At 40.0% G+C, this 115343-nt stretch carries 107 protein-coding genes (2 of these 107 cut by a window edge); 63 read left to right on the top strand and 44 right to left on the bottom strand.

From position 1 onward, the window contains the following. From ASF86_RS13825 to ASF86_RS13805, 5 genes are all read right to left on the bottom strand, one after another. A protein-coding gene (locus tag ASF86_RS13825; RefSeq protein ID WP_056482943.1) for a PhoX family protein crosses the window boundary here: on the bottom strand, positions 1 to 1589 show its 5' portion. 745 nt of this gene lie to the left of the window's left edge; the window shows 1589 of its 2334 coding nt (coding positions 1-1589); it begins with the start codon at positions 1587 to 1589; its stop codon lies off the left edge, out of view. A 201-nt stretch (positions 1590 to 1790) separates the two neighbouring features. Continuing rightward, complete coding sequence (locus ASF86_RS13820; protein ID WP_004641055.1) at positions 1791 to 3743, bottom strand: PhoX family protein; 1953 nt, start codon at positions 3741 to 3743, stop codon at positions 1791 to 1793. A gap of 174 nt (positions 3744 to 3917) precedes the next feature. Beyond that, a complete protein-coding gene (gene tatC, locus ASF86_RS13815; protein ID WP_056482941.1) occupies positions 3918 to 4688 on the bottom strand; it encodes a twin-arginine translocase subunit TatC in 771 nt (256 codons plus the stop codon). Beyond that, complete coding sequence (tatB, locus tag ASF86_RS13810; RefSeq protein WP_056482938.1) at positions 4685 to 5122, bottom strand: Sec-independent protein translocase protein TatB; 438 nt, start codon at positions 5120 to 5122, stop codon at positions 4685 to 4687. Before tatB ends, tatC begins: the two co-directional genes overlap by 4 nt. 12 nt (positions 5123 to 5134) lie before the next feature. Then, positions 5135 to 5353, bottom strand: a complete 219-nt coding sequence (locus tag ASF86_RS13805; RefSeq protein WP_004794775.1) for a Sec-independent protein translocase subunit TatA — start codon at positions 5351 to 5353, stop codon at positions 5135 to 5137. Positions 5354 to 5604: 251 nt separating this feature from the next. Between ASF86_RS13805 and ASF86_RS13800 the strand changes: the two genes are divergently transcribed. Further along, positions 5605 to 6480 (top strand): AEC family transporter, encoded by an 876-nt coding sequence (locus tag ASF86_RS13800; protein WP_056482935.1) that lies wholly within the window; start codon positions 5605 to 5607, stop codon positions 6478 to 6480. Between the two features lie 245 nt (positions 6481 to 6725). Here the strand turns inward: ASF86_RS13800 and rdgB are convergent, their stop codons facing one another. The 8 genes from rdgB to ASF86_RS13760 all read right to left on the bottom strand — a co-directional run bounded on the left by rdgB (position 6726) and on the right by ASF86_RS13760 (position 15754). Then, on the bottom strand, positions 6726 to 7352 hold the full coding sequence (gene rdgB, locus ASF86_RS13795) for an RdgB/HAM1 family non-canonical purine NTP pyrophosphatase (protein WP_056482932.1): 627 nt from the start codon (positions 7350 to 7352) through the stop codon (positions 6726 to 6728). A 59-nt stretch (positions 7353 to 7411) separates the two neighbouring features. Next, entirely contained in the window at positions 7412 to 7957 is a 546-nt protein-coding gene (locus ASF86_RS13790; protein WP_056482929.1) for a hypothetical protein, read from the bottom strand. A 141-nt stretch (positions 7958 to 8098) separates the two neighbouring features. Further along, entirely contained in the window at positions 8099 to 8686 is a 588-nt protein-coding gene (locus tag ASF86_RS13785) for a tetratricopeptide repeat protein (protein ID WP_017391301.1), read from the bottom strand. Next, entirely contained in the window at positions 8683 to 9276 is a 594-nt protein-coding gene (metW, locus tag ASF86_RS13780; protein WP_001217230.1) for a methionine biosynthesis protein MetW, read from the bottom strand. The genes ASF86_RS13785 and metW overlap by 4 nt, the downstream gene beginning before the upstream one ends. Continuing rightward, the gene (metX, locus tag ASF86_RS13775; RefSeq protein ID WP_004641065.1) at positions 9276 to 10436 is read right to left on the bottom strand and encodes a homoserine O-succinyltransferase MetX; all 1161 of its coding nucleotides are present in this window, start codon (positions 10434 to 10436) and stop codon (positions 9276 to 9278) included. The genes metW and metX overlap by 1 nt, the downstream gene beginning before the upstream one ends. Before the next feature lie 83 nt (positions 10437 to 10519). Further along, positions 10520 to 12217 (bottom strand): 2-isopropylmalate synthase, encoded by a 1698-nt coding sequence (gene leuA, locus ASF86_RS13770; protein WP_004641067.1) that lies wholly within the window; start codon positions 12215 to 12217, stop codon positions 10520 to 10522. Positions 12218 to 12676: 459 nt separating this feature from the next. Further along, positions 12677 to 13360, bottom strand: a complete 684-nt coding sequence (locus ASF86_RS13765; protein WP_005036960.1) for a Fe2+-dependent dioxygenase — start codon at positions 13358 to 13360, stop codon at positions 12677 to 12679. A gap of 105 nt (positions 13361 to 13465) precedes the next feature. Next, on the bottom strand, positions 13466 to 15754 hold the full coding sequence (locus tag ASF86_RS13760) for a TonB-dependent receptor (protein ID WP_017391299.1): 2289 nt from the start codon (positions 15752 to 15754) through the stop codon (positions 13466 to 13468). A 414-nt stretch (positions 15755 to 16168) separates the two neighbouring features. Here ASF86_RS13760 and tig point away from each other — a divergent pair, with 414 nt between their 5' ends. The 4 genes from tig (at position 16169) to ASF86_RS13740 (ending at position 20590) form a co-directional block, all read left to right on the top strand. Beyond that, a complete protein-coding gene (tig, locus tag ASF86_RS13755) occupies positions 16169 to 17503 on the top strand; it encodes a trigger factor (protein ID WP_009390782.1) in 1335 nt (444 codons plus the stop codon). A gap of 193 nt (positions 17504 to 17696) precedes the next feature. Beyond that, on the top strand, positions 17697 to 18302 hold the full coding sequence (clpP, locus tag ASF86_RS13750; RefSeq protein ID WP_003654845.1) for an ATP-dependent Clp endopeptidase proteolytic subunit ClpP: 606 nt from the start codon (positions 17697 to 17699) through the stop codon (positions 18300 to 18302). A 105-nt stretch (positions 18303 to 18407) separates the two neighbouring features. Beyond that, positions 18408 to 19721, top strand: a complete 1314-nt coding sequence (gene clpX, locus ASF86_RS13745) for an ATP-dependent Clp protease ATP-binding subunit ClpX (RefSeq protein WP_005302193.1) — start codon at positions 18408 to 18410, stop codon at positions 19719 to 19721. A gap of 152 nt (positions 19722 to 19873) precedes the next feature. Beyond that, on the top strand, positions 19874 to 20590 hold the full coding sequence (locus ASF86_RS13740) for a DUF2846 domain-containing protein (protein WP_004641075.1): 717 nt from the start codon (positions 19874 to 19876) through the stop codon (positions 20588 to 20590). 24 nt (positions 20591 to 20614) lie between these two features. Here the strand turns inward: ASF86_RS13740 and ASF86_RS13735 are convergent, their stop codons facing one another. The 5 genes from ASF86_RS13735 to ASF86_RS19335 all read right to left on the bottom strand — a co-directional run bounded on the left by ASF86_RS13735 (position 20615) and on the right by ASF86_RS19335 (position 26559). Next, positions 20615 to 21169 (bottom strand): DUF2059 domain-containing protein, encoded by a 555-nt coding sequence (locus ASF86_RS13735; protein WP_056482926.1) that lies wholly within the window; start codon positions 21167 to 21169, stop codon positions 20615 to 20617. Between the two features lie 141 nt (positions 21170 to 21310). Then, positions 21311 to 22837 (bottom strand): fumarate hydratase, encoded by a 1527-nt coding sequence (locus tag ASF86_RS13730; protein ID WP_016139315.1) that lies wholly within the window; start codon positions 22835 to 22837, stop codon positions 21311 to 21313. A 228-nt stretch (positions 22838 to 23065) separates the two neighbouring features. After that, positions 23066 to 25210, bottom strand: a complete 2145-nt coding sequence (gene pta / locus ASF86_RS13725) for a phosphate acetyltransferase (protein ID WP_017391296.1) — start codon at positions 25208 to 25210, stop codon at positions 23066 to 23068. A gap of 45 nt (positions 25211 to 25255) precedes the next feature. Further along, a complete protein-coding gene (locus ASF86_RS13720) occupies positions 25256 to 26458 on the bottom strand; it encodes an acetate/propionate family kinase (RefSeq protein ID WP_056482923.1) in 1203 nt (400 codons plus the stop codon). Beyond that, a complete protein-coding gene (locus ASF86_RS19335; protein WP_080026271.1) occupies positions 26440 to 26559 on the bottom strand; it encodes a hypothetical protein in 120 nt (39 codons plus the stop codon). The genes ASF86_RS13720 and ASF86_RS19335 overlap by 19 nt, the downstream gene beginning before the upstream one ends. 655 nt (positions 26560 to 27214) lie before the next feature. On the opposite strand from ASF86_RS19335, the gene edd reads away from it, so the two are divergent. The 5 genes from edd to ASF86_RS13695 all read left to right on the top strand — a co-directional run bounded on the left by edd (position 27215) and on the right by ASF86_RS13695 (position 33586). After that, positions 27215 to 29062 carry a phosphogluconate dehydratase gene (edd, locus tag ASF86_RS13715; protein ID WP_056482919.1) on the top strand — a complete coding sequence of 616 codons (1848 nt, stop codon included), beginning with the start codon at positions 27215 to 27217 and terminating at the stop codon, positions 29060 to 29062. A gap of 29 nt (positions 29063 to 29091) precedes the next feature. After that, positions 29092 to 29721, top strand: a complete 630-nt coding sequence (eda, locus tag ASF86_RS13710; RefSeq protein WP_005036946.1) for a bifunctional 4-hydroxy-2-oxoglutarate aldolase/2-dehydro-3-deoxy-phosphogluconate aldolase — start codon at positions 29092 to 29094, stop codon at positions 29719 to 29721. 185 nt (positions 29722 to 29906) lie between these two features. Next, on the top strand, positions 29907 to 31265 hold the full coding sequence (locus ASF86_RS13705; protein ID WP_056482915.1) for a gluconate:H+ symporter: 1359 nt from the start codon (positions 29907 to 29909) through the stop codon (positions 31263 to 31265). Between the two features lie 17 nt (positions 31266 to 31282). Continuing rightward, positions 31283 to 31795, top strand: coding sequence for a gluconokinase (locus ASF86_RS13700; RefSeq protein ID WP_005036944.1), 513 nt, complete (start codon positions 31283 to 31285; stop codon positions 31793 to 31795). A 162-nt stretch (positions 31796 to 31957) separates the two neighbouring features. Next, positions 31958 to 33586: an NADP-dependent glyceraldehyde-3-phosphate dehydrogenase gene (locus ASF86_RS13695; RefSeq protein ID WP_056482912.1), complete on the top strand. Its 1629-nt coding sequence runs from the start codon at positions 31958 to 31960 to the stop codon at positions 33584 to 33586. 122 nt (positions 33587 to 33708) lie between these two features. Here the strand turns inward: ASF86_RS13695 and ASF86_RS13690 are convergent, their stop codons facing one another. After that, complete coding sequence (locus ASF86_RS13690; protein WP_003654861.1) at positions 33709 to 34974, bottom strand: glutamate-5-semialdehyde dehydrogenase; 1266 nt, start codon at positions 34972 to 34974, stop codon at positions 33709 to 33711. Between the two features lie 299 nt (positions 34975 to 35273). Here ASF86_RS13690 and ASF86_RS13685 point away from each other — a divergent pair, with 299 nt between their 5' ends. Next, positions 35274 to 36587 (top strand): alpha/beta fold hydrolase, encoded by a 1314-nt coding sequence (locus tag ASF86_RS13685; RefSeq protein ID WP_056482909.1) that lies wholly within the window; start codon positions 35274 to 35276, stop codon positions 36585 to 36587. A 62-nt stretch (positions 36588 to 36649) separates the two neighbouring features. Here the strand turns inward: ASF86_RS13685 and ASF86_RS13680 are convergent, their stop codons facing one another. Beyond that, entirely contained in the window at positions 36650 to 37492 is an 843-nt protein-coding gene (locus ASF86_RS13680; protein ID WP_056482906.1) for a class I SAM-dependent methyltransferase, read from the bottom strand. A gap of 80 nt (positions 37493 to 37572) precedes the next feature. After that, the gene (gene nagZ / locus ASF86_RS13675; protein WP_056482903.1) at positions 37573 to 38592 is read right to left on the bottom strand and encodes a beta-N-acetylhexosaminidase; all 1020 of its coding nucleotides are present in this window, start codon (positions 38590 to 38592) and stop codon (positions 37573 to 37575) included. Positions 38593 to 38784: 192 nt separating this feature from the next. Between nagZ and ASF86_RS13670 the strand changes: the two genes are divergently transcribed. The 33 genes from ASF86_RS13670 (at position 38785) to ASF86_RS13510 (ending at position 70172) form a co-directional block, all read left to right on the top strand. After that, positions 38785 to 40968 (top strand): carboxy terminal-processing peptidase, encoded by a 2184-nt coding sequence (locus ASF86_RS13670; protein ID WP_056482901.1) that lies wholly within the window; start codon positions 38785 to 38787, stop codon positions 40966 to 40968. A 137-nt stretch (positions 40969 to 41105) separates the two neighbouring features. Further along, on the top strand, positions 41106 to 42395 hold the full coding sequence (locus ASF86_RS13665) for a glycosyltransferase family 4 protein (protein WP_081407709.1): 1290 nt from the start codon (positions 41106 to 41108) through the stop codon (positions 42393 to 42395). 24 nt (positions 42396 to 42419) lie between these two features. After that, entirely contained in the window at positions 42420 to 42971 is a 552-nt protein-coding gene (locus ASF86_RS13660; protein ID WP_005036937.1) for a phosphatase PAP2 family protein, read from the top strand. Positions 42972 to 43070: 99 nt separating this feature from the next. After that, positions 43071 to 43271: a Fe-S cluster assembly protein IscX gene (gene iscX, locus ASF86_RS13655; RefSeq protein WP_003654869.1), complete on the top strand. Its 201-nt coding sequence runs from the start codon at positions 43071 to 43073 to the stop codon at positions 43269 to 43271. A 113-nt stretch (positions 43272 to 43384) separates the two neighbouring features. Further along, the gene (ndk, locus tag ASF86_RS13650; RefSeq protein ID WP_003654870.1) at positions 43385 to 43816 is read left to right on the top strand and encodes a nucleoside-diphosphate kinase; all 432 of its coding nucleotides are present in this window, start codon (positions 43385 to 43387) and stop codon (positions 43814 to 43816) included. 123 nt (positions 43817 to 43939) lie between these two features. Next, entirely contained in the window at positions 43940 to 45175 is a 1236-nt protein-coding gene (gene rlmN, locus ASF86_RS13645; protein ID WP_056482895.1) for a 23S rRNA (adenine(2503)-C(2))-methyltransferase RlmN, read from the top strand. A 14-nt stretch (positions 45176 to 45189) separates the two neighbouring features. After that, positions 45190 to 45990: a type IV pilus biogenesis/stability protein PilW gene (pilW, locus tag ASF86_RS13640; RefSeq protein WP_201784119.1), complete on the top strand. Its 801-nt coding sequence runs from the start codon at positions 45190 to 45192 to the stop codon at positions 45988 to 45990. Continuing rightward, positions 45981 to 46772, top strand: a complete 792-nt coding sequence (locus ASF86_RS13635; protein WP_056482889.1) for a helix-turn-helix domain-containing protein — start codon at positions 45981 to 45983, stop codon at positions 46770 to 46772. Before pilW ends, ASF86_RS13635 begins: the two co-directional genes overlap by 10 nt. Positions 46773 to 46793: 21 nt before the next feature. Next, on the top strand, positions 46794 to 47909 hold the full coding sequence (gene ispG / locus ASF86_RS13630) for a flavodoxin-dependent (E)-4-hydroxy-3-methylbut-2-enyl-diphosphate synthase (protein WP_004641112.1): 1116 nt from the start codon (positions 46794 to 46796) through the stop codon (positions 47907 to 47909). Next, positions 47906 to 49198 (top strand): histidine--tRNA ligase, encoded by a 1293-nt coding sequence (hisS, locus tag ASF86_RS13625; protein WP_056482886.1) that lies wholly within the window; start codon positions 47906 to 47908, stop codon positions 49196 to 49198. Before ispG ends, hisS begins: the two co-directional genes overlap by 4 nt. 28 nt (positions 49199 to 49226) lie before the next feature. Continuing rightward, entirely contained in the window at positions 49227 to 49925 is a 699-nt protein-coding gene (locus ASF86_RS13620; protein WP_056482882.1) for a YfgM family protein, read from the top strand. Then, complete coding sequence (gene bamB, locus ASF86_RS13615) at positions 49925 to 51070, top strand: outer membrane protein assembly factor BamB (RefSeq protein WP_056482879.1); 1146 nt, start codon at positions 49925 to 49927, stop codon at positions 51068 to 51070. The genes ASF86_RS13620 and bamB overlap by 1 nt, the downstream gene beginning before the upstream one ends. A gap of 187 nt (positions 51071 to 51257) precedes the next feature. Next, on the top strand, positions 51258 to 52667 hold the full coding sequence (gene der / locus ASF86_RS13610; RefSeq protein ID WP_005036930.1) for a ribosome biogenesis GTPase Der: 1410 nt from the start codon (positions 51258 to 51260) through the stop codon (positions 52665 to 52667). A gap of 196 nt (positions 52668 to 52863) precedes the next feature. After that, on the top strand, positions 52864 to 53478 hold the full coding sequence (locus ASF86_RS13605) for a beta-ketoacyl synthase chain length factor (protein ID WP_056482876.1): 615 nt from the start codon (positions 52864 to 52866) through the stop codon (positions 53476 to 53478). Further along, on the top strand, positions 53463 to 54266 hold the full coding sequence (locus tag ASF86_RS13600; protein WP_081407708.1) for a lysophospholipid acyltransferase family protein: 804 nt from the start codon (positions 53463 to 53465) through the stop codon (positions 54264 to 54266). Before ASF86_RS13605 ends, ASF86_RS13600 begins: the two co-directional genes overlap by 16 nt. A gap of 1 nt (position 54267) precedes the next feature. Beyond that, on the top strand, positions 54268 to 54528 hold the full coding sequence (locus tag ASF86_RS13595; protein WP_000067033.1) for a phosphopantetheine-binding protein: 261 nt from the start codon (positions 54268 to 54270) through the stop codon (positions 54526 to 54528). A gap of 5 nt (positions 54529 to 54533) precedes the next feature. After that, complete coding sequence (locus ASF86_RS13590; RefSeq protein ID WP_080592314.1) at positions 54534 to 54788, top strand: acyl carrier protein; 255 nt, start codon at positions 54534 to 54536, stop codon at positions 54786 to 54788. Then, positions 54785 to 55339: a Clp protease gene (locus ASF86_RS13585; RefSeq protein WP_045435008.1), complete on the top strand. Its 555-nt coding sequence runs from the start codon at positions 54785 to 54787 to the stop codon at positions 55337 to 55339. The genes ASF86_RS13590 and ASF86_RS13585 overlap by 4 nt, the downstream gene beginning before the upstream one ends. A 9-nt stretch (positions 55340 to 55348) precedes the next feature. Further along, a complete protein-coding gene (locus ASF86_RS13580; protein WP_056482870.1) occupies positions 55349 to 57007 on the top strand; it encodes an AMP-binding protein in 1659 nt (552 codons plus the stop codon). A 2-nt stretch (positions 57008 to 57009) separates the two neighbouring features. Then, positions 57010 to 57750, top strand: a complete 741-nt coding sequence (locus tag ASF86_RS13575) for a glycosyltransferase family 2 protein (RefSeq protein ID WP_056482867.1) — start codon at positions 57010 to 57012, stop codon at positions 57748 to 57750. Positions 57751 to 57752: 2 nt separating this feature from the next. Beyond that, positions 57753 to 58679, top strand: coding sequence for an acyltransferase (locus tag ASF86_RS13570; protein ID WP_056482864.1), 927 nt, complete (start codon positions 57753 to 57755; stop codon positions 58677 to 58679). Position 58680: 1 nt separating this feature from the next. Next, entirely contained in the window at positions 58681 to 60216 is a 1536-nt protein-coding gene (locus ASF86_RS13565; protein WP_056482862.1) for an HAL/PAL/TAL family ammonia-lyase, read from the top strand. A 9-nt stretch (positions 60217 to 60225) separates the two neighbouring features. Further along, positions 60226 to 60654: an acyl-CoA thioesterase gene (locus ASF86_RS13560; protein ID WP_003654902.1), complete on the top strand. Its 429-nt coding sequence runs from the start codon at positions 60226 to 60228 to the stop codon at positions 60652 to 60654. After that, positions 60654 to 61283: a LolA family protein gene (locus tag ASF86_RS13555; protein ID WP_005036915.1), complete on the top strand. Its 630-nt coding sequence runs from the start codon at positions 60654 to 60656 to the stop codon at positions 61281 to 61283. Before ASF86_RS13560 ends, ASF86_RS13555 begins: the two co-directional genes overlap by 1 nt. Next, positions 61258 to 63573, top strand: a complete 2316-nt coding sequence (locus tag ASF86_RS13550; RefSeq protein ID WP_056482859.1) for an MMPL family transporter — start codon at positions 61258 to 61260, stop codon at positions 63571 to 63573. The genes ASF86_RS13555 and ASF86_RS13550 overlap by 26 nt, the downstream gene beginning before the upstream one ends. Positions 63574 to 63602: 29 nt before the next feature. After that, entirely contained in the window at positions 63603 to 64898 is a 1296-nt protein-coding gene (locus ASF86_RS13545) for an NAD(P)/FAD-dependent oxidoreductase (protein ID WP_056482856.1), read from the top strand. 2 nt (positions 64899 to 64900) lie between these two features. Continuing rightward, positions 64901 to 65446, top strand: coding sequence for a DUF3261 domain-containing protein (locus ASF86_RS13540; RefSeq protein WP_056482853.1), 546 nt, complete (start codon positions 64901 to 64903; stop codon positions 65444 to 65446). Continuing rightward, a complete protein-coding gene (locus tag ASF86_RS13535; protein ID WP_056482851.1) occupies positions 65443 to 66645 on the top strand; it encodes a beta-ketoacyl-[acyl-carrier-protein] synthase family protein in 1203 nt (400 codons plus the stop codon). Before ASF86_RS13540 ends, ASF86_RS13535 begins: the two co-directional genes overlap by 4 nt. Further along, positions 66645 to 67070: a 3-hydroxylacyl-ACP dehydratase gene (locus tag ASF86_RS13530; RefSeq protein WP_000762336.1), complete on the top strand. Its 426-nt coding sequence runs from the start codon at positions 66645 to 66647 to the stop codon at positions 67068 to 67070. Before ASF86_RS13535 ends, ASF86_RS13530 begins: the two co-directional genes overlap by 1 nt. Positions 67071 to 67093: 23 nt before the next feature. Continuing rightward, positions 67094 to 67819 carry a 3-ketoacyl-ACP reductase FabG2 gene (locus tag ASF86_RS13525; RefSeq protein ID WP_005044822.1) on the top strand — a complete coding sequence of 242 codons (726 nt, stop codon included), beginning with the start codon at positions 67094 to 67096 and terminating at the stop codon, positions 67817 to 67819. Continuing rightward, positions 67819 to 69045, top strand: a complete 1227-nt coding sequence (locus ASF86_RS13520; protein ID WP_056482849.1) for a beta-ketoacyl-ACP synthase — start codon at positions 67819 to 67821, stop codon at positions 69043 to 69045. The genes ASF86_RS13525 and ASF86_RS13520 overlap by 1 nt, the downstream gene beginning before the upstream one ends. Before the next feature lie 11 nt (positions 69046 to 69056). Continuing rightward, positions 69057 to 69491 carry a hypothetical protein gene (locus tag ASF86_RS13515; RefSeq protein WP_005036894.1) on the top strand — a complete coding sequence of 145 codons (435 nt, stop codon included), beginning with the start codon at positions 69057 to 69059 and terminating at the stop codon, positions 69489 to 69491. A gap of 24 nt (positions 69492 to 69515) precedes the next feature. Continuing rightward, complete coding sequence (locus ASF86_RS13510; RefSeq protein WP_056482846.1) at positions 69516 to 70172, top strand: 4'-phosphopantetheinyl transferase family protein; 657 nt, start codon at positions 69516 to 69518, stop codon at positions 70170 to 70172. A 68-nt stretch (positions 70173 to 70240) separates the two neighbouring features. Here ASF86_RS13510 and secB read toward each other — a convergent pair whose 3' ends face one another. From secB to rsgA, 4 genes are all read right to left on the bottom strand, one after another. Beyond that, positions 70241 to 70693 (bottom strand): protein-export chaperone SecB, encoded by a 453-nt coding sequence (gene secB, locus ASF86_RS13505; protein WP_003654925.1) that lies wholly within the window; start codon positions 70691 to 70693, stop codon positions 70241 to 70243. Positions 70694 to 70720: 27 nt separating this feature from the next. Next, the gene (gene grxC / locus ASF86_RS13500) at positions 70721 to 70978 is read right to left on the bottom strand and encodes a glutaredoxin 3 (protein WP_003654926.1); all 258 of its coding nucleotides are present in this window, start codon (positions 70976 to 70978) and stop codon (positions 70721 to 70723) included. 11 nt (positions 70979 to 70989) lie between these two features. Next, entirely contained in the window at positions 70990 to 71406 is a 417-nt protein-coding gene (locus ASF86_RS13495; RefSeq protein ID WP_003654928.1) for a rhodanese-like domain-containing protein, read from the bottom strand. Between the two features lie 98 nt (positions 71407 to 71504). Then, entirely contained in the window at positions 71505 to 72566 is a 1062-nt protein-coding gene (gene rsgA, locus ASF86_RS13490; RefSeq protein ID WP_004641160.1) for a small ribosomal subunit biogenesis GTPase RsgA, read from the bottom strand. Positions 72567 to 72691: 125 nt separating this feature from the next. On the opposite strand from rsgA, the gene orn reads away from it, so the two are divergent. From orn to ASF86_RS13475, 3 genes are all read left to right on the top strand, one after another. Continuing rightward, positions 72692 to 73258, top strand: a complete 567-nt coding sequence (gene orn, locus ASF86_RS13485; protein ID WP_005036888.1) for an oligoribonuclease — start codon at positions 72692 to 72694, stop codon at positions 73256 to 73258. 153 nt (positions 73259 to 73411) lie between these two features. Next, complete coding sequence (locus tag ASF86_RS13480) at positions 73412 to 74143, top strand: Bax inhibitor-1/YccA family membrane protein (RefSeq protein ID WP_005036887.1); 732 nt, start codon at positions 73412 to 73414, stop codon at positions 74141 to 74143. 137 nt (positions 74144 to 74280) lie between these two features. Beyond that, positions 74281 to 75084: an enoyl-ACP reductase gene (locus ASF86_RS13475; RefSeq protein WP_003654938.1), complete on the top strand. Its 804-nt coding sequence runs from the start codon at positions 74281 to 74283 to the stop codon at positions 75082 to 75084. Between the two features lie 69 nt (positions 75085 to 75153). On the opposite strand, the gene ASF86_RS13470 is transcribed toward ASF86_RS13475, so the two are convergent. The 7 genes from ASF86_RS13470 to ASF86_RS13440 form a co-directional block, all read right to left on the bottom strand. Then, positions 75154 to 76548, bottom strand: coding sequence for an efflux transporter outer membrane subunit (locus ASF86_RS13470; protein WP_081407715.1), 1395 nt, complete (start codon positions 76546 to 76548; stop codon positions 75154 to 75156). A 22-nt stretch (positions 76549 to 76570) separates the two neighbouring features. After that, a complete protein-coding gene (locus tag ASF86_RS13465) occupies positions 76571 to 78565 on the bottom strand; it encodes a MacB family efflux pump subunit (RefSeq protein WP_056482841.1) in 1995 nt (664 codons plus the stop codon). A gap of 2 nt (positions 78566 to 78567) precedes the next feature. Further along, entirely contained in the window at positions 78568 to 79908 is a 1341-nt protein-coding gene (locus ASF86_RS13460) for a MacA family efflux pump subunit (RefSeq protein ID WP_056482838.1), read from the bottom strand. Positions 79909 to 80015: 107 nt separating this feature from the next. Further along, on the bottom strand, positions 80016 to 81005 hold the full coding sequence (gene holA, locus ASF86_RS13455) for a DNA polymerase III subunit delta (protein ID WP_017391267.1): 990 nt from the start codon (positions 81003 to 81005) through the stop codon (positions 80016 to 80018). A gap of 18 nt (positions 81006 to 81023) precedes the next feature. Beyond that, on the bottom strand, positions 81024 to 81533 hold the full coding sequence (gene lptE / locus ASF86_RS13450; RefSeq protein WP_017391266.1) for an LPS assembly lipoprotein LptE: 510 nt from the start codon (positions 81531 to 81533) through the stop codon (positions 81024 to 81026). A 27-nt stretch (positions 81534 to 81560) separates the two neighbouring features. Beyond that, a complete protein-coding gene (gene leuS, locus ASF86_RS13445) occupies positions 81561 to 84185 on the bottom strand; it encodes a leucine--tRNA ligase (RefSeq protein WP_056482835.1) in 2625 nt (874 codons plus the stop codon). Between the two features lie 187 nt (positions 84186 to 84372). Beyond that, positions 84373 to 84708, bottom strand: coding sequence for a DUF4124 domain-containing protein (locus ASF86_RS13440; protein ID WP_056482832.1), 336 nt, complete (start codon positions 84706 to 84708; stop codon positions 84373 to 84375). A gap of 504 nt (positions 84709 to 85212) precedes the next feature. On the opposite strand from ASF86_RS13440, the gene ASF86_RS13435 reads away from it, so the two are divergent. From ASF86_RS13435 to ASF86_RS13415, 5 genes are all read left to right on the top strand, one after another. Beyond that, entirely contained in the window at positions 85213 to 86937 is a 1725-nt protein-coding gene (locus ASF86_RS13435; protein WP_003654952.1) for an acetolactate synthase 3 large subunit, read from the top strand. Next, on the top strand, positions 86937 to 87428 hold the full coding sequence (gene ilvN / locus ASF86_RS13430) for an acetolactate synthase small subunit (protein ID WP_001215920.1): 492 nt from the start codon (positions 86937 to 86939) through the stop codon (positions 87426 to 87428). Before ASF86_RS13435 ends, ilvN begins: the two co-directional genes overlap by 1 nt. 31 nt (positions 87429 to 87459) lie before the next feature. Then, a complete protein-coding gene (gene ilvC, locus ASF86_RS13425) occupies positions 87460 to 88476 on the top strand; it encodes a ketol-acid reductoisomerase (RefSeq protein WP_003654954.1) in 1017 nt (338 codons plus the stop codon). 325 nt (positions 88477 to 88801) lie between these two features. Continuing rightward, complete coding sequence (locus ASF86_RS13420; RefSeq protein ID WP_056482829.1) at positions 88802 to 90856, top strand: GGDEF domain-containing phosphodiesterase; 2055 nt, start codon at positions 88802 to 88804, stop codon at positions 90854 to 90856. Between the two features lie 663 nt (positions 90857 to 91519). After that, positions 91520 to 92080, top strand: coding sequence for a TetR/AcrR family transcriptional regulator (locus tag ASF86_RS13415; protein ID WP_056482826.1), 561 nt, complete (start codon positions 91520 to 91522; stop codon positions 92078 to 92080). 274 nt (positions 92081 to 92354) lie between these two features. Here the strand turns inward: ASF86_RS13415 and ASF86_RS13410 are convergent, their stop codons facing one another. After that, on the bottom strand, positions 92355 to 92927 hold the full coding sequence (locus ASF86_RS13410) for a TetR/AcrR family transcriptional regulator (protein WP_056482823.1): 573 nt from the start codon (positions 92925 to 92927) through the stop codon (positions 92355 to 92357). Positions 92928 to 93249: 322 nt separating this feature from the next. Between ASF86_RS13410 and ASF86_RS13405 the strand changes: the two genes are divergently transcribed. The 7 genes from ASF86_RS13405 to ASF86_RS13375 all read left to right on the top strand — a co-directional run bounded on the left by ASF86_RS13405 (position 93250) and on the right by ASF86_RS13375 (position 102687). Next, positions 93250 to 94113, top strand: a complete 864-nt coding sequence (locus ASF86_RS13405; protein WP_056482820.1) for a hypothetical protein — start codon at positions 93250 to 93252, stop codon at positions 94111 to 94113. 232 nt (positions 94114 to 94345) lie between these two features. Next, on the top strand, positions 94346 to 95938 hold the full coding sequence (locus ASF86_RS13400; protein WP_056482817.1) for a peptide chain release factor 3: 1593 nt from the start codon (positions 94346 to 94348) through the stop codon (positions 95936 to 95938). Positions 95939 to 96007: 69 nt separating this feature from the next. After that, positions 96008 to 96850: a hypothetical protein gene (locus ASF86_RS13395; protein WP_005044794.1), complete on the top strand. Its 843-nt coding sequence runs from the start codon at positions 96008 to 96010 to the stop codon at positions 96848 to 96850. A 91-nt stretch (positions 96851 to 96941) separates the two neighbouring features. Beyond that, on the top strand, positions 96942 to 97883 hold the full coding sequence (locus tag ASF86_RS13390) for an RsiV family protein (RefSeq protein ID WP_081407707.1): 942 nt from the start codon (positions 96942 to 96944) through the stop codon (positions 97881 to 97883). Then, the gene (locus tag ASF86_RS13385) at positions 97883 to 98695 is read left to right on the top strand and encodes a TatD family hydrolase (RefSeq protein WP_056482811.1); all 813 of its coding nucleotides are present in this window, start codon (positions 97883 to 97885) and stop codon (positions 98693 to 98695) included. The genes ASF86_RS13390 and ASF86_RS13385 overlap by 1 nt, the downstream gene beginning before the upstream one ends. Positions 98696 to 98819: 124 nt before the next feature. Next, complete coding sequence (acnA, locus tag ASF86_RS13380) at positions 98820 to 101573, top strand: aconitate hydratase AcnA (RefSeq protein WP_056482808.1); 2754 nt, start codon at positions 98820 to 98822, stop codon at positions 101571 to 101573. Between the two features lie 352 nt (positions 101574 to 101925). After that, complete coding sequence (locus ASF86_RS13375) at positions 101926 to 102687, top strand: ThiF family adenylyltransferase (protein WP_056482806.1); 762 nt, start codon at positions 101926 to 101928, stop codon at positions 102685 to 102687. 52 nt (positions 102688 to 102739) lie between these two features. On the opposite strand, the gene ASF86_RS19320 is transcribed toward ASF86_RS13375, so the two are convergent. After that, positions 102740 to 102862, bottom strand: a complete 123-nt coding sequence (locus ASF86_RS19320; RefSeq protein ID WP_081407706.1) for a hypothetical protein — start codon at positions 102860 to 102862, stop codon at positions 102740 to 102742. A 96-nt stretch (positions 102863 to 102958) separates the two neighbouring features. Between ASF86_RS19320 and ASF86_RS13370 the strand changes: the two genes are divergently transcribed. Beyond that, positions 102959 to 103858 (top strand): LysR family transcriptional regulator, encoded by a 900-nt coding sequence (locus tag ASF86_RS13370; RefSeq protein ID WP_081407705.1) that lies wholly within the window; start codon positions 102959 to 102961, stop codon positions 103856 to 103858. Between the two features lie 36 nt (positions 103859 to 103894). Here ASF86_RS13370 and ASF86_RS13365 read toward each other — a convergent pair whose 3' ends face one another. The 6 genes from ASF86_RS13365 to ASF86_RS13340 all read right to left on the bottom strand — a co-directional run bounded on the left by ASF86_RS13365 (position 103895) and on the right by ASF86_RS13340 (position 109072). Further along, complete coding sequence (locus ASF86_RS13365) at positions 103895 to 104335, bottom strand: hypothetical protein (RefSeq protein ID WP_056482800.1); 441 nt, start codon at positions 104333 to 104335, stop codon at positions 103895 to 103897. A 127-nt stretch (positions 104336 to 104462) separates the two neighbouring features. After that, the gene (locus ASF86_RS13360) at positions 104463 to 104981 is read right to left on the bottom strand and encodes a hypothetical protein (protein ID WP_056482797.1); all 519 of its coding nucleotides are present in this window, start codon (positions 104979 to 104981) and stop codon (positions 104463 to 104465) included. A 334-nt stretch (positions 104982 to 105315) separates the two neighbouring features. Continuing rightward, positions 105316 to 106320 (bottom strand): tRNA dihydrouridine(20/20a) synthase DusA, encoded by a 1005-nt coding sequence (gene dusA / locus ASF86_RS13355; RefSeq protein ID WP_056482795.1) that lies wholly within the window; start codon positions 106318 to 106320, stop codon positions 105316 to 105318. A gap of 141 nt (positions 106321 to 106461) precedes the next feature. Next, a complete protein-coding gene (locus ASF86_RS13350) occupies positions 106462 to 107652 on the bottom strand; it encodes an MFS transporter (RefSeq protein WP_056482792.1) in 1191 nt (396 codons plus the stop codon). 18 nt (positions 107653 to 107670) lie between these two features. Next, on the bottom strand, positions 107671 to 108078 hold the full coding sequence (locus ASF86_RS13345; protein WP_005036835.1) for a RidA family protein: 408 nt from the start codon (positions 108076 to 108078) through the stop codon (positions 107671 to 107673). A gap of 67 nt (positions 108079 to 108145) precedes the next feature. After that, entirely contained in the window at positions 108146 to 109072 is a 927-nt protein-coding gene (locus ASF86_RS13340; protein ID WP_056482788.1) for a DMT family transporter, read from the bottom strand. A 238-nt stretch (positions 109073 to 109310) separates the two neighbouring features. On the opposite strand from ASF86_RS13340, the gene ASF86_RS13335 reads away from it, so the two are divergent. The 3 genes from ASF86_RS13335 to ASF86_RS13325 are packed head-to-tail and all read left to right on the top strand — an operon-like array spanning position 109311 to position 112231. Beyond that, the gene (locus ASF86_RS13335) at positions 109311 to 110438 is read left to right on the top strand and encodes a Re/Si-specific NAD(P)(+) transhydrogenase subunit alpha (protein ID WP_004641209.1); all 1128 of its coding nucleotides are present in this window, start codon (positions 109311 to 109313) and stop codon (positions 110436 to 110438) included. 11 nt (positions 110439 to 110449) lie between these two features. Continuing rightward, positions 110450 to 110764, top strand: coding sequence for a proton-translocating transhydrogenase family protein (locus tag ASF86_RS13330; RefSeq protein WP_003654992.1), 315 nt, complete (start codon positions 110450 to 110452; stop codon positions 110762 to 110764). 12 nt (positions 110765 to 110776) lie between these two features. After that, positions 110777 to 112231, top strand: a complete 1455-nt coding sequence (locus ASF86_RS13325) for an NAD(P)(+) transhydrogenase (Re/Si-specific) subunit beta (protein WP_017391250.1) — start codon at positions 110777 to 110779, stop codon at positions 112229 to 112231. A 63-nt stretch (positions 112232 to 112294) separates the two neighbouring features. Here the strand turns inward: ASF86_RS13325 and ASF86_RS13320 are convergent, their stop codons facing one another. The 4 genes from ASF86_RS13320 to ASF86_RS13305 all read right to left on the bottom strand — a co-directional run. Further along, complete coding sequence (locus ASF86_RS13320) at positions 112295 to 113116, bottom strand: SDR family NAD(P)-dependent oxidoreductase (protein WP_056482785.1); 822 nt, start codon at positions 113114 to 113116, stop codon at positions 112295 to 112297. A 250-nt stretch (positions 113117 to 113366) separates the two neighbouring features. After that, complete coding sequence (rsfS, locus tag ASF86_RS13315) at positions 113367 to 113768, bottom strand: ribosome silencing factor (protein WP_003654998.1); 402 nt, start codon at positions 113766 to 113768, stop codon at positions 113367 to 113369. Between the two features lie 81 nt (positions 113769 to 113849). Continuing rightward, a complete protein-coding gene (locus ASF86_RS13310) occupies positions 113850 to 114644 on the bottom strand; it encodes a hydroxypyruvate isomerase family protein (RefSeq protein ID WP_056482782.1) in 795 nt (264 codons plus the stop codon). A 13-nt stretch (positions 114645 to 114657) separates the two neighbouring features. Continuing rightward, on the bottom strand, positions 114658 to 115343 hold the 3' portion of the coding sequence (locus ASF86_RS13305; protein ID WP_056482779.1) for an NAD(P)-dependent oxidoreductase. The gene runs 184 nt beyond the window's last position; only the last 686 of its 870 coding nucleotides appear in the window; its start codon lies off the right edge, out of view; the stop codon is at positions 114658 to 114660.

The following is a 115343-nucleotide window of genomic DNA, read 5'->3' as shown; positions in this document are numbered from 1 at the left end:
TCGCCAGCCAAACGCGCAAATGTTACAACATCTGCTTGAGATTTGAATGGGTAAGTGGTGTTGCTTTCATTTAAGCCATTTTTGCCATAGGCAAGTTCAATCCATTGACCTGAACCATCGTTATTAAATTTGGCAACATACAATTTACCTGCGTTCATATATTTGTCACCGACCGTATAGCCGCCGTTTACATCTTTGGCATCCCATACAGCGGTAGAGACAAATTTATAGATGTATTCTCCGCGAGAATCATCACCCATATAAAATGCTAATGGTTGACCTACAACGGCACGGCAAGCACTATCTTCATGTGCAAAGCGACCTAATGAGGTACGTTTAACTGGATTTTGGCGAACATCAAACGGATCAATTTCGACCATCCAACCGAATGTATTAGGTCCATTGCGGTAGTCTTGTGTTGCCTGCGCAGCTTTTACATCAGCATTCCAACGATCATATAAGTCTTGTGATTCAACTTGACCAATTGCCGTTTCCCAGCCATAACGTGAACTTGTGCCTAAATAAATTTGTCGCCCTTGTTCATCAACGTTAGGGATTAACTCACCATTTTTATCTTTTAAATAAATAACCTTGCCATCTTTATCTTTTTTAGGCGCACCTTTTTCATCTTTCTCGTAAAGATATGGTTCATCTTTTTTAACGCCTAAACCGTAACGTTTTAATGCAATTTTTTCTGCATCTGTACGTGCATATTCATCGCTACCTGAACGTTGGAAATAACCAATAAAGTTTTCTTCGGTAGTTAAATATGTGCCCCAAGGGGTATAACCATTACCACAGTTATTATGTGTGCCGCGAGTTTGACGGCCAGCAGGCGAGAAACGAGTTGCAAGTAGGCTAGAACCAGCTGCTGCCCCCGCAAAAACCATCTCTGTTGATGCTGTAATACGTCGGTTAAAAATTGATTTTTTAACAATTTCTACTTTTTGAGTTGCTGCATCTTTTTTGATATGAACGACAGATACGCCGTGTGCATTGGTTTCACGAATCACTTCATCTTCAGGGCGACGTCCATCAACTTTTGTTGGACCTTTGGGATGAAGGAAGGTCTGATTAATATATTCGTGATTCATCACTAACAAACCTTCAGCTGAAACACTTTCATCAAAGCGGCTTGTCGATGTATTTAAACCAAAGAAATGCATGCCGTCATGGCAGTCACCAGAACGGAACTGGAAGCTTGGACCTGATGGAATATTATTATCATCCCAGTCCCCAAACGCAGGGTTGATTGAATCACCTAAAGCGTAAATGACATTGGCTTCATAGCCTTCAGGTACAGTCACGATATCGTTGTGGTTTTTTGCAACTGCTGTAAAGGTTAATTTTTCTGGTCTTTTATTTGGGTCTACAGGCGGGGTTCCACCGTTGTTCGAACCCGAGTTATCATCACTATCATTACAGCCAGTTAATGTAGAAGCTAAAGTTAATGCTACAGCGCCGCTTGCTGCTTTGGTGATTAAACTACGGCGGCTTACATGTTGTTCTAAAATGTCACGGAAGTGGATGTTGTCTGAAGTATTGTTATCCAGTTCTTGGTCTTCATGATATGGCGTCAGCTCTGTCATGGGAAATTCCTAAGTAAATAATAAAGAGATTGTTCTAAAAGTCTTCATGAGCTTAGGTTGTGAATGTGACGTGGCGTTGACGTTTTGATGATAAGTTAGTTAAAACTTCAGTGATTTTTCATTTTTATAAAAAGTGCGAGCTTATCTAAAAAACATTAAAGCTGACCTTAGCCAGCTATAATGTTTGGAGCATATTAAAAATTATTTGGTTGTGACTGATGGTGCAATTGGGTCTGCTGTAATATAGCCCACGTTAGCGCTATAACCATTGTTATAATTTTGGTTAATTAATGCCTTAACATCCTCAGGTACACTGCTGCTATCGCCTGGGTGCTGGAAGTTACTCATGATATAAGTCCAACCATTGATTGAATCTACCGCATGCAAGCCAGTCGATTCTGCACCTGCTGGTGTAGAAAGTAGTCGGATTAACTCTTTGGTATCTACATTGTATGCCCACAAGAAGTTATTAACATGATTACCTGAGTCTTCACCAATGAATAATGTACGTAAAGTTTCAGAAAATTTCAGGTTGTCTGGGCTGGCAATTTTGTCTGGATGAGCTGTATTACCTAAACTATCTTTCGCAGCAAGATCTTCACCCATTAATAACATATATGAGTAAAGAGGGACCCATTCACTATTAATTGAGCTGCCTTCATTGTCTGTAAAGCTATTACCCAACTTGTGTGCAAGAACCCCACCAGCAGTAATTTTTTTAGAGAACCCTACATTATGTTCTGCAACATAACCCTTACCGCCAACAACCATTGAATCTTGAATATTAGCTAAAGCAGAGTAGGCCACTTTATCTTTAATATTCACGTTTGTTCCTTCCATCTTGGTGAACGCCATACTTGCACCTTTTAGTGCTGCATAACGATGTGTTTCCAAGAAAGCTGCTGCTTTTTCCATACCGGGTTTAAGTTTGACCCAAAGTGTTTTCTTTGCCAAAGTAATTTCAGTATAGCTGGCATCATTTGGGTTCGTTGTTAAACTTTCCATAATGTCAGTTGACTTAATTCCACCCGCAACTAAATCTTCAATTTCTTTACTTGTCGCATGACCAAGTTTGATCCATTGAATACTCGCAGTTGAAGTTTCAGTTAAAGTATTGATGTATTTAGCGACATACAGCGTACCTGCCGATAAGTCTTTTTCTTTGTCAGCAACGAACATGAAGAAACCACCATTTGTGTAGTCATCTCCCATAAGTGCTGTGCGATTGTCTGGCATCACATGAATAAGTTCATGAGAAATACGGCCTAAGCAGTAATGCTTTTTAATGCTACCAGTACCATCAAGGTTAACTGTTACTTCTGGCAAATGACCGTAGTTATATGGGTTTGCTTTAGTTTCATCACCAAAGAAGTATTTACCAAGATATTTTGGATCTGTACCACCAATGCCTTGATTGAATGCATCAGGTTCATACTCTTCACTTGATAAGTGAGTATTCCAAGGCGATAGGCTAGCACCGCAAGTAATCCATAGACCGTGGACTGGAGCAGTATCAACATTGAAGTATTTTTTAAGTTCTAGATGACCAGTTTTTTGGTCTTGATCTAAAGTCAAAATTGCAATTGGCGATGGTAGTTGGCCATAAGTATCTCCACCTGCTTGGTCCTTTGAGTTGTACTCAAATTGAACAACATGGAATACAGGATTTGCTACACCATCAACTTTCGCACCTTCTAACTGAATTAATGATGAACCATCTGGACAGTCTGAAAAGAACTGACGCTCTTTACCCGCAACAGACTTATCCATAATTGGATTGCCGTTAACATCGAAATAACCACCAGCGATAATTGTTCCACCACCATGCTTTGGTACGCTATCACCAGTTTTAAAGAAAGGTTTATAAGCAAGTTGGTACTCAGTACTGGTTGAGTTTTCCCAATCAATTTTTAATTTAGAATTTACTAAAGTTGTTGCACGGTCTGCTGCTGCTGTTGGAGCTGACATTGCCGTAAATTTTGCATTTTTTAATTTGCTTGGTTGCGGTGTTGGAGTGACTACAGAACTGTCATCACTATCATTACAACCTGCTAACGTTGCTGCCGTAGCCATCGCCCCTAATGGTAGAAAAGGAATCCCCGAGAACCATTTTAAAATTTCGCGACGCGTTGGTTGAGTAGAAGCAGTTGTCATAAGAAATCCGTAAATTTTGTGGGTATATTTGTTGAGTTGATTCTATGGACTGAAAATGACACTTTTCTTACATTTTTAAGTCACTTTGAAGACACTTTATTGCTTTGTAGATTAAAAAGTGTTCTAAACAAAAAGCCTGAACTTGAAGGTTCAGGCTTTTTCTTAGAAATCATTTTATTCAGTAGAATGAGTTTTTCTTTTCTCAAGAATTTTACCAAAGAGCAATCCGAGCTCAAAAAGTAACCACATTGGGATTGCTAACATCACCATTGAAATTGCATCTGGCGGTGTAATGAACATGGCTACAAAAAAGCATCCCACAATAATAAAGCGTCTTTTTTCAGCAAGACTTTTTGTGTCTACTACGCCTATTAAAATGAGTAGTAGGGTTGCAATTGGAATTTCAAAAGTGAGACCAAAAACTAAAAATAGCTTTAAGCAAAAGCTTAAATAGCTATTAATATCTGTCATAGGTGCGACGGTTTCAGGTGATACACTAATAAAGAAATGTAAAATTGCAGGAAGGGTAATGTAGTATGCGAAAGCAACGCCGGCATAGAACAAAACAATACTGCCAATGAGTAACGGAATCGCTAAATGTCGTTCTTTTTGATACAACGCAGGGCGAACAAAAGACCATATTTCATAAAGAATAAATGGCATAGCTAACACGAGCGCGACAAATAAATTTAATTTAAATGGAGCCATAAAGGTTGCAGTCACATCTGTAGCGATCATTGAAGATGATGCCGGAAGTTGCAGCCTTAAAGGTTCAGATAATAGTTGGTATGTATTATTTCGAAAGGGTAATAAACAAAAGAATAAAAATAATGTTACCCCAACAATTCTAAATAAATGACGTCTTAAAATAACCAAATGGCTCATGATAGGCATTTGGTCTAGATTTTCCTGAGAATTTACAGTGGTTGAAGGCAGTTGGTTCATACGGCAATCTTCAAGTTAACGGGAGATGTCTCTGAAATTTCGGGTGTCGATACCAAAGGAATAAACTTTCCAATGTATGGCACTTTATACTGTCCCGAGATAGGCAGACATATCCGAATAGGCTTTGGCAATATTTTAGAAGCCTCAGTTTTATCTACATTTTCGGAAATATTCTGTTTTTGTATTTCTTCGAGTTGTTGTTGTACTTTCAGTTCCAGTGCTTCAATGCGGTTGAGTTCTTCTTGCATTTCTTTTCGAAATTCAGAAAGACGCAACTCTTGATCAATCTCATTTTGCAAATTGGTAATATAACGTTTTAGGCGAACATACCAACGACCAGCAAAGCGTGCGGCTTCTGGAAGTTTATCTGGGCCTAAAACTAAAATTGCAATAATTGCAAAACAGAGTAGCTCTGTCATTCCTACATCAAGCATGGTGGAAAACCTTTAGCTTTTCACTGATGTGCTGTCAGGGGTTTTGACTTGGGCATCAATTGTACGTGGAGTATTAAGAGCAGCAGTTTCGTCTTCTTCACGAACTGATTTTTTAAAGTCTTTTACTGCACCGCCTACGTCTTTACCGATATTTTTTAATTTAGATGTACCGAATAATAAAATAACGACAATTGCAAAAATAACGACGTGCCAAATAGATAAACCGGCCATGATCTTATACCTCTTTTCAGTTTGTTTTATCTCAACAGGTTGCCATGACAGGAATGTGACATTTATATGTCATTTTTAAGACAATGGCCGTTAGTCAAAATCTAAAAGGTAGTTTTATAAAGGGTGTATTTGGTTTTTTATTTTAGAAAGGGTTAAAAAAGAGAAGCTTAAATTACTTGAAAAGGAGAGTACATTTCACTTTGAAAAGGTGTAGCATAACAAACTGATTTTGAGGGGTGAGAGGAGCAAACGTGGCGTTATTACTGCCAATATTGGCGTTTATCACTGGACTTTTACTTGCCCAGACTTCTCTTTCAGAAACCATAAAACCTGTTCTTTCAGCTTGGCTCGCACGCTTACTTATTCCCGTTGTTATTATTTACAACATGGTATTTTATCAACCGGGTAGTTTAAGTTTAATGCTGTTTAGCTTTGGTTCAGCATTTCTTATTTTCTTTGCTTATTTAGCTTTATTTAAAGACAGATTATTAGCACTTTGTGCAAGTTATACCAACATGGGGTGGCTCGGTTTTCCTTTTGCCATGGCTTTATTTGGTCCCCAAGCCACGGCGCCTATTGTGGCGTTATATATTGGTATGTCGCTGTTCGGAAATGCATGGGCAGTTACAGCAGTAACGACTGCACCGCAAAGTAAGCTCAATATATTAAAAAAAGTTTTGTCTTCTCCACCATGTATTTCAATATTCGTTGCGCTTCTACTTAGACTTCTTGGTGCTCAGCATATCGAACATCCTGCCATACATTGGGTGTATGAGGTTGCTAAGTTCGCAATGACTTTTGCGGGTATGTGTGTACTGGGAATGTGGTTGCGTCGTACTCGAGTGCATTTAAAAGACTTAATCTACAGTACCAAAGCTCAAGCTTTTAAGGTGGTGTGTGGTTTTATTCTTTGTGGACTAACGTATAGATTTTTACCGATTCCCAATATGAGCCAGCAAATTGGAGTGATGTTTTTAATGTTCTGTTTGCCACCAGCAGCCAATATTGTAGCGCTAGAAACACATTATCAAGGAACAGGAAGATCTGCGGCTTATATTGCTTCAGGGACGATTGTGAGTTGTGTGTGTATTGCCATTTATGCAGTGTTTTTGCATCTTTATTTCTAAGTAAGATGATTAGATCAGACTGCCTTTGAATAGTGGTTATATGCTTATTTTGTGTATATAGGCAATATTTACTTTTGTTTCGTCAAAAGTAACAAAACCATTTGTTGAACTGACGACACATCCTGAGCGATTTCCGAAGCACTGCTTTGGGAATCTGCGCAAGGCAGTGACGTGGCGACATCCATGTCGCCTAGCACGATGGCAAATGGCTTTAAAATTAAACTAAATAAATGCTATATAAAGTTTTACTTCTGCAAGCTTTCTCTAAATAACTGCATCGCTTGTCCACGATGACTAATCTTATTTTTGTCTTCTTTAGACAGCTCAGCACTAGAAACTTGCAATTCAGGCAACCAGAACAGTGGGTCATAACCAAAGCCATTTTCACCACGAGCAGCTTCTAAAATTTCGCCGTGCCAAATGCCTTGGAAAATTTGTGGCAAAGGATCTTCAGCATGCGTTACTAAAGCAAGTACACACACAAACATGCCTTCAATCACTTCACCATTTTTACGAAATGGTAATAAATCATTAAGTAACTTGGCATTATTTGCTGCGTCGTCACCGTGTTCTCCAGCATAGCGTGCTGAGTAAATACCAGGTGCGCCGCCTAATACAGGAATACAAATACCAGAGTCGTCAGCCATAGCAGGTTTACCTGAAATTTGAGATGCATGACGAGCTTTAATAATGGCATTTTCAATAAAGCTTAAACCATCTTCAATTGCATCAGGAATATTAAGGCGACCTTGAGGAATAATTTCTACAGGTAACTTAAGCTGTTCAAAAAGTTTTTCAAACTCTGCGACTTTACCTTTGTTATTGCTGGCAAGGACAAGACTGCTTTGGTTGAGCCATGATTGGGTAGACATAAGTTAAACCGATCTAAATTTTGCGTATTTTAACCTATTTTAAAAATTAAATAGCTGAATTATGAATATGATTGAATAGAACATTTTTTTCTATTAAAAATGATTCGGGCTGTATAGTTTTCTGTCTCGATCAAAGATGTTTGTTCTGGGAACTTACTTTTGCAATCAAAAGTTACACCTCCAAAAGTTGAAGGGAGATTGAAGCTAATATAAGAGATGGGATAAAAATGCTCTTGGGAATAGAGAGGGAGCTGAAAATAAAATTTATTGTTTGACTTTATGGGTATATCACTGACTTCTGTATCTGTATTTTTTCTGAGTTTTGGTAGCATCAAGATTGTTTCACGTTGTATATGGGTTGTGATAAACGGGAAAAAGTAATCAGATTCATATATCCCATAAGCTGCTGAATTTATTTCTTTTAACTCTTTCATGAAATCGTTTTGTGTATAGCCATTTTTATAAGAAGTAATTTGAATCGTGAAATTTAACATTTGAGAATGATCGAAAAAGAAAGGCTTTAGTATCTGGAATATAATAAGACTACTAACTATAATAAAAATACTGATATAAATTGATATTTTAAATTCATTCTTATTAAACATTACTTTTCTCTTCTCTATATATATTGATTTAACAACAAAATTAACCTTACGGTTTTTTATGTGATACAGACAAGGATTATCGCAATAAAAAACCGACTTTCATAAGTCGGTTTTTAAATCTTTCAATAGATTTAAGCAAGATTATTGTGCTTGAATCCATTTGTCTGCACGGTCACGTGCTGTACGGATTTGTTCTTGAGTCAAGTTAGCAGCTAGAGCAGTTTTCTTACCTTCTGATAGGCTAATTACTTTATTGTCGAGCATGCCATCACGAGTTGAAAGCTCATACCACTGGTAAGCACCTACGTAGTTTTTCTTTTGCTCTTCCATCATCGCGAGGTTATAGCTTGCACGGTTATCACCATTGCTTGCCGCTTTCTCGAAGTATTTACGAGCCATTGACTCATCTTTTCTAACACCAATACCGTCGGCATACATACGGCCTACGTTTAATTGTGCTGGCGATAAACCTTGATCAGCTGCTGCTTTAAACCATGTGAAAGCTTGCTTTTCATCTTTTTCTACATCTTTACCATATTGGTAGTGTGTACCAAGGTAAAATTGTGCGCCTGCTTGACCAGCTTTTGCAGCTTTCTGAAGGTCACTCACCCCCATTGTTGAAAAGCGTGCAGCCTGACTCGCAACCGATTGTGGCTGGGCGATATAATCTGCATGAGCCTGCATACTTAGCAGTCCTGCAAATAGTGTGCTAAATAATGTCTTTTTCATAGTGCACTCACTCGATAAATAGCGACTTCACCAAACAAATTAGGAACATGTTTGCTTAACAGGCTTCCCTGCTGATTTCCATTGACGGCGAGTCGATTAATAATTTGTATCTGATTTTCCGCACAAAGTGCTTCGAAATCTTTAAATGTACATAAATGAATATTGGGGGTGTTATACCACATATATGGTAGAGCATCCGATACAGGCATCATACCTTTTAATGCAAGAAAAGAACGAGTCTTCCAATGCGCAAAGTTTGGAAAAGTAATAATTGCCTGTTTACCCACACGCACCATGTCTCTTAATAAAACATCCGGTGCATCTACAGCTTGCAAAGCCTGTGCCATAACCACATAGTCAAAAGACTGGTCAGCAAAACGGCTCAAACCGAGATTCAAATCTTGTTGAATAATATTTAACCCGCGACTGACGGCAATTGCAATCTTTTCTTGATCAATTTCTAAGCCATAAGCACGAATTTGATGCTTTTGGCTCATATGAGCGAGTAATTCACCATCACCACACCCCAAATCGAGTACGCTTGAGCCTGGTTTAATCCACTTTTCTGCCAGTTGTTGATCAATACGCATTAGCTTGCCTCCAGTGACGTCGATTTTAAGAGTTCTTCACCGCCTAAGAAAGCGCGCATTGTTTTTACATACAATGGAATCGGGAATAAGAACGAGTCATGTCCTTGTTCCGCATCAATATCGAGGTAACTTACTGGCTTATGATTGGTAATGAGTGCATCAACAATCTCTTGAGAGCGACTTGGTGTAAAACGCCAGTCTGTTGTAAAAGAAACGATCAGGAACTGACATTTTGTTTTACCCATCGCGTCTGTTAATGAGTGGTTGTATTCACGTGATGGATCAAAATAATCCAATGCTTTGGTCATAATGAGATAAGTATTGGCATCAAAGTTACGGCTAAACTGTTCGCCTTGATAACGAAGGTAGCTTTCAACCTGAAACTCAACATCAAAACCGTACATAAATTTGCCAGATTTTAAATCACGACCAAATTTTTGTTTCATGGCTTCTTCAGAGAGATAGGTAATATGACCTACCATTCGTGCCAAAATCAGGCCGCGTTTCGGGTAGCTATCATTTTCCAAATAACGACCATGATGGAAGTCTGGATCAGACAAGATTGACTGGCGAGCAACCTCATTAAAGGCAATATTTTGTGCTGAAAGCTTTGGCGCACTGGCAATGATGACACATTTTTGTAAGCGGTCAGGATAGTCAACCGACCATTGTAGTGCCTGCATGCCCCCTAAAGAGCCACCAATAACGGCATACCAAATATTTACACCCAACCGGTCAGAAAGCATGGCCTGAGTTTTTACCCAGTCACGTACTGTTACTAATGGGAAATCTGGGCCATAAGGGCGATTATCATTTTCAGGATTTGGTGACGTTGGGCCAGTTGAGCCATTACACCCACCAATATTATTTAGCGAAACTACAAAAAACTTATTCGTGTCGATTGCTTTACCCGGGCCAATACAACTATCCCACCAGCCAGCTTTTTTATCATCTTCGTGGTGATAGCCCGCTGCATGATGATGTCCAGATAAGGCATGACAGATTAAAATAGCATTTGATTTATCTGCATTTAAAGTGCCGTAAGTTTCGACCATTAATTCAAAACGTGGCAAAACACGGTCACATTCAAGATGTAATGGTTCTTCAAATTGGAACTTTTGCGGAGTGACTAACCCCACTGAATCAGCTGGAAAAGACACGGGAACATTTCGCCTTTTAAATCTTTCAGGAATAAAAAGAAAGGATACCAAGCTAGGTATCCTTTCCAAAGTCTTTTTTTTAATTAAACAGCGGCGGCAACAACCTGATCTGTACTTAAAACGCCTTGATCAATCAAACGGTTAGTACATGCAATAATTGCTTCAATTGATGAGGTGACAGTATTGTCATGAACACCAGCACCAAATGAACCTCTACCTGTACCTTTGACTTGAAGCTCAATTAAGGTTAACGCTTTCGCATTTGCACCTGAACTAATACTGCGTTCTTCATAGTTCAATACGTCAATTGGTAACTGAAGCGCATTTAAGAATGCAGAAATTGGTCCGTTACCTTCACCACGAAGTTGTTGCGTTTCACCTTCGACATCAACATCAAGTTCGATGATTTGAGTACCATTAATGTCAGATAATCTGTAGTTTTTGACTGTGTAATGATGGTTTTTCACATCAACATACGTGTCTTTAAATAAGGTCCAGATTTCTTTTGCGTTAATTTCTGTACCATTATCATCAGCATATTGTTGAACAACCTGACTGAACTCAATTTGTAAACGACGAGGTAACACAACGTTGTAGTTCGCTTCTAATAAGTAAGCGATACCGCCTTTACCAGACTGGCTGTTTACACGAATAACTGCATCGTAGTCGCGGCCCAAGTCTTTCGGGTCGATTGGTAAGTAAGGCATATCCCAGATTTCTTCATTTTTCTGGTACTCAAAGCCTTTTTTGATTGCATCCTGATGTGAACCAGAGAATGCAGTAAATACCAAGTCGCCTGCATATGGGTGACGAGGGTGTACCGGTAAACCAGTACATTCTTCAACCGTTGCAATCACTTCATTAATGTTAGAGAAATCTAACTCTGGCGCTACACCTTGGGTGTACATGTTCAATGCAATCGCTGCAACGTCAACGTTACCTGTACGTTCGCCGTTACCGAACACACATCCTTCAACACGGTCAGCACCTGCCATAATTGCAAGTTCTGATGCAGCAATACCACAGCCGCGGTCATTGTGGCAGTGAACAGAAATGATTACACCATCACGACGTGCCAAATTACGATGCATCCATTCAATTTGGTCTGCATAAACATTTGGCGTAGAAACTTCTACAGTCGCAGGTAAGTTTAAAATAACTTTATGATCTGGACGTGCATCCCAGATTTCTGTGACGGCATCACAGACATCTTTAGCGACTTCTAATTCTGTTGCAGAGAAACACTCTGGGCTGTACTGAAAAATCCAGTCAGTTTGAGGATATTGCGCAGCATACTCTTTAACTTTTTGAGCCGCATTAATTGCTAACTGTTTTGCGCCATTAACATCTACATTCAACACCTTTTGACGGAAGGTTGGAGAATTAGAGTTATAAATATGCACAATCGCACGTTTAGCACCTGCTAAAGATTCAAAAGTACGTTCAATTAAATGATCACGTGCCTGAACTAAAACTTCAATGTATACGTCATCCGGAATATGATTTTCTTCAATCAACATACGGGTAAAATCGAAGTCGATTTGAGATGCAGAAGGGAAGCCGATTTCAATATGTTTGAAACCGATTTTTACAAGCATTTTGAACATTTTGAATTTTTGTTCCATGTCCATTGGTTCAAAAATTGCTTGGTTACCGTCACGTAAATCGGTGCTCATCCAGATTGGCGCTTTTGTAATTTCGTTATTTGGCCATTGGCGATCTGGTAAATCCACTCGTTGGTACATACGGCGGTATTTTTTGCTTGGGTCAGCCAACATCATGAGAAAACTCCTTGTCTCGTAGCGCGGTTGCTCTGGATATATTTAAAAGGCAACGTCTCTACGGTTATATATGGTATCTAATTGAGAAAAATTAAAGGTAATTTCGAAGTGCTGCTTTAAAAAGCAGACAAAATATTTATACGCGCGCATGGCGCAGCATCAGGAGTTGCAGATGATGTCTTGCTTGAGTAGGCTGGGCAAACAAGTAATTCGTTTTCATCTCTAGACCGTGAAATAATAAGTTTGGTGGTTTGCTAATATGTTTATCATTTAGATATATCACATCTAAACAATGATTACACGTTGTGCAAAATTCTTATAATAATTTTAATCTCGGAAATTAGAAAATAATTTTCTAATTTTGCGCTACTTTCTAATTTGTGGGAAATATTTTTCGATATTTCGCCTTATTAAGGGAAAAAAGATTACATCGTCTCAATAAGGCAAAAATAAATGTAGTTACAGTTCTGACCACATGCGAATTAAGTTGTGATAAATGTTGGTGAGTTTCATAACTTCAGAATAACTATCACCGTGTGTCTTACGCAGTGCTCTGATACTTTCATCTAAATTAAATAGAAGGTGTCGCTTACTATCATCGCGGACCAGACTTTGAACCCAGAAAAAAGAAGCAAATCGAGTACCTGATGTAATACTACTTACCTCATGTAAGCTAGTAGAGGGATAGAGTACGACATCACCTGCTGGTAATTTGACTTCGTGATAACCATAAGTATCTTCAATAACCAGATCACCACCTTCATATTCATCAGGTTCACTTAAAAATAATGTACAAGATAAATCGGTACGAATTTGCTCAGAAGTGCCACGGATAAGACGAATCGAGTTATCTACATGGAAACCAAAGCTTTCATGTTCATCATATCGATTAAAAAGTGGTGGAATAATTTTGTGGGGTAGGGCTGCGGCCTGAAACACAGGATTTTGCCAAATTGCTTTAATCACAATATCACTTAAATTGTGTGTAAGTGGATCTTGTTCAGAGAGTTGCTGATTTCTTTTAACTGAAGCCGATAGAGTGCCAGCAGTAACTTTTCCTCCCACCCAATTCGCTTCTTTCATGAGTTTACGAAACTCGGCAACTTGCTCTTTGCTTAAAACATTAGGGATATGATGAATCACAGCAAACACCTTTAAATAGATATTTCATTTATAAAAATAGCCTCGTGATGAGGCTATCTTATATGAACTTTAATTAATTCCATAAATAGATTATGGAATTTAAACTTAGTACTTAAAGTTAATTGCTAACACTGCGTTACGGCCATTACCTTCAAATGCATAGTGGGCTGCATGTGCACTCGTGAAATAGCGCTTATCAGAGATATTATTAATATTAAGCTGTAAATTCACATTCTTGTTCACATCATATTTAGCCATCGCATTATAAATAGTATAGGTTGGCAAATATTTAGGCGCAGTTGTGTTCACAAAAACTTGATCGCGGTATTCAACACCAGCACCTAAAGTCAATTGAGGCATCACTCTGTAAGTAGACCATAAAGTCGCGCTATTTTTAGCTACGAATGGAAGAGGTTTACCTTCTTGAGCAACCGCATTATATGCCGCTTCCGTGATTTCGCTATCTAAATAGCTATAACCTGTCGATACATCCCATTTGTCAGTAATCTTTCCGTTCAAGCTAATTTCAAATCCATCAACTTTACTTTTACCGGCGTTAGCAGTTGTAGTAGGGTCGATTTGGATACGTGTATTTTGCTTTTCAGTACGGAAAATTGCTGCAGTTAAGTTCGCACGATTATTAAACAGGTCCCATTTTGTTCCAAGTTCAAAAGTACGTGCTTCTTCAGGTTTTAGATCATTTGCACTCGCACTTGCGCTACCTGAGTCGCTAATAGAATCTGAACCTGTATCACCTTCAGCGAGCACACCTACAGGGTTTGCTGACGTAGCATAGCTTAAATAGATACTACCATCTTCTGTTGGTTTAAAAACTAAACCAGCTTGGTAAGAGAAGTAATCTGTATCACTTTCTAATTTATCGCCAGCTTTATGAGGTGTACGTCCACCTACGTCCTTATTGTATTTTTTCTCAGTTTCAAATTTATCCCAACGAACACCTAGGTTAAGTAACCATTGTGGATTAAATTCAATACTGTCTAAAGCGTAGATTCCTACATTATGACTACGAGTGGTCGATTGTGCTGTAATAGATCCACGTTTATCTGTGAATGCACCGTTTCCTGGATTATTTAAACTCGTACACCAGCCATTTGCTACAGCAGCAGCTGAAGTACAGTTTTGAATATTGCTGTCTAAAATAGTCGATGTAGTTTCACCAGCAGCATTGGTAAAGGTATATACGCCCTGGTCAGTTTCTTGGAAGCTCCATTCAGTACCGACATTAAAAGAATGTTTTAATGAACCAGTATTGAATTTACCTCTCAAAGAAAGTTGATCACTATAAGCATCGCTATCTAAGATACGACTTAAAGCACGGCGAGCGATTGTGCCTCTGTAAATGTTGCCCTTCGAGTCATCCGCATTGGTGTAAACATAGTCAGATTTAGATTTGTTGTAAGTCGCTACATTAGACAAGGTAAGATTTTCATTAAAGTCATGTTCTAATTTAAACGTACCAATATGGTTTTCACGTTTATCAAAGTCACGAGCTTTCCAGCCATAGTAAGTACCCGCTTTTACATCAACAGGCTTACCGTTACCAGGAGTCACAGTAACTCCAGCAGGAGGAGTAGTCGGGTTTGCATTGTTAAATGGAATACCCGCATCTGGTTCATCATTACTGCGTAAATAGTAGTAGCTAAGTGTTCCACGAGTTGCTGTATCTAGGCCAAATGCAAGGCTTGAGGCAATACCAGCACGAGCATATTCAGCGCCGTTACTCTGACCAGCTTTTTCATTTTCATGGCCCATGATAACAACACGACCAGCAATTCCGTTACCAAAGTCTTTGTTGGCATCAAGTTGGATATGGCGATAGTTGTCAGTACCACCTTGAACACTACCTTGGTAAACGTCACCTTCATGAGCAACTTTAGGGATTAAGTTGATACTTCCACCAACGCTACCACCGCCACCAAGAGCAGAAGACGAGCCCTTAATCACTTCAACTTGCTCAATAGCAAACATATCGCGGCTTTGTGACGTTGTATTGCGAACACCATCAACATAAATAGAAGACTGTCCGCTATAACCACGAATGTAAGGCATATCTGTAAATGGTGTACCGCCTTCACCTGCACCTAAAGTAATGCCTGGTTCATAACGTAAAGCTTCGAGTAGGGTATTCGAGTTTGTATCTTTAATTAATTTTTGAGAAAGAATAGAGACCGATTTTGGCGTGTCTTTGAGGGGAGCCACGAATTTAGAGTTTGCAGACTGGTCTACTTTTAAAGATTCTTCTTGAGTCGCTTGAGTATGAATCGTTGGTAATTGTGAAATTGCTTCTTGTGCCATGGCTGTTGTTGCAATCATTGATAGCGATGAAGCTATCGCAGAAGAAACAATTTTTTTACGTGTTCTAATCAAAGACATGACTTCAGGACTCTAAAACTAAAAGGTTATGCGAATAATAATAATTCTTATTTATATGTACAGTTTGTGTTAATTGGATTTGTCAATTGGATTGTGAAGATGAAGTGAATGATTGAATAGGTAATTGTACTTTTATGTAGCTAATCTACTGATTCTTAGTAATTGTTTGTAAAAACGATTAAAATTAGATTTTGATTGTAATTTTAGATTTATGAAGAATAACTAAAAAATTAGTTTTGCTTAAGGCTTTATGAAAAATATTTAAAGAATCATAAAATTACTGTGAAATTTACGAGAATAACGACCTTCATTTAAATGAAGTGGTCGGTTAATTTTGTATATCTTGAAAGTTGTCATATAATACAGCACTTTTAAAAAAACTGTTCCTACTCACTAATTTTTATCGAGGAAGCCATGCAAGTAACGACTGAAGCGGTTTCGGGCGTTGCCCGTCGTTTAAATGTTTCTGTACCGACGAGCCGTATTAACGAGCAATTTGAAGCTCGTTTGAAGCGCACTGCCAAAACTGTGAAGATCAACGGCTTCCGTCCAGGTAAAGTACCTGAAAACGTTGTTCGTCGCGAATACGGTGCGGGCATTTATCAAGAAGTTGTAAATGACATCATTCGTGATAGCGTTTTTGAAGCAATTCAACAAGAAAAAATCAATGCGGTAGGAATGCCGAACATTGATAAAGTTGAACATAAAGAAGATGCTTTAGTTTTTGAAGCGACTGTAGAAGTTTATCCAGAAGTTACAGTACAAGCATTTGACGGTTTAGAAGTTGAACGTAAAACAGCTGAAATTAAAGATGCTGACGTTGACGCTATGATCGAAAACTTGCAAAAACAACGTCAAACTTGGGCTGTTACCAAGGGCATGGCGAAAAAAGACATGCAAGTGACTTTTGACTTTGAAGGCACTATCGACGGTGAGAAGTTTGAAGGCGGTTCTGCTGAAGACTTTAAACTTGTGTTAGGTTCAGGTCGTATGATTCCTGGCTTCGAAGACGGCATCATTGGCATGAAAGCTGGCGAAGAGAAAGTAATCGATGTTACTTTCCCAGAAGATTACCAAGCTGAAAACTTGGCTGGTAAAGCAGCTCAGTTCAAAATCACTGTGAAGCAAGTTGAAAAATCAAAACTTCCAGAAATTGATGCTGAATTCTTGAAAATCTTCGGTGTAACTGAAGAAGAAGGCGTTGAGAAGTTAAAAGCTGACGTTCGCAAGAATATGGAACGTGAAGTTCGCAATGGTTTACGTAACCAAGTTAAACAAGCTGCTTTTGATGCACTTGTTGCTGCGAACGAAGTTGAAGTTCCAACTGCAATGGTTGCTCAAGAAATTGACCGTCAACGTCAACAAATGGTTCAACAGTTCACTCAACAGTTCGGTGGTGCAGGCGCGCAATCTTTTGACAAGAGCATGCTTCCTGACGAATTGTTTAAAGAGCAAGCAGAGCGTTCTGTTAAGCTTGGCGTATTGGTGAGCAAAGTTTTAGCTGACGCTAAACTTGAAGTTGATCAAGCTCGCGTTGATGCTTACATTGACGACATGGCATCTTCTTACGAAGATCCAACTGAAGTGATTGAATACTTCAAAAATGATGCTCAACAACGTGCTCAAATTGAAGCAGTTGTATTAGAAGATCAAGTTGTTGATCACATCTTAGCTGCTGCTAAAGTGACTGACAAAGCTGTATCTTACGATGATTTGTTAAAAGAACAACAAGCTCGCCGTATGGGCTAATCTTTTAAGAAGTCAGAAAAAGGCGCTTTAGGCGCCTTTTTTGTTTTTCACTATGTGGTTAATTTGAGTGCGACATTAAGTACTTAGGTATAAATAATATAATATTTCAGTGCGAACCTTTTGCAATTTGAGAAATTATCCCGCATATTGTTGCCATAGGTTAAGTCACAAAAAATTTAGGAATAAATAACGTATGTATGTTCCAACAATTGAAAATGCTTTAGTTCCTGTTGTGGTTGAACAATCTTCTCGCGGCGAACGTTCTTTTGATATTTATTCACGACTTTTACGTGAGCGCGTCATTTTCTTAACAGGTGAAGTTGAAGACAACATGGCAAATCTGATTGTTGCCCAAATGTTGTTTTTAGAAGCTGAAAACCCTGATAAAGATATCCACCTTTATATCAATTCTCCAGGTGGTTCTGTGACAGCGGGCATGGCTATTTATGACACGATGCAGTTTATTAAACCTGATGTCGTGACATATTGTATGGGTCAAGCTGCTTCAATGGGTGCATTCTTGTTAAATGCTGGTGCTAAAGGCAAACGCTATTGTCTAGAAAATGCCCGTGTCATGATCCATCAACCATTAGGTGGTTTCCGCGGTCAAGCATCGGATATTGAAATTCATGCGCGTGAAATTCTATTTATTAAAGAACGTTTAAACCGCTTAATGGCAGAGCACAGTGGTCAAGACTACGAAACCGTTGCTCGTGATACTGACCGTGATAACTTTATGACAGCACAGTCTGCTAAAGAATATGGTTTGGTTGATCAGGTGTTAAGTAAGCGTCCATAAGGACCTTCTGATGTAAATAACTTGAGATGTTGAAAAAGATCTCCATTTAGTTATTTATGCAGTGCATCTTGCCCTAATATTTAAGATTCTATTTGTGGAGTGAATATGTCCGAACATCCTCAAGGACAAAAACATTGTTCATTTTGCGGTAAAACGCAGTCTGAAGTCGGGAAACTGATTGCAGGTGAGGACGCATATATTTGTAATGAATGTGTGGATGTCTGCTTAGACCTTGTACAAACCAGCCAACAGGTTGAAGCAGGGGACTGGGCGAGTAAGGCATTGCCAAAACCACATGAAATACGTGCTGCGCTTGATCAATATGTGATTGGTCAAGATCTTGCCAAAAAGACGTTATCTGTTGCGGTTTATAACCATTATAAACGCCTAAAAGTTGGTCATAATGGCCATGTGTCCAAAGAAGTAGAAATTGCTAAAAGTAACATTCTACTGATTGGACCTACAGGTTCGGGTAAAACTTTACTTGCGCAAACATTAGCTCGCCTTTTAGATGTTCCATTTGCAATGGCAGATGCAACAACATTAACCGAAGCTGGTTATGTGGGCGAAGATGTTGAAAATATTGTACAAAAACTTTTGCAAAAAGCAGACTACGATGTAGAAAAAGCTCAGAAGGGCATTATCTATATTGACGAAATTGACAAGATTACTCGTAAATCTGAAAACCCGTCAATTACGCGTGATGTTTCTGGTGAAGGTGTACAACAAGCATTGTTAAAAATGATTGAAGGTACAGTGGCTTCTATTCCTCCGCAAGGTGGACGTAAGCATCCGCAGCAAGAGTTTATCCAAATTGACACCTCGAATATCTTGTTTATTTGTGGTGGTGCATTTTCTGGTTTGGAAAAAATTGTACAGCAGCGTCAAGAGAAAGGCGGTATTGGTTTTACAGCTGATGTTAAAAACAAAGATGAAACCAAAAAACTTGCTGAATTGTTCCGTCAGGTTGAGCCAACCGACTTAGTGAAATTTGGTTTGATTCCAGAATTCATTGGTCGTTTACCAGTGATTGCTACACTTGAAGAGTTGGATGAAGAAGCATTAATGCAAATTTTGACTGAGCCAAAAAATGCATTAACTCGCCAGTATCAATATCTTTTCACTATGGAAAATGTTGATCTGATCTTTGAAGATTCTGCATTGCGTGCTATCGCGAAGAAAGCACTTGAACGCAATACGGGTGCGCGTGGTTTACGTTCTATTATGGAGAACGTACTGCTTGAAACCATGTACGATTTACCAAGTCGTACTGACGTTGGGACAGTCATCATTAATGAAGCAGTGATCAATGGTGAAGCAGAACCTGTTTATAAAGCAGAGCGTCAACCTAAAGAAGCTGCAACGCATGAAAGTGTTGCTAAGGCAGATTTAAAGGTTATTGATTCGAAGTCTGCATAGATTTCATTCATCTAAAAAGCATGAATCGCGTTAGTGATTCATGCTTTTTTTGTTTTCAATTTATGTGCGTGGTGTTAATCTTAAAAATACAAAATACGCATAGTTTTGCGTTGTAAAAAATAAATCAAAAACAAAACGCTTTGAGGGATGCCATGCGTTATTTAATCGTATCTTTGTGCTGTGCCGGACTGTTTGTGGGCTGTCAAAGTTCATCTCATTTAGAAAAAAATACAGGTGAATTGACTGCAACCTTACCTAAAGTCGATGTTGAAAAAGAACCCGGACTATTAGATCAATATCACGTAGGTGGTTTTGCCGTGGGTGGTTGGGTTAATCAAAAATTGGGTCAGACATTTGTTCCGATCAAACCACAAAACGCACAAGCTGCTGTTGTTTATCTCTATCGACCAGATACAAAATGGAATCGTCAGGAAATCGCGGCGATTAACCTGTTTGTAAATGGCAAGCGAATTCCGAGCCTACTACATAACCATTATTATTGGATTGAATTGCCAGCAGGGACTTATCGCCTTTCTGCGAGCCGCCCTTTATTGGGGATTCATTTTCAAGAGCCAAAATATATGGATATAACTGTTGAGGCTGGAACGTCTTATTATTTGAAATATGATGAAGAAAATAAAATGGACCGAGATGAACACACTGGCCCATTTATGTTAATGCAAGATAATATTGGCCGTAGAGAAATTGCCTTTACCGAGTTGAAATCTTCAAGCTACAACTTTGTAGCAGAAGATGCTTCAGGCAAGATTCGACATAAACCACAAGAATTAAAACCTGCCAAATATGATGAAAAATCAGATGTACATCTGATTAAACCCTTTAAATTATGGAATCCTTTAACTTGGTAATGACTTGCAAAAGATAAAGAAAAGTTAAGACTTTTCTTTATCTTTCATGAGTGGAGCAATAATTTTAAGCATCTCTTCTTGCATATGATCCCTTGCTTTAGGATCATTAAATGTCTGCTGTCCTAACTCCATCATATATTCTGAAATTTGCCCCATAATTTGCACGTTTTTACGTGTGATCGATTGGCCTTCTGGGGTTTTTAAAAATTTAAGATTCGCTTGAATCTCTTCTTCAGAATATGTCTTTAAATAAATATCTTGTAAGGCTTGAGTGGTTTTTGGGTTGCTGATCAGTTGATTGCTTGAATCTTTCAATAGTAAGCCGAGCTTTTTAGCAGCTTCTTTTTCTTTGGGACCTAAAGTTTTGATACCCGTGATATTACTAACGATCTGTTCTGCCTGTTGATCATAATAAGGCGTTAATTCATTAATTGATTCTTTAAGTAAGTAATCAATTTGGCTCATTTGCATGAGTTCTTTTACTGAACTTAATTTGGCAGGAGAAGCAAATAAGCTTGTCGTAATACAGCTTAGACAGAGGCTAATTGAAAGATTTTTAAGAATAGGGCGAATAGTCATGAAATGACCTATATTCAATATATGGCGAGAGAGTGCATTTATTAATAGCACAGATTGAAGAAGTAATTGTTACAATTCTTTTCAGATTTTAAAATAAAAAAGAATGCATAAAAAAAGCACCGAATTCGGTGCTTTTCTTGATTAGCCTGCCGCAGCGTCGACTACTGGAATTTTTCCAATTTTCGCTTGCCAGATTTTTGGAGCAATTGCATGAATTGATGTACCGTTTACATCAACTGCAACAGAAACAGGCATATCTTCAACTACGAATTTGTAGATTGCTTCCATACCTAAGTCTGCAAACGCAACAACTTCAGCTTCGCGAACAGCTTTAGATACAAGGTAAGCTGCACCACCAACTGCCATTAAGTAAGTTGCTTTGTTGTCTTTGATTGCTTCAATTGCTGTAGGACCACGATCAGCCTTACCGATCATGCCAAACAAGCCAGTATGCTCAAGTACTTTACGTGTGAATTTATCCATACGTGTTGCAGTTGTAGGACCAGCAGGGCCAACAACTTCATCACCCACTGGATCAACAGGGCCAACGTAGTAAATAAACTTACCTTTAAGATCAACTGGTAATTCTTCACCGTTGTCGATCATTTCAACCATACGTTTGTGCGCAGCGTCACGACCTGTGTACATTGTTCCGCTAAGAAGTAATGTGTCACCTGGTTTCCAAGAATCCATTTCTTCTTGAGTAATGGTATCAAGGTTTACACGTTTAGATTTTGAAGAATCCCAAGTTACAGATGGGTAATCTTCAAGTTTTGGTGCGTGAATATGAGCTACACCTGAACCATCAAGCTGGAAGTGAGCATGACGAGTAGCAGCACAGTTAGGAATCATACCTACTGGTTTACCAGCAGCGTGACATGGGTAATCTTTAATTTTAATATCAAGAACAGTGGTTAAACCGCCAAGACCTTGAGCACCAATACCAAGTGCGTTTACTTTTTCAAAGATTTCGATACGAAGTTCTTCGATTTTGTTTTCTGGTCCACGGCGAAGTAATTCGTCCATGTTGATTTCTTCCATGAGCGCTTCTTTAGCAAGCATCATGGCTTTTTCAGCAGTACCACCAATACCAATACCGAGCATACCTGGAGGACACCAGCCTGCACCCATTGTTGGTACAGTTTTAAGTACCCAATCAACAATCGAGTCAGATGGGTTAAGCATCGCAAGTTTAGATTTGTTTTCTGAACCGCCACCTTTAGCAGCAACAGTAATATCTACTTTGTTACCCGGAACGAGTTTGTAGTGAATTACAGCAGGGGTATTATCTTTTGTGTTTTTGCGACCAAATGCAGGGTCAGCAAGTACAGATGCACGAAGAACGTTGCTATTTTCAAGGTAACCTTGGCGAACACCTTCATTTACTGCATCGTCTAAGCTCATTGTTAAATCAAATTTAACATCTAAGCCCACTTCAAGGAAAACGTTAACAATACCAGTATCTTGGCAAATTGGACGATGACCTTCCGCACACATGCGAGAGTTAATTAAAATCTGTGCAATTGCATCCTTTGCAGCTTGGTTTTCTTCGCGATCATAAGCACGACTCATCGCTTGGATGAAGTCTTGCGGGTGATAGTACGAAATAAACTGTAGGGCGTCCTTGATTGATGTAATCAAGTCATCTTGTTTGATAATCGTTGTCATACCAAAAAATCTCTTGAGCGGGCTGTTAGCTAGCGGGCTAAATTATATGACAAAAAGATAGTTTTGTGGGAGATTGGTTGATCTTTTGACCGAAAGTCGCATAAGACTATATAGGGGGCATTTAAACGTCAGAGATAGGAAAATTATTTATTTTGAAACGATTAAAATAAAAAAAGCCATTTGAGCGGACATCAAATGGCGAGAGGTAGAAGCAGATCAAATTATTAGTTATTTAGCAGCAGCTTGCTGTTCAGCTTGAATTGCTGTTAATGCAATGGTAAACACGATGTCATCTACCAATGCTCCGCGAGACAAGTCATTTACAGGTTTGTTTAGACCTTGCAACATTGGTCCAACGCTCACTACATTTGCAGCACGTTGTACTGCTTTATAAGTCGTGTTACCCGTATTTAAGTCAGGGAAAATAAATACATTTGCACGACCTGCAACTCGCGAGTCTGGTGCTTTTTGGCGTCCAACGCTTTCAACTGAAGCTGCATCATATTGAAGTGGACCATCAATAAGTAAATCAGGTCGGCGTTGCTGAGCAATTTGAGTTGCTTGTTGTACCTTCTCAACATCTGCACCTGTTCCAGAAGTACCGGTTGAGTAGCTGATCATGGCAATACGTGGGTCAATTCCAAATGCTTTAGCCGAGTCAGCAGACTGAATCGCAATTTCAGCCAGTTGTTCGGCTGTAGGGTCTGGGTTAATTGCACAGTCACCGTACACATAAACTTCATCTGGTAAAAGCATGAAGAAGATGGATGAAACCAGTGAATAATCTGGCGCTGTTTTGATGAGCTGGAAAGCTGGGCGGACCGTATTTGCTGTGGTGTGTACTGCACCGGAAACTAGGCCATCTACTTCGTCTAAAGCTAACATCATTGTACCGAGCACTACGGTGTCTTGAAGTTGTTCTTTGGCCTGAAGCTCGTTGAGCTTACCTTTACGCAGCTCGACCATTGGCGCTACATATTGGTCGCGAATGCTATCTGGATCAACAATTGCTAATCCGGCTGGTAATTCAATACCACGGGCTTTTGCAACATCCTGAACAGCCTCTGGTTTTGCCAGTAAAATACAGTCAGCAATGCCACGTGCCTGACAAATTGCCGCAGCTTGAATGGTACGTGGCTCATCGCCTTCAGGCAGTACAATTCGTTTTTTCGCTGCAATCGATTTTTGCACCAGTTCATGACGAAAAGCCGATGGTGACAGGCGAGGGGTAGCTGCATTGTTACTGTGCTGCTTAAGCCATTCGACATCAATATGACTTGAAACAAAACGAGTCACTTGTTCCGCACGTTCAGTATCATCGACGGGAATTTCATTGCCAAAGTCAGATAAACGCTGAGCAGTTTCTAATGTATTGAGACGTGTATGTAAAATTGGTAAGCCTTGCTTGATCGCATTTTGGCAAAACTCTAAAAGCTCTGGAGCTGGTGCTTCACGTTCAGTCAGAACCAAGCCAGCGAGTGGAATACCATTACTGGTCGCCAAACTACTTGCCAGTAATACGTCTGTACGCTCAGACGCACTAATAATTAGTTCACCTGCAATAAATTTATTGAGTTCATATTCAATGCTTGACGCAATTAAACTTGAATGCAAAATACGGCGTGTTTTAGCTTCACCTTGATGTACCCATTGCCCATCAATCACATTCGCAATATCGAGGGTTCTCGGTACGCTTAAGGTGTTACTAAATGGAACTAAACCAATAATCGGTAAATCGCTAGAGCCAAAATAACGATTATATTTTTGCAATTCGGTCGTAAATTTTGCGATGTCTTCGGTTGGTCGTAATGATGGATCAAACGCAACAGGAATTTGTGCTGTTTCTTCGGTTAATCCACGGGTACGCATAAAGAGTACACCCGCAGTACGATTTGACGCTGCACCGCCAAACTGACGTAAATGAGCATCTACTTTTTCTGCGGCTTTTTTCGGATTTTGAATATCTGCTGTACTGACCAATACGACTTCTGCATCAAGTGCTTGTGCAAGACTTGCGTTGAGTTCGCTTGCGAAGTGGTCTTGTCCGTTTGGTAATAAACCTTCCACAATAATGACATCATGGTCTGCTGCCACACTGCGATGTAGGCTTACAGCCTCTTCAAGTAATTCATCTACTTCTCCAGCGGCAATAAGCTGAGTTAATTTTTCATGCGAAATAGATTGAACTGTTTTACCTTGAAATAAGTGACCAAATAAAGAAGTTGTTCGGTCAAGATGCTCTTGGTCTTCTTGAGAAAATGGTTTTAAAAAGCCTGCTTTAATCCCGTTACAATCAAGTGCGTAAATCATGCCTAGGCAGGCAGAGGTTAAACCAACCCCTTCACCTGTAGGAATCAATAAAATTGTATTCATATAAACCTATAAATAAATGAATATCGAGTTTTCGCTAAGATCTGATTAAGCAAGGCTTGCTACAGATGCTGTAGTTCCTGCCGCTTCAACAACTTGACGGGTTTCTTTGGCAATACGGCCTTCTTCATCTGTTGGAATGACCCAAATTTGCGGACCTGTTCCATTATCAATTCGGCCTTCAGTGCCACGTTTTAAGTTGTTGTTTTGATCTTTGTCGAGCTGCAAACCAAAATGAGGTAAATACGCTAAAGTTTTCTCACGAATATATGCCGAGTTTTCACCAATACCGCCTGTGAAAATGAGGCCGTCTAAAGTTGGTAAACCACAGCTTAAGGCAGCAAGTGATTTTGCAAGGCGATAACTAAACACTTCAATTGCAAGGCAAGCATCTTCATTGCCAATTTCTGCAGCTTCAATGACTGTGCGCATGTCATTAGACAATTGCGACAAGCCAAGTAAGCCACTTTCGTTATTTAAAACTTTATCAATTTTAGCGAGGTCCCAACCGAGGTTTTTCGCAAGGAAGCTATGTAAGCTTGGGTCAACGTCACCACTACGAGTTCCCATCACCACACCTTCAAGTGGAGTAAGGCCCATAGAAGTATCAACACTTTGTCCGTTCCATACTGCACAAGTTGAACTGCCGTTTCCTAGATGTGCTGTTAACCAACCACCTTTTTTCAGATTGCCTGCAAGTTCAGTTGCTCGGTCAGACACATAGGCATGGCTTGTACCATGGAAGCCATAACGACGGACATTATGTTCGGTATATAAGAACTTAGGAATTGCATAACGGTAGGCATGCGGTGGCATGGTTTGATGGAATGCTGTGTCGAAGACTGCAACTTGAGGTAATTCAGGAAATAGGCGTACGGTTGCGTCAATACCGATTAAATGTGCTGGGTTGTGAAGAGGAGCTAAAGGGGTCGCAGCGCGAATACGTTCAATAATTTCAGGAGTGAGTAATTCGGCTTTAGTTAAACTACCGCCGTGTACAACACGATGTCCGATTGCTTGTGGTTTATAGTTGGCAAGACGTGCAAGTAGAGTTTCTAAAGCTTTGGCATGGTCAGCATAGGGAATTGAAAGTTCAAGTGGTTCACCACCAACTGTCACTCCCTTAATGCGAGCATCGGCTGCCCCCAAGTTTTCTGCTAAACCGTAAATACGATCTTCACGACGTTCTGAAACTAGAGCATATTTAATAGATGAAGAGCCGCAATTGATAACTAATACTGATGTAGCCACGTTGAAATACCCACGTCCTGATTTAAAATAGTTTTCCTAACTTCCTGTTCAAAATGTATTATTTTCAGATACAGGTTGAACGGGTTGTCATGTTTTAACATGTGTTGTTTTTCTGTCCAAGATAGACTTTAGCCCATTAGACTTAAGCACTATCGACCATCAAATTATTTGTAACTAATATTTATTCAGTATAAAGCTTAATCACTGTATTCCTTGTTTTTTTATGCGGAGATAGCTCGGTTTTTTTGTATACATTTATGAAAAATAAGCTTGAATCAAATTTTATTTTAAATGGTGGGTAGTGATTCTTTATTAAGAGGGCAGAAGTCTCTTTAATTAAATTTGAAAAATATATTACAAATAATATACGTAATTGAAATTAAGAATTAATAGTAGGAATGAGAATTATAAAGAATAAAACATAGGCTTATTAGAACTAAAAAGTAGTATGAAAAGCTTATTATCTAGATATTGTTCAATGTGTTTCATAATATTGATATTACAATAATTTTACCATAATTTCTGAAGTTCAGTTTAAGCATAAATAATCGAGTTTTTAAATAGGTTTTTGGTCTAAAACCTAAGCTTGCTATACCTTTAAGGTCTATGAGGAGGTCATTAAAACAGCATTGCCTAGGGTTGCATGTCGCTTTTCGCCTGAATAATATTATTCATCCTTTTTCAAATGATCAGAAAAATATATCATTTGGTTTATTTTTATTTTCCGGCTTATCCGGTTGTACAGGAGCGTCCTGCATGGACTTGCCGAACCCCATACTGGCAAAAGTTACCGAGCGCGTAATTGCGCGTAGTCAAAAAACTCGTTCTGCATATTTACAACGTATTGAACATGCACAAGGCAAATTTCCTGCTCGTGGTGCACTCTCATGTGCCAATCTGGCTCATGGTTTTGCCAGCATGGAAGATAATGAAAAATTAATTATTAAAGTAGGCCGTGAGCCAAATATTGGCATTGTATCTTCATATAACGAAATGCTCTCGGCACATGCACCCTATAAAACATTTCCAGATCTAATTAAAACAGCCGCTCGTGAAAATGGTGGTGTAGCGCAATTTGCTGGCGGTGTGCCAGCGATGTGTGACGGTATTACTCAAGGTAATGCTGGCATGGAACTATCATTGTTCTCTCGTGAAACCATTGCGATGAGCACAGCGATTGCATTGTCTCATAACATGTTTGATGCAGCGTTATGTTTAGGTGTTTGCGACAAGATTGTGCCGGGATTATTGATTGGTGCTTTGCAATTTGGTTATTTGCCTACCATTTTTGTGCCTGCGGGCCCAATGACAAGTGGTTTATCTAATGACGATAAAGCCAAAATCCGTCAGCAGTTCGCAACAGGTGAAGTTGGGCGCGATGCTTTGCTTGAAGCTGAATCAGCAGCCTATCACGGACAAGGTACCTGTACGTTTTACGGTACTGCCAACAGTAATCAAATGCTGATGGAAGTGATGGGTTTACACCTTCCAAGTGCTGCATTTGTTCATCCTCACACACCATTGCGTGACGCACTCACCGCAGAAGCTGCGATTCGTGTACTTGATTTAACCGTTGAGCGCGGAAACTACACGCCTATTGGTCATGTTGTTGATGAAAAAGCAATTATAAACGGCATTGTGGCGTTATTAGCCACAGGTGGATCAACTAACCATACTTTGCATCTTATTGCGATTGCCCGTGCTGCTGGCATCTTGATTGACTGGGATGACTTTGATGAATTGTCTGCCGTTGTTCCATTGTTAGCCAAAATTTATCCAAATGGTAAGGCCGATGTAAACCATTTCCAGGCTGCGGGTGGGGTTGCTTTCCTCATTCGTAATTTGCTTGAAGCTGGTTTGTTGCATAACGATGTGACTACCGTTGCAGGTAAGGGTTTATACCATTACACCAAAGAACCAAAACTGATCGACGGTAAGCTCACTTGGGTTGATGGCGTGGTTCAAAGCCTTGATGACAAAGTTTTGCGTAGTTTCGATGAGCCATTCCAACCAGATGGTGGTTTACGTTTAATGCAAGGGCGTTTAGGACGTGGTGTGATCAAGATCTCTGCCGTTGCTCCAGGACATCGTAAAGTTAAAGCACCTGCAATCGTGTTTGATTCTCAAGAAGCAGTGCAAGCTGCATTTGATCGTGGTGAGTTACACCGTGATTTCATTGCTGTTGTTCGCTTCCAAGGTGCACGTGCGAATGGTATGCCAGAGCTACACCGTTTAACCCCTGTATTAGGTGTTTTACAAGATCAAGGTTTCCATGTGGCATTAGTAACTGATGGTCGTATGTCAGGTGCTTCAGGCAAAGTTCCAGCAGTAATTCATTTATCTCCAGAGGCTTTGCTGAACGGTCCGATTGCTAAAGTGCAAACGGGAGATATGTTGGTGATTGATGCTGAAGCTGGTGTACTCGATATTGAGTTAGATGAAGCTGTTTGGCAGTCACGCCCTGTTGCACAACCTGAGCATCAGGCAGAAAACGAAGTCGGCTTTGGTCGTGAATTATTCGGTGTGTTCCGTGCCGCTGCTGCACCAGCTGAGCATGGTGCTTCTGTGTTTGGTGCTTTGGTTGGTGAAATCGTTCAACCTTAGACTTTAATAATAATAGGAATAGAAAAGTAATGATTAAGATTGAAGATGTTGTTCAATTAGGGCCAGTGATTCCGGTACTGGCATTTGAGTCTGCCGAGCAAGGTGAACATGTATCACGCGCGCTGCACACTGGTGGCGTGAAAGTATTGGAAATTACGTTACGTACTGCGGCAGGACTGGCTGCTATTGAGCGTGCGAGCCAGTTGGCAGATGACATTGTGGTCGGTGTAGGTACGATTACCAAGCCAGAACATTGTGCTCAAGCAAAAAAAGCTGGTGCTCAATTTGGTGTGTCGCCGGGTTTGACTAAAGATTTACATTTGGCTGCGCAAGATGCCGGTTTGCCTTTGTTGCCGGGTGTGATGACGCCAAGTGACCTGATTCAGGCAATTGAATTAGGTTATGAGATTGTGAAGTTCTTTCCAGCTCAGCAAGCGGGTGGAGTCGAGATGCTAAAAGCATTCTATGGTCCATTTCCAAACCTACGTTTTTGCCCTACAGGTGGCATTACCGCAGAGACAGCTCCGGATTTCTTGAAGCAACCAAATGTGGTGTGTGTGGGTGGTTCGTGGTTAACACCGAAAGCGGCAGTTGCTTCACAAGATTGGGCGGAAATTACTCGCTTGGCACAATTGGCTAGTCAGTTGAGAACATTGTAAATGTAATCAATATTTATAAAAAATGAAGCGCATTTGATGTGCTTTAGAGCTTATGTCGATATGACCAGTAGTGATACTGGTCATACCTAAATATAAAAAATTAGTGTCTCAACAGTAGGAATTATCCTGGTTGAAGACCTTTATTTAGGCTTAGCCTAGATAGTTACTCCAAGGAGAAATGTCACATGGAGACGGTTCAGGGTGGCATGTTGCTTATCTATACTGTAATCGCGATTATTGCTTTAGTTGTCATGATCGCGAAGTTCAGAATTTATCCATTTCTAGTTCTTATTATTGTTTCACTCGGTTTAGCTTTAGCAGTTGGCATGCCAATGGGCGATATTGTTAAGTCATATGAAGCCGGTACCGGTAAAACCTTAGGTCACCTTGCGATTGTAATCGCACTCGGAACGATGCTCGGTAAAATGATGGCCGAGTCGGGTGGTGCAGAGCGAATAGCAATTACTTTAATTAAATGGTTCGGTGAGAAAAATATTCACTGGGCCATGATGTTCATTGCCCTTATTGTGGGGCTGCCCGTATTTTTCGAAGTTGGCTTCGTACTCCTTATTCCAATTGCTTTTAACATTGCCAAAAGAACGGGCAAGTCGTTATTGGTCGTAGGTTTGCCTATGGTTGCAGGGTTGTCCGTTGTGCATGGTTTGATTCCACCACATCCGGCAGCGTTGTTGGCAGTACAGGCATATCACGCTGATATTGGTAAAACAATTGCCTACAGTTTGTTAGTGGGCGTACCAACGGCGATTGTTGCAGGGCCGTTGTATGCATTATGGATCAACAAATATGTCAAATTGCCTGAGAACAATCCATTGTTTAAGCAATTTGTTGAGGTAGATAAGAAAGAAACTCGTGAGCTCCCAAGCTTTGGGATTACCTTATTTACGATTATGTTGCCTGTCGTATTAATGTTAATCGGAAGTTGGGCTGATCTTTTCTTTGCACCACAAACTTTCGCAAATGACTTACTACGTTTCATTGGTACTTCTGATATCGCATTGCTTATCGCCGTACTGGTCAGCTTTATCACCTTTGGTACGATGCAGGGCTTTAACCGTGAACAGATCGAAAAATTCTGTGGCGGTTGTTTGGCTTCTATTGCCGGAATCATGTTGATTGTCGGTGCTGGTGGCGGTTTTGGCGGTATTTTGCGTGACAGTGGTATTTCTAATGAGATCGTTTCTACAGCCTTGAAGGCAAATTTGTCACCTTTATTGTTAGGCTGGTTAGTTGCAGCATTGATTCGTTTGGCAACAGGATCGGCAACAGTCGCTATGGCTACTGCTTGTAGTATTGTCGCTCCGATTGCTGCTACAGCTGGTGTTACCGTTAGACCGGAACTTTTAGTACTTGCCACAGGTTCAGGTTCATTAGTTTTCTCTCATGTAAATGATGCAGGATTTTGGTTAATCAAAGAATATTTTGGTATGACAGTAGGGCAGACACTCAAAACTTGGTCAGTATTAGAAACCATTATTTCGGTGTTGGGTTTGTCTTTCACGCTACTTCTTAGCACTATTTTATAATTAGAGGTAATTAATCCATGATTGTGATTGCAATGGGTGTCTGTGGAACAGGCAAAACACTGATTGGTGAGTTGCTGTCGGAGCATTTGGCTTGTGAGTTTCTCGATGGAGATACACTGCATTCGACTGCAAATAAAAGCAAGATGAGTCAGGGTATTCCTCTAACTGATGAAGATCGCATGCCTTGGTTACACGCGATTCGTAAAGCTATTGAAGAGAAGCAGCAGGCGGGTGAGACCGCAGTGTTTACTTGTTCTTCACTCAAGCGGGTCTACCGAGATATTTTACGTGGCCATGACCAAAATGTGCAGTTTGTATATTTAAAAGGGTCATATGAGTTGTTAAAACAGCGTCTTGCTGAGCGAGCAGGCCATTTTTTTGACCCTTCTTTATTGCAGACTCAGCTTGATACTTTAGAAGAGCCTGATGTTCATGAGGCAATTACGATTGATATCGCATTGACACCTGAACAAATAGTTGTGCAGGTCATGCAAAAACTAGGGGTAACTGACAGCGTGTGTAGGGGGTAACCTCATTTAGAAACATTGCAAAGTCTTGATTGATTTGTGGTGCGGCTCAAGCAAGGTGAATACCAGTAATGGTACTGGTATTCACAGGAACAAGGTCTGATCATAGCGGGCTAGGTTCGAATATATAAATACATAAATATATAAAACTTGGAGATAACAAGAATGAGTCATTCAAATAATTTGCAGCAGAAATTTCCCGTAGTAGATAGTATTCCTGAGAACGTGCGTCTGCCATCCCAGATTCATCAGCGTGTCTCATTAGTAGATGGTGAGCTGAAGTTGTGGGCTGGTGCAACCAAGAAAACATTGTCCCCAATCTGGACTCAGCAGTCTGATGGTAGTTTGCAGCAAGTTGAGCTTGGCAGTTATCCAATCATGGGTGAGAAGGAAAGCGACGAAGCACTAGAAGCAGCAGTACGGGCCTACAACAATGGTCGTGGTGAATGGCCAATGATGAAAGTTGGTGAGCGCATCGCCTGTATGCAGAATTTCATTCAGCGTATGGTGGAGCGACGAGACCTGATTGTTAAACTGATCATGTGGGAAATTGGCAAGAGCTTGGCTGACTCTGAGAAAGAGTTTGACCGTACTGTCACCTACATGCGTCAAACCATTGATGCCCTGAAAGACCTAGATAATGCCAACTCCCGCTTTGTGATTGCTGAAGGTACCATTGGTCAAATCCGTCGTACCCCGTTGGGCGTAGTGTTATGTATGGGGCCATATAACTATCCGCTGAATGAAACCTTTGCTACCTTGATTCCGGCTATGCTAATGGGCAACACCATCGTCTTCAAACCACCTCAATTTGGAACCTTGTTGTTTGAACCATTGCTGGAAGCATTCCGTGAATCATTCCCGAAAGGTGTGATCAATACCATCTATGCGCCAGGCTCACTGGTGGTGCCGCATCTGTTGGCATCTGGAAAAATCAACGTATTGGCGCTGATTGGTTCTAGCAAAGTGGCCGATTACTTGAAAAAGCAACATCCTAAATCTCACCGTCTGCGTGCGATTTTGGGGCTGGATGCGAAGAATGCAGCCATTATTCTGCCAGATGCCGACTTGGATCTGACAGTGAAAGAGTGTCTGCTGGGTGCATTGTCATTCAATGGTCAGCGTTGTACTGCGCTCAAGATGCTGATAGTACATCGCTCGATAGCCGATGAATTTGTTAACCGCTTAACGGCTGAACTGGCCAAACTGAAAGTGGGTATGCCGTGGGAAAAAGGTGTGTTTATTACTCCGCTGCCAGGCATGCACCGTACGGCCTATATGACTGAAGTCATTGAAGATGCCGTGGCTAAAGGGGCAAAAGTGGTTAATGTAGAAGGTGGTGAATTCTGCAAAACTATGTTCTATCCAGCCGTAGTTTATCCAGTGACTGAAGGCATGAGACTGTATCGTGAAGAACAGTTTGGTCCAGTGGTACCAGTCTCTGTTTATGATGACATTGAAACTGTGCTGGAATATGTTACTACTTCTGATCATGGTCAGCAGGTGAGTATTTTTGGTAGTGACCCTGAGCAAATTGGTCATTTGGTTGATCCGCTGGTCAATCAGGTTTGTCGTGTGAACATTAATTGTCAGTGCCAACGTGGTCCAGATGTGTTTCCATTCGGTGGTCGTAAAGATTCTGCGGAAGGTACACTGTCTGTGCATGATGCGCTGCGTGCATTCTCTATTCGTTCTATGATTGCTGCTAAACAGACTGATGACAGTAAAGGCATGCTGGCCTCTATGGTGTCTGAGCACTATTCTAAATTTGTGAATACCGACTTTATTTTCTAAGTGGTATGTAGTTAAAAAAACCAGCCATCGGGCTGGTTTTTTTTGATTGTAAAATTTGAATAATAAAATAAATAAAAACGCCTGATTAATATCAGGCGTTTTTATTTGGAATAATAGATCGATTATTGACGAATCTGACCGTCACCTAACACAATCCATTTTTGAGAAGTTAAACCTTCTAAACCAACCGGACCACGTGCATGGATTTTATCTGTAGAGATACCAATTTCTGCACCTAAGCCATATTCAAAACCATCAGCAAAACGAGTCGAGGCATTGACAACCACTGAACTCGAATCTACACGAGCCAAGAATTGACGCGCCAAACTATAATTTTCTGTCACAATCGCATCGGTGTGATGTGAACCATATTTGTTGATATGGTCAATTGCTTCGTCTAAACCACTAACAACTTTAATTGCAAGAATTGGCCCTAAATATTCGGTATACCAATCTTCTTCCGTTGCAGCTTTAACAGATGGGCCTAAAATGCGGCGTGTTTCTGGGCAGCCACGAAGCTCAACTTGTTTTTCAGCATATAGTTCGGCAATGCGTGGTAAGAAAACGTCTGCAATCTTTTCATCAACAAGCAGAGTTTCCATCGCATTACAAACACCATAGCGATGAGTTTTTGCATTCAATGTAATAGGTAAGGCTTTGTGAAGGTCTGCTTGTGCTTCGACAAATACATGACAGTTACCATCAAGATGCTTAATAACAGGAATACGTGCTTCATTCGTCACACGCTCAATTAAGCTTTTGCCACCACGTGGAACAATGACATCCACATATTCAGCCATAGTAATAAGATGGCCGACTGCCGCACGATCAGGCGTATCAATAACTTGCACTGAATGTTCAGGTAAACCAGCTACTTTTAAGCCATGCTTAATTGCTTCTGCAATTGCTTTATTTGACTCAAGCGCCTCTGAACCACCACGCAAAATAATGGCATTGCCCGATTTGATGGCTAAAGATGCTGCTTCTAGCGTGACATTTGGGCGCGATTCGTAAATCATCCCAACGACCCCTAGAGGTACACGCATTTTGCCAATTTGAATACCAGTTGGGCGGTATGCAAGATCAGTAATTTCCCCAATAGGATCGACAAGCGCGATCACATCTTTTAAACCTTGCAACATTCCTTTAAAACGTGCGGGCGTAAGTTCAAGACGATCAAGCAATGCGCTATCGAGCTGATTGCTACGACCTTTATCCATGTCCACTTGATTCGCTGCCAAGATTGCTGCCTGATTATTTTCCAAAGCAGTATAAATAGCAGAGAGTGCATGATTTTTAAGCGAGGTAGAAGCACTTGTTAAGACGCGTGAGGCGTCACGTGCTTGTTGCCCGACTTTTTGCATATATTGTTCAATTGAATCTTGCATAGCCGTTTTTAATCGTTTACCAATGACTACGATAGTAGCAGTCAAATGCGGAACAATGAATGGCTTTTTTTGAAAAATGTGACCGCTATAAAAAAACATTTAAATATTTTGCAAACTATTAGCGACTTAAACAAGATGAGCGGTCATTTGAGCGATTGCGTATATTTCACACAATTGTTTAGAATGTTATTGTGCAATACAAACTAATACAAATTTTAAAGTTTTGTGCATAAAAGATTACGTGTTCAAGAAGGAACTCTTGCAGCATAAAAAAATTACAGCAAGGAGGAAGCAAGGATATGAATTCCATTATTCAAATGGATTCGGAGATAAACCAAGCTTATGCCGGTTTTGGCTTTTTCGATATCTACCATAGAGATAGTTTTAAACAACCTGCTCGTACAACATGGATTGACGGCTGGAAGATTGAATATATGGCAATTGCCGATCCAAAAACGATTCACAATACGCCAATTGTGATTGTGGGTGGTGCTTTCCAGAATTTTAATTCTTATAAATATTGTGTTGAACAATTGTTTGAAAGCGGTCCGGTCATTTTAATTGATTTACCTTCTATGGGCGCAAATCAGCAAATTACCAATCGGGATACAGGAGTATCTGCGGGTACTTTAGAATTACCTGATCTATCTAAAATGTTGGGACGCTGGCTGGATATTGTTGGACTACAAAAAGTTTCCGTTATGGGAATGTCTTTGGGGTCGGTAATAGCATCTTGCTTTGCTTACCATCGTCCAGAATTAATGGATCGCATGATCTTGATGGGTGTCATGCAAAAGACCCGAAAAAGTTGGCGAATGATTTTGGAAGAGTCTCTTAAGCTCATGCAAGAAAACCGCATGGAAGAGTTTGGGCAAGCTGTGATTTTGTATTTAGTGAATCATGCAAAATTAGATAAAACCCGCATGTCACCTACAGCCAAAAAATTATTTTTTAGGCAAATGGCTGAGTTTACGGGCACTGAACGAGAGCGTTATGAAATTAACTGTAATCGTCTTTTGCGTTTAACTGACGTGCCAATTCCGGCGTGTAAAACTCTGGTTGCTGCAGGGCAATACGATAGCTTTACTCTGCCACATGAAAATGCAAATTTTGCTTTGCAATGTCCAGATATGGAATTTGCACTTATTGCAAATGCTGACCATGTACCTCAGTTGCAACGCCGTAAAGAAACCATGAGTTTGTTCACCACTTTCTTGAAAGGGGAATCTATCCAAAATCTGGATGGAATTATTCCTATGACACGTGAACAAATAGCGAATATGGAACGTCGTGGTGAAGAACGGGTTCGGGTTTTACAGCCAAAAACTCAACTTACTCACCGAGAGTTTGATGTACAGGTGCCAGTGACAATTGTTGATGTCACATTCTTTGGTATGTATTTAAAAATGGATGATGTTTCGCAGCTTGATTTTGTGAATGATCATCCACGTGATTTGGCACTACATTTAGAAGATGAAGAAGGTAGCTTTGCAATTGAGTGCTTAATTTTTGAAAGTACAGAGCAGGGTATTCGAGCTCTATTTAAACATGGTAGTTTCGAACTTGCTGATCGTTTAAGCCGTTTTATTGCTCGTCAAAAACAAACTGTTTAATCTATTCCTTATAGTTGGAGTTGGAAGCTCGTAATTTTCGAGCTTCCAATTTTTTATGCTTATTATTTTGTTTGGCTGTGGATTATCCAGACAAGATCACCTAAATGTTGCTCATGACCATCGGAAGAAACTTGTCCAAAAAATATTTGTGGCTGTTCAACTGTGACTTGTTGAAACCCCGCATCTTTAAAAAAATCCTGCACTTCTTGAGGACTTTTAAAATGAAAACTAAAGGAACTGCGGGACATTAATTTAAGTAGCTTACTACTGTTCCAGATAATACTGGCAAGTTTATTTTTAACTGGCTCAGGGTACAGATCCGTTAAATAATGGAATGTTTTAAAAGCAGCACCATAGTGAGCGATCGATTGAATGAGTTGTTTTAATAAATCTTTATCAAAATAGTTAATTAAACCTTCACTAATCACAACCAATGGGTGTTTAGGGTCAAATACTTCAAATGCTTGCGCAAAAGCTTCCGTAAATAAATCAACTGAGAGAATTTCAGGCGCATTTTTTTCAATTTGCTGAAGTGCATTTTGTTTGGTTTGTGCCATATCGGGTAAATCAAGCTCCCGATAGGTAATTGAAGGGTAATGCTGTCTAAACCACCATCCGCGAGGGGACAGGCCACATGCTATTTCAAGGACTTGTAGATCAGGATTTTCTTGAATTAACTTCTCTAAATGATGATCAAGCATCGTATGGCGTTGTTTGAGCGTAGTACGCATGCTGCCACCCACATATTTCTCGGCCCAAGATTCTATTGGGTGAACCAAATACGCTAGTGATTTTCCTTTAGCTGTAGCAAGTGCTTCGTGAGAGATCCCCATTTGGTACCAGATATAGCCAGTATAGTGTGCAGTAAAAGAAATATGGCGGTGTTTAGAAAGTTGTTGTGTCATTCGTCCTGAACTCGGTTTATTGTTTTTGTGTGATTTGACTGATGATGTGAACCATCAGTCAAATATGTGCTTAAGTCAATTTAAAACGAATTTTTAAACTCTTCAATGGCTGTTTTGACAGCTTGCCACTCATCTCCAAGCGATAATGTTTCACCAATCTGAATTTGTGGAATTTGACCGCGCATACGTTCTAAGCGTTCTTGATTTGGAAGAGCAAGTTTTTCGATACCTTCTAGTGCTGTGCATGCCGCATCACGGTCATTACACACAAGTCCCATATCACAACCCGCAGAAAGCGCGGCTTGAATACGTGCATCTGCACCACCTGCTACACATGCGGCCTGCATACTTAAGTCGTCAGAGAAAAGTACACCATCAAACTTCAAACGGTTGCGTAGAACTTCTTGAATCCAAAAAGGTGAAAAACCAGCTGGATTTGGGTCAATCTGATCATAAATCACATGTGCTGGCATGAGTGCATCAAGCTGAGGCATGAGCTTGATAAAGCTTTGCATGTCATGATTATAGATTTCGTCATAGCTACGGCTGTCAATTGCAGCTGCAACATGAGAGTCTGCTTTTACCGAGCCATGGCCAGGGAAGTGCTTGCCCGTATTTGCCATTCCAGCTTTTTTCATGCCTTGCATAAATGCGCCAGCAAGAGGTGCGATATCTTCAATATTTTTAGAGAAACCTCGGTCACCAATCACGTCACTAATTGCATTAAGGTCTAAAACTGGTGCAAAACTAAAATCGATGCCGACTGCAAGGACTTCGGTTGCCATGAGCCAACCACACTGTTCAGCTAGCTCAAGTGCTTTTTGAGGTTGGGTAATATAGAGTTCACCAAAACGGCCCATGGCCGGTAATAAGGTAAAACCAGATCTTAGGCGCTGAACTCGACCACCTTCTTGGTCGACAGCAATTAAAATATCTGGACGAATTTGACGCATGTGGTCTGTTAAAGCACGGACTTGTTGCGGAGATTCAATATTTCGTGCAAATAAAATCATGCCACCGACTTGCGGAGCGCGTAATAGTTCAATATCTTCTTGAGTAAGTTCTGTGCCGGCGATATCCAGCATCAATGCGCCAATCATATTGGTTCCATTTGAATTTTGATTGAAAAACAATAAGCGAATTTTGCAATGTTTTGCTACATTTTGTCAGTACAGAATATGATAAAACTACACGGTATAAACAATTTAGTTGGTTAAGATTTTGAATCTGCTTAGTTCATATCGAAAACAGAGCATGTAAGATAGGAACACCCAAGGAAGTATTAAAAATTTATGAAACTTCAAACTATAGCTTGTGCAGTAGCGATCGCGACTGGCGGTTTATTCTTCTCTCATACGATGAATGAAGCGAGAGCAGCAACGAATACTGCTGTGGTTTCTCAATCGATCCAGCCAACGCAAGAGCAGGCTTTGGTAGCCCGCCAACTGGCAACTTTAGTTGATCGCCAACATTATTTGAATATGCGTCTGGATGCAACAACATCAAATCGTATTCTCGATATGTATTTAGATAATCTTGACCCAGATCACTCACTATTTTTAGACGCTGAAGTTCAAAATTATAAAAAACTATATGGTTCAAATTTTGGTGCTTCATTAAAGGCGGGGAACTTAACAGGGCCATTTGCAATTCATCAGCAATATCGTGAACGCTTAAAACAATTTTATGAGTTCATGTTGGCTGAGTTGAAACAACAGCAAAATTTAAAACAGCCAAATAGCTATATTGAAGTTGATCGTGAAAAAGCACCGTATTTTAAAACGACAGCTGAGCAACAAAACCACTGGCGTAAAATGCTGGTTTCGCAGTTAATCAACTTAACTATTAGTCGTGAAGAAGAGCAGGCAAAACAAAAAGCGCTTAAAGAAAACCCTTCACTTGCTGATGGTCAAGACTTAACTGGCCCAGAAGATTTAACACCAGCTCAGACCTTAACTAAACGTTATACACGTCAGCTTGAAAGAATTAGTCGTGTGAAAAGCGATGATGTGTTGGATAAAACATTAAATGCCATGTTGGCGACCTATGATCCACATAGTAACTATTACCCGCCAATTGATGCGATAGAACTTAATCGCCAAACGACCTTGCAACTAGAAGGCATTGGGGTGTCGATTCGTCCAGAGCGTGGCAATGAAGATTACACCAAGATTGAAACCATTGTAGAAGGTGGTCCTGCTAGTAAATCTGGCCAAGTGAAATCAGGAGATCGAATCGTTGGTGTCGCCCAAGAAGGCGAGAAAATGATTGATGTGGTTGGTTGGTCAAGTTCTGAAATTGTTGGGCTTATTCGTGGTAAACGCGGAACGAAAGTAACATTAAAACTTCTTGGTGCTGGTGCATCAATGAGTCAGGCACGTAATGTGACCTTAGTGCGTGATGTCATTCAAGAAGAAGATGCTGGTGTTCGTTCACGCACAGTTGAAGTGACACGTGATGGTAAAAAGCACCTGTTGGGTGTAATTGAAATTCCATCATTCTATTTTGACTATCGTTCACGTCGTGCTGGTCAACAGTACCGTTCAGTTTCAGAAGATACTGCCAATGCTTTTGAAGCGTTAAAAGCGAAGAAAGTAGAAGGTATTATTATTGACTTACGTAATGACCCAGGTGGTTCATTAGAAGAAGTTGCACGTATGCTGGGTCAAGTGATTAAGTCAGGTCCAGTTGTCCAAATTCGTGATGGTAATGGCAATGTTAGTGTTTTTGAAGATAACGATGGTGGTCAGCAAATTTACACTGGCCCCCTTGCTGTAATGGTGAACTTGGCGTCAGCGTCAGCGAGTGAGATTTACTCTGCTGCAATTCAAGATTATGAGCGCGGTATTATTATTGGTAGTACAACAACTGGTAAGGGTACAGCTCAGGTACAACTTGATACTCTGGCATACGGTCAAGCGACTTTAACTCAGCGTAAGTTCTACCGTATTACCGGTGGTAGTACACAAAATAAAGGTGTAGTGCCAGATATTAAACTCGTCGATATCTATAATGAAGAGTTTGGTGAACGTAAATCGAAGAATGCGTTGAAGTGGGATACGATTCCGACTGCACCGTTTAAACGTGAAGGTTCTGTTCAGCCATATGTCGCTAAGTTATCTCAGTCTTCTGAACAACGTGTTGCTGTCGATCCTCAGTTTAAATATTTAAATAAACGTACTGCGATTGCTAAGGTTACAAGTGAGCAAAAGCAAGTCGTACTTGATATTGATAAACGCCGTGCAGAATTGCTTGGTTTAGAGAAACAGACTCTAGATGCAGAAAATGAACGCCGTGCAGCAAGTGGCCAAAAGCCTTTTGCAAATTGGGAAAGCTATCAAGCTTCATTAGATGCTCTAGCTGAATCTCGCGCTAAAATGAAAGCATCGCAACGTCCTGCATTGCCAGAAGAAGAAACTTTTGTGACTGAAGCTGCAAATGTACTCATGGATTATGCAAAATTGCAAAATCGCTAAGCGTTATTAAGTTTTAAGAGAAAAGCATACTGTCATCAGTGTGCTTTTTTATTTTTCATGTCAGTAAACTGTCATGCATTTATCATCAAAGTGTCAAAAAAACTGCTTAATCTTTAAGCATGAAAATAAATACATTGATGGATGGCGCTATGCAAAGCTCATACGCGACAGCACTATTAAAACAACAGCAACTTCCTGAAAGCTTCCAATTCTATTTTAAACAAAAGCAGCAGTTGTCTAATACCCACTCATTACATGAGTTGGTTCGCCCGCGTTTAAAAATTGCGATTGTTACCGAAACATGGCCACCTGAAATTAATGGTGTGGCACTTTCATTATTACAATTATGCCAAGGCTTACAAAAGCAGGGGCATAAGATTTTATTGATTCGCCCAGAACAAAAAGCAAAATGCCATGACTTTACACCAGAGCAAGAATGTCTGGTCATGTCACAAGCGATTCCAAAATATCCGACTTTACAGTTTGGCTGGCCACAATATTTAAAAGTATCGAAAGCTTTTGAAAAGTTTGTGCCAGATGTAGTCCACATTGTGACAGAAGGTCCTTTAGGCTTAACTGCCATGCAGGCTGCAAAAGCAAAAGCTATTCCGGTTTCTAGCGGCTTTCACTCACCATTTCAAGATTTTAGCCGATTCTTTGATTTGGCTTTTTTAGTCAAACCGATTCAAAAATACCTGTGCTGGTTTCACAACAATACTCAAGTGACCTGTGTGCCGAGTAAAGATACACAAGAAGCATTACGAGGCTTCGGTATTACGTGTCCACTAGTTGTTGTTGGGCGTGGCGTAGATACGACAAGGTTTTCACCGAAGCATCGCTCTGAAAATTTACGAAAGCAATGGGACGCCGATGAGAATACTCGCATTATGCTTTATGTGGGACGTTTGTCGCCTGAGAAAGAAGTGCAAGTGCTTATTGAAAGTTATGCGAACTTACAAACTGTTCAGCCAAATAAAACTAAGTTAGTTATTGTGGGAGATGGCCCAGATTTTGCTCGCTTAAAGTCATTACCTGAAGCGAAGGGCGTTATCTTTACCGGAAGTCTGAGAGGTCAAGATTTGGCGGCTGCCTATGCGAGTGCAGATGTATTCGTATTTGCGAGTCAAGTTGAAACGTTTGGTAACGTAGTTTTAGAGGCAATGGCAAGCGGTTTGCCAGTTATCGCGTATGATTATGCATGTGCACATCAATACTTAACACATGGTGTGAATGGCTGGTTAAGCCCACTTGGACAAAAAAGCCACTTTATACAACAAATTTATCAGCTTCCTTCAGTACAACAACTTAGAGAAATGGGCGTACAAGCCTGTCATAAAGTACAGCAAAGCGGTTGGCAACTTCCGGTTCAGCAATTGGAGCAGGCATTTTATCAGGTAGTGAAGGAGCCCTCGTTGGACTTCACCTAAGTATCCTAACATAGGAGAATGACCATGAAATTTAAGAATGCAAAAATAAAAATACTCGATTTAGATTTGAGAGGCTGTTTATATTTGAACAATTTCTCTCACTCACAACGTGTTGCCCTTTTTTTCAAAATCATCAGTCGTGTGGGTGATGGACCATTTTGGTATCTAATGCTGGCAATCGTATGGGGGATGCAAGGCATCACCTATAGCCTGCAAATCATCTACTTGTTACTGGGTGGTTCCCTTGGAACGGCAATCTATAAATTCTTAAAACATAAAACAACGCGACCTCGTCCTTATCAGGTGCATCAGGTGATTGTGCTCGGTGAGAGACCACTCGATCATTTCAGCTTTCCATCTGGTCATACGCTTCATGCCGTGATGGTGACAATTGTCTTGGGCTATATCCAGCCAGTCCTGCTTGCTGCGATGTTTCCTTTCATGGTGCTTGTGGCATTGTCTCGTATGGTGCTTGGTCTACATTACCCAAGTGATGTGATTGTAGGGGCTTTAATTGGTGCTGCTGTGGCAAGTTTAATTATTTTTGCTGCACCTTTATTGAACATCGCTTTATAAGCATCGTTAATTTTTATCAGCTTAAGCTAACGATTAGGTTTGTGGATTTGCTAAAGTACACAGTTCTTGATTTAGCAGATTAAACAGATAGGAGCCGCTATGGGCTTACGTTGGACAGATACGATTGATATTGCCATTGAATTGTCAGAAGCACATCCAGAAGTTGATCCGCAATGGATTCGTTTTACCGATTTACATGCATGGGTATGTGCTTTACCAGATTTTAATGATGACCCCAATAAATCGACAGAAGGTTTGCTAGAAGGGATCCAAATGGCCTGGATAGACGAAGTTCGCTAAAAACAGTAGAAAAAATCGCAACTTTTACACATACAAAGCTGATTATTGCCTATGACATCGGTATAATGCGGCAAATTTTTTAAAGTTTAAATCTTAAAATAAAGGAGCCACTCATGGCTATTGAACGTACTTTGTCTATCGTAAAACCTGATGCAGTGTCTAAAAACCACATCGGTGATATTTTTGCTCGTTTTGAAAAAGCGGGTTTAAAAATTGTTGCGACTAAAATGAAACACCTTTCTCAAGCTGATGCTGAAGGTTTCTATGCTGAGCATAAAGAACGTGGTTTCTTTGGTGACTTAGTTGCATTCATGACTTCTGGTCCAGTTGTAGTATCTGTTCTTGAAGGCGAAAATGCAGTTCTTGCACACCGTGAAATCTTAGGCGCTACAAACCCTAAAGAAGCAGCTCCTGGCACTATCCGTGCTGACTTTGCTGTAAGCATCGATGAAAACGCTGCTCACGGTTCTGACTCAGTTGCTTCTGCAGAGCGTGAAATTGCTTACTTCTTTGCTGACAACGAGATCTGCCCACGCACTCGTTAATCGAAAGCATTCAAACCAGATAAGTGGTATACTACTTATCTGGTTTTTTTATTCTCTCAAGAGAATATTGTTTGATTCTTGAACAATATCTTCAGTTTTTTGACATGGTTTAGGTAAATACACATGAGTTCTGCAGAGGTCATTTCATCTGAAAATCTTGATGGACAGCAGCAATCTTCGTCCACGCTGGTAATTCCTGCTGCCGAAAATAAAGTGAATTTACTCGGCATGTCTCGTACTGAATTAGAAAAATTCTTTGAAGACATTGGTGAGAAAAAGTTTCGTGCTGGACAAGTCATGAAATGGATTCATCAATACTTCATTACTGATTTTGCTGAAATGACCAATATTTCAGGCAAATTACGTGAGAAGCTTGAACAGATTTGTGAAATCAAGGCGCCTGAAGTTGTTCACCGTCATTATTCAAAAGATGGCACACGTAAATGGGTTTTTCGTGTGGGTGATGGTGCAGGGTCTTTGGTTGAAACTGTATTAATTCCTGCTGAAGATAAAACAGGCTTGCGCAAAACTTTGTGTATTTCGTCACAAGTGGGTTGTGCATTGGACTGTTCATTTTGTTCAACAGGTAAACAAGGTTTCCAACGTGATTTAACGCCAGATGAAATTATTGGACAACTCTGGATGGCAAACTATTCTTATATGGAAGAAGTGCCTGTTGCCGAGCGCGAGCGTTCAGTGACTAATGTTGTGATGATGGGTATGGGGGAGCCATTGCTCAACTATGATGCCGTATTAAGCTCCATGCAGATTATGCTTGATGACTTTGCCTATGGCATGTCTAAGCGCCGTGTGACTTTATCAACATCAGGTGTTGTACCAAAAATTGACCAACTTGCAAAAGATATTGATGTTGCTTTAGCAATTTCTTTACATGCGCCAAACGATGAATTGCGTAACGAATTAGTGCCAATTAATAAAAAATATCCATTGGCTCAGCTAATTGCAGCATGTCAGCGTTATATTGCCAAAGATGGTAATGAAAGTACGCGTAAACATGTGACCATTGAATATGTGATGTTAGAGGGCGTAAATGATCAGCCTGAACATGCACAGCAAATGATTAAATTATTAAAAAATTTACCAAGTAAAATTAATTTAATTCCATTTAATCCGTTCCCGCATGCACCATATGGTCGCTCAAGCCGAAATCGAATTATCTCGTTCCAAAAAACTTTGTCTGATGCTGGATTTGTGTGTACGATTCGTCAAACACGTGGTGATGATATTGATGCTGCATGTGGACAGTTAGTCGGTCAAGTGGCTGATAGAACTCGTCGTGCTGAACAGTGGCAGAAAAAAGTCACACAGCGTCAAGAGATTTTGCGGACACAAGGATAAATTGAGGGCAGGCTTTGAGTACTCCAAAGTTAAAAACGGTATTTTGTATGGGGGTTGCAGTTGCGCTTTTGGCAAGTGGTTGCCAGACAACGCATACGCAAAAAAAAGACCCAGAAAAAGCGGTAAAGGTGCGTACACAACTTGCTGCTGAACATATCCGTTCAGGTGACTTGGATTCGGCAAAGCGAGCTCTTGATCAAGCTTTAAGTGTAGATAGCCGTGATGCAACGGCAAATATGATGATGGGTATTTTACTACAACAAGAAGGTAGTAAGCCGAACTTAGAAAAAGCAGAACATTATTTTAAACGAGCAATTTCATCTGAACCAGATAATGCTCAAGCACATAATAACTATGGTACTTATTTATACCAAATGGAACGCTATAATGATGCGATCGAGCAATTTCGTATTGCTGGCACAACATTAGGGTATGACCAACGCTATCAGGCGTTAGAAAATCTGGGGCGTATTTATTTAAAATTGGGTGATGTTGCGAATGCTGAAAAAACATTCAAGCAATCACTCCTTGCTAACCGCGACTCTTATATTTCAATGTTAGAGTTAGCGGAAATTTTTTATTTGCAGCAGCAGATTCCGGCTGCTACACAAATGTATGAGCAATATGCTCGTAAAGTGGGGCAGAAAAATCAGGGTGCAAGAGCACTTTGGATTGGTGTAAGAGTGGCTCGAGCCAATGCGGATAAAATGGGAATGCAAGTGTTAGTAAACCAATTACGTGCCTTGTTCCCAGAAAGTCCAGAATATCAACGTTATTTGCAATTACAGTATAGTACTGAGGCCGTATGGAAATAAATCCTAATTCACAGCAGCCAACTGGCTCAAGCTTACCGACTTCTGCTTTAGGAAATATTCAACGTCCTGGTGAGTATTTACGTCAAATTCGAGTTGCTCAGAATAAAGAGTTAGGGCAAGTTTCTTCAGATCTAAACATGCCGGTTAAAACTCTAACCGCTTTAGAGCAAGATGATTATAAGTCATTGCCAGAAGCGACTTTTATCAAGGGTTATTACCGTTCATATGCAAAATATCTAAATACAGATGCGACGGCAATTATTCAGCGCTTTGATGAGATTTATGCAAATGATACCGGGCTTTTACCGAACCATGCTTTAAATAACTCACCAATTAAAATCATGGGTAAACTCCCTGGTTCTAATAGTGACCGTAATAAGAAATGGTTAAAGCGCGCACTTCTTGCAATTTTGGTTATTGCTGTTGTGTCATTGATTGTTATGGGTATTCAAAAATGGACTTCAAAGAAAGAAGATGCTGATTTATCTAAAGTAAATCAATCTAATGTTGAAGTTTTACCTATGAAAGGAAATGCCACTTCAACAGTGGGTGATCAATTGGTGCTAAACTTTAACCGACCAACTTCTGTTCATATTGTTGATGCAACAGGTAAAGTTTTGGCGACAGGTCGTCAGTCATCAACTTTAAATTTAAATGGTGAGTCTCCATTTCAGATTCGTCTTGATGATGCAACTGCTGTGTCATTAAGTTTAAACCAAGAACAGATTTCATTGTCTCCATATACGGTAAACGGTAAAGCTGAATTCCGTTTATCCCGCTAATACCATGAGTTGAGCGATACAATGATAGAGAACCCAATTAAACGTCGACCAACACGTAAAATCCGTGTTGGGTCGGTGTATGTCGGTGGCGATGCACCTATTAGCGTGCAAAGTATGACAAACACTGAAACTTGCGATGTTGATGCAACCGTTGCTCAGATTGAACGTTGCGCTGAAGCAGGTGCTGATATTATGCGTGTTTCGGTCCCATCTATGGAGGCTGCTGAAGCATTTGGCGCAATTCGTAAGCGCGTTTCAGTACCATTAGTTGCCGATATTCATTTTGACCATAGAATTGCCTTAGCAGTTGCAGATTATGGTGCAGACTGTTTACGCATTAATCCAGGGAATATCGGGTCCGACCAGAAAGTTCGTGAAGTCGTTGCTGCTGCACGTCATCATGGCATTTCAATGCGTATTGGTGTCAATGGTGGTTCTCTAGAAAAAGATTTACAAAAAAAATATGGCGAGCCTACAGGCGAAGCATTGCTTGAGTCTGCATTACGCCATATTGATATTTTAGATCGACTCAATTTCCATGAATTTAAAGTCAGTGTAAAAGCATCTAATGTATTTTTAACCATGGATGCTTATCGTTTACTTTCAAAACAAATCGATAATCCCTTACATCTTGGTGTAACTGAAGCGGGTATTTACCGTACCGGTACTGTGAAATCAGCGATTGCCCTTGGCGGATTATTGATGGAAGGTATTGGCGATACGATGCGTATTTCGCTTGCTGCCGAACCAGAAGATGAAATCAAGATTGGTTTTGATATCTTAAAATCATTGGGACTTCGCTCTAACGGGATTAACTTTATTGCTTGTCCGAGTTGTTCACGCCAAGAATTTAATGTTATTCAAGTGATGCAAGCTTTGGAGGAGCGTTTAGAAGATATTCGTACTCCAATGGATGTGTCAGTGATTGGTTGTAAGGTAAATGGCCCGGGTGAAGCAAAAGAAGCCGATATCGGGGTTGTTGGGGCGGCGCCTCGCTCACTGGTTTATCGTAATGGTGAGAAAAGCCATTTAATCGATACCGATCAATTGGTTGATGAAATCGAAACTATGGTTCGTCAACGTGTCCAAGAGCTTGAAGAAGCTAAATCTAAAGAAATTATTCGTAGTTCATCATGAGTTCAATAGTCGCAATCAAAGGTTTTAATGACGTCCTGCCAACGCAAACAGTAGCGTGGAGACGTATCGAGCAACATTTAGCGTCTTTAATGGATGCTTATGGTTATCAACAAATTCGTTTGCCGATCGTTGAACAAACGGGCTTGTTTAAACGTGCTATTGGTGATGCAACCGATATTGTTGAAAAAGAAATGTATACCTTTTTCGATAAAGGTAATCCACCTGAGTCGTTAACCTTACGTCCGGAAGGTACAGCAGGTTGTGTTCGCGCGATGCTCGAACATAACTTGTTGCGCGGTGCTACGCCACGCGTGTGGTATATGGGACCTATGTTCCGTTATGAAAAGCCACAAAAAGGACGTTACCGCCAGTTCCACCAGTTTGGTGTTGAAACTTTCGGTGTCGCAACTCCTGATATTGAAGCTGAAGTTATTTTGATGACAGCTCGGTTATGGAAGCGTATGGGCGTTGATCACATGGTTCAACTTGAGTTGAATACTTTAGGTGAAAAAGATGAACGTACAGAATACCGTAATGCTTTAGTTGCGTTCTTAAATGAACATAAAGAAGCTTTGGATGAAGATTCACAGCGCCGTTTAACGACTAACCCATTACGTATTTTAGATTCTAAAATTGAATCTACTCAGAAAATTCTGGAAAATGCGCCGAAATTATATGACTTTTTAAAAGAAGACAGTTTAAGTCACTTCCAACAATTGCAAGATTATTTGACAGCTGCGGGCGTTAAATTTGTAATTAACCAAAAATTGGTACGTGGTCTAGATTATTACAACAAGACCGTTTTTGAATGGACAACAACTGCACTTGGTTCGCAAGGTACTGTGTGTGGAGGTGGTCGTTATGATGGTCTGGTTGGTCAGCTAAAAGGTAAACCAGATCAATCTGTACCTGCTGTTGGCTTTGGCATGGGTATGGAGCGTTTATTGCTTCTAGTTGAGCAAGTTGAACAGGTCGAAGTTATTCGTGATTGTGAAGTCTTCTTGGTTGCAGAACCTGCTTATCAAACTAAAGCTTTGATTTTAGCGGAACAATTACGTGACCAGTTAGAAGCTGCAAATAGCAGTATTCGAATCAAAACAGGTTCTCAAGGCAGCATGAAAAGCCAGATGAAAAAAGCTGATCAGGCTGGAGCAATCTTTGCTTTGATTTTAGGGGAACGAGAGTGGGATGCACAGCAGCTTGCAGTAAAAGAACTAGCAACAGCTGAACAGTCACAAGTAGCAATTGCTGACCTCGTACCATTTTTAATCCAAAAATTTACAAAATAAACTGAAACATCTGGAAAAGGACAATCACATGAGCGTAAGTGATGAAGAACAATTCGACAGCTTAAAGTCGTTCGCCAAAAAATATGGTTCTGCCATGATTAGCGGAATTCTCATTGCGTTGATTGCCTTTTTTGGGTGGACATACTGGCAAAAAAAGAATCTGGCAACTAGCCAAGTAGAAACTGCAAAAGTACAGCAGTTAATGGATGAGACAAATGCAAGTGCCGATAATCCTAATGCCTTAAGTTCGGTAACTGCATCGGCAGATAAAATTGTAAAAGATGATATCGACTCTGTTCAGGCAATACAGACTCAGTTTGTATTAGCAAAATTAGCCTATGAAAAACAGGACTATGCTGCTGCCGAAAAAGCATTAAAGAAAGTTGAAAATTCAAAAGTAAAAGATGAAGGTTTGATTCAGGTTGTAAAATTGCGTTTAGCAGATGCACAATTAGCGCAAAACAAATATGATGAAGCACTAAAAACCTTGTCTGGTAACGTCGATCCAGCATTTAAAGCAACGGTAGAAGAGTTACGTGGTGATATCTTTGTTGCTAAGAAAGATGTTGATTCTGCTAAAAAAGCGTATCAGGCAGCCTGGAATTCGTTACTAGAACGTAAACAAGAGCGACAAATTTTACAAATTAAACTCGAAAGTGTTGGCGTTTTAGTTGAAGATCCACAGATTGAGCGCCCAATTTTGGAAACACAGGTGGAAGAGTCTTAATGAATCAGAAATTCAAACTGCCTTTGGCAATTGCAATCGCATCGGCTGTACTGGTGGGATGTTCGAGTAATAAAGTAAAAGAAGTTAAACCTAATCCTCTACCGAAATTGACCGAGTCGAAAAAGACTTTAACGCCAGTGTTTTCGCGTAGTGTTTCTTCTACTGATAAGGCTGATCCATTACGTTTGCAACTTGATGCAAGCGATGGTGTGGTTTTCACGCTTGATCCAAAAGGCGAAGTAGCTGCATATCGTGGTAAACAACGCATTTGGGAGAAGAAAGTCAGCAAATTAGGCTTGAGCTCGGGTGTTGAAGCTGCTGAAGGAATTGTTGTTGTTGGTAATAGTAAAGGGCAACTCTTTGCACTAGATCAGGCAACAGGCGAACAGAAGTGGACTGCACAGTTATCTGGCGCATTGTTAAGCCCGTCATTGGTTCAATCTGGACGCGTTATTACCATTGCAAATGATGGTACTGTATTTGCGCATGATGCTACTTCGGGCCAACAAGTTTGGGCTTATAAATTACCAAATGTCCAATTTAGTTTGCGTGGTCAGGCATCACCGGTGAGCCTTGATCCTCGTACTGTATTAATTGCATCTGCGAATGCGTATGTTTATGCAATTGATACGATTAGTGGTATTCCACGTTTCCAACGTCGTGTTGCAGTAAGCGAAGGTCGTTCTGATATTCAACGTTTAATTGATATCGATGGTGATCCTACTGTAGCTGGACAGTTTATGGTAACGACCAGTTTCCAAGGTCAAGTAACTGTAACCGATCTTGCTTCTCAACGTGTAGTTTGGAGTGAAGATTCGAGCAGTATTAAACGTCCAGAAGTTTATGACAACAAAGTATTTGTCTCTTCAGCAGATGGTAAGTTAACAGCTTACGATTTGGCGTCTGGCGAAAAAATCTGGGAAAATGATAGTTTGTTAAACCGTCATTTAAGTAATCCGGTTGTGCTAGGACAAGATCTTGTTGTAGGTGATTTAGATGGCGTATTACATCTTGTTGAACCAACAACAGGTAAATTAATTGGTCGTTCAAAAACAAGTGGTGAAGTTAATACATTACGTGTTATCGAGAACCAACTTTATGTTTCGACCAGAAAAGGTGATTTAAGTATTTGGCAGAATCGTTAATTTCGTTCGCTTGTGCTAAAATAAGCGCTTAACAAATTACGCTGTTAAAAATATCGGGGTGTTTGAATTAAATCAGTTCAAAGCCCCGTCTTTTATTATGGTCATCTCTGACCTTAAAATATATCTCCTGTACTGTTTTTAATGCTCATGCCATGAGATATGGCTGGTCTTGAATTAAGGTTATTGTATGAAACCCGTTATTGCGCTCATTGGTCGTCCGAATGTCGGAAAATCAACGTTATTTAACCAGATTACCAAGAGTCGTGATGCACTTGTAGCCGACTTCGCGGGCCTGACTCGTGACCGTAAATATGGTGATGCGACTTATCAGAATAAGTCTTTCATTGTTGTTGATACTGGCGGTATTGGTGAAAATGAAGGCGGTATTGATAACTACATGGCCGAGCAGTCAAAAACAGCCATCAATGAAGCAGATATCATTATCTTTGTGGTTGATGCGCGTGCTGGCTTATTGGCTTCGGACGAACAAATTGCCCGTGAACTGCGTACTTTGGGTAAAAAAGTTTACTTGGTTGCCAATAAAGTTGATGGTGTTCATGCAGAAGCTGCGTTGGTTGAATTCTACAAACTTGGTATGGGTGAACCCTTACAAGTTGCTGCAAGCCATGGACGTGGTGTACAGCAAATGCTTGAGGATGTCTTGGTAGACGTACCTGAAGATGAAAATCCAGAAGAGCATGACAAAGCAACAGGTTTGCGTTTAGCGATTATTGGTCGTCCAAATGTGGGTAAATCGACTTTGGTCAATCGATTGCTTGGCGAAGATCGTGTAGTAGCATTTGATCAACCTGGTACAACTCGCGATTCTATTTATATCCCATTTGAACGTGATGGTCGTCAGTACACATTAATTGATACAGCGGGTGTGCGTCGTAAAGGTAAAGTTGATGAAATGATTGAGAAATTCTCAATCGTGAAAACGCTACAAGCCATTAAAGATGCACATGTGATTGTGGTGGTGTTGGATGCTCGTGAAGGTGTAGTTGAACAAGATTTACATTTGATTGGTTATGCACTTGAAGCTGGTCGTGCCATGGTGATCGCCATTAACAAATGGGACAACATGACCGAATACGATCGTAAACAGTGTAAATTGGATGTTGATCGCCGTTTTGACTTTATTCCTTGGGCGAAAGTCCATTTAATCTCGGCATTGCATGGCACTGGCGTAGGGGAAATGTACCCAACCATCCATCGTGCTTATGATTCATCGCACTTAAAAGTTTCTCCTGCGAAATTAACCCAAATCTTAAATGATGCGACTGAAGCGCATCAACCACCAATGATTGGTGGTAAGCGTATAAAAATGCGTTATGCACATATGGGTGGACAAAATCCACCAACGATCGTAATTCACGGTAATAAGGTCGACAAAACCCCAGCGGATTATCGTCGTTACCTTGAGAATGTGTTCCGCAAAGTTTACAAACTGGAAGGAACGCCAGTGCGTGTCGATTTTAAAACGTCGGAAAACCCATTTGAAGGACGTAAGTCACAAGTGGATGAGCGCGTTGCGGCACGTAAACGTCGTTATGTACAGAAATTCAAAAAAGCTGAGAAAAAGTTTAAACGTTAAGCTTTTTAAAGTTCAAAAACCCAAAGTCTTCTTTGGGTTTTTTATTGCAAATAAATGAGCATGTGCCAAGAGTTATGAAAAAGTGTGAATGATAAACGTAATTTTTTGTAAATTTCATAACGAATGCTATAATCAGCATCTTTATAAAATAATTTATATTTCCACAGAATAATGCTGCTTAGGGTTCACTTTTAGCATGGTAACATTACATCTTGCTCAGCTCACATTTACACATGCTCAGCCCTCATATACAGCCCTTGACTGTATTCCAGCTATGCAGCGTAGACGGTTATCGCCATTAGCTAAACTTGCTTTAAATAGTGCACTTGGTGCATTAGATGGCAGTAAAGCTGATTATATAGTTTGGGTATCACGATATGGTGACGAGTCTAAAACGTTGAATATTTTGCAAGATGTTTTAAGTGAGCAAACTCCATCACCTACACAATTCTCAACGTCTGTTCATAATGCAATTTCTGGGCTTTATTCTATTTTATGCCAGGATGACACGCCATCTACCAGCTTAAGCTGTTCATGGACTGAAAGTTTGATTGAGGCCTATGCTCTTTTAAAGTCAATGAAAGATATCCAGCGGGTATTGGTCGTTGCCTATGATGAACCCTTACCCCAAATTTATGCTGAGGCGGTCGATTTCCCTGCCTATGCGATGGCTGCTGTCGTTACTTTAGAGCAACCTAATTTACAAATTACTGCATGGACGCATACAGATGAAGCAGATGGTCCTACTTTTGCTCATTTTTGGCAGGATGCTGACCAGTTAATATCTGCATTTGGGTGGAACAAATGCTAAATCTTAAAAATCTGAAACAAAAGGGTAATTATTGCTGGCGTGTAGCTGCAACTGGTTTTAGTTTTGCTAGTTTCGGGCTGGGTGGTATGGCAATTGCCACCGTCATTGCACCCGTGCTGAATGTCACAACCTCTGATTCTGAAAAGCGCCAGCAGCGTGCACAAAATGTGATTAAGTATAGCTTTAAAGGCTTTACCGAAATGATGGTTAAACTGGGCATCATGACTTATTCGGTAGACGGTTTGGAAAAGCTACAGAATAGTCGCCAAGAACTAGTCATTGCCAATCATCCGAGTTTGATTGATGTTGTAGTACTAATTGGTATGATGCAGCAGGCTAATTGTGTGGTGAAGCAGTCTCTTTGGTCGAACCCCTTTACCAAAGGACCTGTACAAAGCGCGGGTTATATTTTGAACGCAGGATCTCAGCAATTTGTTGAAGACTGCGTGACGCGTCTGAAAGAAAATAATGCAGCTTCTCTTTTAATTTTTCCGGAAGGAACGCGTACTGAAAAAGGGATGACCCTAAACGAATTTCAGCGCGGTGCAGCCAACATTGCCATTCGTGCAAATGTACCAATTCGCCCAGTAGTTATTACCTGTACACCATCGACATTAACCAAGAATGAAAAATGGTACCACGTACCATCTCGACCATTTCATATCGAAGTGAAAGTACTCGATGCTGTACAAGTTTCAGATTTGTTAGATGATTTAACAGTAGGACCTAAACAAGTTCGTCAGTTAAGTCGTAGTTTTTATAAAATTTTTGATGAAGAGTTATCGTGAAATGAGCAATCTTGCTGATGAACTAAAGCAAATGATTATTGATGTTTTGGCACTAGAAGATATCACTATTGCAGATATTGATACAGAAGCTCCATTATTTGGAGAAGGTTTAGGATTAGACTCGATTGATGCACTGGAGTTGGGACTAGCTTTGAAAAAGCGTTACAACATTCATTTAAATGCAGAGTCGGATGAAACCAAACAGCATTTTAAATCAATCCAAAGTTTAGTTGCTTTAGTTGAAGCACAGCAGAAGTCATAAGGAGTGTGATGATGTTATCTCAAGAGCAAGTATTAACTAAACTCCGCGAATGGATGGAAGATTTGTTTGAAATTGAACCTGAGTCTGTTCAACTCGATTCAAACTTATATTCAGATCTTGATGTAGACAGTATTGATGCAGTTGATTTAGTTGTAAAAATTAAAGAGTTAACGGGTAAGCAAGTAAAACCTGAAGATTTTAAAAATGTGCGAACCGTACTTGATGTTGTGACGGTTATTCGGAATATGACTGCTGAATGAAGCTCGTGATTAAAGGGATGATTACAGCACTTTTTGTGTTGTATCCCTTTATTGTGGGTTGGAGTTTGACACACGGTCAATTTGTTTGGGTGAGTATGTTACTCATCGGATTAGGTGTGGTCAGACTTTTTAGTAAAGGCAACTCATTATTATGGCCTTTAACTGGTTTTGCCATTGTTTGTGGCAGTCTTAGCTTGCTGTCACATAATCATGCTTGGTTAAAGTTATATCCGGTTGGCATGAGTTTGGGTGCATTGGTTATTTTTGCACTGACACTGATAAAACCACCGTCTATGATTGAACGCTTTGCCCGACTCGTTGAACCTGATTTACCTCCTTCTGGTGTGCAGTGGACCAGACAGGTGACTAAGGTATGGTGCATTTTCTTTTTCTGTAATGCATTGATTGCTTTAAGCACCGTACTTTTTACATCGACTCAGGTTTGGGTCATTTATAATGGCTTTATTTCGTATGTACTAATGGGCATTTTGTTCGTTGGTGAATTTATTTTGCGTAAGCGACATCAGCGTTTACATTCTACAAATCATTAATTAAAAATTATGCACTGTCATTTTCAAAAATTTATCGATTCAGCTCATCCACTTTGTATAGATGCTGCTCTACATTCGACCAGTTTTACTCAATTTTGGCAGGATGTTGCTTTGCAAGCTGCTGCAATTGCTCAAATGGAAAATTTAACTTGGGCATTATGGGAAGCAGACAGCTATGAATTTCTGGTTTTATTATTTGCCGCTTTGTTAGCGGAAAAACAGGTACTTTTACCACCAAATCGAGTACGCGAATTAGAGCAAGATTTCGCAGCGCAGCAGATTTATTTTTTAAAGCGCCAAGATGTTGAAAAAGTTATTCCTTTATCTTTAACCTTAGATGATGCTTTTCTAGAACATGCGCAACTCTATTTTTATACATCAGGTTCAACGGGGGAACCTAAAAAAATCCCAAGAACATTAAAACAATTACTCAACGAAGTTCAAGGATTAAGCCAGAGCTTTACTTTCGATGAGCATGCAATTGCGATCGCAACGGTCAGTCATCAGCATATTTATGGATTATTATTTAAATTATTGCTACCACTAGCGGCGGGTCGAAGTTTTTATTCCCCTCAAATGGCATTTCCTGAAGATGTAGTACAGGCTCAAAAACAATTAGAAATGTTGGGATTAAGCAATTATTTGATCTCAAGTCCTGCATTATTAAAACGTTGGACAACCGATGTCGTTTTGCAACACTGTCAAATGGTCTTTAGTTCTGGTGGCAAGCTAGAAAGTGGTGTTCGCCCTTTTTTAAACCGTCCGATTATTGAAGTTTTGGGAAGTTCAGAAACTGGTGGTATTGCCCATCGTGCTAAAGATGAAGATGCTTGGACTGCTTTTAGTAATGTGGCTATTCGTATTGAAGACCAACAGCTTATGGTCAAGAGTAATCATGCCTTTGAGGATGATTGGATTACCACAGGTGATGGTGCAGCATGGTCAGATGCAACGTGTCAGACTTTTAAGCTGATGGGGCGTACAGATCGAATTATTAAACTTGAAGAAAAGCGTCTGAGTCTAGATGCGACCGAGCAAAGCATTCAAGTTTTAGATGCAGTACAGCAATGTCATGTACTGGTACTTGAACATGAGCATCGTCAAATATTGGGATGTATTGTTGTTTTAAAAGAAGATGCACGGGAACAGTTACAGCAACTAGGTAAGTCGGCTTTTGTTGGTCATTTAAAACAACAGTTGAAAGACCGCTTGGAAACTATAGCGATTCCACGTCAATGGCGTTTCCTCAGTCAGCTACCGCAAAACTCGCAGTCTAAACTCAATAAAAGCTATTTGCAGACTCTATTTAAGCCTATGTTACAACCTGTGGTTTTGTCGCAGTCTCAAAGTTCAGATGACTATATTTTGAGCCTTGAGTTTCCACCAGAGTTAGCGTGTTTTAAAGGGCATTTCCCAACACAACCGATTTATCCTGGGGTCGGGCAAATAGGTTTTTTACAACATTTTGCTAAATCAATTTGGTCGGACTTAAATTGGTGTCAGGGTTATGAACAGCTAAAATTTCAAAATCTGATCCGTCCTTATGCAATTGTACAACTTAAGCTTTCTCGAAAAGAGCATAAAGTGGGTTTTGAGCTACGCGATTCAGAACAGATTTTGGCTTCTGGGCGTTTATTATTCGCTTTGCAAACGAAAGTCGAGGGTTAAAAATGCAGACCAACTATGGCTTTGTTATCCCAGTTTATAACCATCCCCATTATTTAGCTGACTTGATTGCCTATCTTGATCGCTTTCATTTGCCGATTGTATTGGTGAATGATGGGAGTGATGATGCTTGTAGCCAGATTTTACGGGCATTGGCCGATCAATATTCCCAAATTCATTTAATTGAACATGAAGTGAATAAGGGCAAAGGGCAAGCTGTGATTACAGGATTGCGTGCTGCACATGAGTTGGGTTTAAGCCATGCTTTGCAACTCGATTCTGATGGTCAACACCACTGGGATGACATTCCTAAATTTATTGAGCAGTCCCAGCAACATCCCAAAGCTATGGTGATTGGTCAGCCGTACTTTGATGAATCTATTCCTAAAAAACGGTTGTATGGTCGTTACATTACTCATTTTTGGGTGTGGCTTAATAGTTTGTCTTTTGAAATTAAAGACAGTATGTGTGGGTTTCGCGTGTATCCGCTCGAGAGCACCATTAAAGTTTTGAACAGTGCTAAATTTCAGCCACGTATGGGCTTTGATAGCGAAATTTTGGTGCGTTTAAAATGGGAAAATACCTCATTTATTAATGTGCCGACACCTGTTGTTTATCCAGAACAAGGCATCTCCCATTTTCATGCTTGGCGAGATAACTTAGGACTGAGTAAAGCACACGCAACTTTGTTTATGGGCATGCTGATTCGCTTACCGAAGCTGTTAAAACAGAGGCTGCAAGGTTAATTATGTCAGATTCAGCTTCTCCAAAATGGAATGACATTAAAGAGCGAGGAGGCATGGTGCCCCTCATGCTTATGTTGTGGTTTTACCGTTTTGGTGGACGTTGGTTATGCAAGTTGGTGATGTACTTTGTCATTATGTGGTATTGGCTGTTTGCTGCCACAGCACGACAAGCTTCCTTAATTTATTTACAAAAACTGCATCATTTTGCTGGAACACAGTCTCCCTTTACCCACGAACCAACTTGGGCAAATAGCTATACGCATTTTATGCAATTTGGTGAATGTATTTTAGATAAGATCGAGGGCTGGCTAGGTCATATCTCAGAGCAGAATCTTGAAGTTTTTGGGCATGAAAATTTTTCTCGGCACTACCAAAAAGGGGCGCTGATTGTGGTTTCCCATTTTGGCAATATTGAATTGCTTCGGGCAATTAAGTCAGAACATCCCCAGAAAATTAACGTGCTGGTTTATCAAAAACATGCGACCAAGTTTAATGAGTTTTTGAAAAAGCTAAATGATAAGGCCGATGTTTGCTTATTGCCCGTCGATGAGTTGGGTATTGAAACTGCTATGATTTTACAAGACAAAATGCAACAGGGTGAGTGGGTGATTGTTGCTGCGGACCGTGTACCCGTGCAGTCAGATCGTGTCCAGCATATCGACTTTTTAGGGGGATCAGCAGCCTTTCCACAAGGTGCATGGATCTTGGCAAATTTACTGAAAGTACCTGTTATTGCAGTGTTTTGCTACCGTGTGCAACAACAGTTCCAAGTTCATATTCATTCAATTGCCGAGCAGGTAAATTTACCCCGCGCTAACCGTATTGAAAGTATGCAAACCATAACTAAAACGTATGTTGCCGTATTAGAACAGCATTGTCTGCGTGCCCCTTATCAATGGTTTAATTTTTATAATTTTTGGACGAAATAACATGCGTGTGTTAACCGTAGGTGAACAGCCACTGAGTATTGAAGATGTCGTTTCGGTCGCAAGAGGCGAATGTCTGGTTGCGTTACCTGAGTCATCTTCATGGCGTGACCTAATTCAAAAAGGTGCTGATTTTCTCGATCAGTTACTTGAAGAAGAAGGTGTCATTTACGGTGTAACCACGGGGTATGGTGACTCATGTTTAGTTGAAGTGCCATTACATCAGGTCAATGAACTACCGCTGCATCTTTCACGTTTTCATGGTTGTGGTTTAGGTGAAAATTTAGATGTGATCACTGCACGTGCAGTAGTGGTGACGCGTTTATGTTCGTTGGCTCGCGGTTATTCAGGTGTGTCTTTGGCATTGCTTGAACGCTTGGTTTGGTTGTTGAATGAAAATGTGATTCCAGTCATTCCATCTGAAGGTTCGGTGGGGGCAAGCGGTGATTTAACGCCGTTGTCTTACATTGCTGGAACGTTAATCGGGGAGCGTGATGTCTATATTGATGGACAAATTACCCCTGTTGCTCAGGTGTATGCTGAAAAAGGCTTGCAGCCATTAACGCTCAGACCTAAAGAAGGTTTGGCGCTTATGAACGGCACTGCCGTGATGACGGCAATTGCTTGTTTAAACTATAAAAAAGCAGAGCAGATTGCACTCGCAAGTACTTTGATTACAGCTCTAAATGTGCTGGCCTTGGAAGGTAATCCAAGTCATTTTGATGAAGTACTGTTTGCACAAAAGCCACATCCGGGGCAGCAGCAAATTGCAAAGCAATTACGTGATTGGCTTAATAGTGAAGTACAAACAGCACATCAAAGTCCGCGTTTGCAAGATCGTTATTCATTGCGCTGTGCGCCGCATATTATTGGTGTGTTTGAAGATTCAAAAGTATGGTTACGTCAGTTTATTGAAAATGAGCTGAACTCAAGTAATGATAATCCCCTGATTGATCCGGTAGGTATGCGTGTGTTGCATGGCGGGCATTTTTACGGTGGGCACATTGCACAAGCAATGGATAGCTTAAAAATTATGATTGCCAATATTGCTGACTTGATGGATAGACAGATTGCACAATTGGTCGATCATAAAATGAATCATGGTTTGCCACGTAATTTAACAGGGGCAACGGCTGAACGTTTACCACTGAATCATGGTTTTAAAGCTGTGCAAATCGGGGTGTCGGCGTGGACAGCTGAAGCCTTAAAAAACACTTTGGCAGCTTCAATTTTTTCACGTTCAACCGAATGTCATAACCAAGATAAAGTCAGTATGGGAACCATTGCAGCACGTGATGCAAGCCGTGTGATTACTTTAACCCAGCAAGTAATTGCAGCCCTCTGCTGCGCTAGTGTGCAGGCGATTCATCTGAAAGGTTTAACAGCACAGTTAAGCCCAACATTGCAGGCATTTATGCAATGGACCTTACAAAGCTTTGCATTTGTCGAAGAAGACCGACCATTACAAACCGAATTACAACAGATTGTTGATCGTTTAGACCAACTTGAATTGTTTAATCAACCAGAATTTATGGGATAAGGTGAGCCAATGCATGCAGATGTAATCATTGAAATTCCATTTCATGATGTCGATACCATGAATGTGGTTTGGCATGGACACTATTTAAAATACTTTGAGATTGCGCGCTGTAAATTGCTCGATCAATTTCATTACAACTATATGCAGATGAAAGAATCAGGCTATGCATGGCCTGTGATTGAAAGCCATGTTCGCTATGCATATGGGATTGAGTTTGAACAAAAGATTCGGGTTCGCGCCATTTTAAAAGAATGGGAAAACCGTTTGAAAATTGATTATCTAATTTTTGATGCTGAGTCTGGGAAACGCTTAACCAAAGGTTATACCACTCAAGTGGCGGTGAATATTGAAGCTCGTGAAATGTGTTTTCAGTCACCTCAAGTTTTGTTTGATCGTTTAAATGCGTGGTCTGAGTTTCAACCGAAGAGGAATACGTGATGTCTCAATTCATCAAAACTTTAGGTTTAGGTACTACTATCTGGATGGGTAGTTTAAGTGCTGTCTATGCAGCACCGGCACAGATTACTCAAATTTTTCAGCAATTGTCACAGTCTCCTACTGTTCGTGCTGATTTTGAACAGCAAAAAAAACTGCCGTCGTTGAATAAAACCTTTGTGTCGAACGGCTCGTTATTGTTCGCAAAATCTTATGGCGTGGCATGGCAAATCAAACGCCCAGTACAAGCAGATTTGATTGTTACCCCAACGAAGCTAGTGCAAAAAACGCAGCGTACATTTAGCCAAATTCAAGTGGATCAATCACCTTATAGCTCTGTAGCCACCTTATTTTTGCAGTTAATGTCAGGTAATGAACAGGCCTTGGCAAAGAATTTTAATGTAGTAAGTGCGAACTATAGTCCAGCGGGTTGGAGCATGAGCTTAACTCCGAAAAGTAGCCTGTTTAAAAAGCTGTTTGTGCGTGTTGATGCGCAAGGTCAACAGTACGTTAACCAAATTGTGATTACCGAAAAAGCCAATAATTTGACGACCATTCGTTTTAGTCACCAGACTTCTCAACCGACGACTCTAACGGCTGCTGAGCATGCGCTTTTCCAACTGGCAAAATAAGTTCACCGCGCTTTGGTTAATTGCTCTGCTGTTTATTGCAGTGGGGCTTGGCGTGACGTGGTTGAATAAAGATATTCATATTCAAACCAATATTTTTGCGTTATTGCCTAAAGTTCAGCAAGACCCAGAACTTGCACGTACTCAGCAGTACATGAATGAGCAACTCAACAATAAAGTATTTGTGGTGGTAGATGCCAAAGATGAAGCTGCGATACAACAAGCGACTCATTTCTTAACAGCGCAGGCCAAGCAAAGCCAGTTGTGGCAGCCACTCAAGCCACAACTTGATTTTGATCAATTTGCAAAACAGTTGTATCAACATCGAGCAGGTTTATTGAGTGCTCAAGATCAAGCCTTATTACAAAAGCTGGATTACGAGGCACTGACGGAACAAAGTCTGATGCAGATGATGAGTCCCGGCATGCCTGTCACTGCTGAGTCACTTAAGCAAGACCCGCTATTGTTGTTCCCTCGTTATGCCATGCAGTTGGCGAATCCGTCACAACAAGATATTGAAATGGAGCAGGGCTTTGCGACCATTCACCATGAGCAAGGTATCTCTCGGCTTTTCGTATTACAGTTAACGCAAAGCCCATACAATATTGATTATCAAGAACAAGTATCGAACTGGATTGAGCAAACTAAGCAAAAGTTAACTGCAATGGGATTAAATTCTCATTGGACTGGAACTATTTTATTTTCAAATTTTGGGACGCAATCAGCTAAACAGGAAATTTCAACCATTGGTGTTGGCTCTACATTGGGCTTAATTTTTCTGGTTTGGTTTGGCTTTCGTTCATTGCGACCTTTGGCAACCGAATTTATTGCTGTTTCGACCGGAAGCTTTGTAGCATTTGCGATCACCCATTGGGTGTTTGGTGAAATTCACCTCATGACATTAGTATTCGGCGCGAGTCTCATTGGTGTTTGTGTCGACTTTTCATTTTATTTTATGGCGATGCAATCGCAGCATAGAAAGCTTGGTGGTTTTCAAATTTTAAAACCGCTATTACCAAGTTTGTTTATGGGCTTAATGACCACATTGGTTGCTTACATCTTTTTGAGTTTTACTCCATTTCCTGGGTTCAAGCAGATTGCAGTCTTTTCAATTGTAGGATTAACCGCGGCGTGGATCAGTAGTGTACTGCTATTACCAAGGTTACCTGCACTCAATGCCCAACCAGCAATAAAAGCACTGTCGTGGATTGGACAAGCTCGGTTATGGTTTCAACAGCGAGCTAAGATACGTTATGCCTTGATTGCAGTCATTTTAGCAGTAGGTACAGCGAGTCTTTTCTATCTCAAAAGTAACGATGATATTCGTAATCTACAAGGTATGGACGCGAGCTTAAAACAGCAAGACCAAGCGGTTCGTGAGCAATTTGGCCAACAACAAAGCAGTGATTATTTTGTAGTACGAGCAGCATCTGTAAATGAAATGCAGCAACAAGAGCAGCAACTGATTGGACACTTGCAACAGTTACAGTCACAAGGAAAAATCAGTGCATTTCAAGCTCTGGGGCAATGGATTCCACCATTGGCAGAGCAGCAAAACAATGTACAACTATTAAGAAATATTCCAACAGCGACTTTGCAGCAATATGCGCAAAGTATGGGGCTAAATGTCACTGATGTTTTACAGTGGCAACAGCAACTGGCAACACAACCACTATTAGATTTTGCTGTATTTAAAGATCATCCTTTAGCTTTTTTACAGCCTCAAGTCAGTGAACGGTTAGTGATGGTGACAGGAGTGAAACAGCCTGAAGTGTTAAAGCAGCTTCAGAATGATCACATACATTTCCAGCAACCTATTACCGAAATGTCACAAATGTTTGCTGAACATCGAGTTCAGGCTCAACATCTTCTGATTTATGCCTTAATTGGTCTGGCGGTTGGTTTAGCGCTTATTTATGGACTAAGTTCGATTGTGCCATTGGTTCTGCCAGTAAGTTTGGCATTACTGAGCACTTTTGCTGTTCAGGCATGGTTAGGTGTCGAGATTAACCTGTTTAGCATTATGGCAACTTTCCTGATTATCGGAATTGGAGTCGACTATGCAATTTTTTACCGACATGGACATGATCACCCACAAGTGGTTGGAATGGCGTTATTTTTATGTATGATGTCCACCTTACTGGGCTTTGGATTACTTTCATTTAGCCATACTTATGCAATTCATTGTTTTGGTTTAACGGTTTTATTCGGGGTTATTTTCTCGTTTATCTATGCGACTTTATTAACCCCCGCAGATGAAAAACATATCGTGAATTTACAAGACCATTCATAATTTGAATAAATTAAAAAGGAAGTTGTGCTATGAGCACTATAGAAAAAATTGACGTCGTAATTATTGGGGCTGGACCATCAGGTAGTTCTGCTGCGGCACTTCTTCGAAAAAAGGGTTATACCGTTACGGTCATTGAAAAACAGCATTTCCCACGTTTTTCGATTGGTGAGTCATTGTTACCGCAATCTATGGCATTTTTAGAAGAGGCTGGTTTATTAGAAACGGTCCGTGAGCATGTTGATCAATACGCTTTTCAATTTAAAAATGGCGCGGCTTTTTTACGCGGTGAACAACGTAGTTTTTATGACTTTACAGAAAAATTTACGGATGGGCCGGGGACGACTTGGCAAGTTCGCCGTGCAGATTTTGACAATTTATTAGCAAAGCAGGCACAAGTTTATGGTGCTGACATACGCTTTGGACATGAGGTTTTAGATGTTGATGTTGCATCTGAACAACCTGTACTTACTATATTAAATGAAGAACAACAGCGTTATCAGATTCAAACCAAGTTTTTGTTAGATGCGAGTGGTTTTGGGCGAATTTTGCCAAAGCTTTTAGATTTAGAGAGCCCATCAAACTTTCCGGTACGTCGTGCACTGTTTACTCATATTGAAGATGGTATTACAGACGACCCTGAGTTTGACCGCAATAAAATTTTAATTACTGTGCACGAAAAAGATCATCGCGCATGGTATTGGCTCATTCCATTTGCAGATGGTCGTGCTTCTTTAGGTGTGGTTGCAGAACAAGATTTTTTTGACAAATATACGGTCGAAAATGCTGAAGATAATGAACCTGAGGCAATGTTTAAGCGTATTTTAGCCGATGAGCCAAGCTTGTCACATGTATTGCGCCGTGCAAGAGTTGATACACCAGTACGCACCTTGGTGGGTTACTCAGCGAATGTAAAACACTTGGCAGGCCACAACTATGCACTATTGGGTAATGCCGGTGAGTTTCTCGATCCCGTCTTTTCATCGGGTGTGACGATCGCTTTAAAATCTTCCAGCTTAGCTGCACCTTTGGTTGAGCGTGTCTTGCAAGGTGAGCAGGTAGACTGGTTGCAAGAATATGAAAAACCATTACGCCGTGGTATTCAGGTGTTTCGTGCCTATGTTGAGTCATGGTATGAAGGCGAGTTTCAAGATGTAGTGTTCTCGCAAAATCAGAATGAAGGCATTCGCCGTATGATTTCTTCCTTACTGGCTGGTTATGCGTGGGATGAAAAAAATCCAATCCATAAAAATGCCAAACGTCGACTTACTACTTTGGCGGAATATTGTCGTGAGGGCTTGGCACAAGAACAGGCACTTGAGGGCTAATCATGCAACGCAAATGGGCAACGATATTACTCAGTAGCTTTATATTTTTAAATGGTTGTCAGGTCATGCCACACGCCAAAGGGCTGCAAAGCCCACTATGGCAGGCACAAGCTTATCAACGGCAAGATCAGGTTGAAGTTCAGTGGAAGCAGCAAAGTTTTAGCTTCTTGTTATACCAACAGCAAAAGGGTGCTGTACTGGATATGGTGGCTTTGAGCCTGACAGGCCAACAATTATTTAAGTTACAGTTTGATGGGCATCGTGTTCATGTTGAACAACGTATTGAACAAATGCGTTTATTGCCTTTTGAGTTTGTGGTACGTGACCTTTTATTTGCGACATACCCTCAATTTTCACATTTAGGGCAGCAAGCTATAGAGATGAAACAACAAGCAGGCATGCAAGTTGTTTATATTGAAAAGCAGCCTGTGTTGCAGCTTAAACAGGGACAAGGAAGCATTGAATTGATTAATCAACAAGTCCCTTATACCATGACGCTGAGTTCGATTGAAAATACGTTGCAAACAGAAGAAAGTCCTACACCATGAAACATTTACCTTCAGAAAATGCAGCCACAATGGCAGTAGGCATACAATTAAGTGTCGGTTTATCTGCATTAGGTTGCGAACTTAATCAAATCAAACAGGCATTACAACAGCCACAGCAAACCTTAAGTTTGCGAGATGATTTAATCGCTGATCGTAATGTTTGGGTGGGGCAATATACACATCCATTATGCTCGAATGTACCAGACACCTTACATTTTGTAGATTCACGTAATCTACGTTTTGCATTAACTGCATTATCTGAAATCGAAGCGGCGTTAAGAGACTATACGGCATCCTTTGAAAATAAACGTTTGGCCATTGTGGTGGGTACATCCACTTCAGGTATTGCAGATAATGAATTATTACTTAAGCAATATTTTCAAGGGGAAACTGCTCTTTCAATATCTCACTATCCACAAGAAATGAGCTGTTTAGCAAAAGCATTGCAGCAGTACTTAGGATGGGAAGGGCCTGCATATACTATTTCGACCGCTTGCTCTTCAAGCGCGAAAGCATTAGCTGCGGGGCAGCGTTTACTTCATGCAGATTTAGCCGATGTTGTACTGGTGGGTGGCGTCGATACCTTATGCCAGTTGACACTAAATGGATTTAATAGCCTAGAAAGTTTATCTGAACAGACTTGCCAACCCTGCGGTGTGAAACGTGATGGCATTAATATTGGTGAAGCTGCTGCATTTTTTGTATTAAGTAAAGCCACTGCTCCTGTGATGTTAATGGGTGCTGGTGAATCTATGGATGCATGGCATATTTCGGCTCCACATCCTGAAGGCAAAGGTGCAGCATTAGCTATGCAACGTGCGCTAGATATGGCTCATATTTCAGCTCAAGAGGTGGGCTATATCAACTTGCACGGCACAGCAACTCCACAAAATGACGCAATGGAAATTAAGGCCGTACGACAAGTTTTTGGTGATTATCAGGTTGCTTTAAGTAGCACCAAACACAAAACTGGACATTGCCTTGGTGCAGCTGGCGCTATAGAAGCTTTTATTTGTGAACAAGTTCTAAAAGATCAAAGTTGGTTGCCATTGCATCAAAATGTTGAGATTGATCCGGATTTGGCTGACCAAAACTATGTGCAAGATGCCGAACTAAAACAGCCCATTCGCTATGTCATGAGTAATTCTTTTGCTTTTGGGGGAAGTAATATTAGTCTTGTTTTTGGAGTGAAGCCCTAATGAAACTTGATGCAATTCAATATATTCCTCATGAGCAGCCTATGGTTTTTATTGACCATTTAACTGATGTTGCAGAAGGGCGGGCACAAGCTGAACTCACGATTACACCCGAGCTCATGTTTTGTGAAGCAGAAGGCTTGCCGACATGGGCAAGTATTGAAATTATGGCACAAACGATTAGTGCTTACTCAGGCTGGCAAGGTCAGCAGTCAAAACAAGCGCCAAAAGTCGGTTTTTTATTGGGAACACGTAAATTAAATTTACCGATCCCTTATTTCGCTTTAGGTTCACGATTGATCATTCAAATAGAACAACAATATTTTCATGAAGGACTTGGGCAATTTTCCTGTGAAATCCAATATGCTGAACACTGCATTCAGGCAACGTTAAGTGTATTTGAGCCAACAGAAACACCATTTGAATAACCACAAAGAATTAGGAATATATTGTGACAAGACGAATTTTAGTAACGGGTTCAAGTCGAGGAATTGGGAAAGCGATTGCATTACAACTTGCAAAGGCGGGTTTTGATGTAACTGTGCATGCACGTTCGCGTCAGGCAGATGCAGAACAAGTCGTACAAGAGATTCAAGCGCTAGGACAAAATAGCCATTATTTAATGTTTGATGTCACTGAACGCCAAACCGTTCAACAGATTTTAGAACAAGATGTAGAACAGCATGGTGGATTCTATGGTGTTGTATTGAATGCAGGTCTTACCCATGATGGTGCTTTCCCAGCTTTAACAGATCAAGACTGGGATGAAGTTATTTCGACTTCCTTAGATGGTTTTTATAACGTATTAAAACCATTAGTTATGCCAATGATTCATTTGCGTAAAGGCGGTCGTATAGTCACTCTATCTTCGGTTTCTGGCATTATGGGTAACCGTGGACAGGTCAACTACAGTGCTGCAAAAGCAGGGTTGATTGGTGCGACCAAGGCCTTGGCACTCGAATTGGCCAAGCGAAAAATTACCGTGAACTGTGTAGCACCTGGCCTGATTGAAACTGAAATGGTTACCGATGAAGTCAAAGAGCATGCACTTAAAATGATTCCGTTACAACGCATGGGACAAGTCGATGAAGTTGCTAGCGTGGTGAAATTCTTGTGTTCAGATGAAGCTTCTTATGTGACCCGACAGGTTATTTCTGTGAATGGGGGACTCATCTGATGAAACGTGTTGTTGTGACAGGAATGGCAGGGATTACTTCTTTAGGTGAAACCTCTGATGAGATTTTTGCCCAATTTGAAGCGGCTAAAAGTGGTATTCGCTACATGCCAGAATGGGAGCAATATGTTGACCTTCGGACCAAGCTTGCTGGACCTGTTGAAACTTTTCATGTTCCAAAACATTTTAACCGTAAAGTCACCCGTGGTATGGGGCGTGTTGCGCTCATGTCTGTGGTTTGTGCCGAAACTGCTTTGCAAAATGCTGGCTTGCTTGGACACGAAATTTTATCTAGTGGCGAAGCGGGTGTTGCCTTTGGTTCTTCTGCGGGTAGCGTAGAGGCCGTGGGTGAGTTTGCCAGCATGTTGCTTCATCAGAGCATGAGTAAGATCAATGCCACCACTTATATTCGTATGATGGCCCATACAAGTGCGGTGAACATGACCGTATATTTTGGTCTAAAAGGCTTAACTTTACCCACATCAAGTGCATGTACCTCTGGTTCTATGGCCATTGGTCAGGCCTATGAAGCGATTAAATATGGCAAACAACAGGTCATGATTGCGGGTGGTGCAGAAGAACTCAGTGCAGCAGGTGCTGCGGTTTTTGATGTATTGTTCGCGACCAGTGGAATGAATGACCAACCAGAAAAAACACCACGCCCATTTGATGCTAAGCGGGATGGATTGGTGATTGGTGAAGGAGCAGGCTGTTTAATTTTAGAAGAATACGAACATGCCAAAGCTCGAGGTGCTCATATCTATGCAGAAGTGATTGGCTACGGTAGCAATACTGATGGTCAACATGTCACTCGCCCCGAGGCAGAAATGATGGGTCGCTGTATGCAATTGGCACTTAAAGATGCATCTGTAGAAGCTAAAGACATTGCTTATGTAAATGCGCATGGCACCTCAACTGATCAGGGCGATGTAGCAGAAAGTCAGGCGACAGCAGCAGTTTTGGGACGTAAGCCGATCAGCTCTTTAAAAAGCTACTTTGGACATACGCTGGGGGCATGTGGAGCTATTGAAGCTTGGCTGAGCATTGAAATGATGAATCGTAGTCGCTTTATTCCAACTTTAAATCTAGATGAAGTCGATCCACTGTGCGGCGATCTGGATTATATCGTTCAGCAGCCAAGAACTCTGGATGCTGACATTATTATGAGCAATAACTTTGCTTTTGGCGGAATTAATACTTCGCTTATTTTTAAACGTGTTAAACAATAAGGAACACAACAATGTTAAATAAAAAACTTTTATTTGTAGCAATGCTAAGTGCGGGTTTTACTGCCACTGTTCAGGCTGGAGATGAAGTACATCAGTTAAATTTTAAAGAAGCTGTAGACCGTGCAGTTGCGGATGGCACTTTAGATGGTTCAGTAAAGTTTTATTTAAAGGGTACAAAATCTGGTGGTAAAGTCATTCAAAAAGATGCGGTGACCAATAAAAAGACCAATGGTTTTGGTAAGTCAGCAGCAACGTCTTGTGATTGGGTTTTACGTTCAGCACTCATCCAAATGCAAAACAATGCTAAAGCACAAGGTGCAAACGCGGTTACCAATATTGTGAGCTATTTTAAAGCCAATGAAACCACAAGTACGACAACTTACGATTGCTATAAAGGTGCCATGATGGCGGGGGTTACCTTAAAAGGCGACGTGGTTAAATTCTAATTAATTTTAAATAAGGTCGGGATAATGTCTAAGCGTAATATTGAAGTCTACACACAGACATTGTCCCAGCTTCTTTTAAAATCTAAACAAGACTTCCCTGACTTTCGTACATTTAATCATTATAAAAAACAGCAAATACATAACATTAGAAACGAGCTGATAGCACAGAAATTGCAAATTACAATAACGGATTTAGTGTTTGCAAAGCATGAGCATGGCAAGCCATATTTATTGAATCACGATTTAGATTTCAATCACTCTCATAGCCAACAGTATTATGCTTTAGCGATGAGCCCGCATGTTAAAGATATCGGTGTAGATGTTGAAGAACTAGACCGTAAAGTTCGTTTGGAAGCTTTAGCCCAGCATGCATTTCATCCTGATGAATATGAAACGTGGCTAAGCTTAGAACAAGACAGAGAATACTGGTTTAAAGTCTGGACGACTAAAGAAGCTGTTCTAAAAGCATCGGGCCTCGGCATAAGGTTAGATTTAAATACTTTAAATACTCAAGCACATCTTACAGACAATGGCGGAATATGTTCTCATCCACTTATTGGGACATTTGCTTATCAAAATTTTGTTTTAGGCAATATGATGCTAACAGTGGCATGGCGCTCAGAATTATCTTGCCGCGGTTTTCAGTTTCCAACTATTCAGCTTCATTCACTTGATTCTTAATAAGTGAAATAGTAGACATAAAAAAACCGCGATAAACGCGGTTTTTTACTAAAGGAAAAGCTAAAAAATTAAGCTTGACCTTCAACAGCTTGAGCACGTTGCATATTTGCTTCGAACTCTGCATCAAAGTTGATTGGAGTAAGAAGTAACTGTGGGAAGCTACCTTTAGTCACTAAATCATTTACCGCTTCACGTAAGAACGGGAACAAAATATTTGGGCAATAAGCGCCTAAAATATAAGGTAAACGATCTTCTTCGATATTATCAATCAAGAAAATACCTGATTGAGTGATATCTACAATGAACGCTGTTTCGTTGTCGTTATCGGCTTGTACCACAACTTTTAAAGAAACTTCAAAATGAGTTGGATCAATTTTTTCTGCAGCAGAAGAAAGATTGATATTGAGTTCAGGTTGCCATTGTTTAGTAAAAACCTGCGCCCCTGGAACCTCAAAAGAAATATCTTTTGTATAAATACGCTCTAAAGCTAATTGTGGTTGAACTTGTTGTTCTTCGCTCATTGTTTTTTCCTTAATATGGATGCGATGTTAAGCCAATAATTCGTCGAGTTTACCTTCACGCTCTAAAGCATAAAGTTGGTCAAAACCGCCAATAAACTGATCGTTAATAAAAATTTGTGGGACAGTACGATGATTCGTGCGTTGCATTAATTCAACACGTACTTCCGGTGCTTCAACAGAAAGATTTACTTCTTTGTAAGCAATACCTTTACGCTCAAGTAACTGTTTAGCTCGAACGCAATACGGGCATACAGAAGTTGAGTAAACAATGACATTTGCAGTCATAATAATTCTCCTTAAGCTTTTGGTTTGCTTTTTACAAGAGGTAAGCCTTGTGCTTTCCAGTTACTAATACCACCATCAAGACGATAGCTGTCATGGTGAGCAACTTTTTGCAAAGCACTACCAGCAACTTGCCCGAGGTTGCAAATAAATACCAATGGACGCTCACTTGCTTTTAATTCATCAGCATGACTTGCAATTTGGCTGAAAGGAATATTGCGGCTGCCACTAATATGACCTTCACGGAAGTCTTTACTATCGCGCAAGTCGATCAGTATGGCATTTTTCGCTTTCACTAAAATACCAAGCGACTGTGGTGAAATTTTACGACCGTTACGTTGACCTTCAAAAATGAAGAACAACACGACCAAGACTCCGAGCGTACCAAACAAAATGGGGTGATTCCCCATAAACTCTAACCAGCGTTCCACAAGTCACCTAAAAAAAATTAAAAACAAAATTGACCTAGAGTATAGCGTATATAGATGGTGATCAAAATCACCACTTCAAGTGCAAAGCGGACAGAAAATTAGTTTTTTTGCTGTGCTTCTTGAATCTCATCATTTAAACGCAAAAAGCTATCTAGGCGCCGTGGTAAAATTTCACCAGATTCTACAGCGTGTTTTAACCCACAGTTCTTTTCATGAGTATGGGTGCAATTACGGAATTGGCAAGAACCCAAATGTGCTTCAATTTCTGGAAAGCCCATACGAATTTTTTCTAAATCAAGATGCCAAAGCCCAAATTCACGAATTCCCGGTGAGTCGATTAATGCGCCATTTTTACCGAAATTCATTAAACGTGTAGAGGTTGTTGTGTGCTGACCAAGTGCAGAGTTTTCAGAAATAATATTTGTTTTTTGCTCTGCATCTGGAATTAATACATTAATTAAAGAACTTTTCCCTACACCCGATTGACCAACGAAAGCTACCGTTTCGCCATCTAAACGTTCAGATAAAGCAGAGATATCTCCCTTTTTAGACTGACAAATCATCACCTCATAACCCAAAGTTTTATATTCTTCTAATAGCGTGAGAATTGGGTCATTTTCAGTGAGTAAATCTGATTTATTTAAGACTAAAAGTGCAGGAATGTTAGCGTCTGCGCAAGCCACTAAATAACGGTCGATTAATGTCGGAGCTGGTTCAGGAAGGGGAGAAAATACAATTACAATCAAACTGATATTTGCTGCAACTGGTTTAACCTTGTGATAACGATCTGGACGAGTAAGTAACGAGTTGCGTGGATGAATGGCAGTAATAATGCCTAAACCCGTGTTTGGGTCAGCCTGCCATTTAACTCTGTCACCAGTCACAAGTAACTCAAGGTTAGTTCGAGTGTGACAGCGCCATACGCTTTTGAGTTCGATAGGTTTCCAGAATGGTTCTGGCTCTCCTTCGGCAACTTGAGGTTTTTCTGGGTGATGCTCAGGTACAGAGAGTGCCTGTACTTCGAGTTGGCGGCCATAATGTTGTACAACGAGTCCGTCCAGATCTTGTGAAGTATCGGCCTCTTCTTGGCGAGTTTTGTGCTGTTTTTCAATACGACGTTGCTGCTGTTCAGTTAAACGACGCTTACGAATTAAAGCCATTCATATCCCAAAAAAACCACTGTTTGAAGATGGCAAAAATAGCATGAAGCGGCTATAGAATTACAGCGCAGATGCAAGAAATTTGCTACTATTGATGTTTTTACGGCATTTTAGAACGTACATACATGAGCAGTACTTTAAATACACGATTAATTTGGATTGATCTGGAAATGACCGGTTTAGATACCGATAATGACCAAATTATTGAAATCGCAACAATTATTACAGATGATAATTTAAATGTACTTGCCGAAGGTCCGGTCTTGGCTATCCATCAACCTGATCGTATTTTAAATGCAATGGATGAGTGGAATACCCGCCAACATGGACAATCTGGGTTAGTTGAGCGAGTTCGTCGTAGCAAATTGACAGCTCGTGATGCTGAGCTACAGACTTTAGAATTCCTAAAAAAATGGGTCAATCCAAAAGTTTCACCGATGTGCGGTAACTCGATTTGTCAGGATCGCCGCTTCTTACATCGTCTTATGCCTGAGCTTGAGCAATATTTCCATTATCGTAATCTTGACGTGTCTACCGTAAAAGAACTTTCAAAACGCTGGCGCCCTGAAATCATGAGCGGTCTGAAAAAGAATGCATCGCATTTAGCAATGGATGATATTCGTGACTCAATTTCTGAATTGAAATATTACCGTGAATACTTCTTTATTATGAACACTGACGGTAAAGATTGATTACGTTGTATACGTAATATGAAAGGGGGCTGCTGCCCCTTTTTTTATTGCTTAAAGGACATTGTTACAATAATGCCAATCGGCTGATTTGGCTTTCATATTCATTTTGCTTAAAATGATGTTTTAAATTTTTATTATAAAAAGAGAGCATTTATGCAAAGTAATAACCCGATACTGACACGTGTTGAAACGGTCAGTGACTATAGTCAACCAATGACTGTGCAAGGTGCGATTCAAAAATCTGTTATGTTGACGGTCATTGCAGCGGCTGTGGGCATTGCTTTATTTTTCTACGCAGCTTTTACTGCAAATGTTGGTATTGCTTACGCCGCTTCAATTGTCGGTGCAATTGGTGGCTTGGTTTTAGCTTTGATTGCCACATTTAAACCGACAACTGCACCAACCTTAGCAATTCCATATGCTTTATTTGAAGGTGCATTTTTAGGCGGTATTTCTTTTACTTTTCAAATGAAGTACCCAGGTGTGCCTTTACAAGCATTACTTGCCACGTTCGTGACAACATTGGTGATGTTTGGTCTATATAAATTTCAGATTGTACGTGCGACAGAAAAATTTAAGTCAGTTGTGATATCTGCATCTCTGGCTATTTTTCTTGTGTTTATCGTGCAGATGATCATGCGTTTAGCCTTTGGTTCAAGCATTCCTTATATTTTTGAAAGTAACTGGTTAGGCATTGGCTTTGCTGCATTTATTGCTGTGATTGCGTCACTAAACCTGATTTTAGATTTCGATTTAATTGAAACCAACGCAGCTTATCGTGCTCCAAAATTTATGGAGTGGTTATGTGGAATTGCATTACTCTCAACTTTAGTTTGGATGTATATCTCTTTTTTACGTTTGATTGGTTTGTTATCTGACGACTAAAATTATATTCATCTAGAAGTCGCTCCTCATAAGGGGCGATTTTTTTTCGTGCGATTTTTGAAAAAAGATGCATTATGCAATTTCGAAAACCGTTGAATATTGGCATTATGCTTTAAATTGTTTTGAGTGAGATCGGCATGACACAAGGACTTTTAGCAGGTAAACGCTTTTTGATTGCAGGCGTTGCTAGTAAATTATCAATTGCTTTTGGTATTGCCCAAGCATTACACCGCGAAGGTGCAGAGCTTGCGTTTACTTATCCAAACGAAAAATTAAAAAAACGTGTGGATGAATTTGCTGAGCAATTCGGTTCTAAGCTTGTGTTCCCATGTGATGTTGCAGTTGATAGCGAAATTGACAATGCATTTGCAGAACTTGCAAAACATTGGGATGGTCTAGATGGCGTAGTTCACTCTATCGGCTTTGCTCCTGCACATACACTTGATGGTGATTTTACTGACGTGACTGACCGTGACGGTTTTAAAGTTGCTCATGACATCAGTGCATACAGCTTTATTGCGATGGCACGTGCTGCAAAACCATTATTACAAGCTCGCCAAGGTTGTTTATTGACTTTGACTTACCAAGGTTCTGAGCGCGTTATGCCTAACTATAATGTTATGGGTATGGCAAAAGCTTCTTTAGAAGCTGGTGTTCGTTACTTAGCATCAAGCTTAGGTGTTGACGGTATTCGTGTAAACGCGATTTCTGCGGGTCCAATCCGTACTTTGGCTGCTTCTGGTATTAAATCTTTCCGTAAAATGTTAGATGCTAATGAAAAAGTTGCACCATTAAAACGCAACGTAACCATTGACGAAGTGGGTAATGCAGCATTGTTCCTTTGTTCACCTTGGGCTTCAGGTATCACAGGTGAAATTCTATATGTAGATGCTGGTTTCAATACTGTTGGTATGAGCCAATCTATGATGGATGATGAATAAGTTTTAAAATTTATTTAGACATAAAAAAAGCCGTAGTTGAAGGACTACGGCTTTTTTGCTGGGCGCAAGTTATTGAGGAAGTTCTTTTACAGGGGAACCACCTAAAGCTTGCATGAGGGTGACATACGCGTTGTATTGGCTTTGTTTAGTTTCAACAAGGCTTAAGCGTGCAGTACGTGTAGTTTGCTGAGCATCAAGAAGTGTTTTTAATGCGACAGCACCATAACGATAACGGACTTCAGTTAGCCGTTCGGTCTTTTCTGCAAGTTCGACATTACGTTCTTGTAACGCTACTTGTTTATCGAGCTCTGTACGACTTGATAAAGCATTTTCGACATCAGCAAAAGCCTGATAAAGCGTTTGGCGATATTGAATAATCGCTTTTTCATAATCCAGATTGCTAATCGCAATATCTTTCTTCATATCGTTATATTGCAAAAACGGTAAACTTAAACTTGCACCTAAAGTTAGGGCAGGGTTGCGTAACAGTTCTGTCAACGATGTACTACTTGATCCCAAACTACTGGTCAAACTAATCGATGGATAGTAGCTCGCCTTAGTAGCATCTTTAGTCGCGAGCGCCTTTTTCAAACGAAGCTCAGAGGCTTGTAAATCGGGACGGCGCGATAAAATATCGGCAGGTAAGCCCGCACCAATTGCTGGTAGTGCATTGCGTGGCAAACGTTTGGGCTCTTGAATGTTTAACTGTTGCAATGGTTCATGTAAGAGCACGGCAATGGCAGTACGTGTTTCAACGAGTTGTTGCTCGATCTGGCTTAGGCTCGCTTTTTGGCTTTGTACAGATTGTTCTGCTTGAGTAAGATCTACACCTGAAACAGCACCAGCTTTATACTGAATCTGCACCAGTTGATATAGCTTTTGTGAGGTCGCCAGACTCTGCTGAGCAGTCGCATAACGTTCATTTAAATAACCGAGTTGCCAATACAATTTAGCCGTGGTTGCAATTAAACTTTGTCCAGTGGCTTGTAGGTCTTGTTCAGTCGCTAAAGCTTCCCATTTACTTGCTTCAGTTTGGCGTGCAAGCTTACCAAACAAATCAACCTCATAGCTTACGCCCGCACTCATTGATAGACCTTTAGCGCTGTCATCTCCCGAATTTAAATCAAAAGAATGTCCAGTAGAAACACTAGAGCTGGTACGTAAGCCTTGCTTATTTTCGGTTAGGTCAGCTTGTAAACGTGCTTGTTTTAAGGTAATCCCTGCGACAGCTAAGTCACTGTTACGTTCTAATACATTGCTTACGAGCTGATTAAGCTGTGCATCACCAAAAAGTGTCCACCAACGGTCAGAATATTGATCGGCAGACATGGTTTTTGCTTTTGTGGCGTCATATTGAAAACTACCCGGAACTTGTACCGCAGGTGTTTCGTAAGGTGTTTTTACCACAGCAGCACATCCAACAAGAGAGCTTGTGAGGAGAAGTGCTGTGCTGAGTTTAGTCATAGAGAAAGACATGCAATTTTCCTTATTCTCGTGATAGTGCTGCAACTGGGTCGAGTTTTGCCGCATTCTTGGCTGGTAAGAAACCAAAAACGACACCAATCAGTGTTGAACACACAAATGCTGCAATAATAGAAGTGCTTGAATAAGCCACGCTAAAGTTACCGCCAGCAAATTTATTAATGAGTTGTCCAAGGCCAAGTGACAGTAAGACACCAAGCACACCACCAATTAAACAGACTAAAATTGCTTCAATAAGAAATTGCTGCAAAATATCACTTTGACGTGCGCCTACAGCCATACGTACACCAATTTCCTGAGTACGTTCAGTCACAGAAACCAGCATAATATTCATAACTCCGATACCACCAACGACCAATGAAATTACGGCAATTGCTGAAACCAGAAGGGTCATCGTGCTGGTTGTTTTCTCAATGGTTTGACGGATACTGTCACTGTTCATAGTGAAAATATCTTGTGCACCATGGCGCTGGGTTAATAAGTTTACAATCGCATTTTCTGCGGCAGTAGTTGAATATTTGTCATTAATACGAACCACAATATTACGTACATTAGACTGACCTAACATACGGCTCATTACGGTTGTATAAGGCATATAGACATTTAATGTGTCGTCTGAGCCCATGCCGCTTGTTTGCGGTTCTACAACCCCAATGATGCGCGCTGGTACACTACCGAGTAGTACTACTTGGCCAATTGGATTGCTACCATCGCCAAAGAATTGTTTTTGCGTATTGGTATCAATCACTACATCTTGTGAACGATCACGAACACTACGTTGATCAAAAGTTTGCCCATCTTTAAAGACCAAACCTTTTACATCGAAATAATCATTACTCACACCATTAATGGTGGCGTTTGCTTCATTCTGTTGATAGCGCATAGTCTTGGATGTACTGACCATCGGACTGACTGCGCTAACATAAGGTTGAGTCATTAACGCATCGGCATCGGCAGGAACCAAGGTCTTAAAGCTTGCAGTTTTGGAGTTGTCACCAAAACCACGGCCCTGAAACACTGTAATCGTATTGGTTCCCAGACTACTAATATTGCTTAAAATTTGCTGTTGAGACCCTTTACCTAGAGCGACCACGGTAACAACAGATGCAATACCAATAATGATGCCAAGCATGGTTAAAAAAGTACGCATGCGATGGGCATTCATAGACAGTAAAGCCATTTGGAAGGCTTCAGATAAACGGTCTAAAGTTGAACGCCATGCGGAAATACTTTTGCCTTTCTTCTGTTTACCTTGTAAAGCTGGAGCGGCATCAGGATCAGGCTTGATTGGTTCGGCTGCTTGATCTGGAACATTAGGACGGTCACTAATAATTTCTCCGTCACTAATCTCGATAATACGAGTCGCATTTTTTGCAACTTGCATATCGTGTGTCACCAGAATAATAGTGTGACCAGCAGCATTGAGTTCACGCAAAATACGCATAACTTCAACGCCACTATGTGAGTCGAGTGCTCCTGTTGGTTCATCCGCAAGGATGACATCTCCACCATTCATGAGGGCACGGGCAATAGAAACACGTTGCTGCTGACCACCAGAAAGCTGACTTGGTCTATTAAGTGTTTTAGTGCCTAACCCTAATTCGGTAAGTAGAGCTGTTGCGCGTTGTTTACGCTCAGAAGGCGTAACACCTGCATAAACTGCTGGAACCTCAACGTTCCCTTCAGCCGATAAGTCACCCAGTAAATGGTAGCGCTGGAAAATAAAACCAAAATATTCACGACGTAGTCGAGCGAGCTGATCTGGCTCTAACTTACCAGTCTCTTGCCCACTAACTTTGTAACTACCACTGGTAGGGCGGTCTAAGCAGCCCAAAATGTTCATGAGCGTTGACTTACCCGAACCAGACTGGCCGACAATGGCAACCAGTTCGCCTTCGTAAATGGTAAGGTCAATCCCTTTTAAAATTTGTATTGTGCTTTCGCCAGCAGGGAATTCCCGGACCAGATTGCTGACTTCAAGCAAAGCTTGTTTTGTCATGCTTACATTCCCATTGGGCCACTACGGCGACGGTTATTACTACTATTTGCTGATGCAGCAGAAGTATCTGCGCTATCGGCAATGACAACTTGATCACCTTGTTTTAAGCCCGCAAGAACTTGCGCATTTACACGGTTGTTGATGCCAACCAAAATCTGAGTTGGTTTAGCTGTGCCATCGGCTTGTAATATGCGTACAACACTTAAAGTTAACTTGCCTTGTTCAACTAGCTGTTTTTGCTCGGCAGTCAGGTTAAGACGCTCCAAACGAGCCCCATTTCCTTGAGATTTTTTAGCTGCTTCAGGTGTAGAGCTTGCTTTATCAGATGATTGACCTGATTTTCTTTGACCTGAAAATTGTTTAGAGCTAAGTGCTGATGAAGGAACCAGTAGGGCATTTTTAGCTGAGTTTAAAACAATATAAACTTGTGCAGTCATATCAATACGCAATTTACCATCGGTATTTGGCACATCGAATAGGGCATTATAGTAAACGGCTGAGCTTGTAGTTGAACTAGTGGTATTCGTTGATTCGCTAGAAATTGAATCAGGAGCTGGTTCAATTTGTCGTAAGGTTGCGTAACGCTTAGTGTCTTCGCCTAAGGTAGTGAAATAAACCTGTTGTCCTTTCTCAACTTTCATAATGTCAGCTTCACTGACTTGAGCCTTGATCGTCATATTTTGTAATTTTGCAATTTTGACAATTGTTGGCGCACTTTGGTTTGCGTTTACCGTTTGACCTTCTTCAGTCACAATTGCGACAACCGTACCATCAGTTGGAGCAAGAATACGTGTATAACCAATATTGGTTTGCGCCGTAGATCTAGTCACTTTTGCAGATTCAATTTGCGCATCTAACGCTTTGATTTGCGCCTGAGCTGTTTTATAGCTTGCTTCAGCTGATTCTAAATCTGCGCGTGGTGTTGCATCTTGTGCATACATTTGTTGCTGACGGCGGTACTCAAGTTGTTTTTCATTCAAAGAAGCAACTTGTTGAAGGCGCTGTGCTTCTAAATTTTTAATATTCGCATCAGAGGTTTTTAAACTATTTTCTTGTGTGGTTGAATCAATTTGCGCAATAAGTTGACCTTGCTTAACCTGATCGCCTAGTTGTACATACATCTTTTTAACCTGACCAGATACCTGTGCACCGACACTAATCAGTTTGGTTGCATCAAGTGTACCCGTTGCAAGTACATTATTTTCAATATCCCCGCGTGTTACCTCGGCAGTAATATATTGTGGCTGCTGCTGTTTTGGCTTGAAAAACTTCCAGGCTAAAAGAGCAATAATGACTATACAGACGATGATAATAACAAGTTTGATTGGCTTTATTTTTGGCATGGCGAGAGGTCGAAAAGTTTAAAATTTAATTTAGTATAAAAGCGAAATGAGGATAAAACGTGAATTTTTATGATATTTCCGGAATGATGAAAAATGATTGAGCCGAATTATTGTATAAATAGTGTTTTTCCACATAATTCAGCAATCGCTTGCTGCATTAAATGTTCTGCATTTTCGTTCGACATTCCTTTAATTGCTGCATCAATTTGCAATAGAAGGGTAGACCAGCCTAAAAACTGTTGTGGATTTAGTCTTCTTAAGGCTTGTTGATATAGACCAACCTTTGTTTTCCATATACCAAGTTGTAGGGCATTATGAGGTTGCTCAAACAATTGCATTAACAAGCGCATTTCTTTACTTAAAGTCCATAAAATCAGACTATCTGGTTCGCCTGCTGCAATTAGATATTGAAAAATCTTAATAGATTGGCCAAGGTTGCCTTCTAATAACGCATCACTTAAATCATAGGTGGTATAGCGTGATTGATCTTGTAAACAAGCATATAAATGCTCAATCAAAATCAGTTTTTGGTCTGGAAATGTGTCTCTTACACGCATCAAGCTGTTTTTAGCTGCAAGCAAATTGTGCTCATGATGTTGCATTAACCACTGCCAAGCATCATTGTCAAGTTGGATCTCAAGCTTTTCTGCTTCTACGTTTAAAATACGTTGACGATCTTGTGGGTAATTTGCCGTGAGAGCAACTACAACCCCATTTGCTTCAACAACTTGAAAAAAAGCAGATTTTAAGCTGCTACTATCTTGTTTGGGTAAAACAATTAATAACAGGTTATGTTCATTATGTTGTATATAACTTTTAAGTTGTTTTAAGCCATTCGCATCAGGTTTTATATTGCCGTGTACTTCAATAGCAAGCTGCTGAGAAAATAAAGATAAGCTATTAAGTGCGTTAAAGACATTTTTCCAGTCGCTCACGCTACTAATATCATAGCGTTGTCTTTCAACTTCTTGTTGTTGCCAGCTTTTGCGAAAGGCATCTAATAAATTTTGTTCTAATAAGGGTTCTTGCCCATGCAAAATCCACGCACCCCGAGCTTCCGGAGTACGTTTTAAGGCTTGTAAATAGTCAATTTTCATTGCAGGCAAAAATACAGATTAAGGCTGAGCTTTTGGTAAACGATTTGCTGAAATCTGACGAGTAATTTGTTGTGCAATATCATCAATCACGATACGTTGTAAGTAAGTTTCTTGCTGATTTTCAGTGTTGACTGTTGCCAAGTCATATTGGTAACTACGAGATGCAGTTAATGAGCGTGGTTCAGTAATTTTATTACCCTGACGATCTTCAATCTGGAAGGTTACAGTTAAGCGTAATAATACTTCTGTCAGTTTTCCATTTAAAAGTTGACGACGTGGTGTGTATTCCAAAACACGGAGTACATAGGCATCACTATCATTACTGAATTGAACACCATTGGCAGCCAAATATACTTTTAACTGCGTTTCCAAATCATCAGTTTTAGCTGGTAACTCAAGGCTTAACTTTTTATAAACAAGCGGAGTCGCAGTCGGGTTGGTTCCTTTTAAATGAAATCCACACCCGACTAAGCCTGCACTAAGGCCTAAGGTTAAAACAACAGCGGCTAAACGTTTGGCTAAGTGCATGCTTGATCCTCTCATTAATAACTTTAATTAAACCACGAGGTTAACTAGTTTATTTGGAACCACAATTTCTTTTTTTGTTGGTCCGGTTAAGAATTGTTGAACTTCTGGTAGAGCTTTAGCCTGAGCTAATAGATCTTCTTTAGAAATATCAACAGAAACTTCAAGTTTACCGCGAAGTTTACCGTTAACCTGTACAACAATCGTTTGTGTATTACGTGTTAACGCAGAAGCATCCACTTCAGGGAACGTTGCTGCTGTAACATCTGTACCAAATTGAGCCAATAAAGTTTGGCTTAAATGTGGTGCAAACGGTTCGAGCAAAGTTAAAAGTGTAGTGATCGCTTCACGTTCTACCGCAATGTCGTTGTCATCTTTTGCTTCAAACTTGTTGCTTGCGTTTAACAACTCCATTAAAGCAGCAATAGCAGTATTGAATGCATGACGACGTTCAATATCATCACTTACCTTTTGAATGGTTTCGTGTGTTTTACGACGTAAATCTTGAGCATCTTTAGACAAGTTTGCAGTATCGATTGTAGAAGTTGAGTTTCCTTTTTCAAGGAAGCCTGCCACAAGACGCCATACACGTTTCAAGAAACGGTTTGCACCTTCAACACCTGCATCAGACCATTCTAAAGATTGATCTGGTGGAGCAGCAAACATCATGAATACACGAGCAGTATCTGCACCGTATTGATCAATAATCGCTTGCGGGTCGATACCGTTGTTTTTCGACTTAGACATTTTTTCTTGTCCGCCGATGACAACTTCTTGGCCATCACCTGAATATTTTGCAGAAAGAATACGACCTTTTTCATCGCGCTCTAACTCAATATCAGCTGGGTTAAACCAAGTTTTCTTACCATTTTCTGCTTCACGGTAGAACGTGTCTGCAAGCACCATGCCTTGAGTTAACAAGTTGGTAAATGGTTCATTACCTTGTACAACGCCTTCATCACGCATTAATTTGTGGAAGAAACGTGCATAAAGTAAGTGAAGAATTGCGTGCTCAACACCACCAATGTATTGGTTCACAGGAAGCCAGTTTTGAGCAGCTTCAGGTTTAACCATACCACCGGTGAAGTCTGGAGAAGCATAACGTGCATAGTACCAAGATGACTCTACGAAAGTATCTAAAGTATCTGTCTCACGGCGTGCATCGCCGCCACAACAAGGACATTTAGTTTCATAGAATTCAGGCATTTTATTAAGCGGATTGCCTGAACCATCTGGTACAACATCTGTTGGTAATACAACAGGAAGTTGATCTTCAGGCACTGTAACTTGACCACAAGTATCACAGTTAATCATTGGAATTGGACAACCCCAGTAACGTTGACGAGATACACCCCAGTCACGTAAACGGAATTGAACTTTAGAATTTGCTAAATTTTGTGGCTCTAATTTTGCAAGGAATGCATCAAAAGCAGCTTGGAATTCTAAGCCGTCAAACTCGCCAGAATTAACAAGTTTACCTTCTTTAGAACCGTACCATTCTTGCCACTGGGTTGCAGAGTAGTCTGCATCGTCAGCGCCTTTAGCATCAATCACTTGTTTGATTGATAAATTAAACTTGTTAGCAAATTCAAAATCACGTTCGTCATGTGCAGGCACCGCCATAACAGCGCCAGAGCCATAAGACATTAATACGTAGTTTGCAATCCAAACAGGAAGCTCTTCACCAGTTACAGGATGTTTTACAAACAAGCCTGTTGCCATGCCTTTTTTCTCGGCTGTTGCCAAGTCCGCTTCTGCAACTGAACCCATACGGCACTCTTCAATGAATTCAGCCAATTCAGGGTTAGTTTCAGCAGCTTTAAGCGCAAGAGGGTGCTCTGCTGCAACAGCAACATAAGTTACACCCATAAGCGTGTCGGCACGAGTTGTATAAACAGTTAAACCGTCAGCATAAATTTCAGTATTGGCAGATGGGAACGTAATTTCCATGCCAGTAGAGCGACCGATCCAGTTACGTTGCATGGTCAACACTTGTTGAGGCCAGCCATCTTGTAAAGTGTCAAGATCGTCTAATAATTCTTGTGCATAATCCGTAATACGGAAGTAGTACATTGGAATGTCGCGTTTTTCAACCAATGCGCCTGAGCGCCAGCCACGACCATTTTCAACTTGTTCGTTTGCCAAAACTGTTTGGTCAACCGGATCCCAGTTTACTGTTGAAAGTTTACGGTAGATCAGACCTTTTTTATAAAGCTGAACAAATAACCATTGTTCCCAGTGATAATACTCTGGTGTACAAGTTGCGAACTCGCGATCCCAGTCTACAGATAGACCCAATTTTTTTAATTGGTCACGCATGTAGGCAATGTTTTCAAATGTCCATTTTGCCGGAGCAACTTTATGGGCAATTGCTGCATTTTCAGCAGGTAGACCGAATGCATCCCAACCCATAGGTTGTAGCACGGTTTCGCCTTTTAAACGGTAAAAACGGCTAATAACATCGCCAATTGTATAGTTACGCACATGCCCCATATGCAGCTTGCCGCTTGGGTAAGGAAACATTGACAGGATGTAGCGATGTTTACCTTCGACAGTGTCGGCAACTTTAAAGACTTTACGATTTTCCCAATCTTGTTGAACTGATGGTTCAATCGTGTTTGCTTGATATTCGGGGTCAATGTGAGAAATAGTCATAGACGTAAGCTATACAACGAAAATTGAAATGAAAGATTGCTGCACAGCATAGCGCAAAATAAGGGGAAATGTCAGTTTTTAGATCAGGATTTTATCTTTTAATATGAGCAATAAACATTTCTCAATCTATTCTTCTTTATTTTAAATAATAGAAGAGTGGTGAAAATATTCACCACTCTCATTTTGGTTATCGTGCTGCTGCGGATGGGGCGGGCGGAACTGGTACAGCGGGTATACCTTTGTCCTGTTCTACGTTCGCTGTTTCTTGCACTACTTTATCTGTTTTATCTTGAGGTTGTTGTTCTGAGGTGGGTGTCGAATTTTGTACGGATGGTTGACTGCCGTAAGTTGAAACTTTGTTCAAGTTTTTTGCACTCTTAGGTGGCGGAGTTGTGGTGTAATGTGTAGAGCCACTTTTATCCATCCATTTATAATATTGCTGTGCCTGACTTTGACTTGAGCAAATTAAAATTACTGTTGTTACCGCTGTATATAAGCTTGTTTTTAAATAAGATAAATTCATGTCAGATCTTCCCCAAAAAAGCTGACTATATTTAAATAAAGTTTATAAATAAGCAATTTACAATGTATGGTTTTATATAAAAAAGAATAATTATTTTTAATAAATAGAGGGTAGGACTACCAAATTTACGATTTAATTTTAGATTAAAAAAGAAGCAGCTAAAATTTTTTATGGAAAAACCTTTTCTTTAATCTTGACTTTAGTGAATTAAACAACAAAAATGCTTCCTTTAGTTTTATATGCGATTATTTGATCACCCTTCGAATAACCGTCATGTTTTGTAATAGACATTCTCTCTAGCCGAGAGATTGATTTTACTTAAAGTATGTATATCCAGACATGCTTTATTAATGTTAAAAAAGCTTATACGGCTGAAAAACAGAAATTTTTCTATTGCAACGAAAACTAGACAATATGTGTGCTATAACAGTGCAGACAATTCAATGAATGAAACACTATTTGTGCCTTCCATAAATAGTGATAAAGATTTTAGGGTGAATCACGTTGGAACTTTTATCTGGTGGTGAAATGCTCGTTCGTGCTCTTGCGGACGAAGGCGTTGAACATGTTTTTGGTTATCCAGGCGGCGCTGTATTACATATTTATGATGCGCTATTTCAACAAGACAAAATTAATCATTACCTCGTACGTCATGAACAAGCTGCTGGTCATATGGCAGATGCTTACTCGCGTGCGACAGGTAAGACTGGCGTAGTACTGGTCACTTCTGGACCTGGCGCAACTAATACTGTGACTCCAATTGCAACAGCTTATATGGACTCAATCCCAATGGTGATTTTGTCTGGCCAGGTTGCATCACATCTTATTGGTGAAGACGCTTTCCAGGAAACTGATATGGTGGGTATTTCACGTCCTATCGTGAAACACAGCTTCCAAGTTCGTCACGCAAGTGAAATTCCTGCAATTATCAAAAAAGCATTTTATATTGCATCAAGTGGCCGTCCTGGCCCAGTTGTAGTCGATATTCCAAAAGATGCGACAAATCCTGCAGAAAAATTTGCGTACGAATATCCTGAAAAAGTGAAGATGCGTTCTTATCAGCCACCTTCACGTGGTCATTCTGGTCAAATTCGCAAAGCGATTGATGAGCTTTTAAGTGCTAAACGCCCTGTAATTTATACTGGTGGCGGTGTTGTTCAAGGTAATGCATCTGCATTATTGACTGAGTTGGCTCATTTGTTGGGCTACCCAGTGACAAATACACTTATGGGTCTTGGTGGCTTCCCTGGCGATGATCCACAGTTTGTGGGCATGTTGGGTATGCACGGTACTTATGAAGCAAACATGGCGATGCATAATGCTGATGTCATTCTTGCAATTGGTGCACGTTTTGATGACCGAGTAACCAATAACCCTGCAAAATTCTGTGTGAATGCCAAAGTTATTCATATTGATATTGATCCGGCGAGCATTTCAAAAACGATCATGGCGCATATTCCGATTGTAGGGGCGGTTGAGCCTGTACTTCAGGAAATGTTGACGCAATTGAAACAATTGAATGTGTCTAAACCTAACCCTGAAGCAATTGCGGCATGGTGGGATCAGATTAATGAATGGCGTAAAGTTCATGGCTTGAAGTATGAAACACTGGCTGATGGCACAATGAAGCCACAGCAAGTTGTTGAAGCTTTATATAAAGCGACCAATGGTGATGCCATCATTACTTCGGATGTGGGTCAACACCAAATGTTTGGTGCGTTGTATTACAAGTACAAACGTCCACGTCAATGGATTAACTCAGGCGGATTAGGCACCATGGGCGTAGGTTTACCTTATGCAATGGCAGCCAAGTTGGCTTTCCCAGATCAACAGGTAGTTTGTATTACCGGTGAAGCTTCAATTCAGATGTGTATTCAGGAGCTTTCAACTTGTAAGCAATACGGTATGAATGTGAAGATCTTGTGCTTGAATAACCGTGCTTTAGGTATGGTTAAACAATGGCAAGATATGAACTATGAAGGCCGTCACTCAAGCTCATATGTTGAATCATTACCTGATTTTGGCAAGTTAATGGAAGCATATGGTCATGTTGGTATCCAAATTGATCATGCTGATGAACTAGAGTCGAAGCTTGCTGAAGCAATGGCAATTAATGATAAATGTGTATTCATTAATGTCATGGTTGATCGTACAGAACATGTTTATCCAATGCTGATCGCAGGTCAGTCAATGAAGGATATGTGGTTAGGTAAAGGGGAGCGTACATAATGAGACATATTATTTCTGTACTCGTTGAAAACGAAGCTGGTGCGCTTTCTCGTTTGGTGGGTTTATTCAGTCAACGTAACTACAACATTGAAACGTTGAATGTAGCTCCAACCGAAGACCCAACTTTATCACGTCTGACGTTAACTACTTATGGCGATGACCATAAGATTGAACAGATTACAAAGCAGCTCAACAAACTTGTTGAAGTTGTAAAAGTAGTAGATTTATCAGAAGGTTCACACATTGAGCGTGAACTGATGTTGATTAAAGTAAAAGCGTTAGGTGCTTCACGTGCTGAAATTAAGCGAACAGCGGATATTTTCCGTGCGCAAATTGTAGACGTGACACCAACTACCTATACCATTCAAATAGCAGGGACAACTGAAAAATTAGATGGTTTTATCGATGCGCTTGCAGAAAACACTATTCTAGAAGTCGTTCGTTCAGGTGTATCTGGTATCGCCCGTGGCGAAAAAGTATTAGCCATTTAATTTTTTAAAAGTATTTTAGCGGAGAACACAAATGCAAATTTTTTACGATAAAGACTGTGACTTATCAATCATCCAAGGCAAGAAAGTAGCGATTGTTGGTTACGGCTCTCAAGGTCATGCTCATGCACTTAACCTTAAAGACTCAGGCGTAGACGTAACTGTAGGTTTACGCGCAGATTCAGCTTCTTGGAAGAAAGCTGAAAATGCTGGTCTTAAAGTTGCAGAAGTTCCTGCTGCTGTTAAGCAAGCTGACCTCGTAATGATTTTGACTCCAGATGAATTCCAATCACAACTTTACCGTGACGTGATTGAGCCAAACATCAAAGAAGGCGCAACTTTAGCATTTGCTCATGGTTTCTCAATTCTTTATAACCAAGTTGTTCCACGTAAAGACTTAGACGTAATCATGGTTGCTCCGAAAGCACCTGGTCACACAGTTCGTTCAGAATACCAACGTGGTTCAGGTGTTCCTGACTTAATCGCAATTCACCAAGATGCTTCTGGTAATGCACGTAACGTTGCTCTTTCTTATGCTTCAGGTGTAGGTGGCGGTCGTACTGGTATTATCGAAACTTCATTCCGTGAAGAAACTGAAACTGACTTATTCGGTGAGCAAGCAGTTCTTTGTGGTGGTGCGGTTGAACTCGTGAAAATGGGCTTCGAAACTTTAGTTGAAGCTGGTTATGCACCAGAAATGGCTTACTTCGAATGTTTACACGAACTTAAATTGATCGTTGACTTGATGTTCGAAGGCGGTATCGCTGACATGAACTACTCAGTATCTAACAATGCTGAGTATGGCGAATATGTAACTGGTACTGAAGTAATTAACGAACAGTCTCGTGAAGCAATGCGTAATGCATTGAAACGTATTCAATCTGGCGAATACGCGAAGATGTTCATTCAAGAGGGTGCATTAAACTACCCATCTATGACTGCTCGTCGTCGTCAAAATGCTGCGCATGGTATTGAAGTAACTGGTAATAAGTTACGCGCGATGATGCCTTGGATTCAAGCAAACAAAATCGTAGACAAAGAAAAGAACTAATTTTCTTTTTCTAAAGCTTCAAAAGAACCCTGCGCTAAGCAGGGTTCTTTTTTTATACTATTTTTGTTTGAATATGAAAAGAGCCATTGAGACAACTCAACTGGATTAAAGAAATTCTATATTTTTCATATAATTGGCTGCTTAATTTTTGGTTACTCTATTGATTTATAAAGTAAAAAATACTTGACCAAAAGATAGATAATGTTATTGTTTATAACTGACTGAATAAGTCAAATTTACTAAATTTTTTAACATGTTTAATTGTATTTTGGGCAATGAGTTGAACAAAATAAAAAAAAGTATTGAATAATCATGGAAGTCCAATATGGGTCATGTTGATTACGATAGCACATTGATCGTCGGCTCTTTTATTGCAGCTGGCATCATTTGCTTTCTTGTAATTTCCATGGAACAATTAATATTCAAGCAAATCTATAAAAAGTTTGAGTTTTTAATTTTATTTATCAATGGATTATTGCTGGCATCAGCAATTAGCATTGTTCATATTATTGGTATACAAGCTTATCATCTGTTTGAAACAGTCAACTCGAATATTCCTTTAATTACTGTTTCATTTGCCATTAGTGCTTTGCTATCGTGCCTCGCCATGTGGTTGACTTCACGTTTTACACTACCTTTATTCCGGCTCATTTTAAGTTCTATTATTATGGGAATCGGAATTTCAGCTTCATATTACATTAGTATGTTGGGCTGGAATATTAATATCTACAAAAAAGATTACACCTCTTTCTTGCTATTATTTTCTGTATTAATTGCGATGAGCGGTTCAGGGCTGGCATTTTTATTAGCCTATAAATTAAAAGATACCGAACGTCATCGTCTAACTTTGAAAATCGCATTTTCGGTAATGATGACCTTAAGTATTATGGGAATGCACTATACAGCGCTCATTGCGACGAATATTACTGATAAATTTATTAGCCAATATCAGGCTGAACATGACCTATTATTATTTACGATTATCTTGGTCACGTGTCTGGTACTGGTCGCAAGTTTTATTGTTGCGATGTTGGAGCAGCGCCTCACTCAACAAAATTTAGAGTTGCGTAAGGCAAATAAAGAATTAGCTAATCTTTCTATACAAGATAATTTAACTAAACTACCAAACCGTCTTTACTTGGTTGATTATGCAGAAGTATTACTCTCGGATCATCGATATAAAGACCAGAAAATTGCTTTTTTATATATTGATTTAGATCGGTTTAAATCGGTTAACGATGCTTTTGGGCATCATGTCGGTGATCAATTACTCATTCAAATGGCGAACCGTTTGCATTGGCAACTCAATGAAAAATGTAAACTGCTTAGAATCGGTGGTGATGAGTTTTTGCTTATTGCAGAAAATACAAATGCAGACGAAGCGGTTGTTTTAGCCGAGAAGGTTTTACAACTGATTCAGGAAAGCTATCAAATTTCTGGCAAGGAAATTAATATTTCTGCAAGTTTGGGTGTGGCACTCTTTCCTGAGCATGGACAGAATGTTCAGGACTTACTCATGAACGCTGATGCCGCCATGCTCATGTCTAAAGAACAAGGCCGAAATACGTATACCATCTTTAGTTATTCAACCCATCAGCAAGAAACGAGAAGTCAGTCAAAACTGATCAATGATCTTTATAAAGCCGTAGAAGAAAAACAGTTCATCTTATATTACCAACCAAAATTTAATACCAATCTTGAAGTTTGTGGGGTTGAGGCATTAATCCGCTGGAATCACCCAGCCTTAGGAATACTTACACCGCATATGTTCATTGAAGGTGCGGAAAAAACTGGTTTGATCATTCCAATGGGATATTGGGCGCTTGAGCAAGCTTGCCTGCAAATTCAGGAGTGGGAGCGCAGTAACACACCATTTTATCCAGTCGCTGTGAACTTATCGGCACTACAATTTGAAAATAAAAAGTTATTTAGTACGCTCGAAGCATTATTAAAAAAATATCAAATTCAACCTCACCACTTAATTGTTGAGATTACTGAATCAACTGCAATGCGGCATATTGATTTGAGTATCCGAGCTTGTGAGCGCTTACGTGACATGGGAATTCGTGTTGCCATTGATGATTTTGGAACAGGGCATTCGAGCTTCTTATATTTAAAAGATTTACCTGTAGATGAGCTGAAAATTGACCGTGGCTTTATTGTTGATTTAAAACCAGGTTCAAAAGAAGAAGTTATTCTAGAAAGTATTATTCATTTAGCTAAAAAGTTAGGTTTAACCGTAACGGCAGAAGGCGTGGAAACTCAGCAGCAGGTTGAGATTTTAACCCGTTTAGGCTGTCAGCAATTCCAAGGTTATTTATTGGGGATGCCAGTTCAGGTTGATCAGCTCATTGAGTCTCAAGGCGCTCATTTTGCTTAGTATTAATAGATAGATTAGGTTACTCCAATTTTTAAACGACTGATGACTGAGTTCTCAATAAATTTTCAATTAAAATTATTTGATTGTATATAATATTTAAACTAATAATTAATTTAATCTAATGAAAAACAATAAGAAATTTAAAATCTTGTCATAAAAGCTACATTGACACCTGTAAACTCTCAGATTATCCTTTGCAAGCTGGCCTACATTGCCAGGTGGTTTTGACAGACCACATACGACCGCATCAGAGTTATTCCGTCTGAGGGATAGTTCTGTGTGTAAGCTCCTCGTTCCCTCCCGTAGCGGTAGGACGGGAGAGGGACACCCTCGGGTGTGCTGGCGTCGTACCAGTCTGTCAACCCTCTTTCGTTCTGCCACCATAATTCTTGATTAATGCTTTGGCAGAACTCCCCATATAAAGGAGTTGGCTATGCATTCTATTTTTATACCTCCAGACTAGTCTATAGCGCGGTTTGATGACCTTTGGGTTTTCAAGCATTAGCTCGTCACGACCAAAAAATCATATCAACAATAAAACTTGAGATGCGCTGAGGCAGTCTTTAGAGGGCCTTTGCATGCCTTTTTTTGCTTAAAACAAGAGCCTAGGCAGTTTTATCTCATTGAGACACAACAAGAACTTATTTTTATAACGGTAAAACTATGCAACATTTAGATCTTCCATTTCGTGCTTTAAGCGTGCTTCATTCTGCAAGATATCTCTTTAATAATTATGGTTTTCACAAAGTCGGGGTGGACCGAATTATTGAAGCAGCAAAACTCCCCAAAGCTACTTTTTATAATTACTTTCACTCAAAAGAAAGACTCATTGAAATGAGCTTAACTTTCCAAAAGGATCGTTTAAAAGAAGAGGTGCTTTCAATCATTTATGTTCAGAAAGGCTTAACCGTAATTGAAAAACTTCGTAAAATTTACTTCTTACATGCAGATTTAGAAAGCCTTTATCATCTGCTATTTAAAGCTATTTTTGAAATTGAAAAGCTTTACCCAAAGGCTTATCAAATAGTGGTTGAGTACAGAAACTGGCTCATTAGCGAGATTTATAGACTGCTTTTAACAAAGAACTCAGAGGCCTCAAAAGAAGATGCACACATGTTTTTATTTGTGGTGGACGGGGCTATGGTTCAGCTTTTAGGTGAAAACAGTGTGGATGATAGAGATGCATTATTGGAGTATTTCTTACGGAATATCATGGTGGATTAATAATATATAAATGTGCATAGTTATAATTAGTAAAGGTTTAGTTATTCTTAATAAAACTCTTATTTTAACGCCTTAAATTGATATAAATTATAAAATTAAAATAAAGAAAATGAGAGTGGCTCCTGTGTTTAAAATAGCAGGGGCTTTGCTTTTATAGGGGTGTGACAATAATTTAGATAGATTTTATCAGTAGAGCTGTAATTCATGCTCTACTCATTTTTTTAATGATATTTTAATTCTTCTACAAAACATCTAAAACTATTAAATTGATATATTAAGCGGCGGAGCACGCTTGAGTTTCCTCAAAATTAATAAGCTTTGTTATATAAGACCATGTTTGTTCAGAATTAATTTTTGATTTATTTATTGTGCCATCAATAATGATGCCATCAATAATATTAAGGAAAAGACTGGTAAGCGTATGGGCATCTTTGATTTCTAATTCTACACATGTTGAGAAAACTAATTTGTAAATCCATTCTCGATATTTATTAACCTGATCTTTAATAGACGGGTACAATTGTAGAACTTCAATGGTGGCTTTTTTAAATAAACAACCATTGAAATCATCTGCATTAATCCAGTCGATATACCAGTTGAAAATGGTTTTAAGTCTAATTAAAGGATTGTTAATATTATTAATTTTTTCTGATATTGAAGATTGAATTTCTAAATTTCTTTCATGAAGGCACTCTTCAATTAAGTTTTCTTTAGAAGAAAAGTACTTATAAAAAGTCATTTTTGCCACATTGGACTCAGCAATAATCCTATCAACACCAACAGATGTATAGCTTTTCTGGTTAAAAAGGGATGTTGCTGTTGTTATAATATTTTCTCTTTTTGTCATCGTGTTCACCGTTGCGAATATTTTTGATTAACTTTGCTATTGTAAGTGTTAAAGCTTAAATAAAACTTATTTTATAATATTTAAAAAACTATATTTATTCAATAGTTTGGTTAATCTTAAAAAATAATATTTTATATATTTGGTTGGCAATAATTTACTTTTTTAAATATTATTAATTAATCCATTGATTTGTTGAGTTAATAGACATAATATCAGGTTGTTAAGGATGGGTATATGGATTTTATTTTAGCAATTGAATGCAAATTGAAATAAGGGAATACCCCACTTAACTATAAGAAAAAACTTTTTATTGAGAATGATTATGTCAAAAAAATTTGAAGATTTTAATAATCCACGAGAAAAAGCATTGCAGGGGATGAGAAATAGTATTCCTGCAAAACAATGGGATGAAAATTTAAATTTTCTCAAACAGTTAAGAAATAAAATTGCAGAATTACCAGTTTGTAAACATCCTGCAATTGAAATGTTAAATCATGGTTATCTAGATAAGGATACTTTAACTCATATTCATTTAGAATATCGTCATGCAATTGTACAGATTTTTACTGATGCTTTATTACAAGCGCAGTTCCAAACAAAACAACTGGAACCAAAACTCCATTCTGGAGCTAAAATGTTTCCACGTGTATTATTAAGTTTAAATGTACTTGATGAATTCGGTTTTAGACCAGGATTAGGTAAAGATGATTATTATTTGGGGAATCCTGAATATGCTCATTATCCATTGTATGAAGATTTACTTAATGATTATGGTCTAACGGAAGATGATCGCCGTAATTATAAAGCTTCACAAGCAGCAGATCAGGTCCGTTCATTCTTAGAATCTTCTTATGATAGTTATATCAATGTAGTTGCATTGTTAGCAGTTGCCGAAGAAGAGGTTATTCTTTTTAGCCCTCCATTACGTCAAGCGACCAAATTTGTGAATATCGATGTTGAAGGTGGCGGATATTACCATGTGCATGGTGTATCTACCGATGAAACGTCTGAGGCCGCTGATGATGACCATCAGGATGACCTTTGGTTTACCTTAGCGCAAGCAATTACAAAAGATGATTATGAAGGCTTAACCAAGCTATGTATTGATTATTGTGCTTTATGGAATGAGTTCTGGAATGTACAAATTGCCGATGTGCAATTTATTGAAGAAAAGAAACTGGCATAAGATATTCTGCTAAGTCCTAAGGAAGCCCATCCACAATCGGATGGGCTTTTTTGATTGTAAAATCTGTAATGAGCGAAGTCGTATTCTCAAAAAATGTTCAAAAATCTTATGAGTGACTGATGGCATATCAACAATCATTAAACAGTTCTATAAATCTGCTACAATTACGCCAATTTTTATTTTGATCGACTTTAGATCTTTGGCACTGCAATCTCCGCAGTAGGTGTATTTCATGAGTTTTAAAGATGAGTTAGCGGCACAGGTTGCTCAACGCCGCACATTTGCCATCATTTCCCACCCCGATGCCGGTAAAACTACCATGACAGAGAAATTACTGTTATGGGGTAAAGCAATTCAGGTTGCAGGGATGGTAAAAAGCCGTAAATCTGACCGCGCAGCTACATCTGACTGGATGGAAATGGAAAAAGAGCGTGGAATTTCTATTACCACGTCTGTTATGCAGTTCCCATATAAAGGTCATACCATTAACTTACTCGATACACCGGGACATGAAGATTTCTCGGAAGATACGTATCGTACCCTCACCGCAGTTGACTCAGCGTTAATGGTGATTGATGGTGCAAAGGGTGTCGAAGAACGTACTATCAAATTGATGGAAGTGTGTCGTATGCGTGACACGCCTATCATTTCATTCGTAAACAAGATGGACCGTGAGATTCGTGAGCCACTTGAGTTACTTGATGAAATTGAAAATGTCCTCAATATCCGCTGTGTACCTATTACATGGCCATTAGGAATGGGCCGTGATTTTGCTGGTGTATACAACATTATTGAAAATAAATTGTATGTCTATAAAGCAGGTTTTGGTTCAACCATTACAGATATTGAAGTACGTGATGGTTATGATCATGCTGATATCCGTGAAAAAGTAGGTGATTTGGCTTGGGCATCTTTTGAAGAGTCGCTTGAGCTCGTACAAATGGCGAATGAGCCATTAGACCGCGAATTATTTTTACAAGGTAAACAAACTCCGGTTCTATTTGGTACGGCATTAGGTAACTTTGGTGTTGACCATGTACTAGATGCTTTCATGGGCTGGGCACCTGAACCTAAAGCGCACCCTGCACAAGAGCGTGTGGTTGACGCGAAAGAAGAAGGTTTTTCTGGTTTTGTATTTAAAATTCAAGCCAACATGGACCCGAAACACCGTGACCGTATTGCCTTCATGCGTATTTGCTCTGGTAAATATGAAAAAGGTTTAAAGATGAACCACGTGCGTCTTGGTAAAGATGTCCGCATTAGTGATGCTTTGACATTCCTTGCTGGTGAGCGTGAACATTTAGAAGAAGCATGGCCTGGCGATATTATTGGTTTACACAACCATGGCACGATTCAAATTGGTGATACTTTCACAAGTGGTGAAAATCTGCACTTCACAGGTATTCCTCACTTTGCGCCAGAGATGTTCCGTCGTGTGCGTTTAAGAGATCCATTAAAGTCAAAACAATTGCAAAAAGGTTTGAAAGAGTTGTCTGAAGAAGGGGCGACTCAGGTATTTATGCCACAAATCAGCAATGACTTGATTGTTGGGGCGGTAGGTGTGCTCCAGTTTGACGTGGTTGCGTATCGTTTGAAAGAAGAATATAAGGTTGACTGTGTTTATGAGCCTGTAAGCGTTAATACAGTTCGCTGGATTCACTGTGATGATGAAAAAATTCTGAATGAATTTAAGAAAAAAGCACATGACCAACTTTCTATCGATGGCGGCGGACATTTAACTTATCTTGCTCCAAGCCGAGTGAACTTGCAGATTATGCAAGAGCGTTGGCCTGATATTCAGTTCCGTAACACACGTGAACACTGATCATTTTAATGTGACAAACAGCTTCGAATAGAAGCTGTTTTGTTTTGAAAAATAAAAAAGGATGATGAAATGAACTTGAGTAAAAAGACAATTATTGCGCTGGTGGTTGCAGTCATAACATTAATTTCTGCTATTTCTATTTTTGTCTGGAAAAGCTCTCAGTCTTCATCCTCTTCGCAAACGAAACTAGCAGGTACCCAAACTCAAAATATTGAAAAAGCTGAAGTACTGCCATTTCTCAACTTACAACAAGTAAAAGCCGATTATGCTTTGCCATTTTGTGAGAAGAAAAATTGTATTGATGTTGATATTCAAACGATAAAGACTCAAGACGCATGGTTAAATGAATGGATCGCCAAAAGTCAGGCTAAAGTGATTCAAGATCAAATTGATTTGAAAAAAGACTTGAGCTTGCAGCAGGCGATTAATGCTTATGTAAAAAAGTCTGATGAATGGCAAGATAAATATTCAAAGAATCGGGCTTATGAATTGCATCTTCATACACGTATTGCTTCGCAGCGTAATCAATATGTTTTATTGCAATTGGGGCTTGATACTAAGCAAGAAGAGCTCACGATTAAAGATCGTTATTACTTTTTCGTGGCTGACCGAAAATTGCATAAAAGTTTAAGTTTGTTAGATGTTTTAAAAAAAGATCAGCAAACAGCTATGCATCAAATGGTGCAGGTAGCCTATCAAGACTGGTTAAAAAAGCAGACTGTTGAAATAAAAAAAGAAGCACCAAAAACTTTATATTGGGGGCAAGCGGATTGGTTCTTTGATGGTGAAGGTATTGGACTGCATTATCAGGCAAACCAAATTACAAAAGAGGCACCTCAGCTCGATATTTATTTATCTACAGAACAAACAAAAAAAATATTACAACCCGAGGTTTATGAACAAATGTTTTAAGATGGTAGCAGAATTTGCAACCTCTATTTATATGCGCTAATTTCTTAGAAAAGGCACTGCGTAATCTCCTTAGAATAAAAGGCAAAATATGATGTTATCTTCTAAAGTTTCACTGCGATTAACTTTGCTTGCTTCGGCTATATTTTTGGTGGCATGCCAACCTAAAGCCGATCCTAAGGATTCTCAAGAACAGCAGAAACAAGCAGTCGAAGAACAAAAGCCAGTAGAGCTGACTTTGAAGGGTGAAACAATTCCGAGTAAGGTTGCTTTACCTGATTGTGATGGTAAAACTTGTCCCGAATTTACAGTTGAGCGTTTACAGAGTAATTTTCCATTTATTGATAAAATTGTAGATCAGCAAATCTTAAAGGCTCTAGATCAAATTTTAGAGATTGCTGAACCCGATACTAAAGTGAAGCAACCAGATCAAAAAACAGAAGCTTCAGCGGTTGCGGGTGCAGAGCAAAAAAATAGCTTTGATGCCCAGGTTCAACGTTATGCAAATTCATTTATTGGTTTGGACAATGAATTAAAAGCTTTAAGTAGTAGTCATCAAATTAATCTTTTAGTTAAACCTAAGATTTTGCAGGCTCAAGGTAAAGTGGTCACTGTTGTACTTAATAGCAGTAGCTATTTAGGTGGTGCTCATGGTTCTGCTGCACAGCATTATTATAATTTTGATTTAAAAGAACAAAAGCAGATCAAGCTTGAAGACTTGTTACGTCCACAGCAAAAAGCAGCGTTAGAGAAGTTGGCGCATGAAGCCTTTAAGACTTGGGTTACAGACTCTAAACTGGCTGATAATGTTGCTGATTATGAACAAGCTTGGCCATTTAAATTATCCGATAATTTCTTATTGGGTGAACAAGGTTTAATCCTTCAATATGGTGAATATGAAATTGGACCATATGTGGTGGGATTACCTCGATTAGTCATTCCGTATGATCAATTACAGGAAGTCTTGAAAAAAGAGTATTTGCCGCAGCCTAAAGCGCAACCAGCTTCAACACCTGTTGCAAAAAGTGGAAGCTAATGCGTCTGTTTGATACGCATACGCATTTTGATGTTGCCGATTTTGATGAAGATCGGCAACAGTTAGCGCTTAATGCCAAAAAAGCTGGGGTTGATGCACTGGTTTTAATTGGTTTTGTGCAGTCACGTTTTGATGAATTGCTACAAACCCATCATCAGTTAAATAGCTGGGAAAATGTACCGACTTCATATCTAGCACCCGGCTTACATCCATTTTATATTGAGCAACATCAACCAGAACATCTTTCTCATCTCGAGCAAATTTTGCAGAAAGAAGAATGCGTGGCAGTCGGTGAAATTGGTTTAGATACTTTCTTAAAAGAGCATAAGCACCCTGATATCTATGCGAAGCAAAAACAATATTTTGCCGATCAGTTAGAGCTTGCAACCCAATATCAAAAGCCAGTACTTCTCCATATTAGAAAAGCCCATGGCGATGTACTCGCAATATTAAAAGCTCAGAAATTTAAACTGGGTGGAATTGCCCATGCTTTTAGTGGTGGCATAGAAGAAGCGAAAGGCTTAATTAAACTTGGATTTAAAATTGGTGTGACAGGGCAAATTACTAATCCGAATGCAAAAAAACTTCATACGGTTGTGCAGGCTATAGGTGCAGAGCACTTGGTGATTGAAACAGATTGTCCCGATATGACCCCACTTTGTTGCCAAACCTCAACTGAAGAGCGTACCCGTAATACCCCAGTTAATTTGCCTTATGTTTTGCAAAGTTTGGCAGAAAACCTAAACATATCAGCGTCAGATTTGGCCGTACAGCTTTGGGAAAACTCGCTCTCGGCGTTGAAATTATCGTAATAAAAATCAAAGATTAGAAATAGTAACTAAAACAAAACACAGCGATTAGAAAAGAAGCTTAAAGTAAGAAAACAACATGTAAAAACGTGAAAAATAACATTGCCAGACATGGGAGGATAACCCAATGGCTAAGTATAGCAATATCAATAGTTTTAATGCTTTACAGACGCTAACAGTAGGTTCCAGCAATTATCAGATTTTTAGCTTAGCCCAAGCAGAGAAAACGCTAGGGGATATTGCCAAACTACCGAAATCTTTAAAAGTATTATTGGAAAACTTATTACGGTTCGAAGACCAACTTAGTGTTAAAACTGAACACATCTATGCCTTAGCAGAATGGTTAAAAACCAAAGGTTCTGAACAGGAAATTCAATATCGACCTGCTCGAGTTTTAATGCAGGATTTTACAGGGGTACCCGCTGTAGTCGATTTGGCAGCAATGCGAGCAGCCATGGCTCAAGCTGGTGGAGACCCAGAGAAGATTAACCCCTTATCTCCTGTCGATTTGGTGATCGACCACTCGGTGATGGTTGACTATTTTGCCGATGATCAGGCTTTTGAAGAAAACGTACATATTGAAATGCAGCGTAATGGCGAACGATATCAATTTCTACGTTGGGGACAGTCGGCATTTAATAATTTTAGTGTAGTGCCGCCAGGTACGGGGATTTGCCATCAGGTCAATTTAGAATATTTGGCCCAAGCAGTGTGGTTGGGGGAAGATGAAGGCAAAACTTTTGCATTTCCTGATACCTTAGTGGGAACAGACTCACATACGACCATGATTAATGGCTTGGGTGTTTTAGGTTGGGGCGTAGGTGGTATTGAGGCTGAAGCTGCAATGTTGGGCCAACCCATCTCTATGCTTATTCCTGAAGTCATCGGTTTTAAACTTACAGGAAAATTACCAGAAGGTATTACAGCAACAGACTTGGTACTCACCATTACTCAAATGCTTCGCCAAAAAGGTGTGGTGGGTAAATTTGTAGAGTTCTATGGAGATGGTCTGGCAGATTTGCCTCTTGCTGACCGTGCAACCATTGCCAATATGGCACCAGAATATGGTGCAACCTGTGGTTTCTTTCCAATAGATGAAGTGACGATAGGATATCTGAAACTGACAGGACGTCATGAAGACCGTATTGAGCTCGTTGAAGCCTATAGTAAAGCTCAAGGTTTATGGCGAAATGCTGGTGATGAACCTGTTTTTACAGATACTTTAAGTTTAGATATGACCACGGTGCAAGCAAGTTTGGCTGGACCAAAACGCCCGCAAGACCGAGTGCTGTTGTCTGAAGTGCCTAAAACGTTTAATGCACTCATGGAGTTAACACTAAAACCAGCAAAAGAAGCAAAAGAACGTCTAGAAAATGAAGGTGGTGGTACTGCTGTAGAGGCAAAAAAAGCAAATATTCAACATGAAAGTCCATCTTGTGTGATTGAAGGGCAAGAATATCCGTTAAATCATGGTGATGTCGTAATTTCAGCCATTACCTCTTGTACCAATACCTCTAACCCAAGCGTGATGTTAGCGGCGGGTCTGCTTGCCAAAAAAGCCATTGAAAAAGGCTTACAACGAAAACCATGGGTGAAAAGCTCTCTTGCACCTGGTTCTAAGGTCGTGACTGATTATTTGTTGGCTGCTGGGCTTACGCCGTATTTAGATGAGTTGGGTTATAACTTGGTGGGATATGGCTGTACAACCTGTATTGGTAACTCAGGCCCATTACCAGAGCCAGTCGAAGATGCAATCCAATGTCATGATTTGAATGTTGCATCTGTACTTTCTGGTAACCGTAACTTTGAAGGTCGAGTACATCCATTAGTTAAAACCAATTGGTTAGCTTCACCGCCTCTCGTGGTTGCTTATGGTTTGGTTGGGAATATTCGAACCGATTTGACCACACAGCCTCTTGGGCTAGGCAAAGATGGACAACCTGTCTATTTAAAAGATATCTGGCCAAGTCAGGCAGAAATTGATGTTGTCTTGCAGAAAGTAAATACAGAGATGTTCCACAAAGAATATGCAGCGGTCTTTGATGGTGACGCGAGTTGGCAAGCGATTCAGATTCCAAAGAGCAAGACCTATGAATGGGCCGATGACTCGACGTATATCCGACATCCTCCTTTCTTTGAAGGAATTGGAGAGCCACCAAAGCCAATTAAAAATATTGAACAGGCGCGTATTTTGGCAGTTTTAGGTGACTCGGTCACAACTGACCATATTTCACCAGCGGGGAATATCAAAAAAGATAGTCCTGCGGGTCGGTATCTGCAAGAGCAAGGGGTCGATCCAAAAGACTTTAACTCGTATGGTTCTCGACGTGGTAATCATGAAGTGATGATGCGAGGTACCTTTGCCAATATTCGTATTAAGAACGAAATGCTTGGTGGTGAAGAGGGTGGTAATACTATTTACATTCCAAGTGGTGAAAAGCTTGCCATATATGATGCAGCGATGCTTTATCAACAAGAAAACACACCTCTTGTGATTATTGCTGGTAAGGAATATGGAACAGGTTCTTCACGGGACTGGGCTGCAAAAGGAACAAATTTATTAGGCGTGAAAGCAGTGATTGCAGAGAGTTTTGAGCGTATCCATCGTTCAAACCTAGTCGGTATGGGAGTGTTGCCATTACAGTTTGTTGATGGGCAAACTCGTCAATCTCTTAATTTAACGGGTCATGAAGTGATATCAATCCGTGGTTTACTGGACGGAATTCAACCTCATCAAATTCTTGAAGTTGATGTAAAACGGCCCAATGGGATAGCGAGTCATTTTAATGTGTTGTGCCGAATTGATACGTTAAATGAGGTAGAGTACTTTAAGGCCGGTGGTATTTTGCATTATGTACTTCGAAATTTGATTGCTTCATAAATCGATAAAGTTAGCACGGCCTTATAATGACTGTGCATTAGCCAATATTGGATTTATAGGCGTATCTTTACTTTTTAAGGATAATGAGCTGTGACTAAACAGCGCAAGGCAAAAATCCTTTGTCGGGCTGACCGTATGTCCTTATACCGCAGCCCAACTGGGCGGCATCCAGCCGCCTGTCACGCTAGTAAATGATGACTTAAATCTTAAATAATATAATTTGACTTATAATGACAAGACTTACCGTGAATTCAAATATCACGATCTCAAGTTTTCTTTGATATGAAATACACTTTCTTCTGAAAAGCAGTAAAATAGCCACCGTGTTTTATATCCCCCCAAAAGAGTAACAATGACCGATCTCCAACAAGATGAATATGAACGTCGTTTTGCAGGTGTAGCCAAAGTTTATGGTGATTCCTCGTTTCAACATTACGAGCAAAGTCATGTGATGGTGATTGGTATTGGTGGTGTGGGCAGTTGGGCTGTAGAGGCTTTGGCTCGTACCGGAATTGGTGAAATCACATTAGTGGATATGGATGTTGTCGCGGCATCAAATGTGAACCGTCAGCTACCAGCGATGACCTCTACATTAGGCTGTGAAAAAGTTGAGATTATGGCAGAGCGCTGTCGTCAGATTAACCCACGTATTAAAGTAAATATTATTGACGACTTCCTTACACCTGAGAATGTCACAGAGCTTTTAAATCCTGTACCCAATATTATCTTAGACTGTATTGATGACGTTAAAGCGAAGCTGGCTTTAATGCTGCATTGCCGTTTTAACAAAATTCCTTTGATTGTTTCTGGTGGAGCAGGCGGTAAGCTCGACCCACTTAAAATTCGTGTCGCGGATTTATCAAAAACCGAACAAGACCCGATGTTGGCGAAGTTACGTAGCCAACTTCGCGCTCGTGGTATTTGTAAAAAACCAAAAGAGAAATTTGGAATTACCTGTATTTATTCTATCGATAATCCATTCTCAAGTGCAGATGTGTGTCCATCGGCTGGTTTACGCTGTGGTGGCTATGGTTCAGCGGTGGTTGTGACTTCAAGTTTTGCCATGATTGCAGTAGCTGAAGTTTTAAAGAAACTTGAGTTAAAGAAAGCTTAGTTTAAATATTAAAAAGGCGTGCTCTTATGATTGAGCATGCCTTTTTCTTTTTTTAGTCATATAACTCTATCGTGTCGTGTTTGGGCTGTGTTGGAAGCTGCTGATCATAAAATTTAAAGCACCATAAAATTAGAATAACGACAGTGAATATGGCGAAACCTTTTAAATACTTCATGAGTAATTCAATCAAGTGAATGGTCTTAATAAAATTCTAGCGAAGCAAATCTATCTAATCTAATATAGAAAATAGGCTTAATGATCTAATTTTGAGATGGGAATGCTCACTTTAAAACAATTTCAATATTTTATAAAAATTGTTGAAGAAGGCAGTTTTACGGCTGCTTCAGAAAAGCTCTTTATTGCTCAATCAGCTTTGAGTAGGCAGATAAAATTATTAGAGGAAGAAATTAACTTTCAACTATTTGATCGTACTGACAAGAAAGTAAAACTTACAGCGGCAGGAGAAGTCTTCTATAAAAAAATAAAAGATAACCTGCTCTACTTAAATGAAATTATTGATCTTTCTAAAAGTATTTCGGAAGGGAAAAATCGCCAGATTAAAATTGCTCACTCAAGTAGTATTGTCATGGATGATAAAAAGATTCAGATATTAAAAGAAATTAGCTTAGCTAAGCAGATAAATTTTGAGGTGAATACCCTGTCATCGGAGCAGCAAATTTTAGCTTTAATGAGTGGAGAAATTGATATTGGTTTGATAAGGCCACCAGTATTGCATAGCCTTGAAGAAATAACGATTTTGAAATTATATGAACAGCCCTTATTTGTCGCTGTCTATATTGATCACCCTAAATTTAAACAAAAACAAAGTATCCAGATAAGAGATTTAGTAGATGAATATTTTGTTTCAACTCCACATCCAAAGCGGGGAGGTTTGAGCTATCTAGTCTCAAATTTGTGTGTAGGAGCTAGTTTCTTGCCTAAAACAGCGGTAGTCCAATCTCGTAAGATAACCCAATTACAATTAGTCGCTGCAAATTTGGGTATTAGTATTGTCCCTCAAGAATTTGAACAAATACTACCCAAAAATGTAAAACTGATTCCGCTGGAAAATAAGAACCTTTTCTCTGAAGTGGTTTTAGCTTATAGAACAGACCAAAGTGATCTGATTCAATCTTATGCTGCACATATCTACGAACTGCTACAAGCGTGAGTAGGAGATATCTTTAATAACCATATGCTGAAATAATTATTGTAGCCCGGTGTGCTCGCTAATAAGAAACGTATATTCGCTATCACCGTCTAACTGACGCTCCTGAGACATAATGTCTATTTTAGGGCGTTTATGTTGATAGAATTCTAAATTGATGCAACCACTATTATTAATTGCATAGCGAATATAGTAATTATCTGGCTCTAGAAAAATTGTTGCTTCTTCAAATGAGTGCAGAGATAGAATTTTTTTCTTATCGTGAAAAATTACGGAAGGACAATCTAGTAATCCATTTAAATATTGCTTTCGTATGACATGGATCCGAGCTTGAGGAGCCGTTCCTTTCAATAAATATTGTGGTTGATAAATCCTTTTTTCCGGTACTTTTTTGAAAACTTCTATAACGTTTGTATCGGGAATGGCATGCGCCAAACTAAACGATGTCAGTAAGTAACCGCCTAAGAGTATTTTTTTCATAAAGTTACATCATCATTTTTGACAAGTACAATATGAAAATCATGCAAAAAAGAAGCCAAACCTGATTTAAAAAAGTCTGTCTGATCAACTGTTTGGCATATTTAAAAAGGATTGAAAAACCCGATGCTTAGGTAGGTTGCCCTAAACGATAGTAAGTATAAGTGACGCTATCATCTTTATAGACATCATAGCTGTTTTGTTTGAAGTCAGAGACCCATTCACTTCCTGTGTATCCAGCAATATGTCCATAAACGTGATTGCGAGTTCTGTGAATGATGTAAATATCGCCTTCTTGTGGCTCATCAAATGATGGATCTATCTCTTTGTAGCCAATCTTTTTGAGAGTGTCTCCCCAGTCTGAAGCTGCAATGGGGTGATTCCGAATATCTGCACCAGCAGATTCGAGAGCAAGGCGGATACTACGTGCACAACGAGCTTTACTGCGTCTTGAGGTAATACTTTCTAATTTAGCTACGAATCTATCAACATCTATTGCTGGAGTATCGGAAGTTTCAGTTTGATGATTACTAGGTTTCATGGTGAAAGGATAAGGGAGACTTGGAGTGCTGTGGGATACAACAATGGCTGCCTGATTTGAATCCTGATACATATAATTATCAGCTACTTGTCCGTCATAAATAATCATCGTGAAATCTCTACCGTACTATCTATATCCATATTAAAAAAATCACCACCTACCTGCGGCGTTCAGAGATACTAATAGGCGTACCTTAAAAGTTTTGTTTGCGTTATGTAATAACGTATCTTTTTTCCAAATATTGCTACTTAGAGATCAAAAGATATTTATTAAAATGAAACACAAAAATAATTTAACCTAAGTTGTTGATATTTTTATTTAAAAATAATTAATCAGAGCTTAAATTTGAATATTTTAATTCAGTCATTGCGAATATACTCAAAATCTAAGTCCCTGATTTAAAATGCCACATTTTCTTACAATTTAAGAAGCCATCACATGCTTAAGCCTGATGTTCTTTTAAATATTCCTCAGTACGAATTAAAGCTGCTTGCATGTTGCAAATAGCCTGTTCTACATCACCTAAAGTTTTTGCATTTCCGCCACTTAGCGCCTGACGCCATTTACGCGCACCAGGTAAATTTTGGAATAAACCCAAAATATGACGTGTAATGATGGAGAGTGGAGCACCTTCAGCCATACGCTGTTCAATATAAGGTAGCATTTGTTCCATAATCTCGAATCGATCTGGAGCTTCCAAATTCCAAAGCTGACCCATTTCTGCGAGTAAGTACGGATTATGGTAGGCTTCACGGCCAATCATGACGCCATCAACATGCTGTAAATGTGTTTGAGTTTCAGCAAACGTTTTAATCCCGCCGTTAATTTCAATGGTGAGATGTGGGCGCTCTTGTTTTAAACGATAGACATCTTCATAGCGTAAAGGTGGAACTTCACGGTTTTCTTTTGGTGACAGGCCTTTCAAAATAGCAATACGGGCATGCACTACAAAATGAGTGCAACCTGTTGCTGCAACTGTATCTACAAAATGAAGCATCTCTTCATAAGAGTGCATGTCATCAATCCCGATACGGTGTTTCACCGTTACCGGAATGTTTACTGCTTTTTGCATAGTGTGAATGCATTCAGCAACCAAATCTGGTTCTGCCATTAAGCAAGCACCGATTTTATTGTTCTGTACACGGTCACTTGGGCAGCCTACATTGAGGTTAACTTCATCGTAACCCCAGTCTTCAGCCATTTTTGTGCAGGTCGCAAGCTCTTGTGGGTTTGAACCGCCTAACTGTAATACGATAGGATGCTCTTGTGCACTGTAGTCTAAATGGCGTTTAGCATCACCAAATAGAATCGCACCTGTGGTGACCATTTCGGTGTATAGCACAACATTTGGGTTAAACAAGCGCGCAAAGAATCGATAATCCTTCGTTGTCCAATCCATCATAGGTGCGACAGAAATACGAGGTTGTAACGATTGAAGTGATTGCATAACCAATAGCCCAAAAGTCGCTAAATTAATGAAAGGGCAGCATTATACGAGGTTTATGCTTGAATCGACAGAGGCATTTAGCCGAGTAATTTATAACCACCCTTGTGTTGAATATAGGGAGATGATTTATAACAAGTTACCTTATTGGGAAATCATTTTCTTTTTTTGTAAGATAGCATCAAACAAGCTAAACAAAATACAAAGTACAACTAGCCCAATACCAGCAAGGCAAGTCATGGTCCATCCACCACGGTTCCACGCAAAAATTCCTAATGCTGAACCTCCTGCGCCTCCAATAAAGTAAGTGGTCATATAGATGGCATTAATACGAGATTTAGCATCTGGTCGTAAACGGAAAATAATACTCTGGTTGCTTGTGTGTACGAGTGCTAGTGCTAACTGAATTAAAGCAAATCCAGCAATATAACTCGCAAGCAAAGTTTGTCCATAATAAAAGCAGAGCCAGCTTAACAGGAATAAACCACAGCCCATCCATGTGAGTAGAGTGGTACGTCCCTGATCGGCATATTTACCAATATAACGGGTTGATAAGGCACCAAAGATACCGACTAAAGGTACTAGTCCAATAAACAGATCAGGTAAATGATGTGCTGAGGTGAGGAGTAATGCGATGGTGGAATATAAAATACTCACAGATGCGAAGGCGAAAGCACCTGTAAGCGCTCTTAATAATAGTCTTTTCTCTTGTTTTAAAAGCTGACCCATGGAACCAAAGATCTGTCCATAGTTCATTTTCATGCGTAAAACATAAGGCAAGCGACTTTTTAAGGTATACGCCAGTAGTAACATTAATATGCCACTTACCACATAAACCACTTTCCAGTGGAATAAGTTAGAAAATAGGCCAGCCAGACTGGTAGAGAGTAAAATACCAACCAATAGGCCACTCATTAAAAAACCAATGATCTCGCCAGTTTTTTCAGGTTTTACAGTCATTGTAGCAAGTGGAATAAGCACTTGAGCTGCCACAGAAAATAAGCCCGCTAAAATTGTACCAATCCATAGCATGGGTAAGTTAACAGCAAAAGCAGAAGTAAATAGGCCAACTGCACAAAGCACCATCAAAAACGGAATAGCCTTGGCTTTATTGACGATATCACCCATCGGAACAATAAAGAGTAGTCCGAGGGCATAAGACACCTGAGCAAATGTAACGGTCAATGCGGCTTGTGCTTGAGTAACAGCAAAGTCTTGTTGAATGGAGTGAATAAGAGGCTGGCAATAATAATTCACACCTGCACATAAGCCACATGCTGCTGCCATCAACCAAAGTAAAGGTTTATTTTGACTGATATCTTCAGGGGTAGACATGATGTTCTCTCGATTTTATTAGGTGTATGCGGTTGCTTCGACTTCAATGAGCATATGCTCTAATGCAAGGCGTGGTACAGGAATGAGTGTACAGGCTGGAAAAGGATGATTTTTCCATAAATTTTGCATAACTTTAATTAAAATTTCATGTTTTTCGACCGAGTGGTCAACAACTAAAACTCTTAATACGGCAATGTTGCTAAGCTCTGCATTGGCAGCAATTAAAGCATGCTTAATATTATCAATAGCTTGGGAAACTTGTTCTTCAAAGTTTGGGCTTAATTCACCTTTTGAGTTTTCGCCTCCTTGACCTGCAATATGAATAATCTTTTTAAAGTTTTCTACCACAGCAACATGACTATAAGCATTTGGAGTAGGGTCGTATAAAGTTGATGGATTTATTATTTTAAAAGTTTCTTTATTCATGAGACTCAACCGTTCAGTAAAATTTAGATGAGTATCCAACCTCAACTTAAGTTGAGGTCAAGAGAAATTAGTATTTTAATCTTTTCTTTCTGAGGGTAATTATCATGACACCTGCAATATTTAAAATACAGCCTACCCATTGCCACATATTGAGATGTTCATTTAAAAAAGTAACCGCGAGCAAAATAGTTAAAACCGGTCCTATCGAAGCAATCATGGCAGATTGAGAGGCGCCAAGTCGCTCAATACTTTGCATGAGCATAACGGTAGGTAAAACAGTGACCAAAAAGCCAAGTCCGACGCCGTACCAAATTACACTGGATGGAAGTTGTAATAGAAGTTGAATAGGCTGAGGAGTGCTTAATACATAGTGCGTTAATGTACCGATACAAGCGACTGTTAAAGCTAAACCTGTGAAATTCCAAGAACCAAATTTTTTAATTAATGGCGGGGTCAGTAGTAAATAGCCTGCAAAAGCCACAGCACTCGCAAACACGAGACTTGTGCCCAACCAGAAGTTGCCCTGAATTGGTGCATTGCTGTGCTCTTGAAGCATGACCAATACAGTTCCACCATAACTAAGAAAAATGGCAAATAAACTTTTTGCATCTAATTTTTGTTTGTAGAGCAAGCTTGAGACTATGACGGTGAGAGTAGGATATAAAAATAGAATAATTCGTTCGAGTGAAGCACTAATAAACATCAGACCCATAAAATCGAGCCAGCTGGCAAAGTAGTAGCCTAATAGACCAGCAAAAATTAAAATTAGCCAATCCTTCTTTTTTATGCCCTGATTATGATGCCTGTTAAACCAGCAAATTAATAGAAAGAACGGTAAAGCGCTTAACATGCGTAAAGCCATCAGGACTGTAGCGTCTACTAATGGAGAAAGGGCATAAGTCTGTTTAATAAAGATTGCTTTTGTACTGAATAGAAAAGCAGAGCAAAGAGCAAAAAAAGACCCGATTTGAAACGAAGATAAAGAAATTTTCATATACAAGACTGTATAAGAGAGACTGTTGTCTGCAAAAAAAGAAAAAGCTTCCTATGTTACACCTCAAATCAAATATCGTGAATCATCAGTTCAAAATATGGGTATTTATTAAATAAATATTGGGTGGTATTTTAAAAAAGTTCAATTAGAATCCAAATTCTGTACAAAGAATACACATGGGGGAAACATTGCAGGTTGCAATGTTTTTGACAATGAGAAATTAGCTTGAGGAACGCTCATGCAAATCGGAATCCCAACCGAAACTGTCGTCGGTGAAAATCGTGTAGCTGCTACGCCAGAGACAGTAAAGAAGTTGATTAGCGCTGGTCATAGCGTTGTGATTGAACGTGGTGCCGGTGTAAAGGCTGCGTACATTGACAGTGCTTATGAACAGGTCGGTGCAACCATTACGGATGATGCCTATACGGGTAGTCAAATTATTTTGAAAGTTCGTGCGCCACAAGGCGGGGAAATTCAAAAACTTCCAGCAAATACTGCTGTTGTAGCAATGTTTGATCCTTATCGTAATACCGAGCTAGATCAGTTTGCGAATCAGCAAGTTTCTGCTTTTGCATTGGAATTGCTTCCTCGTACGCTTTCTCGTGCGCAGAACATGGACGTATTGTCTTCTCAGGCAAACCTTTCTGGTTATAAATCAGTTTTGCTTGCTGCCGCTGAATATCAACGTATGTTCCCAATGCTTATGACTGCTGCTGGTACTGTAAAACCAGCACGTGTTGTGATTATGGGTGTGGGCGTTGCAGGTCTTCAGGCAATTGCAACGGCAAAACGTTTAGGTGCAATTGTTGAAGCAACTGATTTACGTCCTACCGCAAAAGATCAAGTTGAATCTTTAGGCGGTAAGTGGTTAGACGTACCAATGTCTGAAGAAGAGCAACAACGTGCAGCTGACGCCGCTAAAAATGGTTATGGATGGATGCCGGGTGAGCAATACATCAAAGACCAAGCCGCGATTGTTGACAAGGCTGTATCTAACGCTGACATCGTGATTACAACTGCATTGTTGCCGGGTCGTGATGCACCGCGTCTGATTAAGGCTGAAACTGTTGCCAAGATGAAACCAGGCTCTGTCATTTTAGATATGGCTGTTGAAACTGGTGGTAACGTTGAAGGCTCTAAAGTTGGCGAGACTGTGTTTACAGAAAATGGCGTGAAAATTTTGGGTGTTCCAAATATTCCGGCAACTGTAGCGACAGAAGCTTCCGCACTATATGCGCGTAACGTATTCAATTTCGTAGAAACTTTATTCGACAAAGAGAAAAACTTTGCGATTAATCAAGAAGACGAAATCCAAAAAGCCCTATTGGTCACTCATGGCGGTCAAGTACTGCTTAAGCGTGGTTAAGGAGATTTCTCATGGTTGAAACTATTACAATTTTCGTCCTTGCCATCTTCGTAGGTTATTACGTAGTTTGGGGTGTTACACCAGCTTTACATACACCACTTATGGCTGTAACCAATGCGTTGTCATCTATTATTGTAGTGGGTGCAATGTTGCAAACTGTGGGTCTGCCTATTTTGGGTGTAGATGCTAACGTTGCATTTCAAAGTGTGAATGTGGTGAGCGTACTGGGTGCGATTGCGGTATTTTTGGCAAGCATTAATATTTTCGGCGGCTTTGCAGTAACTGCACGCATGTTGGAAATGTTCAAGCCTAAGCAAAAGAAATAAGAGGGCTTTGACATGGAATTTATTCAAGCAAATGCAAATTGGTTGTACCTTGTAGGCGCAATTCTCTTTATCTTGACGCTTCGTGGTTTGTCTGGCCCTAAAACAGCAATTCAAGGTAACCGTTACGGTATGATCGCGATGGCGATTGCAGTTGTAACCACCTTCTTTGTTGCGAATAACCCAGTCATCTGGATGATTGTTGGTGCAATGGTGTTGGGTGCAATCGTTGGTATTGCTCGTGCTCGTACTGTGCCAATGACTCAAATGCCTGAAACTGTGGCGTTGATGCACTCGTTAGTTGGTTTGGCTGCTGTCCTAATCGCAATTGCTGCAATTTTGCACAACAACCAACTCACTGAATTGTTTGCTCAAAATGAGGCGGCTTTAACTGCGGCTGGGGTGCAACATGTGCACATGAGCAGTGTTCACTTATTTGAATTGTTCGTAGGTTGTTTTGTTGGTGCGATTACCTTTACTGCATCTGTCTTTGCATACGGTAAATTGGCTGCAAAAAAATGGGCGAAAACAATTTCTGGTGCATGGGTTAAACCTGTTCAAGCGCTTATCTTTATTGCGATGTTGGCTTGTGGTTTCTACTTCTTTACCACTGGCAATATGACTGCATTCTGGGCAATGACAGCACTTGCACTTGCATTTGGCTGGGTATGGATTGCACCAGTTGGTGGTGGTGATATGCCTGTAGTGGTATCGCTTCTTAACTCATTCTCGGGTTGGGCTGCGGCAGGTATTGGTTTTACACTTGAAAACAATATGTTGATCGTTGCGGGTTCTCTCGTGGGTTCATCTGGTGCGATTCTGTCGTACATCATGTGTAAAGCAATGAACCGTTCAATCATCAATGTATTGTTTGGTGGTGCAATGGGTGGCGCGGCAGTTGCTACAGCTGCTAAAGGTGAGCAAGTTCAGCGTAACCATCGTTCTGGTTCTGCTGATGATGCGGGCTTCTTGATGTCAAATGCAGACAGCGTTGTGATTGTGCCTGGTTATGGTATGGCGCAAGGTCGCGCACAAAATGCTGTAAAAGAATTGTGTGAAATTCTAAAAGAGCAAGGTGTTCGCGTTCGTTTTGCAATCCATCCAGTTGCTGGTCGTATGCCTGGTCATATGAACGTATTGCTTGCTGAAGCAGACGTAGCATATGAAGACATCTTGGAAATGGATGAGATTAACTCAGACTTCCCAGCAACTGATGTGGTGCTTGTAATTGGTGCAAACGACGTAGTAAACCCTGCTGCGAAAGATGATCCAACTTCACCAATTTATGGCATGCCGATTCTTGAAGCACATAAAGCGCGTACGATCATGGTGATTAAGCGTTCTATGGCAACAGGTTATGCGGGTCTGGACAACGATTTGTTCTATAACGAAAAAACAATGATGATTTTTGGTGATGCCAAGAAAGTTGTTGAAGATATGACAAAAGCAATCAATGGTGGCGGTCACTAATCTGCCCTCAATCAGGATTGTAAAAGCCACCCTCGGGTGGCTTTTTTTATTTGGTCTATTTGTTTAAAGAAATTTTTCTACAAGGTCCATTGACTGTTGATAGAGGTCACGTGCAAGTTGCTGATTTTTTGCGTGTGAAGATTTCCAGTCTGGCATGTGCGCACTGACATATTCACCATTACGATTCTGCCATGCCTCTCCAGTTGCCATTTCTGTAATGAGATTTGCTGGAACTGAGGTTGGAACTAAGCCTAATTTCATCGCTGCATAAACTGGTTTTGGTAAGTCACGATAAATATCAGAAGCGACACCACCCGGATGCAATGCATTATTGGTAATTGAGCTTCCAGCTAGTTGTTCTGCTAAAGCATTGCTGAATAGTAAATTCGCAAGCTTCGATTGCCCATAATAGAACAGGGGGTTGTAAAAACCTTCGGCACGAAACTTGTTGGGTTTAATGGATCCCACCCAATGAGCAATAGATGCGAGATGAATAATCCGTGCTTGCGGAGATTGTTGTAAAACTGGAAGTAATTTTTGAGTTAGTAAAAAATGGCCTAAATAATTAACACCAAATTGCTGCTCGAAACCATCGACAGTCAGTTGTTTGGTTTTGGCAAATAACCCTGCATTGTTAATGAGTACATCAAGGCTGCCATAGCGGTCAGCAATCTCGTCGGCTGTCTTTCGAGTTAATTCAAGACTGTTTAGATCGAGAGAAACTAAATCGACTTGTCCTTGGTTGAGTGAGCGTAATTTATTTTGTGCAGCTTGAGCTTTTTCTGGATTTCGACACGCTAAAATAACATGTTGCCCTTGTTTAACGAGTTGTTCTGCTGTAGCAAAGCCAATCCCTGTGTTGGCGCCCGTAATTAATATTCTCACTTTCTGTACTCCGGTTATGCTATTTATTGGTGGGGACTTCAAGAGTTTGTATATTGCTGCAAATCTGACAATTTGTCATGTCAAATTTAAAGGTGCACGATGATTGGCTTTTAATGGCCAATAAAGCATTCGATGAAATTTAAAGATTTTGTTATTTAAAAAATATAAATACCACTTTATGAAGGGGGATGCTTTTTATAAAGAATTAAAAAAGCGGCTCAAAAGAGCCGCTTTTTTTAAAAGCAAAATTTTAAGCAACCGACTCTGGAGCGGTACGCCATAAGCTTTCTAAATCATAGAATTTACGAGCTGTTGGTAGCATCACATGTACTACAACAAAGCCGAGATCAATCAAGATCCATTCTGCATCTCGTTCACCTTCAACGCCAATCGGGCGGAAACCGGCTTTTCGAGCTTCTTCTGCAACATTGTCAGCGAGTGCTTTGACATGGCGAGTAGAAGTACCACTTGCAATTACAATAGCATCAGAGACATTGCTAATTGAGCTAACATCTAACTGGAGAATATCTTTTGCTTTTACATCAACTAAAGCGTCATGAACAACTTTGAGACAAGTCTGTACGTCTTTATTTGAGGTGTTCATTGCGAAATCGTGAGAATTAGACACGCTGGGCGATGGTTCTAAATTCATATAGGGTATATTTTCCTGACAATTACTCACTATCTAATATAGTGGTTTTCGCGCTAAATTTCAATCAGAAGTCGTAACAGTTTATATATTTACATCATCCGAAAAATACTTTTTCTTCCAAGTAAATGACTGATTTGAAGTATTTTCAGGCTTATATTCTGCTGCAATATAGTTTTGATAAGAGCTTTGCTTTAACCAAGAAAATATTTGTTCATAAGGGATTTGGGCTGTATCTGGTTCATGACGGCCCGGACAGTCCGCAAATTGAATATGTCCAATTAAGTTAATATTTTCTTGCAAACCCTCAAGTACATCTTCGCCCATCATCGCCATGTGATAGCAGTCATATTGCATTTTTAGGGCAGGGTGATTAACCGCTTCTAGCATTTCTTGTCCCTGCGCAATGTTCTGCACCAAAAAGCGTGGCATATCTGTACCGTTAATCATTTCAAAAACGGGTTCTATACCGTGTTCACTAAGTAAGTTACAGGCAAGTTTTAAATTAGCTGCTAGTGTTTTCAAACAAGGAAGTAGGTCGGCATCTAGAGGCTGTTTTCCTGCCAAAATGTTAACACGGGGAACTTTTAAAGCAGTGGCATAGCTAATCGCTAATTCTAACGCTTCACGAAAAGCTGTTTCTTGACCGGGTACACCAGCTAAACCATTGCCACCTTGCATAAGATCACCCGCAGGCACATTGATTAGACAGAGGCTAAGTTTGTAGCGTTCGAGTTGAGTTTGAATATCGGAAATAGCCAATTCATAAGGAAATTGAATTTCTACATATTCAAAGCCCTGTGCATGCGCCAGAGCAAAGCGTTCAATTAAAGGAACTTCGGTAAAAATCATGGATAAATTGACTGCAAGACGACCCATACTCAAACTCCGTTTATTTTTGCTCTATTAATTGAATCATAGTAGCTAAATCTTTCTCAGCAAAGCCATTTTTTTGGTGAGTTTGTAGCTGTAGTAGAGCTTTTTGTGCAACTGGGATGTCTAAATTAACATTGTTAGCCAATGTTACTGCGTTGTTAAGATCCTTAGATAATGTTTGAACTTTCCACTGAACTGGTTCAAAAGTATGAGTTGCCATGCGTGGAGTTAGAATTTGAAAAGGTTTGGAGTCAGCAAATCCACCGGCTAAGGCAGGGGCAAGCAAAGTTGTATCTACACCAGCTCGATCTGCAAGTGCGACAGCCTCTGCAATAAGAGCGCTGTTGGCTGCAACAATAAGTTGATTACAAATTTTGGTGGCTTGGCCAGTTCCTGTATCTCCCATGCGAGTCACACGTTGGGATAGAACATTATAAATAGGAGTTAATTCTGTAATGGTTTGAGCATCACCGCCTGCAAAAATGACAAGTGTGCCTTGTTCTGCACCTGCTGTTCCACCTGATACAGGTGAGTCAATCCATATGGCGTCATGGGTAGCAGCTGCTTGAGCAAGCGTTTTCGTTGCAGCAACAGATAAACTCGAGAAATCAACAATAACCTGTTTGGCTTTTAAGTTAGGCTGAATTTGCTCAAATACAGCTTGTACTGCTTTGTCATCTGCCAGACAGATTAAAATAACCG

The sequence above is a fragment of the Acinetobacter sp. Leaf130 genome, from assembly GCF_001423205.1.
Classification (GTDB): Bacteria; Pseudomonadota; Gammaproteobacteria; order Pseudomonadales; family Moraxellaceae; genus Acinetobacter; species Acinetobacter calcoaceticus.
Note: the sequence above shows the minus strand (reverse complement) of the source record. Positions and strands in the feature narration are given on the sequence as shown.

Excerpts from the sequence above, each read along its gene's own strand:
- ASF86_RS13410 (WP_056482823.1), bottom strand. The coding sequence starts at position 92,927 with ATGACAAAAAGAGAAAATATTATAACAACAGCAACATCCCTTTTTAAC.
- ASF86_RS13520 (WP_056482849.1), top strand. The coding sequence starts at position 67,819 with ATGAAACGTGTTGTTGTGACAGGAATGGCAGGGATTACTTCTTTAGGT.
- ASF86_RS13365 (WP_056482800.1), bottom strand. The coding sequence starts at position 104,335 with ATGAAAAAAATACTCTTAGGCGGTTACTTACTGACATCGTTTAGTTTG.
- clpP (WP_003654845.1), top strand. The coding sequence starts at position 17,697 with ATGTATGTTCCAACAATTGAAAATGCTTTAGTTCCTGTTGTGGTTGAA.
- ASF86_RS13790 (WP_056482929.1), bottom strand. The coding sequence starts at position 7,957 with ATGTTTAATAAGAATGAATTTAAAATATCAATTTATATCAGTATTTTT.
- tatC (WP_056482941.1), bottom strand. The coding sequence starts at position 4,688 with ATGAACCAACTGCCTTCAACCACTGTAAATTCTCAGGAAAATCTAGAC.
- ispG (WP_004641112.1), top strand. The coding sequence starts at position 46,794 with ATGATAGAGAACCCAATTAAACGTCGACCAACACGTAAAATCCGTGTT.
- ASF86_RS13660 (WP_005036937.1), top strand. The coding sequence starts at position 42,420 with ATGAAATTTAAGAATGCAAAAATAAAAATACTCGATTTAGATTTGAGA.
- ASF86_RS13370 (WP_081407705.1), top strand. The coding sequence starts at position 102,959 with ATGGGAATGCTCACTTTAAAACAATTTCAATATTTTATAAAAATTGTT.
- secB (WP_003654925.1), bottom strand. The coding sequence starts at position 70,693 with ATGAGCGAAGAACAACAAGTTCAACCACAATTAGCTTTAGAGCGTATT.
- ASF86_RS13560 (WP_003654902.1), top strand. The coding sequence starts at position 60,226 with ATGCATGCAGATGTAATCATTGAAATTCCATTTCATGATGTCGATACC.
- clpX (WP_005302193.1), top strand. The coding sequence starts at position 18,408 with ATGTCCGAACATCCTCAAGGACAAAAACATTGTTCATTTTGCGGTAAA.
- ASF86_RS13670 (WP_056482901.1), top strand. The coding sequence starts at position 38,785 with ATGAAACTTCAAACTATAGCTTGTGCAGTAGCGATCGCGACTGGCGGT.
- ndk (WP_003654870.1), top strand. The coding sequence starts at position 43,385 with ATGGCTATTGAACGTACTTTGTCTATCGTAAAACCTGATGCAGTGTCT.
- ASF86_RS13325 (WP_017391250.1), top strand. The coding sequence starts at position 110,777 with ATGGAATTTATTCAAGCAAATGCAAATTGGTTGTACCTTGTAGGCGCA.
- ASF86_RS13730 (WP_016139315.1), bottom strand. The coding sequence starts at position 22,837 with ATGACAACGATTATCAAACAAGATGACTTGATTACATCAATCAAGGAC.
- ASF86_RS13690 (WP_003654861.1), bottom strand. The coding sequence starts at position 34,974 with ATGCAAGATTCAATTGAACAATATATGCAAAAAGTCGGGCAACAAGCA.
- ASF86_RS13760 (WP_017391299.1), bottom strand. The coding sequence starts at position 15,754 with ATGTCTTTGATTAGAACACGTAAAAAAATTGTTTCTTCTGCGATAGCT.
- bamB (WP_056482879.1), top strand. The coding sequence starts at position 49,925 with ATGAATCAGAAATTCAAACTGCCTTTGGCAATTGCAATCGCATCGGCT.
- nagZ (WP_056482903.1), bottom strand. The coding sequence starts at position 38,592 with ATGATTGGCGCATTGATGCTGGATATCGCCGGCACAGAACTTACTCAA.
- ASF86_RS13335 (WP_004641209.1), top strand. The coding sequence starts at position 109,311 with ATGCAAATCGGAATCCCAACCGAAACTGTCGTCGGTGAAAATCGTGTA.
- ASF86_RS13550 (WP_056482859.1), top strand. The coding sequence starts at position 61,258 with ATGCGCTTTTCCAACTGGCAAAATAAGTTCACCGCGCTTTGGTTAATT.
- rsgA (WP_004641160.1), bottom strand. The coding sequence starts at position 72,566 with ATGGCTTTAATTCGTAAGCGTCGTTTAACTGAACAGCAGCAACGTCGT.
- ASF86_RS13350 (WP_056482792.1), bottom strand. The coding sequence starts at position 107,652 with ATGTCTACCCCTGAAGATATCAGTCAAAATAAACCTTTACTTTGGTTG.
- tatB (WP_056482938.1), bottom strand. The coding sequence starts at position 5,122 with ATGCTTGATGTAGGAATGACAGAGCTACTCTGTTTTGCAATTATTGCA.
- ASF86_RS13680 (WP_056482906.1), bottom strand. The coding sequence starts at position 37,492 with ATGACACAACAACTTTCTAAACACCGCCATATTTCTTTTACTGCACAC.
- ASF86_RS13535 (WP_056482851.1), top strand. The coding sequence starts at position 65,443 with ATGAAACATTTACCTTCAGAAAATGCAGCCACAATGGCAGTAGGCATA.
- der (WP_005036930.1), top strand. The coding sequence starts at position 51,258 with ATGAAACCCGTTATTGCGCTCATTGGTCGTCCGAATGTCGGAAAATCA.
- ASF86_RS13820 (WP_004641055.1), bottom strand. The coding sequence starts at position 3,743 with ATGACAACTGCTTCTACTCAACCAACGCGTCGCGAAATTTTAAAATGG.
- ASF86_RS13555 (WP_005036915.1), top strand. The coding sequence starts at position 60,654 with ATGTCTCAATTCATCAAAACTTTAGGTTTAGGTACTACTATCTGGATG.
- ASF86_RS13310 (WP_056482782.1), bottom strand. The coding sequence starts at position 114,644 with ATGGGTCGTCTTGCAGTCAATTTATCCATGATTTTTACCGAAGTTCCT.
- ASF86_RS13705 (WP_056482915.1), top strand. The coding sequence starts at position 29,907 with ATGGAGACGGTTCAGGGTGGCATGTTGCTTATCTATACTGTAATCGCG.
- edd (WP_056482919.1), top strand. The coding sequence starts at position 27,215 with ATGGACTTGCCGAACCCCATACTGGCAAAAGTTACCGAGCGCGTAATT.
- ASF86_RS13805 (WP_004794775.1), bottom strand. The coding sequence starts at position 5,353 with ATGGCCGGTTTATCTATTTGGCACGTCGTTATTTTTGCAATTGTCGTT.
- ASF86_RS13545 (WP_056482856.1), top strand. The coding sequence starts at position 63,603 with ATGAGCACTATAGAAAAAATTGACGTCGTAATTATTGGGGCTGGACCA.
- ASF86_RS13620 (WP_056482882.1), top strand. The coding sequence starts at position 49,227 with ATGAGCGTAAGTGATGAAGAACAATTCGACAGCTTAAAGTCGTTCGCC.
- grxC (WP_003654926.1), bottom strand. The coding sequence starts at position 70,978 with ATGACTGCAAATGTCATTGTTTACTCAACTTCTGTATGCCCGTATTGC.
- ASF86_RS13415 (WP_056482826.1), top strand. The coding sequence starts at position 91,520 with ATGCAACATTTAGATCTTCCATTTCGTGCTTTAAGCGTGCTTCATTCT.
- orn (WP_005036888.1), top strand. The coding sequence starts at position 72,692 with ATGAGCAGTACTTTAAATACACGATTAATTTGGATTGATCTGGAAATG.
- ASF86_RS13375 (WP_056482806.1), top strand. The coding sequence starts at position 101,926 with ATGACCGATCTCCAACAAGATGAATATGAACGTCGTTTTGCAGGTGTA.
- metW (WP_001217230.1), bottom strand. The coding sequence starts at position 9,276 with ATGCGTATTGATCAACAACTGGCAGAAAAGTGGATTAAACCAGGCTCA.
- ASF86_RS13580 (WP_056482870.1), top strand. The coding sequence starts at position 55,349 with ATGCACTGTCATTTTCAAAAATTTATCGATTCAGCTCATCCACTTTGT.
- iscX (WP_003654869.1), top strand. The coding sequence starts at position 43,071 with ATGGGCTTACGTTGGACAGATACGATTGATATTGCCATTGAATTGTCA.
- ASF86_RS13340 (WP_056482788.1), bottom strand. The coding sequence starts at position 109,072 with ATGAAAATTTCTTTATCTTCGTTTCAAATCGGGTCTTTTTTTGCTCTT.
- ASF86_RS13385 (WP_056482811.1), top strand. The coding sequence starts at position 97,883 with ATGCGTCTGTTTGATACGCATACGCATTTTGATGTTGCCGATTTTGAT.
- ASF86_RS13470 (WP_081407715.1), bottom strand. The coding sequence starts at position 76,548 with ATGACTAAACTCAGCACAGCACTTCTCCTCACAAGCTCTCTTGTTGGA.
- ASF86_RS13515 (WP_005036894.1), top strand. The coding sequence starts at position 69,057 with ATGTTAAATAAAAAACTTTTATTTGTAGCAATGCTAAGTGCGGGTTTT.
- ASF86_RS13565 (WP_056482862.1), top strand. The coding sequence starts at position 58,681 with ATGCGTGTGTTAACCGTAGGTGAACAGCCACTGAGTATTGAAGATGTC.
- ASF86_RS13345 (WP_005036835.1), bottom strand. The coding sequence starts at position 108,078 with ATGAATAAAGAAACTTTTAAAATAATAAATCCATCAACTTTATACGAC.
- ASF86_RS13390 (WP_081407707.1), top strand. The coding sequence starts at position 96,942 with ATGTTATCTTCTAAAGTTTCACTGCGATTAACTTTGCTTGCTTCGGCT.
- ASF86_RS13475 (WP_003654938.1), top strand. The coding sequence starts at position 74,281 with ATGACACAAGGACTTTTAGCAGGTAAACGCTTTTTGATTGCAGGCGTT.
- acnA (WP_056482808.1), top strand. The coding sequence starts at position 98,820 with ATGGCTAAGTATAGCAATATCAATAGTTTTAATGCTTTACAGACGCTA.
- ASF86_RS13595 (WP_000067033.1), top strand. The coding sequence starts at position 54,268 with ATGAGCAATCTTGCTGATGAACTAAAGCAAATGATTATTGATGTTTTG.
- pta (WP_017391296.1), bottom strand. The coding sequence starts at position 25,210 with ATGAATACAATTTTATTGATTCCTACAGGTGAAGGGGTTGGTTTAACC.
- ASF86_RS13360 (WP_056482797.1), bottom strand. The coding sequence starts at position 104,981 with ATGATTATTTATGACGGACAAGTAGCTGATAATTATATGTATCAGGAT.
- ASF86_RS13635 (WP_056482889.1), top strand. The coding sequence starts at position 45,981 with ATGGAAATAAATCCTAATTCACAGCAGCCAACTGGCTCAAGCTTACCG.
- rdgB (WP_056482932.1), bottom strand. The coding sequence starts at position 7,352 with ATGTCTACCCAATCATGGCTCAACCAAAGCAGTCTTGTCCTTGCCAGC.
- ASF86_RS13685 (WP_056482909.1), top strand. The coding sequence starts at position 35,274 with ATGAATTCCATTATTCAAATGGATTCGGAGATAAACCAAGCTTATGCC.
- ASF86_RS13395 (WP_005044794.1), top strand. The coding sequence starts at position 96,008 with ATGAACTTGAGTAAAAAGACAATTATTGCGCTGGTGGTTGCAGTCATA.
- ASF86_RS13530 (WP_000762336.1), top strand. The coding sequence starts at position 66,645 with ATGAAACTTGATGCAATTCAATATATTCCTCATGAGCAGCCTATGGTT.
- ASF86_RS19335 (WP_080026271.1), bottom strand. The coding sequence starts at position 26,559 with ATGTTAAAACATGACAACCCGTTCAACCTGTATCTGAAAATAATACAT.
- ASF86_RS13405 (WP_056482820.1), top strand. The coding sequence starts at position 93,250 with ATGTCAAAAAAATTTGAAGATTTTAATAATCCACGAGAAAAAGCATTG.
- ASF86_RS13695 (WP_056482912.1), top strand. The coding sequence starts at position 31,958 with ATGAGTCATTCAAATAATTTGCAGCAGAAATTTCCCGTAGTAGATAGT.
- ASF86_RS13510 (WP_056482846.1), top strand. The coding sequence starts at position 69,516 with ATGTCTAAGCGTAATATTGAAGTCTACACACAGACATTGTCCCAGCTT.
- ASF86_RS13605 (WP_056482876.1), top strand. The coding sequence starts at position 52,864 with ATGGTAACATTACATCTTGCTCAGCTCACATTTACACATGCTCAGCCC.
- lptE (WP_017391266.1), bottom strand. The coding sequence starts at position 81,533 with ATGCACTTAGCCAAACGTTTAGCCGCTGTTGTTTTAACCTTAGGCCTT.
- hisS (WP_056482886.1), top strand. The coding sequence starts at position 47,906 with ATGAGTTCAATAGTCGCAATCAAAGGTTTTAATGACGTCCTGCCAACG.
- ASF86_RS13330 (WP_003654992.1), top strand. The coding sequence starts at position 110,450 with ATGGTTGAAACTATTACAATTTTCGTCCTTGCCATCTTCGTAGGTTAT.
- holA (WP_017391267.1), bottom strand. The coding sequence starts at position 81,005 with ATGAAAATTGACTATTTACAAGCCTTAAAACGTACTCCGGAAGCTCGG.
- ASF86_RS13740 (WP_004641075.1), top strand. The coding sequence starts at position 19,874 with ATGCGTTATTTAATCGTATCTTTGTGCTGTGCCGGACTGTTTGTGGGC.
- ASF86_RS13665 (WP_081407709.1), top strand. The coding sequence starts at position 41,106 with ATGGATGGCGCTATGCAAAGCTCATACGCGACAGCACTATTAAAACAA.
- rsfS (WP_003654998.1), bottom strand. The coding sequence starts at position 113,768 with ATGAATTTAGAACCATCGCCCAGCGTGTCTAATTCTCACGATTTCGCA.
- rlmN (WP_056482895.1), top strand. The coding sequence starts at position 43,940 with ATGAGTTCTGCAGAGGTCATTTCATCTGAAAATCTTGATGGACAGCAG.
- ilvN (WP_001215920.1), top strand. The coding sequence starts at position 86,937 with ATGAGACATATTATTTCTGTACTCGTTGAAAACGAAGCTGGTGCGCTT.
- ASF86_RS13460 (WP_056482838.1), bottom strand. The coding sequence starts at position 79,908 with ATGCCAAAAATAAAGCCAATCAAACTTGTTATTATCATCGTCTGTATA.
- ASF86_RS13585 (WP_045435008.1), top strand. The coding sequence starts at position 54,785 with ATGAAGCTCGTGATTAAAGGGATGATTACAGCACTTTTTGTGTTGTAT.
- ASF86_RS13785 (WP_017391301.1), bottom strand. The coding sequence starts at position 8,686 with ATGAAAAAGACATTATTTAGCACACTATTTGCAGGACTGCTAAGTATG.
- ASF86_RS13440 (WP_056482832.1), bottom strand. The coding sequence starts at position 84,708 with ATGAATTTATCTTATTTAAAAACAAGCTTATATACAGCGGTAACAACA.
- leuS (WP_056482835.1), bottom strand. The coding sequence starts at position 84,185 with ATGACTATTTCTCACATTGACCCCGAATATCAAGCAAACACGATTGAA.
- ASF86_RS13540 (WP_056482853.1), top strand. The coding sequence starts at position 64,901 with ATGCAACGCAAATGGGCAACGATATTACTCAGTAGCTTTATATTTTTA.
- ASF86_RS13575 (WP_056482867.1), top strand. The coding sequence starts at position 57,010 with ATGCAGACCAACTATGGCTTTGTTATCCCAGTTTATAACCATCCCCAT.
- dusA (WP_056482795.1), bottom strand. The coding sequence starts at position 106,320 with ATGCAATCACTTCAATCGTTACAACCTCGTATTTCTGTCGCACCTATG.
- ASF86_RS13570 (WP_056482864.1), top strand. The coding sequence starts at position 57,753 with ATGTCAGATTCAGCTTCTCCAAAATGGAATGACATTAAAGAGCGAGGA.
- ilvC (WP_003654954.1), top strand. The coding sequence starts at position 87,460 with ATGCAAATTTTTTACGATAAAGACTGTGACTTATCAATCATCCAAGGC.
- ASF86_RS13480 (WP_005036887.1), top strand. The coding sequence starts at position 73,412 with ATGCAAAGTAATAACCCGATACTGACACGTGTTGAAACGGTCAGTGAC.
- eda (WP_005036946.1), top strand. The coding sequence starts at position 29,092 with ATGATTAAGATTGAAGATGTTGTTCAATTAGGGCCAGTGATTCCGGTA.
- leuA (WP_004641067.1), bottom strand. The coding sequence starts at position 12,217 with ATGATGTTGGCTGACCCAAGCAAAAAATACCGCCGTATGTACCAACGA.
- ASF86_RS13400 (WP_056482817.1), top strand. The coding sequence starts at position 94,346 with ATGAGTTTTAAAGATGAGTTAGCGGCACAGGTTGCTCAACGCCGCACA.
- ASF86_RS13420 (WP_056482829.1), top strand. The coding sequence starts at position 88,802 with ATGGGTCATGTTGATTACGATAGCACATTGATCGTCGGCTCTTTTATT.
- ASF86_RS19320 (WP_081407706.1), bottom strand. The coding sequence starts at position 102,862 with ATGAAGTATTTAAAAGGTTTCGCCATATTCACTGTCGTTATTCTAATT.
- ASF86_RS13700 (WP_005036944.1), top strand. The coding sequence starts at position 31,283 with ATGATTGTGATTGCAATGGGTGTCTGTGGAACAGGCAAAACACTGATT.
- tig (WP_009390782.1), top strand. The coding sequence starts at position 16,169 with ATGCAAGTAACGACTGAAGCGGTTTCGGGCGTTGCCCGTCGTTTAAAT.
- ASF86_RS13465 (WP_056482841.1), bottom strand. The coding sequence starts at position 78,565 with ATGACAAAACAAGCTTTGCTTGAAGTCAGCAATCTGGTCCGGGAATTC.
- ASF86_RS13735 (WP_056482926.1), bottom strand. The coding sequence starts at position 21,169 with ATGACTATTCGCCCTATTCTTAAAAATCTTTCAATTAGCCTCTGTCTA.